Origin of the sequence: Paenibacillus woosongensis (genome assembly GCF_030122845.1) — a bacterium.
GTDB lineage: Bacteria > Bacillota > Bacilli > Paenibacillales > Paenibacillaceae > Fontibacillus > Fontibacillus woosongensis_A.
Genome location: NZ_CP126084.1, coordinates 4,785,515 through 4,900,857, shown reverse-complemented (window position 1 = coordinate 4,900,857; position 115,343 = coordinate 4,785,515). Strand labels below are relative to the sequence as shown.

The 115,343-nt window shown below is 48.6% G+C and carries 96 protein-coding genes, 2 pseudogenes and 1 riboswitch (1 of these 99 cut by a window edge); of the genes and pseudogenes, 88 read left to right on the top strand and 10 right to left on the bottom strand.

Going from position 1 to position 115,343, the window contains the following annotated elements:
- Window positions 1-546 precede the first annotated feature (546 nt).
- Entirely contained in the window at window positions 547-765 is a 219-nt protein-coding gene (locus QNH46_RS22580) for a DUF378 domain-containing protein (protein ID WP_283926115.1), read from the top strand.
- Between the two features lie 173 nt (window positions 766-938).
- Here the strand turns inward: QNH46_RS22580 and QNH46_RS22575 are convergent, their stop codons facing one another.
- A complete protein-coding gene (locus tag QNH46_RS22575; RefSeq protein WP_347342999.1) occupies window positions 939-1,922 on the bottom strand; it encodes a LacI family DNA-binding transcriptional regulator in 984 nt (327 codons plus the stop codon).
- Between the two features lie 222 nt (window positions 1,923-2,144).
- Window positions 2,145-3,362: an MFS transporter gene (locus QNH46_RS22570; protein ID WP_347342998.1), complete on the bottom strand. Its 1,218-nt coding sequence runs from the start codon at window positions 3,360-3,362 to the stop codon at window positions 2,145-2,147.
- A 159-nt stretch (window positions 3,363-3,521) separates the two neighbouring features.
- Here QNH46_RS22570 and mobA point away from each other — a divergent pair, with 159 nt between their 5' ends.
- From mobA to ychF, 8 genes are all read left to right on the top strand, one after another.
- Window positions 3,522-4,172 carry a molybdenum cofactor guanylyltransferase gene (gene mobA, locus QNH46_RS22565; RefSeq protein WP_283926112.1) on the top strand — a complete coding sequence of 217 codons (651 nt, stop codon included), beginning with the start codon at window positions 3,522-3,524 and terminating at the stop codon, window positions 4,170-4,172.
- Window positions 4,173-4,386: 214 nt separating this feature from the next.
- On the top strand, window positions 4,387-5,082 hold the full coding sequence (locus QNH46_RS22560; protein WP_283926111.1) for a TorD/DmsD family molecular chaperone: 696 nt from the start codon (window positions 4,387-4,389) through the stop codon (window positions 5,080-5,082).
- A gap of 244 nt (window positions 5,083-5,326) precedes the next feature.
- Complete coding sequence (gene cls, locus QNH46_RS22555; RefSeq protein ID WP_283926110.1) at window positions 5,327-6,835, top strand: cardiolipin synthase; 1,509 nt, start codon at window positions 5,327-5,329, stop codon at window positions 6,833-6,835.
- 56 nt (window positions 6,836-6,891) lie between these two features.
- Window positions 6,892-7,920, top strand: coding sequence for a type 2 isopentenyl-diphosphate Delta-isomerase (fni, locus tag QNH46_RS22550; RefSeq protein WP_283926109.1), 1,029 nt, complete (start codon window positions 6,892-6,894; stop codon window positions 7,918-7,920).
- Window positions 7,921-8,086: 166 nt separating this feature from the next.
- Complete coding sequence (locus QNH46_RS22545) at window positions 8,087-8,653, top strand: ECF-type riboflavin transporter substrate-binding protein (RefSeq protein ID WP_283926108.1); 567 nt, start codon at window positions 8,087-8,089, stop codon at window positions 8,651-8,653.
- A 14-nt stretch (window positions 8,654-8,667) separates the two neighbouring features.
- The gene (locus QNH46_RS22540; protein WP_283926107.1) at window positions 8,668-10,413 is read left to right on the top strand and encodes an ABC transporter ATP-binding protein; all 1,746 of its coding nucleotides are present in this window, start codon (window positions 8,668-8,670) and stop codon (window positions 10,411-10,413) included.
- On the top strand, window positions 10,406-11,233 hold the full coding sequence (locus QNH46_RS22535; protein WP_283926106.1) for an energy-coupling factor transporter transmembrane component T family protein: 828 nt from the start codon (window positions 10,406-10,408) through the stop codon (window positions 11,231-11,233). The genes QNH46_RS22540 and QNH46_RS22535 overlap by 8 nt, the downstream gene beginning before the upstream one ends.
- 123 nt (window positions 11,234-11,356) lie before the next feature.
- Entirely contained in the window at window positions 11,357-12,457 is a 1,101-nt protein-coding gene (gene ychF / locus QNH46_RS22530; RefSeq protein WP_155612178.1) for a redox-regulated ATPase YchF, read from the top strand.
- Between the two features lie 419 nt (window positions 12,458-12,876).
- Here ychF and QNH46_RS22525 read toward each other — a convergent pair whose 3' ends face one another.
- The gene (locus QNH46_RS22525; protein WP_283926105.1) at window positions 12,877-13,815 is read right to left on the bottom strand and encodes a sugar-binding transcriptional regulator; all 939 of its coding nucleotides are present in this window, start codon (window positions 13,813-13,815) and stop codon (window positions 12,877-12,879) included.
- 253 nt (window positions 13,816-14,068) lie between these two features.
- Here QNH46_RS22525 and QNH46_RS22520 point away from each other — a divergent pair, with 253 nt between their 5' ends.
- The 54 genes and pseudogenes from QNH46_RS22520 (at window position 14,069) to QNH46_RS22255 (ending at window position 75,606) form a co-directional block, all read left to right on the top strand.
- Window positions 14,069-14,803, top strand: a complete 735-nt coding sequence (locus QNH46_RS22520) for an MBL fold metallo-hydrolase (protein WP_283926104.1) — start codon at window positions 14,069-14,071, stop codon at window positions 14,801-14,803.
- Window positions 14,804-14,883: 80 nt separating this feature from the next.
- Window positions 14,884-15,906, top strand: a complete 1,023-nt coding sequence (locus QNH46_RS22515) for a Cof-type HAD-IIB family hydrolase (protein WP_283928527.1) — start codon at window positions 14,884-14,886, stop codon at window positions 15,904-15,906.
- A 20-nt stretch (window positions 15,907-15,926) separates the two neighbouring features.
- The gene (locus QNH46_RS22510; protein ID WP_283926103.1) at window positions 15,927-17,027 is read left to right on the top strand and encodes an ABC transporter substrate-binding protein; all 1,101 of its coding nucleotides are present in this window, start codon (window positions 15,927-15,929) and stop codon (window positions 17,025-17,027) included.
- A 20-nt stretch (window positions 17,028-17,047) separates the two neighbouring features.
- The gene (locus tag QNH46_RS22505) at window positions 17,048-18,748 is read left to right on the top strand and encodes an ABC transporter permease (protein WP_283926102.1); all 1,701 of its coding nucleotides are present in this window, start codon (window positions 17,048-17,050) and stop codon (window positions 18,746-18,748) included.
- Window positions 18,745-19,869, top strand: coding sequence for an ABC transporter ATP-binding protein (locus QNH46_RS22500; protein ID WP_283926101.1), 1,125 nt, complete (start codon window positions 18,745-18,747; stop codon window positions 19,867-19,869). Before QNH46_RS22505 ends, QNH46_RS22500 begins: the two co-directional genes overlap by 4 nt.
- A gap of 4 nt (window positions 19,870-19,873) precedes the next feature.
- A complete protein-coding gene (locus tag QNH46_RS22495; protein ID WP_283926100.1) occupies window positions 19,874-20,677 on the top strand; it encodes a Cof-type HAD-IIB family hydrolase in 804 nt (267 codons plus the stop codon).
- A 282-nt stretch (window positions 20,678-20,959) separates the two neighbouring features.
- Window positions 20,960-22,027: a peptide chain release factor 1 gene (gene prfA, locus QNH46_RS22490; RefSeq protein ID WP_213593543.1), complete on the top strand. Its 1,068-nt coding sequence runs from the start codon at window positions 20,960-20,962 to the stop codon at window positions 22,025-22,027.
- 4 nt (window positions 22,028-22,031) lie between these two features.
- The gene (gene prmC, locus QNH46_RS22485; RefSeq protein ID WP_283926099.1) at window positions 22,032-22,925 is read left to right on the top strand and encodes a peptide chain release factor N(5)-glutamine methyltransferase; all 894 of its coding nucleotides are present in this window, start codon (window positions 22,032-22,034) and stop codon (window positions 22,923-22,925) included.
- Between the two features lie 157 nt (window positions 22,926-23,082).
- Window positions 23,083-23,280 carry a hypothetical protein gene (locus QNH46_RS22480; protein WP_283926098.1) on the top strand — a complete coding sequence of 66 codons (198 nt, stop codon included), beginning with the start codon at window positions 23,083-23,085 and terminating at the stop codon, window positions 23,278-23,280.
- A gap of 77 nt (window positions 23,281-23,357) precedes the next feature.
- Window positions 23,358-24,541: pseudogene (locus QNH46_RS22475) on the top strand (FtsW/RodA/SpoVE family cell cycle protein).
- Window positions 24,542-24,696: 155 nt separating this feature from the next.
- Window positions 24,697-25,259 (top strand): annotated as a pseudogene (locus tag QNH46_RS24670) (stage II sporulation protein R).
- A gap of 288 nt (window positions 25,260-25,547) precedes the next feature.
- Window positions 25,548-26,696, top strand: coding sequence for an L-threonylcarbamoyladenylate synthase (locus tag QNH46_RS22465; RefSeq protein ID WP_283926097.1), 1,149 nt, complete (start codon window positions 25,548-25,550; stop codon window positions 26,694-26,696).
- A gap of 29 nt (window positions 26,697-26,725) precedes the next feature.
- Complete coding sequence (locus QNH46_RS22460; protein WP_283926096.1) at window positions 26,726-27,580, top strand: DUF72 domain-containing protein; 855 nt, start codon at window positions 26,726-26,728, stop codon at window positions 27,578-27,580.
- A 101-nt stretch (window positions 27,581-27,681) separates the two neighbouring features.
- A complete protein-coding gene (locus QNH46_RS22455) occupies window positions 27,682-28,242 on the top strand; it encodes a manganese efflux pump MntP (protein WP_283926095.1) in 561 nt (186 codons plus the stop codon).
- A gap of 49 nt (window positions 28,243-28,291) precedes the next feature.
- Window positions 28,292-28,876 (top strand): low molecular weight protein arginine phosphatase, encoded by a 585-nt coding sequence (locus tag QNH46_RS22450; RefSeq protein WP_283926094.1) that lies wholly within the window; start codon window positions 28,292-28,294, stop codon window positions 28,874-28,876.
- Between the two features lie 63 nt (window positions 28,877-28,939).
- Window positions 28,940-29,022: riboswitch (ZMP/ZTP riboswitch) on the top strand.
- Window positions 29,023-29,149: 127 nt separating this feature from the next.
- Complete coding sequence (locus tag QNH46_RS22445; RefSeq protein ID WP_283926093.1) at window positions 29,150-29,737, top strand: TIGR01440 family protein; 588 nt, start codon at window positions 29,150-29,152, stop codon at window positions 29,735-29,737.
- Between the two features lie 55 nt (window positions 29,738-29,792).
- Complete coding sequence (locus QNH46_RS22440) at window positions 29,793-31,043, top strand: serine hydroxymethyltransferase (protein WP_283926092.1); 1,251 nt, start codon at window positions 29,793-29,795, stop codon at window positions 31,041-31,043.
- A 264-nt stretch (window positions 31,044-31,307) separates the two neighbouring features.
- Window positions 31,308-31,937 (top strand): uracil phosphoribosyltransferase, encoded by a 630-nt coding sequence (upp, locus tag QNH46_RS22435; RefSeq protein ID WP_283926091.1) that lies wholly within the window; start codon window positions 31,308-31,310, stop codon window positions 31,935-31,937.
- Window positions 31,938-31,970: 33 nt separating this feature from the next.
- Window positions 31,971-33,137 carry a non-hydrolyzing UDP-N-acetylglucosamine 2-epimerase gene (gene wecB, locus QNH46_RS22430; protein ID WP_283926090.1) on the top strand — a complete coding sequence of 389 codons (1,167 nt, stop codon included), beginning with the start codon at window positions 31,971-31,973 and terminating at the stop codon, window positions 33,135-33,137.
- Window positions 33,138-33,241: 104 nt separating this feature from the next.
- Window positions 33,242-33,475, top strand: a complete 234-nt coding sequence (locus tag QNH46_RS22425) for an AtpZ/AtpI family protein (RefSeq protein ID WP_283926089.1) — start codon at window positions 33,242-33,244, stop codon at window positions 33,473-33,475.
- Window positions 33,468-33,845 carry an ATP synthase subunit I gene (locus tag QNH46_RS22420; RefSeq protein WP_283926088.1) on the top strand — a complete coding sequence of 126 codons (378 nt, stop codon included), beginning with the start codon at window positions 33,468-33,470 and terminating at the stop codon, window positions 33,843-33,845. The genes QNH46_RS22425 and QNH46_RS22420 overlap by 8 nt, the downstream gene beginning before the upstream one ends.
- 33 nt (window positions 33,846-33,878) lie before the next feature.
- A complete protein-coding gene (gene atpB / locus QNH46_RS22415) occupies window positions 33,879-34,643 on the top strand; it encodes a F0F1 ATP synthase subunit A (RefSeq protein ID WP_213593569.1) in 765 nt (254 codons plus the stop codon).
- 97 nt (window positions 34,644-34,740) lie between these two features.
- The gene (atpE, locus tag QNH46_RS22410; RefSeq protein ID WP_006213098.1) at window positions 34,741-34,953 is read left to right on the top strand and encodes a F0F1 ATP synthase subunit C; all 213 of its coding nucleotides are present in this window, start codon (window positions 34,741-34,743) and stop codon (window positions 34,951-34,953) included.
- A 99-nt stretch (window positions 34,954-35,052) separates the two neighbouring features.
- Entirely contained in the window at window positions 35,053-35,544 is a 492-nt protein-coding gene (gene atpF, locus QNH46_RS22405) for a F0F1 ATP synthase subunit B (RefSeq protein WP_283926087.1), read from the top strand.
- On the top strand, window positions 35,541-36,089 hold the full coding sequence (locus tag QNH46_RS22400; RefSeq protein ID WP_283926086.1) for a F0F1 ATP synthase subunit delta: 549 nt from the start codon (window positions 35,541-35,543) through the stop codon (window positions 36,087-36,089). The genes atpF and QNH46_RS22400 overlap by 4 nt, the downstream gene beginning before the upstream one ends.
- Before the next feature lie 15 nt (window positions 36,090-36,104).
- Window positions 36,105-37,619, top strand: coding sequence for a F0F1 ATP synthase subunit alpha (atpA, locus tag QNH46_RS22395; protein WP_213593575.1), 1,515 nt, complete (start codon window positions 36,105-36,107; stop codon window positions 37,617-37,619).
- Window positions 37,620-37,854: 235 nt separating this feature from the next.
- Window positions 37,855-38,715, top strand: a complete 861-nt coding sequence (gene atpG / locus QNH46_RS22390) for an ATP synthase F1 subunit gamma (RefSeq protein ID WP_283926085.1) — start codon at window positions 37,855-37,857, stop codon at window positions 38,713-38,715.
- Window positions 38,716-38,863: 148 nt separating this feature from the next.
- A complete protein-coding gene (atpD, locus tag QNH46_RS22385; protein WP_283926084.1) occupies window positions 38,864-40,264 on the top strand; it encodes a F0F1 ATP synthase subunit beta in 1,401 nt (466 codons plus the stop codon).
- Window positions 40,265-40,325: 61 nt separating this feature from the next.
- A complete protein-coding gene (locus QNH46_RS22380) occupies window positions 40,326-40,751 on the top strand; it encodes a F0F1 ATP synthase subunit epsilon (protein ID WP_283926083.1) in 426 nt (141 codons plus the stop codon).
- An 819-nt stretch (window positions 40,752-41,570) separates the two neighbouring features.
- The gene (locus QNH46_RS22375) at window positions 41,571-41,822 is read left to right on the top strand and encodes a DUF1146 family protein (protein ID WP_283926082.1); all 252 of its coding nucleotides are present in this window, start codon (window positions 41,571-41,573) and stop codon (window positions 41,820-41,822) included.
- Between the two features lie 335 nt (window positions 41,823-42,157).
- On the top strand, window positions 42,158-43,507 hold the full coding sequence (gene murA, locus QNH46_RS22370) for a UDP-N-acetylglucosamine 1-carboxyvinyltransferase (RefSeq protein ID WP_283926081.1): 1,350 nt from the start codon (window positions 42,158-42,160) through the stop codon (window positions 43,505-43,507).
- A gap of 152 nt (window positions 43,508-43,659) precedes the next feature.
- Window positions 43,660-43,791 (top strand): hypothetical protein, encoded by a 132-nt coding sequence (locus QNH46_RS22365; protein WP_283926080.1) that lies wholly within the window; start codon window positions 43,660-43,662, stop codon window positions 43,789-43,791.
- 412 nt (window positions 43,792-44,203) lie between these two features.
- Window positions 44,204-45,271: a hypothetical protein gene (locus tag QNH46_RS22360; RefSeq protein WP_283926079.1), complete on the top strand. Its 1,068-nt coding sequence runs from the start codon at window positions 44,204-44,206 to the stop codon at window positions 45,269-45,271.
- Entirely contained in the window at window positions 45,268-46,086 is an 819-nt protein-coding gene (gene spoIID, locus QNH46_RS22355; protein WP_283926078.1) for a stage II sporulation protein D, read from the top strand. The genes QNH46_RS22360 and spoIID overlap by 4 nt, the downstream gene beginning before the upstream one ends.
- A gap of 75 nt (window positions 46,087-46,161) precedes the next feature.
- Window positions 46,162-46,905 carry a M23 family metallopeptidase gene (locus QNH46_RS22350; RefSeq protein ID WP_283926077.1) on the top strand — a complete coding sequence of 248 codons (744 nt, stop codon included), beginning with the start codon at window positions 46,162-46,164 and terminating at the stop codon, window positions 46,903-46,905.
- Window positions 46,906-47,090: 185 nt separating this feature from the next.
- Window positions 47,091-47,375 carry a sporulation transcriptional regulator SpoIIID gene (gene spoIIID, locus QNH46_RS22345; protein WP_213593589.1) on the top strand — a complete coding sequence of 95 codons (285 nt, stop codon included), beginning with the start codon at window positions 47,091-47,093 and terminating at the stop codon, window positions 47,373-47,375.
- A gap of 242 nt (window positions 47,376-47,617) precedes the next feature.
- Window positions 47,618-48,616 carry a rod shape-determining protein gene (gene mreB, locus QNH46_RS22340; RefSeq protein ID WP_280530429.1) on the top strand — a complete coding sequence of 333 codons (999 nt, stop codon included), beginning with the start codon at window positions 47,618-47,620 and terminating at the stop codon, window positions 48,614-48,616.
- An 88-nt stretch (window positions 48,617-48,704) separates the two neighbouring features.
- On the top strand, window positions 48,705-49,586 hold the full coding sequence (locus QNH46_RS22335; protein ID WP_283926076.1) for a flagellar hook-basal body protein: 882 nt from the start codon (window positions 48,705-48,707) through the stop codon (window positions 49,584-49,586).
- Window positions 49,587-49,598: 12 nt separating this feature from the next.
- Entirely contained in the window at window positions 49,599-50,417 is an 819-nt protein-coding gene (locus QNH46_RS22330; protein WP_283926075.1) for a flagellar hook-basal body protein, read from the top strand.
- A 12-nt stretch (window positions 50,418-50,429) separates the two neighbouring features.
- The gene (locus tag QNH46_RS22325) at window positions 50,430-50,630 is read left to right on the top strand and encodes a DNA-directed RNA polymerase subunit beta (protein ID WP_213593595.1); all 201 of its coding nucleotides are present in this window, start codon (window positions 50,430-50,432) and stop codon (window positions 50,628-50,630) included.
- A 279-nt stretch (window positions 50,631-50,909) separates the two neighbouring features.
- On the top strand, window positions 50,910-51,332 hold the full coding sequence (gene fabZ, locus QNH46_RS22320) for a 3-hydroxyacyl-ACP dehydratase FabZ (protein ID WP_283926074.1): 423 nt from the start codon (window positions 50,910-50,912) through the stop codon (window positions 51,330-51,332).
- Window positions 51,333-51,411: 79 nt separating this feature from the next.
- Entirely contained in the window at window positions 51,412-53,130 is a 1,719-nt protein-coding gene (locus QNH46_RS22315) for a phospho-sugar mutase (RefSeq protein ID WP_283926073.1), read from the top strand.
- 211 nt (window positions 53,131-53,341) lie between these two features.
- Window positions 53,342-55,363 carry a DUF5693 family protein gene (locus QNH46_RS22310; protein ID WP_283926072.1) on the top strand — a complete coding sequence of 674 codons (2,022 nt, stop codon included), beginning with the start codon at window positions 53,342-53,344 and terminating at the stop codon, window positions 55,361-55,363.
- Window positions 55,336-56,511: a polysaccharide pyruvyl transferase CsaB gene (gene csaB / locus QNH46_RS22305; RefSeq protein ID WP_283926071.1), complete on the top strand. Its 1,176-nt coding sequence runs from the start codon at window positions 55,336-55,338 to the stop codon at window positions 56,509-56,511. Before QNH46_RS22310 ends, csaB begins: the two co-directional genes overlap by 28 nt.
- A gap of 71 nt (window positions 56,512-56,582) precedes the next feature.
- Complete coding sequence (locus QNH46_RS22300; protein ID WP_283928526.1) at window positions 56,583-57,278, top strand: WecB/TagA/CpsF family glycosyltransferase; 696 nt, start codon at window positions 56,583-56,585, stop codon at window positions 57,276-57,278.
- A 114-nt stretch (window positions 57,279-57,392) separates the two neighbouring features.
- Window positions 57,393-58,514 (top strand): glycosyltransferase family 4 protein, encoded by a 1,122-nt coding sequence (locus QNH46_RS22295; protein ID WP_283926070.1) that lies wholly within the window; start codon window positions 57,393-57,395, stop codon window positions 58,512-58,514.
- Window positions 58,515-58,834: 320 nt separating this feature from the next.
- On the top strand, window positions 58,835-62,782 hold the full coding sequence (locus QNH46_RS22290) for an S-layer homology domain-containing protein (RefSeq protein WP_283926069.1): 3,948 nt from the start codon (window positions 58,835-58,837) through the stop codon (window positions 62,780-62,782).
- Window positions 62,783-62,917: 135 nt separating this feature from the next.
- Window positions 62,918-63,259 (top strand): hypothetical protein, encoded by a 342-nt coding sequence (locus QNH46_RS22285; protein ID WP_283926068.1) that lies wholly within the window; start codon window positions 62,918-62,920, stop codon window positions 63,257-63,259.
- A gap of 526 nt (window positions 63,260-63,785) precedes the next feature.
- Complete coding sequence (locus QNH46_RS22280; RefSeq protein ID WP_283926067.1) at window positions 63,786-66,773, top strand: S-layer homology domain-containing protein; 2,988 nt, start codon at window positions 63,786-63,788, stop codon at window positions 66,771-66,773.
- A 158-nt stretch (window positions 66,774-66,931) separates the two neighbouring features.
- A complete protein-coding gene (locus QNH46_RS22275) occupies window positions 66,932-69,451 on the top strand; it encodes a hypothetical protein (RefSeq protein ID WP_283926066.1) in 2,520 nt (839 codons plus the stop codon).
- A gap of 130 nt (window positions 69,452-69,581) precedes the next feature.
- Window positions 69,582-70,112: a hypothetical protein gene (locus QNH46_RS22270; protein ID WP_283926065.1), complete on the top strand. Its 531-nt coding sequence runs from the start codon at window positions 69,582-69,584 to the stop codon at window positions 70,110-70,112.
- 140 nt (window positions 70,113-70,252) lie between these two features.
- Entirely contained in the window at window positions 70,253-70,528 is a 276-nt protein-coding gene (locus tag QNH46_RS22265; RefSeq protein WP_213593615.1) for an alpha/beta-type small acid-soluble spore protein, read from the top strand.
- A 247-nt stretch (window positions 70,529-70,775) separates the two neighbouring features.
- Entirely contained in the window at window positions 70,776-71,978 is a 1,203-nt protein-coding gene (metK, locus tag QNH46_RS22260) for a methionine adenosyltransferase (protein WP_283926064.1), read from the top strand.
- Window positions 71,979-72,192: 214 nt separating this feature from the next.
- The gene (locus QNH46_RS22255; RefSeq protein WP_283926063.1) at window positions 72,193-75,606 is read left to right on the top strand and encodes a SwmB domain-containing protein; all 3,414 of its coding nucleotides are present in this window, start codon (window positions 72,193-72,195) and stop codon (window positions 75,604-75,606) included.
- A gap of 104 nt (window positions 75,607-75,710) precedes the next feature.
- On the opposite strand, the gene QNH46_RS22250 is transcribed toward QNH46_RS22255, so the two are convergent.
- The 3 genes from QNH46_RS22250 to QNH46_RS22240 form a co-directional block, all read right to left on the bottom strand.
- Window positions 75,711-76,616, bottom strand: a complete 906-nt coding sequence (locus tag QNH46_RS22250) for a TetR/AcrR family transcriptional regulator (protein WP_283926062.1) — start codon at window positions 76,614-76,616, stop codon at window positions 75,711-75,713.
- Window positions 76,617-76,692: 76 nt separating this feature from the next.
- Window positions 76,693-79,863, bottom strand: a complete 3,171-nt coding sequence (locus QNH46_RS22245; RefSeq protein ID WP_283926061.1) for an efflux RND transporter permease subunit — start codon at window positions 79,861-79,863, stop codon at window positions 76,693-76,695.
- On the bottom strand, window positions 79,860-81,266 hold the full coding sequence (locus QNH46_RS22240; RefSeq protein WP_283926060.1) for an efflux RND transporter periplasmic adaptor subunit: 1,407 nt from the start codon (window positions 81,264-81,266) through the stop codon (window positions 79,860-79,862). The genes QNH46_RS22245 and QNH46_RS22240 overlap by 4 nt, the downstream gene beginning before the upstream one ends.
- Window positions 81,267-81,435: 169 nt before the next feature.
- Between QNH46_RS22240 and QNH46_RS22235 the strand changes: the two genes are divergently transcribed.
- Window positions 81,436-82,782, top strand: a complete 1,347-nt coding sequence (locus tag QNH46_RS22235) for a TolC family protein (protein WP_283926059.1) — start codon at window positions 81,436-81,438, stop codon at window positions 82,780-82,782.
- Window positions 82,783-83,519: 737 nt separating this feature from the next.
- Here the strand turns inward: QNH46_RS22235 and QNH46_RS22230 are convergent.
- Window positions 83,520-84,191, bottom strand: coding sequence for a hypothetical protein (locus tag QNH46_RS22230; RefSeq protein WP_283926058.1), 672 nt, complete (start codon window positions 84,189-84,191; stop codon window positions 83,520-83,522).
- Window positions 84,192-85,361: 1,170 nt separating this feature from the next.
- Between QNH46_RS22230 and QNH46_RS22225 the strand changes: the two genes are divergently transcribed.
- The 5 genes from QNH46_RS22225 (at window position 85,362) to QNH46_RS22205 (ending at window position 91,086) form a co-directional block, all read left to right on the top strand.
- Complete coding sequence (locus QNH46_RS22225; RefSeq protein ID WP_283926057.1) at window positions 85,362-88,073, top strand: stalk domain-containing protein; 2,712 nt, start codon at window positions 85,362-85,364, stop codon at window positions 88,071-88,073.
- Window positions 88,074-88,122: 49 nt separating this feature from the next.
- Window positions 88,123-89,295, top strand: a complete 1,173-nt coding sequence (locus QNH46_RS22220; protein WP_155612515.1) for a sensor histidine kinase — start codon at window positions 88,123-88,125, stop codon at window positions 89,293-89,295.
- Window positions 89,288-90,016, top strand: coding sequence for a response regulator (locus QNH46_RS22215; protein WP_213593633.1), 729 nt, complete (start codon window positions 89,288-89,290; stop codon window positions 90,014-90,016). Before QNH46_RS22220 ends, QNH46_RS22215 begins: the two co-directional genes overlap by 8 nt.
- Before the next feature lie 278 nt (window positions 90,017-90,294).
- Entirely contained in the window at window positions 90,295-90,720 is a 426-nt protein-coding gene (locus tag QNH46_RS22210; protein WP_283926056.1) for a hypothetical protein, read from the top strand.
- Between the two features lie 207 nt (window positions 90,721-90,927).
- Window positions 90,928-91,086 carry a hypothetical protein gene (locus QNH46_RS22205; protein ID WP_283926055.1) on the top strand — a complete coding sequence of 53 codons (159 nt, stop codon included), beginning with the start codon at window positions 90,928-90,930 and terminating at the stop codon, window positions 91,084-91,086.
- A gap of 163 nt (window positions 91,087-91,249) precedes the next feature.
- Here QNH46_RS22205 and QNH46_RS22200 read toward each other — a convergent pair whose 3' ends face one another.
- A complete protein-coding gene (locus QNH46_RS22200; RefSeq protein WP_347342996.1) occupies window positions 91,250-92,083 on the bottom strand; it encodes an IS3 family transposase in 834 nt (277 codons plus the stop codon).
- Window positions 92,067-92,417, bottom strand: a complete 351-nt coding sequence (locus tag QNH46_RS22195; protein ID WP_283926053.1) for a transposase — start codon at window positions 92,415-92,417, stop codon at window positions 92,067-92,069. The genes QNH46_RS22200 and QNH46_RS22195 overlap by 17 nt, the downstream gene beginning before the upstream one ends.
- 457 nt (window positions 92,418-92,874) lie before the next feature.
- On the opposite strand from QNH46_RS22195, the gene QNH46_RS22190 reads away from it, so the two are divergent.
- The 19 genes from QNH46_RS22190 to QNH46_RS22100 all read left to right on the top strand — a co-directional run bounded on the left by QNH46_RS22190 (window position 92,875) and on the right by QNH46_RS22100 (window position 112,393).
- On the top strand, window positions 92,875-93,321 hold the full coding sequence (locus QNH46_RS22190; protein ID WP_283926052.1) for a hypothetical protein: 447 nt from the start codon (window positions 92,875-92,877) through the stop codon (window positions 93,319-93,321).
- Window positions 93,322-93,997: 676 nt separating this feature from the next.
- Window positions 93,998-95,089, top strand: coding sequence for a helicase-related protein (locus QNH46_RS22185; protein ID WP_283926051.1), 1,092 nt, complete (start codon window positions 93,998-94,000; stop codon window positions 95,087-95,089).
- A 155-nt stretch (window positions 95,090-95,244) separates the two neighbouring features.
- On the top strand, window positions 95,245-96,045 hold the full coding sequence (locus QNH46_RS22180; RefSeq protein ID WP_283926050.1) for a ComFC family protein: 801 nt from the start codon (window positions 95,245-95,247) through the stop codon (window positions 96,043-96,045).
- 106 nt (window positions 96,046-96,151) lie between these two features.
- Window positions 96,152-96,568, top strand: coding sequence for a TIGR03826 family flagellar region protein (locus QNH46_RS22175; protein ID WP_283926049.1), 417 nt, complete (start codon window positions 96,152-96,154; stop codon window positions 96,566-96,568).
- Window positions 96,569-96,684: 116 nt separating this feature from the next.
- Window positions 96,685-96,984, top strand: a complete 300-nt coding sequence (flgM, locus tag QNH46_RS22170; RefSeq protein WP_430691855.1) for a flagellar biosynthesis anti-sigma factor FlgM — start codon at window positions 96,685-96,687, stop codon at window positions 96,982-96,984.
- Window positions 96,981-97,481, top strand: coding sequence for a flagellar protein FlgN (locus tag QNH46_RS22165; RefSeq protein WP_283926048.1), 501 nt, complete (start codon window positions 96,981-96,983; stop codon window positions 97,479-97,481). Before flgM ends, QNH46_RS22165 begins: the two co-directional genes overlap by 4 nt.
- A 24-nt stretch (window positions 97,482-97,505) precedes the next feature.
- The gene (gene flgK, locus QNH46_RS22160) at window positions 97,506-99,071 is read left to right on the top strand and encodes a flagellar hook-associated protein FlgK (protein ID WP_283926047.1); all 1,566 of its coding nucleotides are present in this window, start codon (window positions 97,506-97,508) and stop codon (window positions 99,069-99,071) included.
- Between the two features lie 11 nt (window positions 99,072-99,082).
- Window positions 99,083-99,985 (top strand): flagellar hook-associated protein FlgL, encoded by a 903-nt coding sequence (gene flgL / locus QNH46_RS22155; protein ID WP_283926046.1) that lies wholly within the window; start codon window positions 99,083-99,085, stop codon window positions 99,983-99,985.
- Between the two features lie 11 nt (window positions 99,986-99,996).
- Window positions 99,997-100,569: a DUF6470 family protein gene (locus tag QNH46_RS22150; protein WP_283926045.1), complete on the top strand. Its 573-nt coding sequence runs from the start codon at window positions 99,997-99,999 to the stop codon at window positions 100,567-100,569.
- Window positions 100,570-100,642: 73 nt separating this feature from the next.
- Window positions 100,643-101,101, top strand: coding sequence for a flagellar assembly protein FliW (gene fliW, locus QNH46_RS22145; protein WP_283926044.1), 459 nt, complete (start codon window positions 100,643-100,645; stop codon window positions 101,099-101,101).
- A complete protein-coding gene (gene csrA, locus QNH46_RS22140) occupies window positions 101,079-101,315 on the top strand; it encodes a carbon storage regulator CsrA (RefSeq protein WP_283926043.1) in 237 nt (78 codons plus the stop codon). Before fliW ends, csrA begins: the two co-directional genes overlap by 23 nt.
- 167 nt (window positions 101,316-101,482) lie before the next feature.
- Complete coding sequence (locus tag QNH46_RS22135) at window positions 101,483-102,325, top strand: flagellin N-terminal helical domain-containing protein (protein ID WP_283926042.1); 843 nt, start codon at window positions 101,483-101,485, stop codon at window positions 102,323-102,325.
- A gap of 77 nt (window positions 102,326-102,402) precedes the next feature.
- Window positions 102,403-102,738: a flagellar protein FlaG gene (locus QNH46_RS22130; protein ID WP_283926041.1), complete on the top strand. Its 336-nt coding sequence runs from the start codon at window positions 102,403-102,405 to the stop codon at window positions 102,736-102,738.
- Between the two features lie 26 nt (window positions 102,739-102,764).
- The gene (gene fliD, locus QNH46_RS22125) at window positions 102,765-104,246 is read left to right on the top strand and encodes a flagellar filament capping protein FliD (RefSeq protein WP_283926040.1); all 1,482 of its coding nucleotides are present in this window, start codon (window positions 102,765-102,767) and stop codon (window positions 104,244-104,246) included.
- Between the two features lie 52 nt (window positions 104,247-104,298).
- Window positions 104,299-104,691, top strand: a complete 393-nt coding sequence (fliS, locus tag QNH46_RS22120; protein ID WP_283926039.1) for a flagellar export chaperone FliS — start codon at window positions 104,299-104,301, stop codon at window positions 104,689-104,691.
- Window positions 104,684-105,025: a hypothetical protein gene (locus tag QNH46_RS22115; protein ID WP_283926038.1), complete on the top strand. Its 342-nt coding sequence runs from the start codon at window positions 104,684-104,686 to the stop codon at window positions 105,023-105,025. The genes fliS and QNH46_RS22115 overlap by 8 nt, the downstream gene beginning before the upstream one ends.
- Window positions 105,026-105,042: 17 nt before the next feature.
- Window positions 105,043-109,281, top strand: coding sequence for a choice-of-anchor Z repeating domain-containing protein (locus tag QNH46_RS22110; protein WP_283926037.1), 4,239 nt, complete (start codon window positions 105,043-105,045; stop codon window positions 109,279-109,281).
- Between the two features lie 125 nt (window positions 109,282-109,406).
- Window positions 109,407-110,492, top strand: a complete 1,086-nt coding sequence (locus QNH46_RS22105; protein ID WP_283926036.1) for a glycosyltransferase — start codon at window positions 109,407-109,409, stop codon at window positions 110,490-110,492.
- An 8-nt stretch (window positions 110,493-110,500) separates the two neighbouring features.
- The gene (locus tag QNH46_RS22100) at window positions 110,501-112,393 is read left to right on the top strand and encodes a tetratricopeptide repeat-containing glycosyltransferase family 2 protein (RefSeq protein WP_283926035.1); all 1,893 of its coding nucleotides are present in this window, start codon (window positions 110,501-110,503) and stop codon (window positions 112,391-112,393) included.
- A gap of 46 nt (window positions 112,394-112,439) precedes the next feature.
- On the opposite strand, the gene QNH46_RS22095 is transcribed toward QNH46_RS22100, so the two are convergent.
- Window positions 112,440-115,343, bottom strand: the 3' portion of a protein-coding gene (locus QNH46_RS22095; protein WP_283926034.1) for a glycosyltransferase. Its footprint extends 792 nt past the window's final position; only the last 2,904 of its 3,696 coding nucleotides appear in the window; the start codon falls outside the window, past its right edge; its stop codon occupies window positions 112,440-112,442.

Sequence of the window (115,343 nt, the reverse complement as noted above, 5' to 3'; positions counted from 1 at the left end):
AGGGGGCAAAGTAAGCAGCAGTGTAATAGCAATGTAATAACAATGTAATAACAATGTAGTAGCAATGTAAGTAGCGTAGGAGGCAGAAAAAAGTTCCACGGGGAGCAACAAGTACCACGGGAGCAACAAGTAACATTGGGAAGTAGTACTAAAGGGGACAGTAGAAGTAACGGTTACTCACATACTTTGTAAAAATTAAAGGACCCTCTGTCCTCTATTCATGTAAAAATCGCCAAAAGTGACTGCGAACGGACCCTGGTTCCGTTAATCGGTACAAAGACCCTGAAATGTTGTAAATTGCGGGGGAATAGCTGATTCTGTGTCCGTTAGCCCGTCGAAAATAGCAAAAATGAGGAAATAGCGGATCTCATGTCCGTTGTGTATCTGCTGAATTCACTAGTTTCCGTGTTAATGCTCTCGTTATAAGAGATATTTTTATCAGAGCTCGAATATTTTCAAAATGTGTTTTTAAAAGCTGTAATTTTAGGAAATAGTATAACATAACAAAACATAATCTAAATTTGATTTCCAATAGGAGGATTTAACGTGAAAACATTAGATACGATTGCTCTTACACTGCTAATTATCGGCGGCATAAACTGGCTGCTGGTCGGGTTGTTCCAGTATGATTTGGTAGCCTCGATCTTCGGCGGGCAAGGCAGCGCAGCGGCCCGCATCATTTATGCGATTGTCGGCATCTCTGCTCTGTACTGCATCAAGTTTTTTGGCAGCACAGCCGTGGATAACAACAGAGCTACCCGTTAAACAGGAGCAGAACCTATCCGGGACAATAGGTTGACTGGATTTATTGTTTACGCAAAGAAGCTGCCCCCAATCATCAGCGATGATCCTTCGAGGGGCAGCTTGTTTTAATCCCGCCAAGCGTAATCAAGTGGCGATGCTTTACCAAGAGGCTCCAAACAACACCACCATTTAATCTAAACGCTGGATCGTTCGACGATTTTGAAGCCAAGCTCCTGGATGATCGTGCTGTCGGTCTGTTTGGTAATTTGCCTGTAGCTGATGCCGAAGGCCTCTGCGCCGATCTCGTTCAGCCGGTTATCGATCGTGGTGATGCCGAGCAGCTTGGAGATCGGCTGGTTATCGAGGCCGATGAAGGCAAGATCGTCGGGAATCCGCACGCCTTGATTCTGGGCGGCGATCATCAATCCGGCAGCTACCTGATCTCCGGTGATCAGGAGAGCGCTCGGCGGGTCGTCCATGGCCAAGATTTTTGTCAGCAGCCCGGCGCCATCCTCGAGATGTAAGCAGTTGTCAAAGATCCAGGTTTCACGGCTCTCGCCTCCGAGGGAAGCGAGCGTGTCCAGGTATGCCTTGTTGCGGGTGGAGCTGCTGGCACTATTCCTGCGGTTCACCGTGTAGCCGATCCGGCGGTGGCCTTTATTCCACAGGTAGATGATTGCTTTTTGGAAAGAGGCATAATGATCGAAATAAACGCAGGATAAGGAGCGGCCGCGCACTTCTTCACACAGTGTAATGGGGCCGTATTTGGCATATTTCTCGATTTGATTCAAGGAGAGCGAGCGCGAGACGATGATGAGTCCATCCACGATCTTATCCCTCAGCATGTGCAGCGCCCGCCGTTCCTCATGGGTACGGTAGCCTGTCTGGCACAGCATCAACTGGTAATTGACCTGCAGCGCCTGCTCTCCGATCCCTTCGACGACTCTGCCGAAGTAGGCATTATTGATTTGGGGCAGAACGACGCCGATCGTTTGCGTCGCTCCTTTGACCAGATGGACGGCATTCATGTTGCGTGAATATTGCAGACGTTCAACGGCCTCTTCGACGGCCTTGCGCTTATCCTCCCGGACATAGGGGTGATTGTTCAGGACCCGGGAAACCGTGCTGACAGAAACTCCGGCAGCCTCGGCGATCTGCTTAATGTTTGGCACCCGCATGTCCCTCCTTCCATCCAAAATTTTTAATGCGATCATCGTTGATCTGAAATGCATTTCATAGTTTAGAATAAAGAAGTACCATGGAAAACAACGCTTTTGCTGTTTGGCGTAACCAGTTGTAGCTGGGCGTGACGAGGCGGAGAGTTGTTTTCCTTTTTATATAACGTTCTACTGGAAGAAAAGCCCGATGCTCTTGCTCGAGCACCGGACACGACAGTTCATTTAAGGTTCTTCAGATAATGGGGTGGGTGAATATCCAGCCTTGTAGATGCGATACCACATCGCGGCAAAGCCTGCTGCGCCAAACATCGTAAACGTAACGCCAAACCGGTACATAATCACCGCTCCGAAGCTCTGGAACAGCCATCCGCCGAGGAAGCCGGCGAGTATGAAGGCTAGGCCGCTCAGCGCAAACGCATAAACCGCTTGCCCGGAGGAGCGGAGAGGACGGGGCAGCAGCAGGGCGGTCAGCCGGGTGCCCACATAGAAGAAGCCGCCGAACGTCACGGCATGCAGCACCTGGATAAAAATGATCTGCAGCGGCGTGGAAGCTACAGACATCAACTGCCACCGTAGCGCAAACAGAATGCTCACGATTGTGATACAAGCCATTAAATAGGTGATTCTGCGTTTAAGATAGCGGTGAAGCAGCGTGAATGTGCCCGCTTCAAATAGGGTGGACAGGAACACCGCGCCGCCAACCTCCAGTCTGGTACTGCCCAGATCATTCATGAATATCGGCATGAATATCGTATTAATGGCATTAGGGATGGAGACCAGGACTCCGAAAACAATGAAGGCGATAAAATATTTATTTTGCAGAACCCGGGTAATCTCATGTGTTCTTATCCAGGGCGTGTTAGTCGTCTTGCGAATGGACGGAAGCAGCAGCGACGAGCCGATCGCCAGCATCAGGGTCACACTGAACAGCAGCGAAATGCCGTTGTGCCCAACCTGATCGATGACCGCCCCTGAGCCCAAAGCGAGCAAGGTCCAGCCTAATGAGCCCCACAGCCGGTAAGTATTAAATTTTAAATCCGTCCCTTCGATATATCCAAGAATGAGACTGTTGCTCTGCGATAGCAAAGGGCTTTGAAAAAAATACAGCAGAATCATCGTAAAATAAAGCATAGTATAAGTGTCCACTTTGAACACCATATGACCGGCTATAAGCAGGCCCGTGAGCATGATCAGCAGGATGATGCGGATATTCTGGGTGCGATCGCTCAAATACCTCCAGAATGGATGGGCAATCAAGGAAACCAGAGGGGCAATTGCCATCAGGCTGCCGATCTCCAGCTTGTCCATGCCAACGTCCAGCAAATATAATTGGAAGAAGGCTGCAAAGATAACCATAGTCCCATAGATGAAAAAATTAAGCAGCCCCAAGGGCAGTAAAGAATCTGACGGATTCTCAGTATAATTCCGCAAACGCGCCATTCCCTTCTGTCCAAATCGATTTAACATCGATAGCTCACTAATATTAATGGTTACGTTCTCAATGTAACACAGGGACGAAAAAGGTTACAAACCATCTTTTTCCGTATTGACAGAAATATTACTAATTATAACCTTTCTTTAACATAAGGAGACAATCCGATGGAGTGGACTGGAATTATTTTAGCGGGCGGCAGGTCGAGCCGCATGGGAACGAATAAGGCGGTACTGCCGATAGATGGCCAGCCAGTCATTGAACGGCTGGCCTGTGAGCTGCAGAAGGCCACTGACGAGGTCGTTATCTCCTGCGGCCCATCCGCCCGTTATGCCGAATTAGGCCTTCCACTGCGGCAAGACATCTATTCCGGATGCGGGCCGCTGGCTGGGCTGCATGCCGGGCTTGCTGCATCAGCCCGTAAGTGGTGTCTTGTCGTAAGCTGTGACATGCCCTTTGCAAATGCAGCTTTGTTCCGTTATATGGCCGAGCTGGCTCAGATGCTGGAGGAGCAGAGGCGGGGACATGGGGAGCCCATGGAGGTTGTTATTCCCTATGTAGGCGGCCGAGCGCAGCCGCTGCTGGCAATGTATCGCCACAGTGTATTGCCTGAGCTAGAACGGGCGCTGGGGGAGGGGCTTCTTCGGGTAAATTACTGGATTTCCGGCCTTCCGGCCAAATATATTAGCGGAGAGGAGCTGAGCCAGGCCTCTGGGCTGCCCGCAGAGCTCGTTGTATTCAATATGAATCGGCCGGAGGATTACAGGATCGCTCAGCTATATGCCGAACAGCAGAATTTGGGACAGAGGAATTGTTAACCGAAATGTAAAATATATCATATAAAGCGTTTTCATTAATGAGATATAATGAAGGTGAGCGATACATGACCCCCTTAATCATGTGTCGGTATATGCTGCTTGGATGATTTCCGAGTCAAGAAGGAAATCATCTTTTTTTCCAACAATGTCAGGCATGAACCTTAACCTACGGGCCTATACTTGTCTTATATTTCTTCGCAGGGAGATGACCAATATGACCATGTTGTTCAAAGAACCTGTTCAGGCAATGCCGGAGCACAACGATTGGTTGGAGCGCCGTGGCTGGGTATATGAGCTGCTGATGGACTTTCTGAGCCGTCCGCCGCGCATGTCCTTGATTGCCCAGTGGCGGCAGCGGGCAGAACTGACGCATCGAATTCCAAACAGCAGAGGCGGCAAGAGGCTGAAAAGTTATTTGGAGGGCATTCCTGAACGGCATTTTCGCAGCGCGTGCCATCAGGAGGCGGAGGAATATCGGCGGCTCTTCCTGGGAGATCAGTCTATGCTGATTCCGTGCGAAGGGATTTTCCGGGCTAAAAGGGATGGGGCAAATGCCGCTGCTTGCATTTCCCATATTCGGTCCATGTACGCCGATAGCGGCGTTGTGTTTAATAAACTAACCGGCGAGAGAGACGACCATATTGCCATGGAGCTGGAATTTATGGCGGTGCTGGCGGAAGGAATGCGCAGCAAGGCCGACTTGAGCCATATGCGCCACAGTTGCCTGGAGATGGCAGATACCCAGATTCGTTTCCTGGAAGTTCATTTGCTGAAATGGGCCCCGCGGCTGGCGGAGGAGCTGATCCGGACTACGAAAAGTCCGCTTTACAGCGGTTTGGCCGAGCTGCTGCGAGAATTCCTGGCCGATGATCTAGCGCAGCTTCGTCAATGGAGAGCACACATAAGCTAATACACGCAGAGCTATACAATAGGGACGATCCGTCAGGGCGGTTGCTTGATGCAAGCCGCCTGGCGAATCGTCTCTTTTTGTTAGTATGACCTCAATAATGGGGTATGGGGCGCTCCCGGACAAGGCATGCCTATGTTCTTTCGTTTACGCTATAATAGAAGCTGGCTTCAATATTGTATTAGGAAGAAAGTTGCGGATCATGTAAAATAGAATCACTGCAGCATACTGTGAAAAGGAGACAACCATGAGACGTGGATTGCAAGTTTTATTGATTGCCGCCATACTTTTCGCGTTTTATTATTTTGGATTTGGCGTCTTCGGGAAGTTCGGCGGTACTCTGGTCAGTATTTTTCAAACCTTGACGGTCATGACGATCGGCTTCGCGATATTCATGGAAAATCGCAACCCTTCGAGCACCGTGGCTTGGATTTTGGTACTTGGCCTGCTTCCGGTTGTCGGACTCCTATTTTATTTCCTGTTTGGCCAGAACTATTTCAAGCGCCGGAATTTCGATAAGAAGGCGGAGGAGGATCGGAGAAACTACGAGCGCATCGATAATAATGCTTACATGCTGCCTCGCGATTTATCGCAGTTTACCCCGGAAGAGCAGCGGCTGCTTCAGCTGTCCCAGCGTCTGGCCCGTACGCCGTTTTCCATGTATACCCGCACGAAGGTGCTGACGAACGGAGAGGAGACCTTCTCTTCGCTCCTGAAGGAGCTGAAGAAGGCTGAGCATCATATACATATGGAATATTATATTTACCGGGCGGATGACATTGGGCGCGAAATCCAGAAGACGCTGATTGAGAAGGCAAAAGCCGGGGTCGAGGTTCGGTTCATGTTCGATGCGGTGGGCAGTATCGGCCTGCCGAAATCGTTTATCCGCGAGCTGGAAGAAGCCGGAGTCAAGGTTGGTATATATGGACAAGTCCGCTTTTTGGCTCTATCCAGCCGGGTCAACTATCGCAACCACCGGAAGATTGTTGTCATCGACGGCACGACCGGCTTCATCGGCGGCTTGAACGTGGGGGACGAATACTTGAGCCGCAACAAGACGTACGGCTTTTGGCGGGACACGCATATGCTCGTCAAAGGGGAAGCGGTTCGCTCGCTGCAAATTATTTTTCTCCAGGACTGGAAATACGTTACCGGGGAAAAGATTATGTCGCTGCAGTACCTGTCTCCGGAGCTGGAGACCGGCTGCGTCGGCGCCGTGCAAATCGTGCCCAGCGGGCCCGATAATGAGAGCCGGACCCTGAAGAACATCTTCTTCTCGATGATGTCTTCAGCCAAGAAATCGATTTGGCTGGCTACGCCGTATTTTATCCCGGATGATGATATTTTTACGGCGCTCAAGATTGCCGGTCTATCCGGCCTGGACGTACGGATTCTATTTCCGGCCAAGCCGGACAAATGGCTGCCGTTTCTGGCCTCGCATTCTTATTTTCCCGAGCTGCTGGAGGCGGGAGTGAAGATTTTCGAATATGAGAAAGGCTTTCTCCATTCGAAGCTGCTGATTGTCGATGGGGAAATTGCTACTGTCGGCACGGCCAATATGGACATGCGCAGCTTTCATTTGAACTTTGAGGTGAATGCCCTGCTTGTGCAAACCGACAGCATTGGGCAAATGGTTAAAGATTTCGAGCGGGATTTATTGTTTACGAAGCAAATCGAGTACAAAGCGTTTATGGAGAAGAAGCTGTTCGTGCGGTTCATGGAATCGGCGGCCCGGCTGTTCTCGCCGCTGTTATAAGAGGCATTTGAATATACAAGAGCTGTGCAGAGACAACGATGACAAGGAGGAGCAGTATGGGAAATACGTCTGGACGCAAAAGTGAACACATCCGCATATGCCTGGAGGAGCAAGTCGGTGCCGAGGGTGTGCTGACGGGGTTTCAGAAGTATATCTTCCGCCATAATGCGCTTCCCGAGCTGAATTTCGATGAGATTAGCTTGAAAACATCCTTCCTGGGGGCTTCGCTCCGGACGCCATTCCTGATCAGCTCGATGACCGGGGGGAGTGAACTGGCTGGCGTGATCAATGAGCGGCTGGCGGAGGTCGCGGAGCATCGCGGCTGGGCTCTTGGCGTAGGCTCGGTCCGTGCGGCGGTCGAGCGCGAGGAACTGGCGGCTACGTTTGCCGTGCGCACCAAAGCACCAACGATTCCGGTTATTGCCAACCTGGGCGCGGTTCAGCTGAATTACGGCTTCGGCCCGGATGAATGCATGCGTGCGGTAGAAATCGCCGGAGCGGACATGCTCGTGCTGCATTTGAACGGGCTGCAGGAAATCTTCCAGCCGGAAGGCAATACGGCATTTCGCGGCGTGCTGGCCCGGATTGAGGAGCTGTGCAAAAAGCTGCCGATACCGGTCGGCGTGAAGGAAGTCGGCTGGGGGATCGATGGCGCGACTGCGAAGCGGCTTCATGAAGCAGGCGCTGCGTTCATCGATGTAGCTGGCGCTGGCGGTACGTCCTGGAGCCAGGTCGAGAAGTTCCGCAGCGCCGACCCCGTGCGGCGCCTCGCGGCGGAAGCATTCGCGGATTGGGGTATTCCCACCGCCGAATGCATCCGCGAAGTGCGGGCGTCTGTACCGCAAGCCGCCCTGATTGGCAGCGGGGGCCTGAACACCGGCGTGGATGCCGCCAAGGCGCTGGCGCTTGGCGCAAATCTGGCCGGGTTCGGCCGGGCGCTGCTGGAACCAGCGGTGCATTCGGCGCAGGCGCTCGACGCTCAGTTGGAGCGTGTCGAGCTGGAGCTGCGCACCGCCATGTTCGGTATCGGCGCCGGCAATATCGCGGCGCTGAAGGGCACGGCGCGGCTGGTACGCCGGGAATAGACAGATTTTTCATATAAATCCGATGAAATTACAGAGAATTATATTGCGTTTCTAGAAGTTCCCCCTTATATTTGAATCAGATGCTATTTTGCCGGTATGACACCAAGAGATTGCTTGGAACGCCAAATAGCGCCTGGCCAGTTCAATGTTAAGGGGGAATTTTAGGATGAAACCATCCATTTGGAAGTGGAGCACCCGGACGGTCGTTACGATTGGAATCGGTGCTGCTCTCTACGGGGCAACGAGCTGGATCGGCATTCCGATCGGCACAGATACGCAGCTGCGGCCTTCGATCGCTCTCCTGGCGATTTTCGGTGCGCTGTTCGGTCCGGTCGTCGGCTTCATTGCCGGCTTTCTCGGACATGTTATCAACGATTTTATTACCAATGGAACCGTCTGGTGGGGCTGGGCTCTCGGCTCGGGGATTGCCGCGGCCTTCATGGGGCTGATCTATCTGGCCAAAGGCTTCAATCCGCAGGACGGGGAGATCAGGAAGACGCACATCGTGCAGTTTATTGTGTATGGCGTTATCGGTATTTTTGCGGCTCTGGCCTTCTCGTACTTGTTCGATATTTTTGTCATGGGCGAGCCTGGCGGTAAGGTTATCGTCCAAGCAGTTGCGGCCGGACTTGCCAATACAGCCGTCTTCTTCATTCTCGGCGTTCCGGCCGTATGGGCTTATGCGAAGCGCAACCGGAATGACGCGAACCTCACCATAGACGCAGACAGTTAGGAGTTTATGTAGTTATGCAGCCTGTGATTTCTTTTCGTAATTTTAGCTTTCGTTATAAAAAGCAGTCCAAGCCGACGTTAAATGATATCAATCTCGACATTTATCCTGGCGAGAAAATATGGATTGCCGGGCCAAGCGGCTCGGGCAAATCGACATTAGCCCATTGCATCAATGGGCTAATTCCCTTTTCCTACCGGGGCGAGATTTCGGGAGAGCTCCTGCTGAACGGGCAGCCTGCCGTTTCGTTAGGGATATTCGAGCGCAGCCGTGCGGTCGGAACGATTCTGCAAAATCCGGATGCCCAGTTCGTGGGGCAGACGGTTGGGGAAGATGTTGCTTTTCAAATGGAGAATGAGAACGTACCTCAGTCCGAGATGAAAGCCAAGGTGGTCTCCTCGCTTGATCTGGTCGGCATGCTGGCCTTCGAGGCGCAGGGGCCGCATGACCTGTCGGGCGGACAGAAGCAAAGCGTGTCGCTGGCTGGCGTGCTGACGACGCAGGCGGACATTCTGCTATTCGATGAACCGCTCGCCAATCTTGATCCGGTGAGCGGCATGCGGGCGATGGCATTGATCGATGATATCCACCGGCACAGCGGCAAGACGGTGGTGATCATTGAGCATCGGGTCGAGGATGTGCTGGAGCAGCCGGTGGATCGGATCGTCGTCATGGATGGCGGGCAAATCGTTGCCGCAGCTGTCCCGGAACGGATATTGGCGGACGGCGTACTTCCCCGTCATGGCCTTCGCCAGCCGCTTTATTTGGAGGCTTTGGCCCATGCTGGCATGCCCGCGGAGCGATGGAGCCATTTGGTTCAGCTTGAAGGGACAGCGGCCGCCAAGGGTAATCCAGCCAAGCTTGAGGCGCTTCGTGACGGCCTGGAGCAGTGGATCAGCTCTGCCCCTGTTAGGATGCGTTCTAATCAGGACAGAATCGATTCCGAGCCTCTGCTTGAAGTACGGCATGTATCCTTTGCCTATTCGCAGGGCCGGGAGGTTATCCGGGACGTATCCTTCCATGTAGGGGAAGGAGAAACGGTAGCTTTGCTGGGCAATAACGGGGCGGGCAAATCGACGCTGTCCGGGCTGATCACGGGGCTCATGAAACCGCGCTCGGGAGCGGTATTATGGCGAGGCGAGGACATCGAAGGCTGGTCCATACGCCGCAGGGGCGAGCAGATCGGCTACGTCCTGCAAAATCCGCATCAAATGATTACCCAGCATATGATCCGGGATGAGGTGGGTCTGGGCCTGGCCGCCCGCGGCGTCGCTGCAGAGGAGCGGGAACGGCGGATCGATGAGGCGCTGCGCGTGTGCGGGCTATATCCATACCGCAACTGGCCTGTGTCGGCGCTGAGTTTTGGGCAGAAAAAACGGCTCTGCATCGCGTCCGTACTCGTACTCGATCCCGCGCTGATTATTCTGGACGAGCCAACGGCAGGTCAGGATTACCGGCACTACACCGAATTTATGGGCTTTATAGAACGATTGGCGGCCAGGGGGACGGCGTTTTTGTTCATTACGCATGACATGCATCTGGCTTTGGAATATGCCGACCGTGCGGTCGTCCTGGCAGGTGGCGAGGTCATTGCTGCGGGCAAGGTCGCGGAGGTGCTGTCTGACGCTGAGGTGACGGACAGGGCGCGGCTGCGGGAGGACAGCTTGTCCCGGTTCGCCAGATTATGCGGATTATCCTCGCCGTCCCGTCTTGTCGAGGCTTATCTTGCCATGAACAAGGGGGTGCAGCTCTCTGATGAGTAGAACAGGCAGCTTGTATATTGAAGGGGATTCGTTGTTTCACCGGATGGATGGAGCGGTGAAGCTGATTCTGCTGCTGAGCTGGACGGTCGTTACGTTTCTGTTTCTGGATCTGCGCATATTTGCCGTCATGCTGACGGCAGGCATAGCCATGCTGCTGACGACGGGTATTCCGCTGAAGCGAATGTCGTTCCTTTTCTGGATATTGACGGTGTTTACGGTGCTGAACAGTGCCTTTATTCTGCTGCTTACGCCCCGTTTCGGAACAACGCTGACGGGCAGTCATACGCCGCGAATCCCTATCGGCTATAACACGATTAACCAGGAAACGCTGTTCTATGTGCTGACTTTATCGCTGAAATATATGACTTTACTGCCGATTACGCTGCTCTTCATATTTACGACGCATCCGAGCCGGTTTGCCGCAAGTCTCAACAAGCTGGGCGTACCGTACAAAATGGCGTATGCGGTGAGCATTGCTTTTCGCTATATTCCTGATTTGACGCAGGAGTTCCGGACGATCCTGAATGCGATGCAAATGCGCGGGCTGGGCATTTCGCGGGAGGACGGGAATTTGCGGAGACGGCTGAAAAACCTCTCGCTGGTCGTCGTTCCGCTGCTGCAATCGTCGCTCCAGCATATTGAATCTGTCTCGGATGCGATGGATCTGCGAGGGTTCGGCACGGGGCGCAGCCGTACCTGGTATATGGGCACGGTCATGTCGTTCACAGATAAACTGGCGGTTGTGCTGTGCGCGCTGCTGCTCGGGCTGGCGATATTTTTGAAGCTGCAGGTGTTCCCCGGTTTCTGGTATCCGTTCTAAGGCAACGTTGTGCAAAGCAGGATATTCCATACGGTTGTCCTTGAAATATGGCCGGGGTATATGTACTATGATTGAAGAAGACAAGTAGCTGAGCAATTACTATAATGAGGAGTTGTCATTCATATGGCTTTAAAAGCAGGGATCGTAGGTTTGCCGAACGTCGGAAAATCTACGCTGTTTAATGCAATAACGCAAGCAGGCGCAGAATCCGCGAACTATCCGTTCTGTACGATTGATCCTAACGTCGGAGTGGTCGAAGTACCGGACGAGCGTCTAGATAAATTAACCGAGCTGGTCGTGCCGAACCGTACGGTGCCGACTGCTTTTGAATTCGTCGATATCGCAGGTCTGGTGCGCGGCGCGAGCAAAGGCGAGGGACTCGGCAACAAGTTCTTGGCCCACATCCGCGAGGTTGATGCGATCGTGCATGTTGTGCGCTGCTTTGAGGACGAGAATATTACCCACGTGGACGGAAAAATCAATCCGATCAGCGACATTCAGACGATTAACCTCGAGCTCATTCTGGCCGACCTGGATAGCGTGGAGAAGCGGATCGAACGTTCCCGCAAGAACATGAAAGGCGGCAACAAGCAGTACGCACAGGAAGTCGAAGTGCTGGAGCGCGTGAAAGAAGCGCTGTACAACGACATGCCTGCCCGCAGCGTGGAGCTGTCCGATGACGAGAAGCTGATCGTCCGCGACCTGCATCTGCTGACGCTGAAGCCGGTGCTGTATGCGGCAAACGTGAGCGAGGATGGAGTAACGGATGCGGACAACAACCCGTTCGTGCAGCAGGTGAAGGAATTCGCCGCAGCGGAGAACGCTGAAGTTGTGCCGATCAGCGCCAAGGTCGAAGCGGAAATCGCCGAGCTGGAGGGCGAGGACAAAGCGATGTTCCTGGAGGAGCTGGGCCTGGAGGCGTCCGGACTGGATCGCCTGATTCAAGCCGCTTACCGCCTGCTCGGATTGTACACTTACTTTACGGCAGGGGTTCAGGAGGTGCGTGCCTGGACGATCCGCAAAGGAACGAAAGCGCCGGGTGCGGCTGGAGTTATTCACACGGACTTCGAGCGCGGGTTCATTCGCGCCGAGGTTGTCTCCTATGATGATCTGGTGGCTGCCGGCTCGATGAGCGCGGTCAAAGAGCGCGGACAGCTGCGCCTGGAAGGCAAGGAGTACGTCGTACAGGACGGAGACATTATGCACTTCCGTTTCAATGTGTAGATGCGGGTAACTGAATAATATAAAGAGAAAGCTTGCCGGGATCGGCAAGCTTTTTTTGCGCTGTTTGGCACGGTGTGGCTGTGTGTTGATTCGTGTAAAGTGCCGTCATATCAGAGCCTTAGTCATGTAAACCGGATTCTAACGGACTCTAGATTCGCTATTTTGCCAAAAGCTCGAAAAAACTAAAGCTAACGGACCCAGCAGCCCTTATTGTACAAGTTTCTAGGGAAAACACGATGTTTTGCACCCAATAGCGGAACCAGAGTCCGTTAGCCAATAGAATTCGCCCGAAATCGAGTAATAGCGGATCTCATGTCCGTTAGCGACAGATCCAACCAAATGGCCATATCAAATGCCTCAAATGCTCAAATGCTCAAATGCCTCATATGTCTCAACCAAAATGTGTGAAGTAGATGCGCTTAATCTCCTATGATTTTGTAGGCAGTGGCCTCATCGGTGACAAGCATCTTGATATAGCCGCCCGTTAAAGCGGCTTTGATGCTTTCGATCTTGTGCAGTCCGAAGGCTAGGCCTACCACGTTATCGACCCGCTTCAATTGCTCCAGTCCGATGCCGATGACCCTGTTGTTGATCGGATGATCGACAATTTCCCCGCTTCGGTTAATGAATCTTGAGTTGATGTCGGCTACGGTATCCAGGCCTTTCAACTCGCTTAGCACCGCTTCATTTAAATAGCCGTACCGTTCCATGGTGGACATGGAGTAGGGGTTGCCGATCCCCACGATTGCCAAGTCGATTTGTGCTCCCTCTTGAAGGACGGACGCTATATTCGGCAGCCTGACGATCTGTTCGTGCAGTTCTTCTGTCTCGACAATCGATGGTGCGTACAGCGATTCGCATTTTCCGCCAAGCCTCTTGGACAACTCGTAGGCGATTTGGTTCGAATGTACCTCGGTCCGTTCGTTGCCTGTTCCCCCGATTAGCGGAATGATTTTGACGTCGTCCTTCTTATCGAGCGGGAACTCTCTGACCATATGGTATAACGAATTTCCCCATGACACCCCGATCCGGTCCCCGTTCTTGATCAGCTTCTGCACGAATTGGGCAGCGGCTTTGCCTACCGCACTGGTAACGAGCTCCTTGTTCAAATCCCTCGTAGGTACAACGAGCACTTGCTGCAGCTGGTAAGCCATTTCCAGCTCCTTTTCCAGCTCGGTCGTTTGCTGAGGGTCATCATGCACGATGATTTCCACGACGCCGATCTCCCGTGCCTTCTGAATCATCTTGGAGATGATCGGGCGTGATATGCCGAATTTCTCGGCGATTTTCTCCTGGGTCCAGGATTCATAATAGTAGAGTTTACAAATTTTCGTCATCAATTTGATGTTGTCGTTCACGTGCAAAGCCACCTTTATCTTTGAAAAATCTTTCTCAAATACAGGACACCACATAGTATACACGATTATTTAGCGCAAAAAGGCGGGGCGGAATCGGCTGCGTCAAATTTAACATTCGGATGATGTAGTTTTAACGTAACAAAAACAATGCCGATTTACAATTGTATTGTGTTGGAACAAATGTAAAAGTTGAAACAAAAATAACACGCATAGGTGATTTCTGCATAAGAAGAGCTTGAGGTGAGTGGATGCAATGGATATCAAAATTTTAGGCTACTGGGGAGGTTATCCTTCGGCTGGCGGGGCAACGGCAGGGTATTTGATCGACACGGGAGAAGGCCAGATTCTGCTGGACTGCGGAAGCGGGGTAATGAGCCGCCTGGCGCAGCATACGAGCGTAGACAGGCTGGACGGGGTTATTTTATCCCACCTTCATTACGATCATATGGCGGATATCGGCATTCTGCAGTATGCGGCGGTAAACGCGATCCGCAACGGCAGAATGAAGCAGAAGCTGCTTCTGTTCGCACCGGACGAGCCTGCCAATATTTTAAATACGCTGCATGGAGACCATACAGAGATTCGGCGGATCGATCCGAACCGTGTAATCCGGCTTGCCGGGGCGGATATCGAGTTTGTATCCGTGTCTCATACCGTTCCATGCTATGCGGTAAAGGTGACTTATCGGGACAAGGTGCTGGTTTACTCCGGCGACACGTCCTACTGCGATGCCCTGGTGGAGCTCGCGAGGGGAGCGGATATTTTTCTCTGCGAGGCAACGATTTGTGAAGGAAGCGTACATACGACCGGGGCAGGCCATATGAACGCAAGCCAGGCGGGAATGATCGCCGACCAGGCGAACGTCAAGCGGCTCGTGCTGGTCCATTTGCCGGGGGACGGCGACTTGGAGTACATGCGCCAATCGGCCAGCGAGATCTTCAGCGGACCTGTTGAGCTTCCGGACACCTCGGTCCTATATAGCATTTAGGGGCAATACAACAACAACGGTACAATAGCCCGGCACACAAGCCAAATCATCAAACAAGGGAGGAGGAACAAACATTGCAGATGACATCGAGCAGGCAAGACCCGGGAATAGCCCGGGTGCAGGGAGTGTATCAGCTGCTGGCGCTGGATATGGACGGCACGCTGCTTAATTCTGACAAGATTATAACGCCAGACGTCCATGAGGCGATCAGAGTATATATGCGAAGAGGAGGACGAGTTACCATCGCCTCCGGCCGCTTTCCGGCTTCGGTCTGGCTGCATGCCAGGGCGGCGGAAATGAACGCGCCTTTAATCGCGCTGAATGGGGCCGTGATCTTGGATGAAGCGACCGGTGAACTGAAATCAGGGGCTCCGCTGCCGCCAGAGCATGTCCGGGAGCTGCTCCGGTTTGCGGACGAGCATGGCGCTTACATTCAGCTGTACGGCTATAACAAGCTCTATGTTCGCGAGCTTAACGAGACGAATGCCCGCTGGCCGCTGGCGAACGTCGTTGTTTCCCCGGGCAAGGAGCTGAATGAACAAAATTACGCAGAGCAGCTGGGCATGATCGAAGTGGTGGCGGTCGGTGATTTGCAGCGATTCGTGTCCGGTTCTTTCTTACCGGCCCCGCCGATTTATAAAGCGACGATTATCGGCCCGTCACCGGAACTGATCCGGGAATGGATGGGGCAGTTGGGGGGTGGGTCTGAGGTTAACTCGAAACCGCTGGCGTCACCTTATACAGCAAAACCATCGCAGGAATTGCCGCAGCCAGAGGAGGCGCAGCGAGCGGCTCTGTTGGCGAAACCGCAGGCCAAGCCGGCATTTACGTTAACCCGGACCGGCCGGCATCGCTTCGATGTGAATGCTTACGGAGTAAGCAAGCGCTCGGCACTAGAGTCGCTTTGCCGCGAGCTTCATATCGCCCCCTTAGAGGTAGCAGCAGTTGGCGATTACGACAATGATGCCGACATGCTGGCCTGGGCCGGACTCGGCGTAGCCATGGGGAATGCGGAGCCGCATATCAAGCGGCTGGCCAAGGCAGTCACAAGCAGCAACGAGGAAGACGGAGTAGCGAGAGTCATTCACAATTTTCTACTTTAGGATAAGGGGAGAAACCTACGATGTACATAAACCAAGAGAGAGTGTTTACATTTAAAAAGACTTCGGTCATCGCCGTCATGGCGGCAGCGATGATGATATTCAGCGCCTGTGGTTCGCTGGCCAAGCCGGCTGCTAACGGGAACGCAGGCACCCCTGCAGCAGGATCAGAGCAGTCCCAGTCTGGAGGAGCAGCGCCTGCTGCGATCGCGGGACAGCTCACATTCTATACATCCCAGCCGGAAGAGGATGCCGCGCAGCTGGTTCAAGCGTTCAACAATAAATATCCGGACGTCAAAGTGGAGACCTTCCGTTCGGGAACGGAGGAGGTTACTGCCAAAATTCAGGCGGAGAAGCAGGCGGGCAGCGTGCAGGCCGACGTATTGCTGCTAGCGGATGCCGTTACCTTTGAAGGATTGAAGCAGGAAGATTTGCTGTTGTCCTACAAGTCGCCAGAGGCGGAGCATATCGCTGATGAGCTCGTAGACCCAGACGGTATGTATACCGGAACGAAAGTCATCGCCACAATTCTAGCAGCCAATACCGATAAGGTGTCTACTCTGCCGACATCCTGGCAGGCGCTTGCCTCCGCGGACAGCAAGGATGCCGCGATTATGCCGAGCCCGCTCTATTCCGGTGCCGCTGCCTATAACATCGGTGTATTTTCACGGACGGAAGGCTTTGGCTGGGATTACCTCCAGGTGCTGAAAGACAACAACATCTCGGTGATTAAAGGGAATGGAGCCGTATTAAAAGCGGTTGCCAGCGGGGAGAAATCTTACGGCATGGTCGTTGACTATATGGTCGTCCGCGAGAAAGCGAAGGGCTCCCCGATCGATTTGAGCTATCCGTCCGAAGGGGTACCGATCATTACGGAGCCGATTGCAATTATGAAGGGTACGGATAATCAGGAAGCCGCGCAAGCCTTTGTTGACTTCGTCCTGTCTGAGGAAGGTCAGAAGCTGTCTGTAGAGATTGGATATACACCGATTCGCAAAGGTGTCGCACCGCCGGAGGGCTTGAAGGGAATCGCGGATATTAAGATTCTTTCCGGTGATCTGAACACGCTGACCCAGGAGCGCGAAGCCGATAAGAAGAAATTTACGGAACTATTCGGTAACTAATAAAAGGTGGCATGCAGCTTATGACGGAAATCAATACTCCCGGCGCTGCCTCATCGAGCCGAAACATGGCCGCTGCTGCGGGAATCATCGCGACATTCTTCTTCTTCGTTTTGCCGATCGTTAAGCTTGTGCTGCTTAGCATACAGGGAGAGCAGGGCTTCTCCCTTAATTATTATGCGGAGCTGCTGCAGCAGGAACGTTTCTGGAGAACGATGAGGTATACCTTTGTGATCGTTACCGGTTCAACCTTGCTGTCCGTCATCCTGGGGATGACTGCGGCATGGCTGATGGCCTACACCGATTTATCGCATAAAAAATGGCTGCATCTCCTGATGCTTCTTTGCTTCGTGCTGCCCTCCTATGTTCTGACTTTATCTTGGTCGTCTTTTATGAGCCCGCAGGGGTGGATGGCTGTTCTGCTGCAGTGGTTCAGTCCGGGGGCCCAGCCTTGGAGCATGTATAGCGTGGGCGGCATTATATTTGTCATGGGCATTCATCATTTTCCGCTTGTGTATTTATTTACGGTCAACGTGCTGAGAAAAATCCCCCGGGATTTGGAATGGGCTGCGAGCACGGGCGGTGCCGGGAGATGGAAGACCTTTGTCCGGATCACCATGCCTCTGGCTTTGCCTGGCGTCACGGCAGGCGGGCTGCTCGTCTTCCTCGCCTCCCTGGATAACTTCGGAATTCCCGCTTTTCTAGGGACGCCGGTCAACATCAGCGTATTAAGCACGCTGATTTATGAGGAGATTATAGGCTTTGGGCCGTCCGCTTTTGGGCGGGGGGCTTCCTTGTCCGTCATCCTCGGCTTGATCGCAGTACTAGGCACGCTGCTGCAGTGGCTGTCCGTCCGCAAAAGCAAGCAGGCGGATTCCCTGCGGCCCGACGAGGAGCCGCGCTATTCGCTCGGCAAGCACCGCTATTGGGTCAATCCGGTGTTGTGGGGCGGTCTTATGTTCATCACGATCATTCCGTTGTTTTCGATGATTAGCCTTTCGCTTAAAAAATCCTATGGAGGCAAAGGCGTCGGCAATTTGACCCTGGATAATTACCGCTACATTCTGCTGGACAATCCGTCCACCTGGAAGTCGATTCTGAACAGCCTGATGCTCTCCATGACAACCCTGATCGTCTGCCTGATCATCGGTACCTTGTTTGCCTATTTCCGGGTGCGCAGACCTTCGAAAATCAATCGTCTGGCGGAGCTGGCGATCTCTGTCCCTTATACGCTGCCGGGCATTGTCTTTGCCTTGTCCATGATTCTTGTATGGATGGAGCCAATCCCGGGCTGGAATCCGGGCATCTACGGGACAACAACGATTTTATTTATCGCCTATGTCTGCCGGTTCCTCATTCTGCAAATTCGGGCAGGGGTGACCGCGTTTGCGCAGGTCGACGCCTCCATGGAAGAAGCTGCGCGCATTTCAGGGGCCGGAGCCTGGCGGCGCTGGCGAAAAATCCTGCTGCCGCTGCTGCTGCCAGGGCTGCTTAGCGGAGCGCTGCTCGTCTTTCTGACGGCATTGACCGAATTAACGGTTTCGGCGCTGCTCTACTCTTCGGGTTCCCAGACGATCGGAGTAGCGATTTTCGGATTTGAACAGGCCGGAAACACCCTTTATTCCACGGCCTTATCGAGCCTCATCGTGTTCCTGATTTTTGCGGGCGCGGGATTGCTGGGACTTCTTCAGAAATTTACTTTCCGAAAAGGGGTGCAATCATGACGATTCAATTGAAACAGGTGAGTAAGACATTCGGGAGTTTTCAGGCTTTGCAATCCATCAACTTAAACATTGCGGACGGTGAATTCGTAGCGATTCTAGGTCCCTCGGGTTGTGGCAAAACGACTCTGCTGCGCATGCTCGCGGGCTTTGAACAACCGACCTCCGGGGAGATTACCATAGGCGGCAGCGTCGTAGCTTCCTCCCGATCCAGTCTTCCCCCGGAAAAAAGACGAATCGGCATGGTGTTCCAGAACTTTGCCCTCTGGCCGCATATGAATATTTATGAGCATGTCCGGTTTCCGATTCGGACGCATAAGGAGACGCCGCGGGCGATTCGCGAGCGGGAGGAGGAGCGGATTAACGAGGTACTCCAGCTTGTGGGTCTCGCGCATCTCGCCAAGCGGATGCCGCATGAGCTGTCCGGCGGTCAGAAGCAGCGGGTCGCCATTGCCCGGGCGATCGCACCTCAGCCGGCGCTGCTGCTGATGGACGAACCGCTGAGCAGTCTGGACGCGATGCTGCGGATGGACATGCGCCGGGAAATCCAGTCCGTGCATCGCGAGACGGGCTCTGCGATCGTTTATGTGACGCATGACCAGGGAGAGGCCTTGTCCATGGCTGACCGGATCGTCGTCATGAAGGACGGCCGAATCGAGCAGGTCGGCACGCCGCAGGAAATTTATTTGCGTCCGCAAACCGAATTTGTGGCCCGTTTCGTGTCCAAGGCAAATTTAATACAGGGAAGCTGGAGCGGCAACCGCTTTATGCCGCTCGGTGCCGACCCTTCGACGTTTTGGCCTGGAGACGCCGTTGCGGACTGCTTCAAATCACAGGGACTGTACCCGGTGCGGCCTGATCAATTCCGGCTTGAGCCGGCTCACACCGGTGGGCTGTACGGAGAAATCGTAAATGTCCAGTTTCAAGGGAAAGAGTTCAATTATGACGTCCGCGCAGCAGGCCAGCAATGGGAAGTGATCTCTCCCGCCGCCTTCAAGCTCCATGACCAGGTTACACTGCATATTCCCGGCGTAGCATCGAAGGCTTCCTTGGATGCTTCCTCTAGCACAGGCTCAAGTTCAACGCCGGACGCAGCTCCGCTCCAGGTTACATCAGGGTGGTGAGAACATGCCGGCCCTGAATGCACCGGTGGCAGGCCGCCGAGCCATTGTGTTTTTCGATATTGACGGCACGTTGCTGGACCATCGCAAGCGGCTGCCCGGTTCAGCGAAGGAAGCCATTCAAGCCCTGCAAGATCTTGGCCACGAGGTTGCGCTGGCGACGGGCCGCTCCCCGTTTATGCTGCAGCGGGTAGCTGAAGAGCTGGGAATCGATTCCTACATCGGGTTTAACGGCCAGTACGTCGTAATGAAGGGGGAGCGCATTTATACGAACCCGTTCCGGAAGGAAGAACTGGACGAATTGTCCCGGTTCGCCGAGGCAAACGGACATCCGCTGGTTTATTTAAATGCAGATTCCATGCGCAGCAGCATGACGCACCATCCCTATGTCGAAGAATGCATAACATCGCTGGAATACGCTCATCCTCCGTGTGATCCCGAATACTTCCGAGGGCGTTCCATTTATCAGACGATGCTATTCTGCGAGGAGCCGGAGGACCAGCAGTACCGGGAAAGGTTTGCAGGGCTCAGTTTTGTGCGCTGGCATCCCTTCTCGCTGGACGTCCTCCCGGGCGGAGGCTCGAAAGCGAGCGGCATCGCCCAGCTCATTCATAGACTGGGCTTCGAGCCGGAGGAAGCCTACGCGTTCGGCGACAACCTGAACGATCTGGAGATGCTGCAGTACGTGGGGCACGGCATTGCGATGGGGAATGCGCCAGACTGCGTCAAGCAAGCTGCAAAGTACGTGACGGCGGATGTAGACCGTCATGGAATCGCTCGCGGACTGCAAATGGTGGGACTGCTGCCGTGAGTACATAAGCGCGGACGGTTGCGGCGGGGTTAATTTGAAATCAGCGAAGTGATCGGCGGAGGGATTTTGGCAAATGCAGTGAATACAGCAAATGTGCAGCCAAAGCAGGGGCTGGATTGGTTGTGTAAGGAAAATGACGGTGCTGGGAAACGGAGGTCGACGGGAAGGCCTATTCAGAAGCCGGAAGTTGTGGTATAATAAACAGTCGTTTGCTCTTAATGTGCTGAACGTTGAGGGACGGCTATTTTCAGGAAACTTCCATGTAAAGAGAGGTGGCTTCCCTTGTTAGATCGACTTCAATCCCTGGCTGATCGTTATGAGAAACTGAGCGAATTGCTCTGCGATCCGGATGTAGCGAATGACACGAAGAAACTAAGGGATTATTCCAAGGAACAATCGGACTTGCAGCCTGCTTACGAGGCTTATACCGAATATAAGAAAGTCATCGAAGAGCTCGAGGCGGCGAAAGCTATGCAGGCCGAGAAGCTGGACGATGAAATGCGTGAAATGGTCAAGATGGAAATTGAGGAGCTGTCCGCCCGCCAGCAGGAGCTGGAGGAGCAGATTCGCATTCTTCTTTTGCCTAAAGACCCGAACGATGACAAGAACGTTATCGTGGAAATCCGCGGTGCGGCTGGCGGGGACGAAGCGGCTTTGTTTGCGGCCGACTTGTACCGCATGTATACGCGCTTTGCTGACAACCAAGGCTGGAAAGTGGATGTCATGGACGTCAACGAGAGCGATCTCGGCGGCTTCAAGGAAATTATTTTCATGATTAACGGCCGCGGCGCTTACAGCAAAATGAAATACGAGAGCGGTGCGCATCGCGTACAGCGTATCCCGGCGACGGAGTCGGGCGGACGGATTCATACTTCCACCTCCACGGTAGCGGTTATGCCGGAAGCCGAGGAAGTGGACGTCGAGATTCTCGACAAGGATATCCGCGTCGATACGTTCTGCTCCAGCGGTGCAGGCGGACAGTCCGTTAACACCACGAAGTCGGCCGTGCGGGTCACGCATATCCCGACGGGGATTGTGGCGACGTGTCAGGACGGCAAATCGCAGAACTCCAATAAGGAGAAGGCGCTGCAGGTGCTTCGGGCCCGGATTTCCGATATGATGCGCCAAGAGGAAGAGGCGAAATACGCCGGCGAGCGGAAGAGCAAAGTGGGTACAGGTGACCGCAGTGAGCGGATTCGTACGTATAACTTCCCGCAGAGCCGGGTAACCGACCATCGGATCGGTCTGACTGTTCATAAGCTGGATCAGGTGATGAACGGGGATATCGAAGAGTTTGTATCCGCGCTGACCCTGGCGGAGCAAGCTGAAATGATGGATAAAGGAGAATAACGCTTTGAACAGAGACGGCGTAAGCTATACCCTATCTGACAAGCACAATATTTCGGAAGCCCGCAGAGAGGCTTCTTCTTTTTTAGCGGCGGCGGGCGTGCAGGAGCCGGACTCCAACGCCGAGCTGCTGATCCGGCATGTGCTCGGCCTGGAGGGCGCCGCTTATTTGGCGGCGCTGCGCGATCCGTTCCCGCGCGAGAAGAAGGAAGCGTGGGAGGAAGTGATCCGCCGCAAAGCGGCGGGCGAGCCAGCGCAGTACATTATCGGGGAGCAGGAATTCTACGGCCTGACCTTTCAGGTCACGCCGGCTGTGCTGATTCCCCGCCCGGAGACGGAGCTGCTCGTGGAGGCGATCGTGCAGCAGGCCGATCGCCTGCCGGCCGGCGGCGCGCTGTATGCCGCCGACATCGGCACCGGCAGCGGCGCGATTGCCGCTGCCTTGAAGCACCTGCGCCCGAACTGGCGCGTGGCGGCGAGCGATATCTCGCCGGACGCGCTGGCGGTGGCGCAGGGCAATGTCCGGCGGCTCGGCCTGGATGTGGCGTTCAAGCAGGGGAACCTGCTTGAGCCGTTTGCGGGCGAGCCGCTGGACATCGTGGTGTCCAATCCGCCGTACATTCCGGCGGATGTGATCGCGGGCCTCCAGCCGGAGGTGCGCGACTACGAGCCGCGCACCGCACTTGACGGAGGCCCGGACGGTCTGGCGCCATACCGCGAGATGATGGCGCAGCTTGCGCTGCTTCCGCAGCCGCCCCGCCTGATCGGCTTTGAGCTGGGCCTGGGGCAGGCCGCCGATGTAGCCGAGATGCTGCGGGCTGCCGGGCATTGGCAGGAGATCGTGACCGTACCGGATTTGGCCGGAATTGACCGGCATGTCCTGGGCGTCGCGATCCACTGAATCGTAGTGACTATGCTATAGTTGATCTCGCGGCTCGCTGATCTGCGCCGGGAATGATAACGCCGAGCGAGCATCGTGGCGATGCCGAGCTGCGGGACTAAGTGAACGCCGCGGAATACCGAATGGATGACACTGGTGAACATGGCGGCAATACCGGGTGCGTGACACGGATGAGCATCGCAGCAATAGCGACTATCGCGCAACGGCTTCCCCGGACAGAGGCGGCAGGCAGTACAACCGCTCCCCGTCCGGGGATTTTTTGACTTGTGACGACGGCAAGGTACATCGTTTCAAGCCAGGCTGCCGGCAGACAAAGGCTTGGCGTCGGGGGATCTTTTCTGGGGCTGTCAGATAGACTTTAACCTGACTTTTACTTACAATAATGAAGTAGCGGTTATTGCACATTCATCGATAGGGGCAGGAGGACGGCAAATGCTTAACAAGCTTAAGAAAATTGACTTCACGATCGTATTTATTTTGCTCATCCTCATGGGGATCAGTATCGCAGTCCTTTATAGCGCAACCTCGGACACGAAGTACAGCGGGTATCACCTGCAAATGCTGAAATATTACATTTTGGGTTTTGTCGTGTTTTTTCTGGTGTCCTTGCTTGATTTCCGCCTTCTGATCAAAAATGCGATATATATTTATTTGTTTGGACTATGTCTGCTCGTCGTGGTCATGTTCATCGGGAACACATATCATAACGCGACGGGTTGGATGACGCTGCCGGGCGGAATCAGCTTTCAGCCGGCGGAATTTTTTAAGCTGATCCTCGTTATTTTTCTAGGATTCCTGCTTGTTCGCAAGCGGAAATCCGGACTATTGTTCTGGCGGGATGTCGTGCCGGTATGCTTGTTAACCTTCATCCCCTTTGTCGCGGTGATGGCTCAGAACGACTTGGGGAATGCGCTGAGTTATCTCGTGATTTTGGCGGGGATGCTCTGGATTGGAAATATCAAGTACACGCATGCATTGATTGCCTTGGCGATTTTTGGCGGATCCGTTCTGGGTGGAATTAGTGCTTACAAAATATATTATGAGCAGGTATATGCTTTCTTCGAAAATATCGGACGGGAGCACTGGATCGAACGGATTGACCCTTGGCTAATGCCGGAAATGGCCACGGACAAGGCGATCTATCATACGAAAAACGCCAAGCTGGCTATCGCCACCGGCGGAATGACGGGCGAAGGCTTCATGCAGGGCGCCAACGTTCAGGCTGATCTGGTGCCGCTCACGTATTCCGATTCGATCTTTGTCGTCATAGCCGAGGAATTCGGCTTTATTGGCTGTTCGGTATTGCTGCTGCTGTATTTTGTCCTGATTCATAGGCTGATTCTGATATCGCTGGATTGCCGGGACCGTTCCGGACCGCTGCTTATCGTCGGCATCGTGGCGATGCTGCTGTACCAGATTTTCGAGAACATCGGGATGTTCATCGGCCTGATGCCGCTGACGGGAATTACTTTGCCCTTTATCAGTTACGGGGGACGTCATTGATGATTAATATGGCCAGCATCGGGGTAGCGATGAGCATTATGATTCACGGCAAGGAGGCGGAGGAGGATCACCCCTTGACCACTTCACGGTACGCTTCGATCAGGCCGCAGTAATTTGCCGCCGGGCATAGAATTGGTAGAATTAGAGCTTAAATCTAGCAGATGGATAGGTTTACGTTTCTCTTAAACGGACATACTGATAGACATCAGTAGTTTCGTAGAGGGGAAGCGGCAATGAGACGGCAGTTCCGCAGTATGGCACTTATTTTTTGCAGCTTAATGATTTTGTTCATGTCTTGGGAAGGACAAAAAACGATGCCGCCGCTCTCGGCAGCTCCATACCGGAGGAATCAATCCGGCTGAGGATCCTTGCTAATTCGGATCGGCCGGGTGATCAGGCGGTCAAACGGCAGGTTCGCGATGCGATCGTTGAGCAGATGAATGGGTGGGTTCAGCAGCTGGAAGCTCCCGTCAGCCTTGCGGAGGCTCGGCGAGTCATACAGAGCAACCTGGATTTAGTAGAAGATACGGTAAAGCGGACGCTTGAAAAAGCGGCAAAACCTATGCTTACAAAGTGGAGCTGGGGGTTGTCCCCTTTCCGACGAAAATGTACGGCGGAGCCGTTTACCCGGCAGGGGATTATGAAGCGCTGCGCGTGACATTGGGGAAAGGCGAGGGCAAAAATTGGTGGTGCGTGCTGTTTCCGCCGCTTTGCTTCATCGACGCTGGCAGTGGGGAGGCGCTGGCGAAGGGCAGGAGCGAGGCGGAGGCTGATCTTCAAAATGCAGCCCCGGCATCGGGGGCGCAGTTGCGGCAGGCGCTGCTGATCTAGCTAACGCGCCAGGTTCGGGCGATATGGACGAAGCAGGGCAGACGCATGTGCCGGTGCAGCAGGAGAAGGCGGAGGTTCGTTTTTTCCTGTGGGATATGCTGTCGGGACTGTGGGATTGGATTATGGGCTTGTTTAAATAAGCGATTGATAATTTTGAAAAGAGGCGAAGGCTTGTCATGCCACGCGTATAACCGGCGGATGGGGTTATGGGGGCGGACAAGCTTTTTGCGCTGCGCGGGTTGGGTTATAATAATTACAACTATAGATGAAAGTTAGAGTGGATACGCCATGAACGATAAGGATCAGGTCAAGGAACCGATAAAGGAGATCGGCATAAAGAAGCCGCAAGGTGCAAATGCATCGGATGGAGAGCGGACGTGCTGGTGGGATGTCACAGGAACGGGCGGCGATAAGGCAATCGCGGAGGCGGCGGCGGTGCTGGCGGCCGGAGGAACGGTGGCCTTTCCGACCGAGACGGTGTACGGCCTCGGTGCGGACGCCCGGAGCACGGCAGCGGTGGAGTCGATTTTTGCCGCCAAAGGGCGGCCTTCCGACAACCCGCTGATCGTGCATATCGCCGACGTGAAGCAGCTGGACGGTCTCGTCACCGAGGTGAACGAGACGGCGCGCGCGCTCATGGAGGCTTATTGGCCGGGGCCGCTGACGCTGGTGCTTCCAGCGGCACCCGGCGCCATCTCGCCGCGCGTGACGGCGGGGCTGTCCACCGTGGCCGTGCGGATGCCGGCCCACGACATAGCGCTGCGGCTGATTGCCGCAGCAGGTTGTCCGGTGGCGGCGCCCAGCGCCAACCGGTCGGGGCGGCCGAGCCCCACGCTGGCACAGCATGTGGGCGAGGATCTGGCCGGCGTGATCGATGGCATCGTCGACGGCGGGCCCACGGGGGTGGGCGTGGAATCGACGGTGGTGGAGGCCGGCCCGGACGGCACGGTCACCGTGCTCCGCCCCGGCGGGATCACGGCCGAGCAGCTCGCCCGCATCGCCCCGGGCGGCGTGACCCTGGACCCCGCCCTGCGGGAGGCGGGCGGGGCCCAGGACATCCCGGCACCGAAGTCGCCGGGAATGAAGTACACGCACTATGCGCCGCGCGGCACGCTGCGCATCGTGCGTGGGGCCGCCGCCGAAGCCGTGGCGGCCCGGATCGCCGCCGAGCTCGAGGCGGCCGCGCTGCGCGGGGAAGTGACGGGCGTGCTCGCGTTCGACGAGCACCTCCCTTACTTCCGCGCCGACTGCGTGCTCTCGCTCGGCAGCGTCCATGCGCTGGAGACGGCTGCGCACCGTCTCTACGCGGCGCTCCGCCGCTTCGACGAGCGCGGCGTCACGTACATGCTGGCCGAGGCCTGTCCTGAGGACGGCCTCGGCGCCGCCGTCATGAACCGCCTGCTTAAAGCGGCGGGACATGACGTCATAGATGTATAAGGAATGCTGACGAAAGGCGGTGAAGCCGTATGATATCTGTCGGGCTTACCGGGTGGGGAGACCATGACGATCTGTATCCGCCCGGCACGCCGTCCAGGCAGAAGCTGGGATGGTACGCCCGTCATTTTCCCGTTGTGGAAGTCGACAGCTCGTTTTATGCCGTATTGGGCAGGGATACGTATTCCCGCTGGCTGGAGATGACGCCGCCTTCGTTTACTTTTATTCTCAAGGCCTATCAAGGCATGACCGGGCACGCCCGGGGAAAGGTCCCGTTCGAGGGGCCGGGAGTCATGTTCCAGGCTTATCTGGATTCGATCGCGCCGGTCGTGGAATCTGGACGTCTTCGTGCGGTGATGTTCCAGTTCCCGCCTTGGTTCGACTGCAATCCCGATCATGTCCGGCAGCTGCGGGCGGTCAGGAAATGGATGGGGCGGCTGCCGCTAGCGCTTGAGTTCAGGCACCAGAGCTGGTTTGCCGAGGGGATGCGCGAGCGGACGCTGGACTTTATGCGTGAGGAAGGCTGGATTCATATCGTCTGCGACGAGCCTCAAGTAGGCCTGGGCTCGGTGCCTACGGTGCTTGAGCCAACGGACGAGCGGCTGACGATCGTCCGGCTCCACGGCAGGAATGCCGCCGGCTGGACGCAAAGCGGTGCGCCCAATTGGAGGGAGATCCGTTATTTGTACCGCTATAATCGAGAGGAATTGACGGAATGGCGGGATAAGCTTCGCGTGTTGGAGTCGCGGGGGGCGAAGGAAATCTGCATGATTTTTAATAATAACTCCGGTGGTGATGCGGCTTCGAACGCCCGGGAGATGATGGAAATTCTCGGGATGGAGCCGGCGGAGCTGCCGCCTTCCCAGCTTGATTTATTTGGTGAGTAGCTGGGGATAGGCTGCAGGCACCGGCCAAAAGCTTGTCATGAGTCCTCCCATGTTCGCATATGGTTGTACAAAACCATCCTCGGACATGGGAGTGTGGCGTTATGGCTGTAGTATACGAGCGGCTGGGTGAATTGTTAACGATAGCTTTAATGGCCGCAGCTTTGGGAATGGACGCCTTTTCCCTGGGAATCGGTATAGGTATGCGCGGCGTAAGGAGCATGGAAATATTCCGGATCAGCTTGCTGGTTGCTTTGTTCCATTTTTTGATGCCGCTGCTGGGCGTCGTTGCCGGACAATATGTGGGGGAATTGCTGGGAGGGCTGTCCAAGTACGTATCCGGCAGCTTGCTTGTGCTCCTAGGGGGGCATATGATATGGAACTCGCTTTTTGGCGGCAATGAGCGGATCGTGAATTACCGTTCATTTTTTGGAATATTGCTGTTTTCGCTAAGCGTAAGCGTGGACTCCTTTTCCGTAGGTGTATCCCTGGGCATGTTCCATAGCGACCTGCTGCTGACGGTCATTGCTTTTGCCGTGTTCGGCGGGATCATGTCGATCCTGGGTCTGCTGCTCGGCCGGGGTGTAGGAAGCCGGCTGGGGGAATATGGGGAAGCTGCAGGCGGCGCCATTTTGCTTGCGTTTGGACTAATTTTCATCTTTTGATACAATGTCACATAAGATACAACCAGATATTAGCTGGAGGTGAACAGGCTTGCGAATATTGTTTGTATGCACCGGCAATACTTGCCGCAGTCCGATGGCGGAAGGAATATTCCGCAAGCTGGCGCGGGAGCGGGGAATCGATGCGGAGGTTGCTTCGGCGGGCGTGGCCGCGGTGGCGGGTCTGCCGATCTCCCGGCATGCCGAAGGCGTGCTGAAGGATTGGGGAGTCCATGACCAGATCACATCAACCCCGCTTCATGCCGAATTGATCGAGTGGGCCGATCTAATACTTACGCTGACTGCGGGGCATAAGCAGCAGGCGATAACCGCCTTCCCGGAGAAGGCGGATAAAATTTATACGTTGAAGGAATATGTCGAGGATGATGAGATTGTTCTGGCTGAGCAGGCCGAGCTTAGCCGGTTGATCGCTGATCTTGAACTGAGCCGCGCGCTGGGTCAAGCTTTGGATGAGGCTAAGGAGCAGCGGATTCGCGAGCTGCTGCAGCGGATGCCGCGGTACGACATTTCCGATCCATTCGGAGGCAGCCGTGAGGATTATGACCTTACGGCCCAAGAAATCAGTACCGCCCTGGAGAAGCTCATTGCGAAGCTCGAGAGAGAGCGTTTACGTTAATGAAAAGGCAAAAAGCGGGTTGCAATTGTGACGCGCATGTTTTATTCTTAAGTGGAATGGAAATGGATCCGATGTAACTGGCGACGATAGTGGATCAAACCACAATGGAGCATCGGAATATACGGCCGGTCGCCTGGGCAAAGAGCACGACGCATCTGCTGCGTCATGCTCTTTTTCGTCATTTCAGACAATTCGCTGCTCCGCCGCCGTCCCTATCCCTCATTATTATTAGGTATAATATAGGCAAGCTGTCTATGAAGGGTGGATACGATAATGGATAGAGAACGAACGGAGCAATCGCTTCGCGAGCAAGCGGCCGAGGTGCTGGAAGAACTGGTCTCCGCAGCTTCCCTCGGATCCGGGCATCTGGTCGTCATCGGAGCTAGTACAAGCGAGGTGGCGGGCCAGCGGATCGGTACGGCTGGCGCAGAGAATATAGCCGCTGAATTGTATGCCGGATTTGCTGAAGTACAGAGCAAGCATGGCTTTGAGCTAGCCTTTCAATGCTGCGAGCATTTGAACCGGGCACTGGTCATGGAGCGTTCTGTGCTGGAGCGGCTGGGTTTAACTGAAGTTGCGGCTGTGCCTGTGCCGAAGGCAGGCGGCTCCATGGCAGCTGCGGCATATCGCCAGCTGAAGCAGCCCTGCCTGGCAGAAAGCGTTCAGGCTCATGCCGGCCTGGATGTCGGCGAGACGCTGATCGGCATGCATCTAAAGCGCGTGGCTGTTCCTTATCGCCCAGCGCGGCGGTATATCGGGCAGGCCAGGGTGACCGCAGCCTGGACGCGGCCGAAATTGATCGGCGGGGAACGGGCGGTCTATCAGCTGCCGGAGGTGCAGGATTCGCATCTGTGCGATTGATGTTTGGAGTGTCTTCACAAATTTATTATTTTTAACATAAGGAGGATTTTGGACAATGGATCAATTGAAAAAACAAGACCCTGCAGTACTGGAAGCGATGAATCTGGAGCTTAAGCGCCAACGGAACAACATCGAACTGATTGCTTCCGAGAACATTGTCAGCGAAGCGGTGATCGAAGCGATGGGTTCCGTGCTGACGAACAAATACGCGGAAGGATATCCAGGCAAACGCTATTATGGCGGCTGCGAACACGTGGATATCGTAGAGGACATCGCCCGTGACCGCGCCAAGGAATTGTTTGGAGCAGAGCATGCCAACGTTCAGCCTCACTCCGGCGCCCAAGCGAACCTTGCGGTGTATCTGGCTGCGCTCAACCCTGGGGATACGGTTCTGGGCATGAACCTGGCCCATGGCGGACACTTGACGCACGGAAGCCCGGTTAATGCCTCTGGTCTGCTTTATAACTTTGTAGCTTACGGCGTACAGGAAGATACGTTCCTTATCGATTATGATGAAGTGCGCAAAGCGGCTTTCAAACACCGCCCTCGCCTGATCGTAGCTGGAGCCAGCGCTTATCCGCGCATTATTGACTTCGAGAAACTGGCTTCCATTGCCAATGATGTTGGCGCGCTCTTTATGGTAGACATGGCTCATATCGCGGGCCTGGTTGCTGCTGGTCTTCATCCGAATCCGGTTCCTCATGCGCATTTTGTGACAACAACGACGCACAAGACGCTTCGCGGTCCGCGCGGCGGCATGATCCTCTGCCGCAAGCCTTGGGCAGCGGCGATCGATAAAGCAGTATTCCCGGGAACACAAGGCGGTCCGCTCATGCATGTTATTGCTTCCAAAGCGGTTGCCTTGGGGGAAGCTCTGCAGCCATCGTTCAAGACTTATGCAGAGAACGTCGTCAAGAATGCGAAAGTATTGGCTGAAACGCTGGTTGGCGAAGGGCTCAATCTGGTGTCCGGCGGTACGGACAACCATCTGATGCTGATCGATACCCGCAACCTGAACATCACGGGCAAGGATGCGGAGCATGTGCTTGATTCAATCGGCATTACCGTGAACAAAAATGCTATTCCTTTTGATCCTACCAGCCCGTTCGTCACCAGCGGAATCCGCATCGGTACGCCTGCGGCTACCTCCCGCGGCATGGATGAAGCGGCGATGAAAACAATCGGACAAATTATTGCCAACGTTCTTAAAAATTCCAAGGACGAGTCTGTCTTGGAGCAGGCCCGCAAACAGGTTAGCGCGTTAACGGATCAATTCCCGCTGTACCCTGAGCTGCGTTACGAATAATTGAGGCTGAAGAAGCTGACGAGTGGCGTCCCGATACCTGAAGGTAAGGGGCGCCTTTTTTTATAGAATTAATGAGGGACTGCCTTCATAGAAATAAGCTGGTAAATTATTTTCATTAGGCCATTAGATGCAAGGCGGAAGTCAGGTTGATACAGTTCGTGGCAATCGGAAAAAGACAGTGATATAATAAACAGGATTTGTGCATCATTGGATGTAAAGGATCGTCAACTTGAGAAGACTCAGCTATAAACCGGAGGGACAAATATGGGAAAATTGGTGGTATGTGATCACCCTTTGATTCAACACAAACTGACTTTTATTCGAGACATGCAAACGAACACGAAGGATTTCCGTGAATTAGTGGATGAAGTGGCTACGCTGATGGCCTATGAAATTACGAGAGAAGTTCCGTTGGAATCCATAAAAGTACAGACGCCTGTCTGCGAAACCGAGGCGAAGGTGATTTCCGGCCGGATGCTCGGATTAATTCCGATTCTTCGCGCAGGCTTGGGCATGCTTGATGGCGTGCTGAAGCTGCTTCCTGCGGCCAAGGTAGGCCATGTGGGACTGTTCCGCGATCCGCAGACCCTGCAGCCTGTCGAATATTATGTGAAGCTGCCGACGGACGTTCAGGAGCGCGAGCTTATTGTGATCGACCCGATGCTGGCTACGGGCGGATCGGCGATCGCAGCGATCGATGTGCTGAAGAAGCGCGGCTGCACGCAAATTAAAATGATGAACCTGATTGCGGCGCCTGAAGGTGTACAAGCCGTTCAGGAAGCTCACCCGGATGTGGACATTTATGTTGCTGCGCTGGATGAGCGTCTGGATGAGCATGGCTACATCGTTCCGGGATTGGGAGACGCGGGCGACCGGCTCTACGGAACAAAGTAAAGTAAGCGATATTAATTAAGGAAAGGAATAATCATGTCTAAAATCAAGGTAATGACAATTTTTGGCGTCAGGCCTGAAGCGATCAAGATGGCCCCGTTAATTCTTGAGCTGCAGAAGCATCAGGACCATATCGAATCGATGGTTTGCGTTACGGCACAGCATCGCGAGATGCTGGACCAGGTGCTCGAGGTGTTCAAAATCGTTCCGGACTATGACCTGGATGTCATGAAGCCGAACCAGACCCTGAATGAAATCACGATACGGGTTCTGGGCGGCCTGGAGAGCGTTCTGCGTGAAGCGAAGCCGGATATCGTGCTTGTCCATGGGGATACCCTGACTACTTTTTTGGCCAGCTATGCGGCTTTTCTGCAGGGTATTAAAATCGGGCATGTCGAGGCAGGACTGCGCACTTGGAATAAATGGTCGCCATATCCCGAGGAGATGAACCGCCAATTAACGGGGGTTCTGGCGGATCTGCATTTTGCCCCGACCGAGTGGTCAGCCAACAATTTGCGCAAGGAAAATAAGCCGGAGTCAAGTATATATATCACAGGCAACACAATAACTGATGTGTTTCAATATACAGTACAGCCTAATTATTGGAACTCAGCGCTGGACTTCGCTGCCGGAAAACGGCTGATTCTGATGACGGCTCACCGCCGGGAATCGCAAGGCGAGCCGCATATGAACATTTTCCGTGCTGTAAAGCGCATTGCTGACGAGTTCGAGGATGTCGCCATCGTCTACCCGGTGCATCCTAGCCCTCCGGTTAGAGAGCCGGCACATGCCACATTGGGAGGCCATCCGCGCATCAAGCTGATCGAGCCTCTTGACGTTGTGGATTTCCACAACATTTATCCGCATACTCATCTGATCGTGACGGATTCCGGCGGCATGCAGGAGGAGGCTCCTTCCTTTGGCGTCCCAGTGCTTGTACTCCGCGATACGACGGAGCGCCCGGAGGGGATTGAGGCAGGAACGCTTGAACTTGTCGGTACGGATGAGGAGATGGTTTATGAACGGATCAAGGCGTTGTTGACGGATGGTTCGCTGTATGAATCTATGAGCCGTGCGGCAAATCCTTACGGAGATGGAAAGGCATCTGAAAGAATTGTCAATGCGATATATCACCATTTCGGTGTAATTGATCATCGTCCAGAGGATTTTCACAGAAAGTTCATAAATTCGAATGATCAATAATTGTGTTTTTGAACGAGATAGCATACAGTTATACTGTACGGTTTTGAATGCATTCGTTGACAAAAAGTAGACACATTCAGTAAAATAAGTTGGGATTGTCCGATATGAAAATTCCTGATAATAATGGTAATCCTTGGATTACTGTCGCTGCCATCGGTGGAGCGGGCTTTTTGCTGGCTATGTATATTGTGATCGGCTTTTTGGGTGCAAGATGGCTGGTGGAGCGGTTTGGTGGTCCGAATTATTGGGTTGCCATTGGAGCTATAATCGGCCTCTTGTCAGGAATCGTCAACATATTCGTACTTATCAAAAAGTTTTTGGGGGCGCAAAATGGATGATTTGGGTTCCATTGTTACAGCGGTATCCCGGTTAACGTTCCTGTTATTGTCCGCAGTTCTTTTTGGCTGGGCTTTTGCTCCGGAATATCGGCCGTTTTTAGCCGGGTTGTTTCTGGGATTAGCCGTCGGATTGCTGTATGTCCGGTATTTATCCATCAAGGTGCGGCAGCTGGTCGAGCTTGCAGTCAGCCAGGAGCAGCGTAAATTCAATTTTGGTTTCATTACTAGAATTTGTCTGGTATTCATTACAGTCATGGTTGCGGCAAAGTTCGAGCAGATATCGCTGATATCCGCCATTATCGGACTGTTTGTGCCGCAGCTACTGACCATCCCGGCGAGCATTGTGATCGGGCTCCGAAACAAATCTTAACAGCTTAATCGGGAAAGGGGTGAACATTAACACATGCATTCAGCACCGGTGATTAATCTTGGGGGATTCAACCTCGATCTTTCGGCAATTTTCATGCTGCTGGTCAGTTCGCTAATTGTGTTTGTTTTATGCAGGCTGGCTGTTAGCAATCTTTCCGTCGAAAACCCTTCCAAAATGCAAAATTTTATGGAATGGGTTGTCGAATTTGTCCAGGGGATTGTCGGAAGCGCGATGGATTTGAAGAAGGGTAAGCCTTACATATCCCTGGGACTTACGCTCATTCTGTTCATTTTCGTATCCAACCTGCTTGGATTGCCTTTCAGTATTATTACAGAGACTCACAAAGAAGAGACCTTCCTGGGCTTCATTATTGAAGCGACAAGAGGTCTTAGCGATGGGAACCATGTCGAGCTGCTTTGGTGGAAATCGCCTACGGCGGACGTATCGGTGACGGCCGGGCTTGCGATTATCGTATTCATTCTGATGAACTACCTTGGTCTTAAGTTAAACCGCAAACATTATCTGAAGCATTACATCGAGCCGTATCCGTTCTTCTTGCCGCTCAATATCATTGAGAACCTGGCAAAACCGGTCGCTCTTGCGATTCGTTTGTTCGCAAACATTTTTGCGGGCGAGGTTCTGATCACGGTCATTCTGAAGATGGGATTCTTAGGTATTCCATTCCTGGCCGTATGGCAAGGTTTCAGTATATTTGTCGGCGCGCTTCAAGCCTTCATATTTACGATCCTTACGATGGTATACATTGCACAGACAACGATTCACGAAGAAGATCATTAATAAACTCGGAAGGCACGAGCCGTATCCGGCTCGACCCGGAAGAGATCTATTATATTAAAAAATTCACAATGAGAATAGTTTAAGGAGGATATTTACAATGGAATTTTTGGCAGCAGCTATTGCAGTTGGTTTGGGCGCACTTGGCGCAGGTCTTGGTAACGGTATGATCGTTAGTAGAACGGTGGAATCCATCGCTCGTCAGCCAGAGGCACGCGGTCCGCTTCAAACAACGATGTTCATCGGTGTTGGTATCGTCGAGGTTGTACCTCTCGCGGCTACAGTTATTGCATTCTTGATCATGTTCTCTTAATAATAGTTTCGGTTTGGCGGGGAGGGCCTATGCCATCCGCGCCTTCGTTTTAAGAGCATAGAATTCAGAAACTATTATTAACGGAAAGGAGTGACTTCGGTGACTGTCCTTTGGGAGAATATCGTCATTACCATAATTGCGTTTGTAATTCTGTACTGGTTGCTTAGCAAGTATGCTTTCAGCAAACTGTTTGCGGTAATGGAGCAGCGCCGCGAGTTGGTGCTCGGGCAACTGGAAGAAGCGAAGCAAACGAAAGAGCAGGCAAATGTATATGTCGAGGAGCAGAAGGCTGCTCTTAATCAGGCTCGTCAAGAAGCCTATGAAATCATCGAGCAAGCGAAGCAAAGCAGCAGTAAGCAAGCGCGTGATTTGCTGGAACAGGCGAAGCAGGACACTACTCGCATGAAGAACGAAGCAATCCGCGATATCGAGAACGAGAGAAACAAGGCCGTCGAATCCTTGCGCGGCGAGATTGGTACTTTCTCCGTCAACATTGCCTCTAAGCTGATCGAGCGTGAGGTCGAGAACAATCCGGAAGAACAAGAGAAGCTTGTTAACCAATATCTTAAAGAGGTAGGTAGCAAATCATGAGCCGTGAAGCTGTTGTAGCGGGCAGATACGCCAAAGCCCTGTACGAAATTGCTGCACAGGAAGGGCGTACGCTGGAAGTTGAACAGGAAATCAGAGCTCTCGTAAATGCTTTTAATGAAGATCAGGATATACAAAAATTTATTTCTACCCCGAATATCTCGGAAGCCGCTAAATGGGAAGTGCTTGAAGGAGCCCTTGAGGGCAAAATGTCGAAGTCTGTTGTCTCATTGGTGAAGCTGCTTGTAGAGCGGGGAAGAATCGGAATTTTGCCGGAATTGCTGGACCGCTACATCAAAATTACAGGCGAAGTACTTGGACTGGCTACCGCAACAGTCTATACGACTTACCCTTTGAATGAAGAGGAGAAGGCGGCAATCGCAGACGAATTTGGGGCTTTGGTCAACAAGAAAATTCGCGTTCTGAACGAGATTGACAAGGATCTGCTCGGCGGAATGAAAGTCAGAATCGGCGATACGCTGTATGATGGAAGTTTGGCCGGGAAGCTTGAACGGCTTGAGAAGTCTTTTCGAAGACAAGCACTGTAGATAGGGGTGAAAAACTTGAGTATCAGACCTGAAGAAATCAGTACGCTGATTAAAAGTCAGATCGAACAATATAAATCGGAAATTGAAGTGGCCGAAGTGGGCACCGTTATTCAAGTTGGTGATGGTATCGCTCGCGTCCACGGGCTTGAGAACGCCATGGCAAACGAACTACTCGAGTTTGAGAACGGCGTTTTTGGCCTTGCGCTGAACCTGGAAGAAAGCAACGTCGGGGTTGTTATTCTAGGCCCATACAACGATATTCGTGAAGGTAACCAAGTGAAACGCACCGGGCAGATCATGCAGGTACCCGTTGGGGATGCCCTGCTGGGCCGCGTCGTGAACCCGCTTGGCCAGCCGGTCGACGGAAAAGGACCTGTCGCAACGACAGAATTCCGTCCGGTTGAGAACAATGCACCGGGTGTTATCGACCGGAAATCGGTTCATGAGCCGATGCAAACCGGGATTAAGGCGATTGACTCGATGGTTCCAATCGGCCGCGGTCAGCGGGAGCTGATCATCGGTGACCGTCAAACAGGTAAAACCGCTATTGCGATCGATACGATCATTAACCAAAAGGGCAATGGCGTAAAATGCGTATACGTAGCTATCGGACAGAAGCAGTCGACTGTCGTTAACGTGGTTGAGACGCTTCGCCGTCATGGAGCGCTTGATTACACGATCGTTGTTACGGCATCCGCTTCGGAGCCGTCACCGCTTCTTTATATCGCTCCATATGCGGGCGTTGCAATGGCCGAGTACTTCATGTACAAAGGCGAGCACGTACTCATTATTTATGATGACTTGTCCAAGCAAGCGGCTGCTTATCGTGAGCTGTCTCTCTTGCTTCGCCGTCCTCCGGGCCGTGAGGCATATCCGGGCGACGTCTTCTATCTGCATTCCCGCCTGTTGGAGCGTGCAGCGAAGCTAAGCGATGAACTGGGCGGAGGTTCGATTACTGCACTTCCATTCATCGAGACTCAAGCTTCTGACGTATCGGCGTATATTCCAACGAACGTGATCTCCATTACGGATGGCCAGATTTTCCTGGAGTCCGACCTGTTCTACTCCGGTCAGCGTCCGGCGATCAACGTCGGTATTTCGGTATCCCGGGTAGGGGGATCCGCCCAAATCAAAGCGATGAAGAAGGTTGCTGGTACGCTTCGTCTTGATTTGGCGCAATACCGTGAGCTTCAGGCATTCTCCCAATTCGGTTCCGACCTCGACAAGTCGACGCAAGCACGTCTGACTCGTGGTTCCCGTATGATGGAAATCCTGAAACAGGGTGTAAACCAACCGCTTTCCGTAGAGAAGCAGGTTATCAGCTTGTATACGGCAGTCAAAGGATATCTTGATGATATTCCGCTTGGCGATGTGCGCCGTTTCGAAGCTGAGTTCCTCTCTTTTGTGGACAGTCAGCATGAAGAGGTTCTGCAGTCGATTCGCGACACGAAAGATTTGACCGCAGAAAACGAGGAAAAGCTGAAGGAAGTTATCGAGAAGTTCAAAAGAGGTTTTTCCGCATCTAACTAATACAGCTTCATGAATCGGCCGATCCTGCCGATTCATGATTACTTATAAGAATACTCGTTTTGGTTCCGCCAAAGCTTGATCGTGTTTCGCCTGAATCGGGACAATGTTCTGATCAGGTTTGCTAGCCCGATTAGCTTTGGCTAAGGGCCGAAATTTGAGAATATGTTACGTGAAGTTAAGCGTATGCTTTCGAAGTAACTTTGGCCTTTAGCCAAAGTTTGAGGGTGGTGAAATCATGGCAAAAGGGATTCGCGAGATAAAACGTCAAATTAAGAGTGTTCAGAACACCCGTCAGATTACGAAGGCGATGGAAATGGTCGCTTCGGCCAAGCTGAGAAGAGCGCAAGAGAAGGCCCAGTCCTCCCGTCCATATGCAGAGAAGCTGAAGGAAGTCGTGAGCAGCATCGCCTCCAGCACTGACGGAGTTACGCATCCGATGCTCGTGACTCGCCCCGTAAAACGGACGGCCTATATTGTCATTACGGCCGATGGCGGGCTCGTCGGCGGATACAATACGAACATTCTCCGTAAAGTGATGGATGAGATCAACCAGAAGCACCAATCCCAATCCGAATACGGTTTATTCGTTATCGGACGCAAAGGACGGGACTACTTCAATCGCCGGGGGCTTCCTGTGCTGAAGGATGTCGTCGAATTATCTGATTCGCCGAAATTCGCCGATATTAAGTCTTTGGCCTACGCGGCTGTACAGAGCTTTGAAGAGGAGCAATTTGACGAGGTCTATATTTGCTATAACAAATTTATAAATGCGATGAGCCAGTTGCCGACGGTAGATCGTTTGCTTCCATTCGACAGTGTCGAAACGAGCGGACCGACAGCGGAATACGAGTATGAGCCTTCTCCTGAAGCTGTACTTGAAGTTCTGCTTCCGAAGTATGCCGAAACACTGATTTTCGGTGCTCTTCTGGAAGGAAAGGCGAGTGAGCTTGGAGCGAAGATGACGGCAATGGGCAGCGCGACGAAGAACGCAACGAAAATGATCAACGAGCTGACCCTGACGTATAACCGTGCTCGTCAAGCGGCTATTACCCAGGAAATTACGGAAATTGTGGCGGGTGCCAACGCCCAAGGCTAGCATTTTCGTTTTCGATGATAGTTTGCGGATATGCAGGAACGCTAGACGGTACTGCATGGCTCACAGCTTGGATAGAAGCGGTGTTCCTAATACGAACGGCTCCCAGGCTGCTTAGCGCCGCAAAACTTTAAGGAGGGAAACAACAATAATGAACAAAGGACGCGTTGTTAGCGTAATGGGTCCGGTTGTTGACATTGAGTTTGGACGCGGACAACTCCCGGATATTTTCAACGCTATTAAAATTGTGAAACAGGGCGCACAGGATGAAGGCAGCGAATTGATCCTGGAAGCATCCAATCACTTGGGCGACAACCTCGTCCGCTGTATCGCCATGTCCTCGACGGATGGTCTTGTACGTGGAGTGGAAGCAGTAGACTTGGGCGCTCCAATTTCTGTTCCAGTAGGTGAAGTAACTCTGGGCCGCGTATTTAACGTGCTTGGAGAGACAATTGATAATAAGGGACAGGTAACTTCGGGGGATAGAAATCCGATCCACCGCGATCCGCCTTCATTTGAAGAGCTGTCGACACAATCGGAAATTCTGGAGACCGGTATTAAAGTTATCGATTTGCTTGCTCCATATGCCAAGGGTGGTAAGATCGGCCTGTTTGGCGGTGCTGGTGTTGGTAAAACCGTTACGATTCAAGAGCTTATCAACAACATCGCTCAAGAGCATGGTGGTATTTCCGTATTTGCCGGCGTAGGCGAGCGGACTCGTGAAGGTAATGACTTGTATCATGAAATGACCGATTCCGGCGTTATCAATAAAACGGCGATGGTATTCGGCCAAATGAACGAACCGCCAGGCGCGCGTCTTCGCGTAGCCTTGTCCGGACTTACGATGGCGGAATATTTCCGTGATCAAGAGGGGCGCGACGTACTTCTCTTTATCGACAACATTTTCCGCTTTACTCAAGCGGGTTCTGAGGTTTCCGCCCTCCTTGGGCGTATGCCTTCCGCGGTAGGTTACCAACCTACGCTTGCAACAGAGATGGGTCAGCTTCAAGAGCGGATTACTTCGACGAAGAAAGGTTCCGTTACTTCGATTCAAGCGATTTACGTGCCTGCGGATGACTATACGGATCCGGCTCCTGCGACGACATTTGCTCACTTGGATGCCACGACAAACCTTGAGCGTAAGATTTCCGAGAAAGGGATTTTCCCTGCGGTTGATCCGCTGGCTTCCAGCTCCCGGATTCTGACGCCTGAAATCGTCGGCGAGGAGCACTATAATGTAGCACAAGGCGTTAAACAACTTTTGGCTCGTTATAAGGAATTGCAGGATATCATCGCGATCCTTGGTATGGATGAGCTGTCTGAGGACGACAAGCTGATCGTATCCCGTGCACGGAAGATCGAACGCTTCTTGTCGCAGCCGTTCCACGTTGCCGAGCAGTTTACCGGAATCAAAGGTAAATACGTGCCGATTGCTGAAACGGTTCGCAGCTTCAAGGAAATCCTCGAAGGCAAGCATGATTCCCTTCCGGAAGCAGCTTTCCTCTTCGTGGGTACGATCGAAGAAGCTGTAGAAAAAGCAAAAACGTTGTAATACGCGCCGTGAACTCGGATGCTTCAGAAATGAACTGTCCCACGAACAGGAGGGATGACTAGTGAGCACCTTTTTATTGGAAATTGTTACGCCGGAACATGTGGTGTTCTCCGAACAGGTGAATAGCCTGACCGTCCGCGGTGTCGAGGGCGAGCTTGGTATTTTGCCGCATCACGTTCCGCTGGTAACACCGCTTCAGGTTGCTCCAATTGTGGCCAAAACCGGTGGAGATTCGACCACAATTGCGGTGCATGGCGGCTTTGTTGAAGTTCAGAAAGACAAAGTTATCATTCTCGCAGAAAGTGCCGAGCTTCCGGAGGAGATCGATGTCGATCGTGCGGTAGCTGCACGAGAGCGTGCTGAGCGCAGGTTGTCTGCGGGCAGCAATCAGGATCGAATTGATCACCGTCGTGCAGAATTGGCTCTGCAAAGGGCGATTACCCGGATTAATGTATCCGGCAACGCGAAGATCAAAAAGCATCATTAATTGTAAATTTTATAGCGAAACCGAACACTCTGGTGTTCGGTTTTTTCTTTTTAGGGTACCCGCAATCGGGCCTCTGCGATCAGCTATCTTCAACCATCTGCCCTGCAGGCTTTATTAAAAGAAGGTATAAATTAAGAAGAACTTGTAAAATGTAGTAATTAATAGTGGACAATAACTGTTTCCTTGGCACCTTTTTTGACCGACTTAAGATACAATCGGGTTTGGGACATTGGCCTAAATCTGAATAATTTTAATGAAAATTGTTCAGCAGAAAGTAAATGCTTTGCCGTGGACATAAGAACCTGGCAGTATAAAAAACACACTGAAACCTTGCTCTAAAGCCTATTTACTGGTTTACGCGTGAAAAATGTCCCAGAACATTACATGAGGTTTATGGCGGCTATTGCCGCAGAAAATACGAAAATGCGGTATGTTTGACATCAACGCATGAATTTGGATATAGTATCCACGGCTGCAAATTCGATGTAGCGGAAACGAATATTTTTTTGTAACATAGAATTATGTTGCTTTGAAGCAGAAAATGTCGATCATGAAGAATGAAACAGGCTCCTTGTGACCGCTATGAGGAAATAATTCTGAGTATGTTTTTGCGATTGCAGCAGGGTGAAAGAGCTTTTAAATAAATATACAATTGGAAGCGCTCTGAGCGAAAAGAAAGACTGGATTATTATCACTCAGGCAAGTATGATATATAGGGTCTATAAATTTTTTACATTATGCTTGCCGATATATATTTATAGTGTTTTAACCCTTTCTGGGGCGGTTGCATAAGTATAGAACAAGGCGGGAGGCGCGGATATGAATCCCATGGATTCAGTGCCGACTTCGGTTGGCATGAATGGCTTAACGGCCATTTTAATATCGCTGGCTTGTATTGTCCTGTCCTGGTGGGCGCTGCAAAATCTCAAGCTGGATTTATTCATCCGGCATACGAAGGGACCGCAAGGCAAGCTGCTTCATCTGCTTCTGGCCATCGTGCTGGGACGTTTTGTGGCAGCCTTCATATTGGAGTACTTGGGATACACGCAGATGCTTCGCTATATGTTTTAATTCCTAAGTCTTTGGTTATAAGTGTGTTAGACTATTCGGGTTAACAAGATTTTTGGGGGTCTTGGATCCTTAATGCGTAGTCATACGCAGAGTGAAGTTTGTCGAATAACATCAAAACATTGTGTCAACAATGGTGAATAAGGATTACGCCAAGGGGATCTAGTAAATGCTTGCGAATAAGACGAAATTCTTCATGATTCGTGTTATTCCTACAAGATTAGAGCCTTGTGCGCCTCAAGCTACCGATGATATGATGAAATTTAGGGAAATGAGCGGGATGCCTTTATTTTGCATCGAAAATAAGGGTGAAAATGAACGCGCGGAGGGAAACAAAGATGAGCAAATTTATCGTCCGCGGCGGCAATATTTTGTCCGGGAACGTTAAAGTTAGCGGAGCTAAAAATTCTGTGCTGCCGATCATCGCAGCATCGCTACTGGGGGAGGAAGGCGTAAGCGTAATTCGTGATGCCCCGCCGCTAGATGATGTGATGACCATTATCAAAGTTTTGGAATCGCTCGGAGCGACAGTTACATATGATCGTGAAGTAGTTACGGTCAATGCGCAAAAGATCGCGAATTGTGAAGCGCCGTACGAATGGGTACGGAAAATGCGGGCATCTTTTCTTGTTATGGGACCTTTGTTGACTCGCACGGGCTATACGCGAATTTCTCTTCCTGGAGGCTGCGCGATCGGTACGAGACCCATTGATCAGCATTTGAAAGGCTTTGAAGCGATGGGTGCCGAGATCAATCTAGGGCAGGGCTTTATCGAAGCCAAATCGAACGGACGCCTGCGCGGGGCGAAAATTTATCTGGACGTAGCCAGCGTTGGGGCAACGGAGAATATTATGATGGCGGCTACTCTGGCGGAAGGAACGACGGTTATCGAGAATGCGGCGAAGGAGCCGGAAATCGTGGATCTTGCCAACTACTTGAACGGAATGGGCGCGATCGTCCGCGGTGCAGGAACGGGCGTCATTCGCATCGAAGGCGTGGAGAAACTGCGCGGCGTAGAGCATACGGTAATTCCTGACCGCATCGAAGCAGGCACCTTTATGATTGCTGCCGCTACGACAGGCGGAAACGTGTTTGTCGAGGGCGCGATTGCGGATCATCTTGGTCCCGTCATTGCCAAACTTGAGGAAATGGGCGCGAAGGTTGAAGTACACGAGAATGGTGTGCGGGTTATAGCAGATAAGCCGCTTAGGGCTGTGGACGTCAAAACGCTGCCTTATCCGGGCTTCCCAACCGACATGCAGTCGCAAATGATGGCGCTATTGCTTGTGTCCGAAGGAACAAGCGTGGTGACGGAAACCGTGTTTGAAAATCGTTTCATGCACGTAGAGCAATTTGCGCTGATGAATGCAGAAATTAAAGTGGAAGGACGTACTTCCATCATCACAGGCGGTGCCAAGCTGAGCGGAGCCAAAGTATGCGCTACGGATTTGCGCGCCGGGGCCGCACTCATTATTGCCGGGCTCGTCGCTGATGGTACCACGGAAGTAAGCGGCACACATCATATTGACCGCGGCTATGTGAATTTGGCCGAGAAGCTTTCGGGCCTAGGGGCAGACATCTGGCGGATCACTGTTGACGAGAAAGAATCCGCTGCTCAAAGCGAACGGGTTCCTGTCCATAAGAAGGATGAGCTCCCGATGCTTAAAGTACAACCGACCTGGGCATGATTGCGAATTAATATCATAACCTATAGATGTGAAAAAGACTGTGTTTTTGAGCACGGTCTTTTTTTTTGTTGCGGCAAGAGAAAATGGCGGGAGTTGGGTTTCGCTGGACATGGTGTAACACCGTATGTGCTGGGTGCGGAGGTCGGTGTGAGATGGATTGGATTGATGTGCAACTGACTGGATTTGGTACGCAATTGACTGAATGGACCGTAGATCCGTTATTTGGCGAAAAAGCGGTAATAACTAATGCGTACGGACTGTGGTTCCGTTATTTGGCTAAATGACCTCCTATTATCGTAGAGAAAATTGCAAATAAGTGCATCTGGGTCCGATAAGTACTGTACTTCAGCTTCTAACTAGAAATAGCGCCCTCTCTGTCCGTTAGCAGGGGGAAATGGTGCTGAACCGGATTGAAAAGACATTGCATAAGATATTGAATAAGACATTGCATGTCGAGCACAGCTTGAAGGGGAACCATATATAAAATTATGCTGGCTGATCATCATATCAAACCTATTCATTTCTCATATATTCGGGCTGAAGACTTATCCTTTCCGGTTCTAGCAGGCTCGTGAAGATCATATCTATAAGTATAGCGAACAAAAAGTATAACGAATTCAATCGCTAGGGTCGCATATCCCCTTGGCAGAGGAAACCATGCGGCTGCAGCATGAATCGGGATGGAGGTTGCTTGCTTTGAGTACGGATTCTAATCAGGAACATTTGGTCATCAATCTATCGGCTCGTAAAAATAAAAGAGATCAAAGCTGTGCGTCGATCGGGGGCAGTCTGGAAAGCAGCTGGCGGAAAATAGCGGCCGCGGGGCAAGAAGAGCTGAGGAGCGCTACAAGCCGTGATGCAGCCGTGGCGGGACGGAAGGGTGCGAAGCTGGCATCGCTGGGAACGGAGCCCGCACTGCGTGTAAAAGACGGTGCGCATATAGCTGAAGCTGGGTTTGCCCTGGGACTTCGCAGAGGACCGGATAAATCGCATGTGGCATCAATATCGCACTATGAGGCAAACGATACGCACTACAATGTACAAAGTAGAATACAGTTCAGTACTGCAAGCGAAGGGGCTGGCAGGTTTGTAAAGAGTGCACAACACGGTGTGGCGGCTGTCAGCGGGCAGCGCAGTGCGGCGAACAGTGCTGCGGGAAGCAAAGCAGGCATCGCAGCGGAAGAGCTGAACGGGCGAACAGCACCGTCAAGTGGGGGCAGCTGGGCGCAGCTAAGGGCTGCGGGCAGTGCGCCAGGCCGCGGGGCGGGCGCTGCGCTGCCTGGCGCGCACCAGCCGCTCGGCGCAGCATCGCTGCCTGCGCCCGGCGGGAGCGCGCCAGCTCCGGTGCACGCCACGCCGCAGCCGCAGGCGCGCCGCGCAGCGCGCCCGGCAGCGCCGCGTGCGCTGCGCGCCGTCCGCGTGCGCGTCCCTGCGGGCACGCGCGCGTACCGTTCCTTCCGCCATAGCGGAAGGAACAGCGCCAAGCTCGGCGCTGCGCTGGCCTCGCTGGCCGCGGCGGCCGTGCTGCTGGCGGCCCTTGTTGGCAGCCGCAGCGGCCCCGGGCCCGCGGCAGCACCGCCGCCGAGCGCTGCCGGGCAGCCCGCCGCGGCCGAGCCAGCCAGCACGGCTGGATCCGGCCGTGCTGTGGCGGTGCCGCCCGCGGTCCGGCTCCCGGCTGCGCCAGCCGCCAGCGAGCTGCCCCCGGTCAGCGTCTACCTGACGAAGACCGGGGGATCGAGACGCTGCCGCTCGAGCAGTACGTGACCGGCGTGCTTGCAGCAGAAATGCCAGCGGACTTCGAACTCGAAGCGCTGAAGGCACAGGCGATCGCCGCTCGGACGTTTATCGTCCGCCGCCTGGCGGAAGGGGATCGCAGCGGAGTTCCCGTGCCAGGAGCGGACGTCGTTGATTCGGTCGATCATCAGGCCTATCTGTCCAGCAAAGAGCTGGACAAGTGGATCGAGCTCGGCAAGAGCGACCAGCTGGCCAAGCTGCGCCGGGCGGTAGAGCAAACGAAGGGGATCATCATGACCTACCAGGGCAAGCCGATTACCGCTACCTTCTTCTCTGCCAGCGGCGGGTATACCGAGAATTCAGAGGAATATTGGTCCCTAAAGCTGCCTTATCTGCGCAGCGTGCCCAGCCCGTGGGATAAAAGCGTCAATCCGTCTTTTAAAGAGACGTTAACCATTCCGCTGCACGAGTTGTTCAATAAGCTTGGACTTAAGGATTCTGCCCTGCCTGCCGCGGCTTCCCTAGCTGACCAAGCCGCGGCGCCGGCGCTTTTTCAAATTAAATCCTATACGGCAGGGCATAATGTCAAAACGATGCTCATCAGCGGACAGTCCTTCACTGGACGTGAGCTGCGGGAGAGGCTAGGCCTGCGCTCCGCCCAGTTTGCTATGACTCTGGACGGAGACGACGTCAAGATCACGACGTACGGCAACGGACACGGCGTCGGCATGAGTCAATGGGGAGCCCAGGGGATGGCGAAGCAGGGATACACGACAACGCAAATTCTCAAACACTATTACACCGGTATATCATTTGCGCAGGCATCTGAATGGTTGGAACACTAATTATTTTTGAAATATTACTATAATGGAAGTATAAAAGAGTCACCCTCGGTAACACTGGTTATTGAGGTGATACCAATGAATGAACAAAAACCAAAAAAACAACCCCATGAGGAATCTCCCAAAAATATAATGGGCGAGCCGGAAGCTCCGGTATCCGCATGGAAAAAAGTATTGTCCAAGAGATGGGTGTACCCGGCAGCATATGTGGCGGCAGCGGCAATTATACTAACCTTAGTGTGGGTCTATCAGGATGCAGGCCGCAAGCCTATGGAATCGACCCCCGCCAGCGTAACCGACACCGTCCAGCTCCCCGATGACGAATTGATGCGAGACAACGTTTCTGACAAAACGGATACTTCAAAAACAGCAAGCACGGAGGATTTGATCTGGCCTGTGGCCAACGTTTCCGAAGTGTCGATCGTAAAGCCTTTCTATGAGAAGGAAGGTTCAGCGGAGGATCATCAAGCGGCGATGGTCGAGTATAAGGATACCTTTACACCGAATACCGGCATCGATTTGGCTCGCGAGGATGACAAGCCATTTGAGGTCAAGGCCGCACTTGCCGGCAAAGTAACCCGAGTTGAAGAGCATCCTCTGCTCGGCTATGTTGTGGAAATTACCCATGCAAACAACCTGAAGACCGTATACGAAAGCCTGACTGACATTAAGGTAAAGCAGGGGGCAGAGGTGAAGCAGGGCGATGTCCTTGCTAATGCCGGCCGCAATGAAATGGAGAAGGATCTTGGCAACCACTTGCATTTCGCAGTATATGAAAACGGCGAATTGCTCAACCCGGTTAGTGTGCTTCCCAAAAATTAATTCCGGTTTGTTGAGTCTAGAGAAAAAGGCGGAGAGCTTCATAGCTCCCCGCTTTTTTTTGCTGCCGGATCCTCTTTTGTAAAATAAATGGCCTTGTCCGGGCTTGTCAGGCCTCCGAAACCGTGAATATATGGGCACGCCCCTCATATAATGTACCAAACTATCTCGAGTAGGGAGGCGGGAGCGTGCACGATTACATCAAAGAACGAACGATTAAAATAGGACGCTGCATCGTGGAGACTCGGCACACGGTTCGGACGATTGCCAAGGAATTCGGCGTATCCAAGAGTACGGTGCATAAAGATTTGACCGAGCGTCTTCCGGAAATCAATCCGGATTTGGCAGATCAGGTGAAGCACATTCTCGAATATCATAAGTCGATCCGCCATCTCCGTGGAGGAGAGGCGACCAAGATCAAGTATAAAAAGAAAGGGCAGACGAAACGCGAAGCCATCGGATCGGTAAAATAACCCGCTGAGGGCACTCGAAAGGCAATGTAGAGCGGCAGGATTATTATTGAACACATCCCCCAAAGTATGGTATTTTTAAATATGGCATGGAAAAGTGGATTTTTATCTACAAATCCCGAAATATAAAGGAATAATCGAAGTTTTTGTCGAATAATAACGGAGTAATGACAGGGAAACATTTACCATATACTGAACGCATCGTTTTCCATGATTTACAAAATACGCTTTGGGGGAGCATCGGAATAATGGGCAAGGATATCGGTATTGACTTAGGTACAGCAAATGTATTGATTCATGTGAAAGGAAAAGGGGTCGTTCTCGACGAACCGTCCGTCGTAGCGATAGAAAGCGACACGAAGCGGGTGCTTGCCGTCGGCGAGGATGCAAGACGCATGGTAGGGCGCACGCCGGGAAATATCGTTGCGATCCGTCCGCTAAGAGACGGCGTCATTGCTGATTTTGAAATTACGGAAACGATGCTGAAGCATTTTATTAACCGGGTTGGGGGCAAAAGTTGGTACAGCCACCCCCGTGTTCTTATTTGTGCGCCAACGAATATTACGTCTGTAGAGCAAAAGTCGATTCGTGAAGCTGCTGAGCATAGCGGCGCCAGAGATGTATTTCTGGAGGAAGAGCCAAAGGCGGCAGCCATCGGCGCCGGCATGGACATATATGAGCCGAGCGGTAACATGGTGGTCGATATCGGCGGAGGGACGACGGATGTGGCGGTGCTCTCGATGGGGGACATCGTCACGGCTTCGTCGATCAAAATCGCTGGGGATACTTTTGATACCGCCATTATTAAATATATTAAATCGAAGTACAAGCTGCTGATTGGAGAACGGACGGCAGAGGACATCAAAATTGCTATCGGTACGGTTCATCCGTCGGGAGCGCTGGCCGAGCTGGACATCCGCGGAAGGGATATGGTATCGGGTCTGCCGCTTACAGTCACGATCACCTCGAAGGAGGTGCAGGAGGCTTTGTCGGATCCTGTCGCATCAATCGTTGCTGCAGCAAAATCGGTATTGGAACGGACACCGCCAGAGCTGTCTGCGGATATTATCGATCGGGGTGTCATTCTGACTGGTGGAGGCGCTCTATTGAACGGATTGGACGAGCTGTTGTCCGAGGAGCTTCGTGTGCCGGTGCTCATCGCGGAAGATCCGATGCATTGCGTCGTCAAAGGCACAGGCATGATGCTTGATAATTTGGATAAAGTTATTAAGAAAAAATTCTGATTCGCCGATATATATATCTATGAGATAAGTCATTTGGGTTTCATAGGAGATCCAAGCAGACAAGCTAAACAAGTTTGGAGGTTGTCCCATGTTAAGAGGGCTCTACACCGCTGCTTCCGGTATGATTACGGAGCAAAGACGCCATGATACGGTGACGCAGAATATAGCAAATATCAATACACCGGGTTATAAGCAGATGAACAGCGTATCGCGTGCTTTTCCCGAAATGCTTGTTTCGCTCGTAGGCGACAGTACGCTGGGTACACGGCGGATCGGGAAGCTGAATACCGGGGTTTTTGTGGAGGAGAGTCTGCCATCTTATATGCAGGGCGACTTGACGGAGACGGGGAAGAACTCGGACTTCGCCCTCATTTCTAATATAAATTTGGATAACCCTGCAACAGGGGAGCCTATTCCTTTTGACGCCTCGGGGAAATATGTGACTGAGGACGGCGAGATCATTTATCGCCCGGCGGCATTTTTTTCCGTCATGGACACAGGCGGCAATGTTCGTTATACTCGTGACGGAAGTTTTTATGTTGATCCTGACGGCGCGCTGCGCACTATGCAAGGTTACCAGGTGCTTGATTCAGAAGGAAATGCGATTGTTCTCGGCTACGATCAGCCGATCGATTCGCTGCAGATCGATCCTCAGGGCAACCTGCAAATCAATGGCGAGGCGATTGAAGTTCAGATGGGCATTTCGGTGGTTACCCGGCCGCAGGCGCTATTTCGCGATGGAAACGGCGTGTACCTCGTTCAAGACGAGGAGGCGGCGGGAATCCGTGCGCTTCAGGAAGACGACGCGGTACAGGTGCAGCAAGGCTACATAGAGGGCTCCAACGTCAACCTTGCCCAGTCGATGGTCGATATGATGGCAGCGCAGCGGGCGTATGAATCCAATCAGAAAATGATTCAATTTTACGATAAAAGTCTGGAAAAAGCGGTTAATGAAATCGGCCGTGTATAATAGGAGGGCCACATGAATAACTCAATGATCAGTGCCATGGTATCCATGAACGGAATTCAGCAGCGTCTCGACATGATTGCCGACAATATGGCTAACGTCAATACTGCCGGATATAAGAGGAAGGAAGCCGCTTTCCAAGATACGCTGAACAGTGTAATGCAGCAGTCTTCCGATTTCCAGCTCGGCGGACGTGCTACTCCGCTTGGCTTGAGTATGGGTTTTGGCTCCCGCATGTCGGAACTGTCGGTGAACTTTAAACAGGGTACCCTGAAGGAGACCGGCAAGATGACGGATCTGGCTATTGAGGGCAATGCGATGTTCCAGGTGCTGACCCGGGATGGAGAAATCGGATTCACCAGGGCGGGAAATTTCTCTGTCCAGCCTAACCCTGAGGACCAGGCTATGGGATATCTTGTCACAAGCCTCGGGCACCCGGTGCTGGATGAAGAAGGCGAGCTGATCGAGGTTCCTACCGGCTCGAAGCTGCACATTGACGGGGCGGGGAACATTATCGCCGTGGACGGAGAAGTTGAAACAGAGGTCGGCCGCATCGGACTAGTGACTCCGCTGCGTCCCGATGCGCTGATCCAGAAGGACAGCAGTCTATTTGTACTCCCCCCGGGAGTGCGGGAAGGCATAATTGCCGCTACTTCCGATCTTCCTGAGGAAGAGCAGGCGACGATTCGGCAGGGTGTCCTTGAGAACTCCAATGTCGATTTGGCAAATGAAATGGCTGAAATGCTAAAGGTGCAACGAGCTTATCAGCTTGCTGCACGCGCGCTAACTTCCAGTGATACGATGATGAATTTGGCCAATAACTTGCGCGGATAGGTGGAGAATTTCATGAGGCAAGACAAGAAACCGGTTAAGAAACGTTCCGGCTGGATCATACTCCTGCGGATCTTTCTCATCCTGCTGTTCCTTGGCCTGGCACTGTTTGGAGGAGCAGTTGTAGGTTATGTCGTACTCGGTAAGCAGGATTTCAGCGGTGTCCTGGAATGGAGTACATGGAGACATGTGTTTGACTTAGTATTTGCTCCTTAACAAGGTCTAAATCATGAGACAATTGCAAAAAATGACGAAAGGCTCCCGGAAATCGGGAGTTTTCTTTTTTAAAGCGGAAAATGTATAATGATGGGGGTGCTGTATGCCAGAAGAACAATCAAAAGGGCTTGATCACATTGTCGGCGTTATGCCTTGATGGATCAGCCCCTTATCTTAACCCTCGCTTCTGCAGAGGCGAAGGATAATTACAGTTTGGCCGTCCCCCGCCGTTTTTATACGGCAGGGCGAATGAAAAGAATAATGAAGGGAGCAGTACATATGTTAGATTCGAAGCAAATTCAAGCAATCATTCCGCACCGTCCCCCATTTCTGCTGGTGGATCGGATTATCGAAATGGAGGATGGCAAGCGGGCTGTCGGCATCAAGAACGTCACGGTGAACGAGCCGTTTTTCGCGGGACATTTTCCAGAGTATCCGGTCATGCCGGGCGTGCTTATTACGGAGGCGCTTGCTCAGGTTGGGGCGGCAGCGATTCTGAATGTGGGGAGCAACCGCGGCAAAATCGGTTTTCTTGCCGGGCTTGACGGTTTCCGTTTTCGCGGTCAGGTCGTTCCGGGCGACACCTTGCGTCTTGAGGTAGAAATTATCCGGCTTAAAGGCTCCATCGGCAAAGGCCGGGCCGTAGCTTCGGTTGAAGGCAAGGTCGTAGCGGAAGGCGAGATCATGTTTGCGCTCTCCTAAGCAAGGGATTTAGTACAATAGCGGCCAGAAAGCGGCCTGTATATTTTATAGAGATAAGTTTAAGGAGGAGTTTGTAACCATGGCTGAATTGAGTCATAGCGTTGAAGAGAAAGTGAAGAGCTGGCTGGATGATCCATCCATCGATGAAGCGACGAAAGAGGAGCTGAGAGCATTAGCTTCTAATCCTGCAGAACTGGAGGATCGCTTCTATCGGGATCTGGAATTCGGAACCGGCGGCCTGCGCGGCGTCATCGGAGCAGGAAGCAACCGAATGAACCGTTATACAGTCGGACGCGCTACGCAAGGGTTGGCCCAGTACTTGCTCAAGGTTCATGGGAATCAAGAAGGACGTCCGTCGGTCGTCATTGCACATGACAGCCGCCATTTCTCCCCGGAATTTGCGCTGGAAGCCGCATTGGTGCTAGCTGGCAACGGAATCGAAGCGAAGCTGTTCCCATCCCTTCGCCCAACGCCGCAGCTATCCTTCACGGTTCGCCATGTTGCTGCAACCGGAGGGATTGTGATCACGGCGAGCCACAATCCGCCCGAATATAACGGCTATAAAGTATACAATGCTAACGGCGGCCAGCTTGTTCCGCATGAGGCAGAGCAGGTCATCAATAATATCAAGGGGCTTACTTCCTTTGAGCAAGTACAGCGTCTCACAAAAGAAGAGGCCGAAGCTAAAGGGCTGCTCGTTTGGTTAGGCGAAGCGGAGGACGAGGCATTTTTCAATACGGTGGCTGGCGTGAGCCTGAATCCGGAGCTGCTGGCATCGGGCGCTGCCAAAGACGTTGTCGTCGTGTTTACGCCGCTTCACGGAACGGGGAACATCCCTGTACGGCGAGTTTTGGATAAATTGGGCTTTACACAGGTTCATATCGTCAAGGAGCAGGAGCAGCCTGACGCAGAGTTCTCAACTGTGAAATCGCCAAACCCGGAAGAGCGGGAAGCCTTCAAGCTGGCGATCGAACTGGGAGAGCAAGTGGGAGCCGACATCTTGATCGGCACAGATCCGGACGCGGACCGGATGGGCGCTGTGGTCAAAAACGCTGCTGGCGAGTATGAGGTTCTGACTGGCAATCAGTCCGGAGCAATTCTTGTTCATTATATTTTGAGCCAAATGAAGGAAGCCGGTAAGCTGCCAGGCAATGGCGCGATTGTCAAAACGATCGTTACCAGCGAATTCGGCGCGGAAATCGCCCGCTATTATGGAGCCGAGGTGTTTAATACACTGACCGGGTTTAAATATATCGGCGAGAAAATGGATCAATTCGAACAGTCCGGGGACCACACATATTTGTTTGGCTATGAGGAAAGCTACGGTTACCTGGCTGGAAATTATGCCCGCGACAAGGATGCGATCGTTGCCTCCACGCTTATTTGCGAAGCTGCAGCTTATTATAAGCAGCAAGGCAAATCGCTGGTCGATGTGCTGGAGGAATTGTACGCGAAATTCGGCTATTACCGCGAATCACTAGTGTCGCGGACGTTGAAGGGCAAAGATGGTTTGGCACAAATCGTTGCGTTGATGGAAAAGTTCCGGAGCGAGCCGCCGCAAGTCATCGGGGATATCCCGGTAACCAAGGTAGAGGACTTTTCCCTTGGCCTTTACGGGCTGCCGAAGGAAAATGTTTTGAAATTTTCACTTGAGGACGGTTCGTGGTTCTGTCTTCGTCCGTCCGGTACGGAACCGAAGATTAAATTTTATTTCGCGGTGCGGGGCACTTCTGGTGCGGATGCTGCGGCTCGGCTGGAGCGCATCCAGGAAGAAGTGCTGAAGCGCGTTGATGCCTAAATTTGAGGGTTGATGGCCACGGGTGTAGTGTTGCATGATATGTAGAGGCATGTATGCCTATGGCAATTTAAACTGGAGCATGTACGATTGTTTTGAAATTAATCGCGATCGCTTCGCGAGAACGGATTTGATTTTGTCCTATCCCGGAGAGATCCCGCCTATGCGGGATTCAACCCGGCAGGGGCGGGATTCATATTGAGGAGGTACCTTTGTGATCCAAGGTTGGCCGCGGTGGAACAATGCTTCCCGCAAATGGTTGTGGATATTAGTCGTAATTGGCATCGTTGCTTCTTTGCCGGTCATTTATCAGCGCATTCAGACGGAAGCGTCGGCGAAGAAGGTAGAGTTTGTATTTAATTATCGCGGATTGTTGGAGGTAGCGTCATATCAGGCCGACCCAGCCGCATTCATGAACGAGCAGCTTGATCGCTTGAAGAATGCCGGCGTTGGCTCGATGGCGATGTTCGAGACGACTTTGGATGAACTGTCCAAGGCGCGCCGGATCATGCTGTTTACGGCTGCGGATGTAGCTAAGATGAATCAGGGCGTAATCGCCGAGAATGGCAATTATACGTATATCGCATTTACGAACGAAGAGAATGACCGGCAGCTCAGACCTTTGATTGAGAAAGGGCTGCGCGATTTGGATATTGCAACATCTCCTTGGCAATATGGGGAGCAAGGCGGGTTGATCATTGGAGCGGGACCGGAAGACGCTGTCCTTAAGCCGCTTCTGAAAACGGACCCGATCGCTTTTGCAATGCTGCGGGACAAAGGCTTCAATATCGTACCGCGGCTTAGCGACAATGTCCCATTTAATGAAGAAGATGTGGATAAGCTGCTGTCTTTTTATAAGGATAACGGGGTAAAACGGATTATGCTCGACGGTGAAGGCGTCAAAGGTTACCGCGAGGATGAGGAATTGAACAGCGTCGAGACGATGGCAGCGCTGCTGAACAAGCATGAACTCGGCGTCGTCGTTATCGAAAATATGAAGGTGCAGCCTAAAGGCTTCCATAAAATCGCTTATTTGACTGGCTATAATGCCGTACGTCTGTTCTCGCTGTCCGATACCGATGTGAATTTGGACACGATGGTCGTTGCCGACAAGATTGCGCTTGCGACGAAGGACCGGAATATTCGCATGATTTACTTCAATGCCGCTCCAAGCAAAGACTTGCAGAAAGGTGCGGTAACGAATCCTCTCGACAATATCATTCATACGCTTCTTGAGCCGGGGGATGCGGCACAGCGTGTGAAAGATAACGGCTTTGAGTTAGGACAGGCGGGGGCTTTTCAAGTGGTGGATAGCTCCTGGCAGACATACTTGAAGGCCATCGTCATCGTAGGCGGCGTAGCTTTCGTGGCGCTTCTGGTGTCCATTTTCGCCCCATCGCTGACGCTGGGTTCATTCCTGCTCGGATTGGTCGGTTCGGCGGGATTATACGTCTTGAAGCCTACTTTGCTGGAACAGGCTCTCGCTTTATTCGTGGCCATCAGTGCGCCGACGGTTGCGATGATTCTGGCGATCCGCAAGGTCAGGGATCTGAGTCAGGCGATCCCGAACATGTCTGCGGGCCGCAGGCTGTCGCATTCTCTGGTGCTGTACTTCAAAACGGCGGTTCTGTCGTTGTCCGCAGTACCTTTTGTCATAGCCCTGCTCAATAACATTACCTACAGCTTGGTACTCAGCCAGTTCCGCGGGGTTAGTCTGCTTCATTTGGCTCCGGTCTTCTTGGTTGCTGTTTATATCATGTTGTATAAGGGTACTAGCTTGGTGCAGGAATTGCGGGCATGGATGCGCATGCCAATCACTCTCGTGATGGTTGTAGGAGCTGTCGTGCTGGGTGCGGCCGCGTTCTATTATTTGTCTCGCACAGGGAATGCAGGTACTCCGCTTCCGGGAGAAGCGGCATTCCGGTCAATGCTGGAGAATACATTTGGCGTTAGGCCGCGAAATAAAGAGTTTTTATTCGCGCATCCATTATTTATTGTAGGTATCTTTGCGGCACTGCGTTACCGCTGGGCTCTGTACGCGATGATTGTTGCGGTCATCGGTCAGCTGTCGATGGTCGATACCTTTGCTCATATTCATACGCCAGCCGTGCTTTCGCTTATTCGCGGGTTGCTGGGATTAGGTCTAGGCTTGATCTTTGGACTGTTGGCCTTGCTGGTATGGTATATCCTTGAAAGGTGCTGGGAGAAATGGTCGCCACGTCTTCTCAAACCATAGTTATTTCTGGTTACTACGGTTTTCGGAATATCGGGGACGAAGCCGTGCTGCAATCGATTCTGAACGCTCTTCGGGAAGAGAGCGAGGCGGCAGGGCTTAGGATCGAACCTGTCGTCTTGTCGATCGATCCGGAATGGACGGCGCGGACCTACGGAGTCAAGGCCGTACACCGGATGAAATTTAGTGAAGTAAGGGACGCTATCAAGAATAGCAGCGGCCTTATTAGCGGCGGGGGCAGCCTGCTGCAGGATGCGACAGGGGTAAAGTCGATCCCCTATTATTTGGGTGTCGTCAAGCTGGCGCAGTGGCTGCGGAAGCCGACCTTCATCTATGCTCAAGGGATCGGGCCGGTAAATCGGAGAATGTTCCGCCCTTTGATTGCCTCGGTATTTCGCCGCTGTGAGTACGTCTCTGTCCGCGATGTCGAATCATCGGCATTGCTGCGCGATATTGGCATTCCCAAGAACATGATCGAAGTCGTTCCCGATCCGGTCATGGGGTTATCTCTGCCTGAAGCAAATTCAAGGGAAGACATTGCAGTATCGGACTTCGGTAGGGCAGCGGGAAGCGAAGAAGGAGGAGCCGCCTCCGGCAAGCGAGAGCTTCCGGTTCTCGGCGTCTCCGTCCGTTTCTGGAATCCGCAGCGGACGGAGCTGATGAAGCTGGCTGAAGGCCTGGATGCGCTGCTAAGCAGAATGGCTCTGCACATTCGGTTCCTGCCGTTTCATTACCCAAGTGATGATGAAGCTTCCCGCTTCGTGATGAACATGTTAAGTCATGCTGAGGATCATGGCAGCGAAATCAGCATCGCGCCTCAGAGCGAGACTCCGCTGGAGATGCTGGGGGAAGTGAGCCGGTGTGATTTGCTGATCGGGATGAGGCTTCATAGCCTCATCTATGCGGCTTCACAAAATGTGCCGATGCTGGGCATCTCGTATGATCCCAAAATCGATCATTTCCTCGGCCGGCTTGGCAGTGTTCCTGTGGGGAGCAGCGCTGATCTCGATCATCGCATCGTAGCCGCCCAGAGCGAGCGGCTGCTGTCCGACCGGGAGGGCTGGCTCGCATCGCATGCGGCACAGCTTGAGGCATTACGGCGAGAGGCGCAGCTTCCGGCAAAACGAATCGTGGAATATTTACGAAAGTAAGGGAGAGCATTGGCGTGGAAGGCGATAACAACATCGTAACGATTTTTGGGATTCCTTTTTCCAAATGGGGGATGCAGGAGACCGTTCAATATTTGACCGGCGCGATATCCGCCCGCAAACCGCATCAAGTGATTACCGCAAACCCGATCATGGTGATGGCCGCTCTGGAGAACCCCTCCTATAAGCAAATGATGCAGCAAGCGGATCTGATTGTGCCCGACGGCTCGGGTGTGGTGTGGGCGTCGCGTGTCGGCGGCGATCCGGTCGCGGAACGGGTGGCGGGTTTTGACCTTCTGCATGAGCTGATGAAGGAAGGAGAGCGCCATCGCTGGAGGGTTTATTTGCTAGGGGCGGGCCCGGAAGTCGTGCAAGAGGCGGCAAACCGGCTCAAAATGCAATATCCGGGAACGGAAATTGTAGGGTATCGGGACGGATATTTCGGCCCGGAGCAGGATGATGAGGTTATAGAGGGAATTCGCAGAACCAGCCCGGATCTCCTGTTTGTTGCTCGCGGGGCGGATACACAGGAGCCATGGATCGCTAGACACAAGCAGCGTCTTGCCGTGCCTGTCATGATGGGCGTGGGCGGCAGCTTCGATGTCATATCCGGCCGGACCAAACGCGCCCCAAAGGTGTTCCAGAAGCTTCGGCTTGAATGGTTATACCGCCTGATCAAGGAGCCAACCCGGTTCCGTAGAATGCTTGCGCTGCCGAAATTCGCAGTACGCGTGCTGCGTGAGAGAGGAAATCTTACGAAATCGCGGTAAATAAGTGACTTTTGGAGGAAATAGGCGCAATATTGCTCTTTTACGGACTTGGTGATTTACTTTTAAACAGAGTATAATTCATTCCGGGTATAACAATTGGGGGTTGAATTTTACATGTGGCTAATATACATCATCGGGTTTGTCGTGTCGCTCGGCCTGGCGCTGGGTTTGACGCCGCTCGTCAAGAGGTTTGCTGTTAAGACGGGCACGGTAGACGTCCCTAATGCGCGGAAGGTGCATACGAAAGTCATGCCGAGGTTGGGCGGACTGGGAATATATTTGGCATTTATCGTTGTTTTTTTTATCGTGTTCCCGTTTATTCCGGAAGCTTTCTCCGTGCGTGAAGCGAATTTCGTTAAAGCGTTTTTGGTTGGCGGGACGATGATTCTGCTGCTTGGCGCGCTGGACGATCGCTTCGATCTGTCTGCCAAACTGAAGTTTCTTGTGCAAATTGCTACGGCGTGTGTTGTCGTATTCGGTTTTGATATCAAGCTGGAATTCGCCAATATTCCTTTTCATTCGTATTCATCGGTGGAGAGCTGGATCGCTATCCCGTTCACCATTCTCTGGATCGTCGGCGTCACGAACGCCATTAATCTGATTGACGGCCTGGACGGCTTGGCGGCAGGGGTATCGGCGATTGCTATTGGCACGATTGCGGTCATGGCCTTCCTTATGGGGAATGATGTTGTGGCGCTGCTGTGCCTGCTGCTGCTTGGCAGCATTATCGGATTTCTGTATTTCAATTTTCACCCGGCCAAAATATTCATGGGTGATTCGGGTGCGCTCTTCTTGGGCTTTAGCCTGGCGCTGCTTTCGCTCCTCGGTTTTAAGCAGATTGCGATCGTATCGTTCTTGACGCCGCTCATCTTGATCGGCGTACCCTTATCCGATACGCTATTTGCCATCGTGCGCCGCTGGGTGCAGAAGAAGCCAATCTTTTCACCGGATAAAGGCCATTTGCATCATTGTCTTCGCGAGCTTGGATTTTCCCATCGTCAGACGGTGCTGATCATCTACGGTATCGCGGCGTTCTTCGGGGTGCTGGCCATTATTCAATCGTCGGCAGCGATGTACAATGCGAACTGGGTTACGTTCGTCGTCATCTGCATCATGGTCTTCTTCCTGCAAATCGGCGCCGAGGTCATCGGGCTGATCGGCAAGACCAAGCGTCCGCTGCTTGATTTTTTTGCCCGCCTGCGCATGAAGGCGAATGCGGAGCGCGGCTCGAAGTAATGAGGGAGCTGCTATTTTTTCGAGGCTATTGGAATTGTATAACTGATAAACATTCCATGACAGGACAACCTGTGCACATGCTGAAGCATGGCAAGGTTGTCTTTTTTTGTTCAATTGCTTGATGTTCTGGGAAGACCTTCTATTGGCCCTTTCCTGGCTGAAAGAGTGGATAATTTGTAGAAATGAAAGAAAGTGTAAAATACTTTTTGTGTATCTTCTAAATATTTAAGGGTTTGGCACCGATAATTAAAATATGTGATGAATAGGGGCGATCCAGCACTATTTACAAATGCAAACCAAAGCAAAGGAGAGATTACTGCATGCAGCGCTTTAAAAAGTCATTCGTGTGGCTGGCCTTAATGTCTTTAATTATTGGACTTGTTCCAGTAGGCCTGACACAAACTGTGGAGGCGGCGACACCGCCATCCTACTTTATCCCAGATGACCTTAAGCTTCAAAGCACGAACTCGCTAGATTTGAACAGTACTGACCCGGTACTGGGATTAAGCAGACAAAGCGTCCGCGTTTCGTCTACCGAAAACTTTCTGGTAGATGGGACTTATAATCAGGTAAGCGCCGATCTGGAGGTAACGGTTCAACAACTGAACTCGACATCTTCCGGCGGTTGGGCTCCTGATAGCACACGGACCATCACGGACAGAATCACGGATAACGGGAATAACCGCTTCTCGGTTAACCTCCGCCTGTTCTCTGGCTACAACAAGGTTACATTCTCCGGGAGCCAGGGCAATAATAAACGTTCCGATACATTCTATATTTTATATGACCGGGTTCCAACTTTGGTGAGTGCCAATGTCTTGTACCCGGGTGGCGGCTCCGCTCCGGTCAGCTTGAATGAAGATGCAAGAGCAGTTGTCTCCAACAGCCGGATTATCGTTAGAGGTAACTATGAAAATGCCACCAAAATCACACTCGATATCGGCGATGGCAACGGAGGTCAACAAGCGACGCTGATCGATAGCCAAAAGGAGTTTTTCTCCAGCTATATAGATCTTAAACCAGGCTTGAATACGTTAACGATTGCTATCGAGAACGAGACGAGTAAAGTTACGGTGACTAGAGAGCTGTATTTCTTTGACGAGAATCAGCCTTTCGTAGAGCTCGGTCTGCAGCACTCGGCTTATGCAGACCCAATTGACCTATTGAGCCAAACGATTCCTACGGTTGCCCAAGCACCGGATAGCGCAGCTCTGACCGGTCAAGTGCTGGTTCCATATAAGTCTGTTCCGTTTAACGGGAACAATGAATTAATTGTGGAAGTTAACGGGACCGCCCCGGTTTCGTTGACGGCAACGGCATCGGAGGATTTGATCATTCCGGGCCCAGATGGGCAAACGCCAACTTATCGCTTGGTCACATTTACGACGAACGGTGATTTTCAGTTTGACGGTACCGGTCTGCAAAATATTGAAGTAGCGATTACTTACGGTCCTTCTCCGGCGGACAGATATGAAGCGAGCAAACGGGCTTCGTTTAAATATCTGCCAGGGCAAATGATCATTAAGAACATGTATTTGCTGGAAGGCTATGACGGCAATACTGCAAACTATGGCATGGCTACCAAGAAGCCGCTTAACAATTCCCAGGTAAGTTCTTCCGAGTTCTACATCCTGGTCGAAAGCGATGCGCCAATTGGAAGCACTCCGGCATTGAAGGGAACTTATCTTCCATTAAGCACGAGAGATGTCACTTTAACTTATGCAGCTCAACCCGGCGGATTGACGAACCAGGCTGTGTATAAGGTGTCAGGCTTCTCGAGCGGTACGCAGCAAGTACGCTTTTACTTTGACGGTTCTGTAGATGCTTACTACAACGCATATATTTCCTATGTTTCAAGAAGCAGAATTTACGTGACGGATTTGCTTGACGGCCAGACCATTCAGCTGGATTCAAGCTCGTCTACAGGGAGAGTCATTTCGTTAAACGGTCAATATATCGGCTTTGGAAATGACGGGACATCTACGCATAACTTCTATAACCAGGTCTTTGTGAACGGCGTGGAACAGCTGCCGGGCAACCAAGGGAACTGGCTGAATGAAACTTCGGGTACGTTTAAGCTTGATTTTAACGTGGATAATAATGGGCCGCTGTATTACGGTCAGAACACGATCGTGTTAAAAGGTAAAACGACGGGGGCGAACCCAACGGGAACTACCCCAACGGAAATTACTGAGACAATCCGCTTCTTTATTATCGATACTAACGTTTCTACGATAGAGAAGTTTATCCCTGTTGCCGCTCCGGTGGTCAGCACGGATCGTCCTGTATTCTATGAGAATTTTGGCAGCAATAATTTAAGCAAAATTTTTGAGCAGGCTACAGACTTTACGCCAACGGATGAAGGATTTGCCACGGGCAGAACGAGCTATGATCTAGTCCTTCATGGAGGCGGCGCTGAAAGAGTCGAGCTTTATAGCGGGTCGACGCTCATGTTCAGCTTTGATATTGATACGAATCAAGCTAACAATCACCATGTTGGTTCTACTTATGGCACCAACGGTTTGATTTACGACTTCTCCGGTGACCAGAACAACTTTATTTTCCGGATCCGGGACATCAAGTTTGACAAGGATATTTCAGCAGCGCATATTTACAACCTGGATTTGATCAACAGAACAGGCTCACGCACATCACAAAAGCTGGAAGTGAAACGCGAAGTATCTGCGTTCCGTATTCTGGCGCCTCAACCTACCGTCGGCAATGATATTATCGTGAACCGCAACTTCGTTCGCTTTGATATTGAAGCAGAGGGTGCGACGAGCGTGAAAATCGGCAAGGAACAGGCGATGAAGCGCACGGATCTGCCGGCTGATGCAACTAGCCGCTTTGTCCTGGATTATGTCGGCTTGAAGAAGGATGGCTGGACCACGATTAAAATTGAGATTGACCGTAACGGTGTTAAGTCCAGTACGGACGTTAGAGTTTACTATGCGAGCGCCGTTGCCATAGACTCGCAATTTATGGCAGAGAAAGTTAGCAATAAATACAGTGTCTTTAATAAGAAATTGGAACTGTCTTTCCCTAAAGGAACGGTGCTGCAGAATGCTGTAGTACCTAAGAATACGGTTGTGAAGTTCTATCCAGACAACAAGCTGTTGTTCGGGATTGCAGATCCGACGGACGGCGTTGTCGAGAGAAGAAACGACTATGGTAACATTATCTTTGATCCGCTTAGCGGGGAAGATAGCGGATATCGCAAAATCGGCAAGCCTGATTATGAAGTCAGCTTGTTCAACATGAATGCAAACACATTCAACTTTATCAGAGTGTCCGACATTTATTGGATCAGCGGCGGAATCGGCGAGCTTGGCAATTCTCCTTCCATGAACGGATTGCCTCCATATTCCTCGTGGTATTCGTATCCATCCACGGATAGCCATGAACCGATCAGCTTTATGGGAGTAGATGCAACCCGCAGATTAAAGCCGTCTCAACGCGGTGAATTGACGCTGGCGTTTGATCCTAACGTAGTTGATGCTGCTGGTACGGCTATTACAGTGTTCCGTTTGACGGACAGTGGTGTATGGGAGAATATCGGCGGTGAGGTGGATACGAAGAAAGGAACCATCACCGTTCCATTCGATCAATTTGGTTACTATAAAGTCATGAAGCTGAGAAGCAGCTATAAAGACATTACCAACCATGGCTGGGCACGTGAAGTGTTGAATGCCCTATACTCCAAAGGTATCATGATGAACAATGGATTGCGTTCCGATTCGTTTGGTACAGACGATACGATCAAACGCGGCGAATTCGCCACACTGTTGGTCAAGGGATTGAATCTGCCATTGAACTATGACGACAATCAAACGTTCTTTGACGTCGTTCCAGCGGCGAAGACCAATACGTGGTCCTATGCCTATATTGAAACGGCTGCTAGAGCGGGCATCATTTCTGGACTTGGCGAGGGTTATTTCGGAGTAGATGAAGACCTGACTAGAGAGCAGGCGGCAATTATGATCGCGAGAGCGTTGAGACTGAAGCTTGATGCTAACGACACTAAGCTGCAGTCCTCATTGGCGAAGACATTTATGGATTCGTCGCGAATCGATGTTTATGCCCGTCCAGCAGTGCAGGCTGTTTATAAAGCCAAGATTATGACGGGTACGCCGGTTACCGTTCCAGGACAGAAGAAGAGTTCGCTTAACTTCAATCCTAAGAGCCCGATGACCCGCGCAGAAGCAGGGAAGATTACGGTAGAGCTTCTTAAGAAGAGTACGAAGATTTTCCCTAAAAACTTAAGCTAGTTATTTGAAGAGCCTTGCCCGTGATGCGGGAAGGCTCTCTTTTTTCCAATTACAACATTTTGTAATTTGTTGGGGATTACGTTACAATAACAAATGAAGTAGTAGACATTTTAGCAAAAGGGTGAATATGGACAGATGAAACCGATCCTATCGAAGGCTCAGCTAGGCTATATGAAAGCAAAGACAAAATTCGAGGATAAATCGAAAGTTTTGGAGAAAAGAATCGAAGAAACGGCTAAAGTCCAGGAGGTAACTCAGGAAGTGATGGAAACTCTAGTAGTAGAAACAGGATTCCATGAAGCATTCAACGCGCTGCGCAATGCTGAGAATGAGCTGATCGATTGGTCGCATATGACGATGAAGCATGAGAAGACCTACAAAGACAACAAGAAAGCAATTGAAGATATGTATGCGAAACTCAATACAGATCCTCAAATGCGTGCCCGGATTATCCAACTGGCCATGAAGGTTAGATAATAACTTTATAATGGAATAATCTCTCTATTTTTAGAAGAATAAGGCGTCCAATTGGACGTCTTATTTGCGCTGTCTCCGCATAGGATAATGATAATGGGTATTGGAAAATGTTGCTTAATGACTGGGATAAACAGGTATGTTATACTAATTTCCGTCAGGCGGCAAGATAAGAAATAAGTTGTAAATGAGGATAAGCTTAGAAAAGTAACAAAGTTGCAAATTATTTTTTTAAAAGGGCGCAACTTTTTGAATTCTGCTGCGTTTAAGATGTAGAGCATTTACAATGATGACCAATTCATGCGACGAAATTAGACAACCAAGATGTACCTTATGGGGAAACTTGTCTATCTATTAGAAAAATTAGCTTTACGGTTGCTGGTATACATTGTATAATGTCTAGGTAGGATTAGGTAACTCGTCTATTTCTATGTTTATTTGTTTGCTTCGTTTACAAGTTTCTGCGGCTAACCGCAGACCTAATTTATAGGAACTCGCTCAAGACTCTGGAAAGGAGGTGCAATGGCTAATGAGTAACACGAGCTATTCATTTAAAGAAAACTCTCATATGAAGGATATTCAAGGAGGAGAAAAAAAGGTTATGAAGAAAATTTTATCCGTAGCTTTGTCTACAGCAATGGCATTCTCCATGTTTGCTTCCGTAGCATTCGGTGCTGATGCAAAGCTGACTCCACAACAACAATTTGATGCTTTGAAAGCAGCTGGTATCGTAACTGGATATCCAGATGGAACAGCTGGTCTTGACAAAACAATTACTCGCGCTGAGTTGGCAACGATCATCGTTAAAGCGATCGATCTTGAGCCTGTTCCTGGCGTAGCTACTTACAAAGATCAAAACTACAGTGTTAACCACTGGGCAGCTAAGTACATCGAAGCAGCTACTGAAGCTGGCATCCTGACAGGTAAAGACGCTGTTAAACAACTGTTTGGACCAAACGACAACCTGACAGTTCAAGAATTGGCAGTAGTTTTGGTTAAAGCGTTGAAACTGGAAGTTCCAGCTGAAACTAACAACACTGCAACTGAGTGGGCTAAAGGCTATGTTCAAGCTGCAATTGATGCAGGTCTGCTCGAGTCCGGCATCAACTACCAAGCAAACGCAACTCGTTCGCAAGTAGTTGTAGCTGCTCATGCGACTTACGAAGCTAACCAAGTTCCAACTGTAGCTTCCTACGAAGTATCTGAAGCTGGTAAAGTTGTTGAGTTCAAACTCTCCAACGACGAAGTTGTGAAAGTAACTTTGGACGAAGCTCTTGCGCCTAACAAAGAAACTGAAGTGAAATTCTCTCACAACGGTCATGACTACACTCACAAAGTAACTTATGTTACTACTGTGGCTCAAAAAGTTGATACTGTTAAAGCTGACAACTTGAAAGAAATCGTTGTTACTTTTGACGGTACTGTAGATAAAGCATCTGCAGAACAAAAGAGCAATTATAAAATCAAAAATGTAGATGTTGATTCCGCTAAATTGTCCAGCGACAAAACTCAAGTAACATTGTTGTTGACACAATCTGGCAGAAGCCTTGAGAACAAAGACGAGACTACACTTACAATCTCCAACGTGAAAAACGAAGATGGTACTGTAACGTTTAATACAGATGTTAAGTTCACTCCTGTAGACGTTACTGCACCAACTGTGAAAGAGGTTGTTGGACTAGGTACTAAAGCGTTCAAAATCGTATTTAGTGAGCCAGTTCAAGCAGCTGACGCAACGCTTTCCAGTAACTTCGAAATCAATGGCGGTACTATTGGTGGATCCGTAACTTATGTATACCCTAATACTGTCATTGTGAATGCAAACCTGCCAGTTGGCGAGCATACAGTAGCTGTAAGCAACGTGAGAGATTACTCTGGTCTGAGAATTGCTCCTGTTGACAACAAATTTGAAGTTGCAGAAGACACTGCAGCACCTGAAATCGTATCTGTTGAAACAAATGATTTGGAAGAACTGACAATCAAATTCAACGAAACGATCAAAGACATTGAAGATATTTATGTAAATACTACTTCAAATGGTGCTAGTAGCTATGACATCAAGGACGATGAGGTTAAAGTTTACCTTAAAGATCCTATGAACTACAATGAGAACACTGTTTATGTTAAAGGCGTTAGAGATTACAGCGATAACAAAGCTGACCGCGACGCTAAAGTAACTCCAACACTGGATACAATTCGTCCAACGGTCATCAAAAACAAAGTCGAGAAAAAAGACGGCGACTACATCGTAACGTTGACGTTCAGTGAAAAAGTAAGAGAAAATGATGCTAAAGATCTTGAGAACTATGTTCTGAAAAACAGCGATGGCAAAATTGCTGACGTCGACTGGATCGATAGCAAAGGTCATCCAGAATTAGCTGTTGATGTTTCTAAGCTTGACTCTGACAATGAAGTTAAAGTTAACCTGGGTAACGATCTTGACGAAAACAAAGAGTACACACTCGAAGTTTCTGGTATTGGTGACAGAGCATACGTGAAAAACACAATGCTTCCTCAATCCATCAAAATCAACACTGCCAACCTGGGTGACAACACACTTGAGCGTGCATGGTTGAGCGATAACGGAAATTATCTGTATCTTCAATTCTCTACTGATCTTGCAACAAGCGGTACTGGAAGTGCTCTTGTCGCTGACAAGTACGCTGTAGTTCATAACGGTAAGAGATATGTTTACGAAGGAAAAGTAAATATCTACAACTCCGATAGTGTTCGTCTTGATGCACGTGACTTTGCTGATGATATCGTAGCTGTTGTTAACGATACAATTGAAGTCCACTATGTTGCTGATAAAGAGGGCGATATCATTACAGATGGTAACGGTTCTTCCGTACTGACTAAAACTATTGATGCAGCTACAAGCCAATTCAATATTAAAGTTGGAGACTCCGAAGCTATTTCCACTGAAAAAGTCGAAGTTAAATTCGGCGCTAAAATCAACAGCTACAGCAGAACTGGCTTTAAAGTTAACGACCAAACTCCAAGCAGTGCAGAGTTGAGCAGTGACAAGAAGACGTTGATCCTGAAATTCACAGGTTCCAACAAACTTTCCGAAGCTGGTCCTTACTATCTAGACATTGTTGAGGGTGCTGCTTCTGATGTGTTCGGTAACAAAGTACCTGTACACAACAATGAACTGCTGAAAGACAAAATTGCTCCTAAGAAAAAGGACAGCTCGGTTGTTGTAGGTACTGGTTCTGTAACAGATGCTGTGTACTTTGACTTCAACATGACTGAGAATATCAGAGTGAATAATAATGATGCTAAGTACTCCACTGCGTTTATCAATGATCTGTTCGAAGTTAAAGTTGGCGATACTAAGTACACCGTTCTAAGTGTATCTGCTAATGGAACTAAACTGCGCGTAGAGGTACAAGGACCATTCACTGCTGGTGAAAGAATTCGCATTGAATTCAAAGGTGGTAAAGGTGCTATCACAGACGATATCGCTGGCGATGGAAACAGCGTTGAAAGCTTCACAGCTAACACTACTTATTAATAAGTGAAAAAAGCGAGCCATTAGGCTCGCTTTTTTTTATATTTTAAGAACTAAATTAAGAATTTAATCGAAATAGAAACATTTTGAATTCTTTTTTGAACTTTTTTTAATCTGATGCGTATATACTATATACGACTTTTTAATTAGGAGGTTTAATCTTGAATAGGACGAAGATGGTTGTAGCTTCACTGGCTGTAGCTGCCTTAATGACCCAGAGTGCCGCTGGAGCTGCAGATGCAGCAGTGAATACGCAAAATAATAAGGCAGCCGCCGCGCAAGCAGTAAAGACACTAGGCAACTTAAGCGGAGTTAAAATTTCAGGTAAAAGTACTGTGAAATTAAGTAATGTGAATATTTTATCTCAGGGCGATGGGAACATACTGACGTATACCCTTACGTATCAGAATAATGATAGCAAGACTTTATCATTAATTGATTACTGGACGAAGGTAAAAACAAAATCTGGTACGGTATACAGCGTTAGTGTGGTAGGGGCGGATAAGGAGAAGAAGAAGGTTGTACCAGGCTCTTCAGTTAACGTTACCTATACGACAAAAATAGCCAAGCATTTGAAGTATAGTGATCTAAATTTCCAAATCGTGAAATGGGATTTTAGTGTGGCAGGCTATGAGCAAGTATTAGGAAGCATAAACATTCCCTCTACATATGCTGTAGCTACTCCTGTGAATACAACAAGGAAGCTAACCTTAAATGAGTTTTCGGCAAATGCGAAAGTTATGTCTGTTAACGTTTTGGGATCCGGTGATTCTAACTATGTAAATATCGCATTGTATTTACAGAATACAGGTTCAAGTACTATAGACAACCCAAGCCTTAAATACGTTGTTCAGACACCTAGTGGAACTGCCTTTGCTGTGACACCAGATGCAGCTAGTACGAATATTAAGATTTATCCTCAAGAGAATAAGACGTTAAATTTGATCGCCAAGATTCCTAAAAATGTAAACCTGAATAACTTGCAGTTGCTTCTGGTTCAAAATGACGAGTCAACGAAAAGTGATATACCTGTAGCTTCTATGGGTCTTGGAACTAAACAGGGACAATCTTCTAAAACAGCAGCTAATAAAGAGAGACTGCTGAAAATTGATAGTACGAACATTGCAACAAAAGTTGTTAGCATTGCTAGAAATCAAAGCTTTGGAAAAAGTGACCTTTCGATTCAATTTTCTATTGCCAACAAGGGAGATAAGACGGTTACTATCCCTAATTATTCATTCGATGTTCAAGTTGGAGGGAAAACATACCCGCTTGTTGCCAGTGGCTTAGAAGGTATGATCATAGAACCAAATGAAGAACAAATCATTTCCGTAGACGGGACCATACCGGTCATTGCTAATGAAGATGAGATCGATCTGGTTATGAAAACGCCAACGGGCAGCTCGCAGGGAGCGGGTGAAGAATCATCACCTTCGCAGGTGAATAGTTACCCAGTAGCAATTTATAACTTGCCAGACTACACGGAAATGCAGTATGCCCAGGGTCAAGAACGCACGATTAAAAATAATGATGGTGTATTTGGCGTTACGCTTGATGCGATTCAAAAGCTTCCATGGAATGATGGCAACCTGCTCGCCACAAAAATTACAATAGTTAACAAAGGCACTAAGGCAGCTAAGCTGCCAGAATTTGCAGGAGCCTACAAAATGGATTTAACTGCTTTAAGCAGCACCGTCCATTTGGTAAATACGAATAATACCCAAATTCTTGGCGCGGGTGAGAAGACAAGCGTATATGTAGTTGCTAATGTCCCATCCAGCTTGAAGTTCTCTCAATTACAGGTACAATTGCTGCAAAAGACGGGTGCCGATAAAACGAGCAACTGGATTATGTTCTCTAACTACGGCAACACTAGTGGCCTAAAACAAATTGCTGAAGGATCGTATTTCAATCTGGATACTGCAGGCAGAAAATCCGACCTGAAAACGCGGAAGACTTATTTGTATAAGGGCAGCACTAGCGATATTATCTATACCGAAATAATTATGAGAAATCTGGAAAATAAACAAACCAACCTATCGCAGTTGGCAGGTTATTTCTTGACTGATGATGGACAATATTACAAAGCGGATGTAAATCAAGTCAAGCATGCGGTAGGACCAGAATCGTCGAGTTTGGTCACATTCTCCGCAAAGGTGCCTAAAGGAACAACAGTATCCAACTGGAACCTGGTTGTAGGTGAGAGTATCTCAGAGGATAAGTTCACGGAAGCTGAAGGCAAACCAACAGGATATGTTAATGCTTCCTCCATGGAGTTGAATTTGGATAGTAGAAGTATTCAAGATACGCTCAAAGATGTCGAATTGTTCCCGTATACATTAACTATCAAGGAGATCGAGGGACGTACGAATTCTGCCGGCTTGGAAGTGAAGATGAAGTACGACCTGAAGCGCGATTTGACATACGATATGGGCGAATTCCAGCATAAGTTTATTCTTGAAGTGACTGATTCTAGCGGGGCAAGATTTGAAAAAGAAATTGAGCTCGAGAAGGATTTCCTCGTAGGCAACAATCAGAACTTCTCATTTGTAATCAATGATCAAATTTTTGCTACGACAAGATCTGGAGCCTTCCAGTTCTCCATCTTTGATTCTTATCAAGGGGAGAAAACGAAGATTGCTACAAAGGCTGCATATTTTGTAAATGAAGATTTGTTTTAATACGCATAACAAGCAAAAGTCCCTCGTAGAGGGATTTTTGCTTGTTTCCATCCTTTAAACCTATTATGATGAAAGAGATTCATAGGCAGGAAGATTCTGATAAATGCAATTCCTAATTAGGAGGTTCAACATGAAGACTACATGGAAAGTGGCAGCCGCAGCCGTGTTGATTGGTGGAGGAATATGGGCCGGTTCATTGTTGAATGAGAAGGTGGAAGGAGCCGGAGTGACGAATCAGCCAGGAACCGCTGATGATCCTGTTGTGACAAAAAGTTATGTAGATCAGCAAATTCAACAGGCTTTAAAGGGGGCAAGCAGCAATTCTTCCTCGCAGAGCACTGATTCAAGCTCAAGCGCTCAAGCAGGGAACACAGCAGCATCTTCCTCGGATGAAGTTAAAATTGTCGAGGTCAAGCCTGGTCAGAAGCTAATCGCTGCTGCAGGTGCAGAATTTGTAGTACGGGCGGGTAAAGCCGTTATTTACAGTGAAGATCAGAATGGCGTAGCAGACCTGACGGATGGCAAGGATATTACGAATGGTGGTATTGTCACGAACAATCATTTGTTATCTTTCCCAAGAGCGGGGCGGGGTATTCAGCATCAGGAGGGCCAGACTCATCCACTGACGGTTATGGTTCGCGGCGGTTATTCCATTCAATAATGCTTGCATAAGATGGATTATGGGGAGCATCCTTCCATGGAAGGGTAGCACCGCAAGTAACAAACATTGAGATGGCTACCCCCTTGAAATTGAAGCATACTACTCCTGAAAGCAAGATAAATCAGGAGGTGTTTCGAATCATGGCGAGAAGCAATCGAAAGCTCATCCCGGAAAGCCATCAGGTATTGCACCAATGGAAATATGAGATCGCTGCGGAATTCGGGCTGCCGGTCAGCAGCTCCGGAGGGGCGCTTGGTTCAGCGGATACAGAATTTGCAGGGGAGCTTGGCACAGGCGGAACAACTACCGGTTATTCGAGCTATTGGGGTCATCTGACCTCCCGAGAGAATGGCTCTGTCGGCGGAGAAATCACAAAAAGACTGATCGCACATGCTCAAAGGAACTTAGTGGAATAATTTTTCTTTAAAATTGCCTTTTTTATTTTGACATGACCTGGCAAATGCGTTAATATGACTTTTAAGGATTGTCAAATCAACCTTTTCCGCTACGGAAAAGGTTCATTTTTTGCTGTTAGCTTAATTTTGGGAATCCTCACAATGTGGCAGGGTAGCCCATTCAAACTATGAAGCGCATTGTACAATATTTTTTAGTATTGGATACTTAGGCAAATGCCATACTATCCACATGGGGAGGCTGATTGATATGTCCATCAAAGGACGCCATTTGTTTACTTCTGAATCCGTTACTGAGGGTCATCCGGATAAGATTTGCGACCAGATCTCCGATGCGGTGCTTGACGCTTTTCTTAAAGAGGATCCTTATGCACGCGTTGCGTGTGAAGTGTCTGTAGCTACCGGTCTTGTACTTGTCATTGGCGAAATTAGTACCAAATCCGAATACGTGGATATTCCTGCGCTTGTGCGGAAGACAATTCGCGAAATTGGCTACACCCGTGCAAAATACGGCTTCGATTCCAATACATGCGCTGTATTGACATCGCTAAACGAGCAGTCTGCGGATATCGCTCAAGGTGTAAACGCGGCTCTGGAAAACCGTGATCCCGCTCAAGTAGACAAAGAAACAGAAAATATTGGTGCTGGCGACCAAGGGTTGATGTTCGGTTTTGCAACGAATGAAACTCCTGAGTTCATGCCGCTGCCGATTGCATTGTCCCACCGTATTGCGCGCCGTTTGGCGGAAGTACGTAAAGATGGTACGCTGAGCTATCTTCGTCCTGACGGCAAAACCCAAGTGACAATCGAGTATGTAGATGGCAAAGCCCTTCGTGTAGATACCATTGTTGTATCCACTCAGCATGCCGAGGAAATTACGCTGGAGCAAATCCAGAAGGATATTAAAGAACATGTCATTCTGCCTGTCGTTCCTGCAGAGCTGCTCGATGAGCAAACGAAATATTTCATCAACCCTACAGGCCGTTTCGTGATTGGCGGACCGCAAGGTGACGCCGGGCTTACCGGACGCAAAATCATCGTAGATACGTATGGCGGCTATGCTCGTCATGGCGGCGGTGCTTTCTCGGGTAAGGATCCTACAAAAGTAGACCGTTCCGCAGCTTACGCGGCTCGTTATGTTGCTAAGAACCTGGTAGCTGCCGGTCTGGCCGATAAGCTCGAAATTCAGCTCGCTTACGCGATTGGTGTTGCGACCCCTGTCTCCATCAATGTCGATACGTACGGAACAGGCAAAATTCCAGAAGAGAAGCTCGTTGAGCTTATCCGTGAGAACTTTGACCTTCGTCCTGCAGGCATTATTAACATGCTGGATCTACGCCGTCCAATTTACCGTCAGACAGCGGCTTACGGACATTTTGGCCGTACGGATCTTGACCTGCCATGGGAGCGTCTAGACAAAGCAGAGACGTTGAAAGCCCAAGCAGGTATCTAAGAACGAGAGTTATTCATAAACCACAGAACGGATATTCGGATTGCAATTATGCAATTCGAGTATCCGTTTTTTTGTTTGCGTCGATAAATTTACGCTTTGTTCTAAACTTGGGGAGTTCATTTGCCGTTAATATACATAGGTGTGTATTTGGCAGCCGCGAGGAAGCGGTGTTATATACAGAAATGATGGATCGGACGGAAAGGGGAACGTGAAAATGCAAAGAAAGATCTCGATTCTGATTATTGCAGTGTTAATGTTGAACATGTTGCTGGGAGCGACTGCAGGAGCTGTCGGCAATAGTCGCCAAAGCTTAAGTGAACCGGGTGCAACAGCTTCGATGCCCCTGAATACAGGAAATATGCTGCTCAGCAAAGGACTGCTGGCAGCGATTAGCAGCGCTCCCACAACTTATAGTCCTACAGGTACGGGGGTACCTGTAACTACAAAATTGGAAGTGAAGTTCGGCAGCAACAAGGTACGGACGAATGGCCAAAAAACGTTTACGATTTCTAGGCAAGTCTCTGGATATACTGAAAAAATGGACGTTACCGTAACTCAGGCAACTTATACGAACTCCATGATTTTAACACCGCCTACGAATTTGCAGTACGGTAGCAAATACACCATTACAATTCCAGCAGGAACATTTATTGTCGGAGAAACTAAAGGTGTAAATTCATCAGCGATCAGCTGGTCTTTCACGACGGCAAATGCAGCAACAACGGCATTAACCGCGACTACGTTCAGCCCGGTAAACGGCAGTAACAGCGCCAACGTAAATACTAAGCCGGTGATCACATTTAATCGCAATGTGAACATCAATCGGAGCGTGACCAACGGGGGAATTACGCTTAAAAAGTCATCCAATAATGCTTCTGTTCCCATTACGGTAACCGCTAGCGGAAACCAAGTAACGATCACTCCAAGCAGTTTATTGGAATCGGGCATAGGATACTACATTGAAATCCCAAGCAATAGTATCTATGATGCCCAGAACTCTTCTATATATTATGCTGGCCTAACAGGCACGAATAGATGGACATTTCAGACTGCAGGGGTAGACAAGACGCCACCCGTCCTCCAGAAAGCTACGATGCAATCGAATACAACGATCAGGCTATTGTACAATGAAAGACTGGATACTTCTTATAGTTTGTATACCTCCAGCTTTAAGGTGACCGTCAATGGTGAAGAGCGTCGTATAAGCAGCGCATATACCTCTGGGGACAGTGTATATGTATATTTAGAAACAGGAGTAGCGGTAGGGCAAAATATCCGCATTAGTTATACAAGTGGCAGTGTCCGGCCTATCCAAGATTTAGCTGGAAATGCGGCGGCAGCTTTTTCGGACAAAGAAGTTACGAATGGCATCGACTCTGTGCTGCCCAAGCCGGAAGAGGGCTATATTTCGGGCAGCACATTGACGCTGCGTTTCAGTGAAAGTCTGAAGGATGTATCTACCCATGCTTATCAGCAATTTAAGGTAACTGCAGGTAATCAAACTAAAGGAATTAATAGAATTAGCAGAAGCGGAGCTTATGTATATTTATATTTAAGCAGCGGTGTATCGAATGGCGACGTTGTTCAAGTATCCTACACGCCGGGATCTTATCCGCTACAGGATTATCGCGGTCAGAATATCGCTGCATTCAGTGATTATTTTGTCCGGAATTACAATGATAATAAAGCGCCGGAATTTACAAAAATTGAGGGTTCCGGGTCCAAAATCATCATTACCTATAACGAGGCGCTGAGAAGCACAAGCATCCCGATGAAGAGCCAGTACTCTGTTTTAGTCAACAATTCTCCGGTATATGTGACAGGGATTGAGGTTGTGACTAACCAGGTCATTCTGACACTTGCCTCCTCTTTCTCCAAAGATCAGAATGTAACTTTATCCTATGTCTCGGCTCCAGGGGGAATTGCTGATTTGAACGGTAATCTTGCAGGTTATATTAACCTGCAACCTGTGAGTTATAACATGGTGGCGGAAGGTATTCGCTCCGCAGTCATTCGCGGCGATACAATGACTATCACTTACAATGTTCCATTGAGATCGGGCAGTTCTGCATCGGCCAATCAATTTAGCGTGAATGTGGATCAGTCGAATCGGACGGTTCAATCGGTGAGCATCAGCGGCGACACGATTACCCTTAAGTTAGGCACATCCGTGTACGCTGGCCAGGTTGTCGATCTTTCGTATATGCCGGGATCTGCGCCGCTATATGACAGCAGCGGAAAAGCGCTGCAGGCCTACAGCCGCATTTCCGTACAGAATCTTACCGCTGGAAGTCCGGGCGCTTCCACAGGAAATGCTAGCTTGCCATCGTTTATGACGGTATTTCCATCGTCGGATTTTGATATGAATGGATATTTGCTTAATCTGAATGCCGCGCAGGTGCGGGAGGGTATATCTTTAAACAAACAGCAGAATATCAGAAAATATAGCATTGATGAAACTAAATTGCAGGAAGCTTTTCAATTCCTCATTAATGGCAATGCCCTAAACAAGAAGCTAGTATTCGAGGTTCCTAATACGGAGAAAGTGGCAGAGGTCTCTTGGCCATTAAGCGCAATCGTAAATATGTACGGTCTTGGCAAAACAGGATCCATAGCTGTTCGTCATCAAAATGTGATGTATGAGCTTCCGATCGAGAAAATACCGTATCCGGAAATCTCACGTTCCTTGCTCGTTAATAATTTAAATTCTGCGTATATTACGATTCAAATCGAGTCGATGGACAGAGTTCAGCTGCCGACGCAGAATTACAGCAATGGTGTGACGGTCACGCCAAACGGAGATCCTGTTCAAATAAGTGTATATGCCTATAATGGAACGTCTACTCAAGATGCAGTAGATGTCAGCCACTCAGGCCGTGTGCATTTCCGGGTAGTGAATCCAGGTGTGTCAAACCCAATTGCGGAGACGCAGATATCCCTTATTAAATATAATTTATCGTCGCGCAGTTCTTCTTTCGTTCCTGCAAAGGTGACGAATAGCGGCAACTATGTTATTTTCAATGGTAAAATAGGTGGAAATATCATCGTTGGCCCTGCTCTAGGGTACAGTTACTTCAGCGATACTAGGAATCATTGGGCTAGCGCGAACATCAACAACCTGGCCGGCAAGCTCATCATTGATGGCCGGCAAGGCAGCCAGTTCGAGCCAAATAGCAATATTACCCGGGCGGAATTTGCCGTCTTCATTGCTAAAGGCTTAGGGCTTGAAGGAGATGAAGCGAGCGCCCGCCGCTTCCCGGATGTTCCGACAGGCACGACGGGAGCTTATATCGGGGCAGCTACCAAAGCAGGCATTATTGCCGGTAACATGGACGGTACGTTTAAGCCGAACAGCTACATTACCCGAGAGCAGATGTCACTCATGCTAGTTCGTGCGATGGCTTATGCGGGACAAGATATTTCCTTAGACGGACTCACCTCCGCGCAACTGCTGGGCCGCTTCAAGGATAACGGTAAAATTCAATCCAAGGAAACTGTGGCCAAAGCGGTGAAGGAAGGAATTATCCAGGGGGTCTCCATTGACACCTTCCAGCCTCAGGGCAACGCTACTCGGGCTCAAGCTGCTGCCATGTTGAAACGAGTATTGGAGAAGTTGAATTATATCTAGATGCCCCCGATGTTATCATCAAGAGAAATGAGCCTAAGGCGAACGCCTTAGGCTCATTTATTGTACCCTCAAAATCATTTGGACGGTATCCATGGTCTGATTAACTACTTCTTCATCAAAGCTCGCAGTTCCGTACAGGCTTCCCTTAATGATTCTACTTGCTCTAAATATAGAACCAGAGCATCTAAGACCACATTGTTCTGTGATGACTCAAAAGATTCCTCCCGTATTTTCTTCAGAGCCTCACCATAGTTTGCTTTCTCTGTGTCAGTTAGTATTGGGTTGTTACTAATACGGCTGTCTAACTCCTCGAACACCTCATGTAATCGGCGGGTTTCCCAAATAGCGTTCTTGACTTTGCAATTCTCTTTTTTGTTTAATGGAGAAAATTCGAACAGAGAAACATTGCGCATTTCAGGAGTATTAAACCCTTTGACTAGAATGTGGATAACCTGACCGACATATATAGCAAGGCTCCGGCATTGTTGATCAGGGACATCGGAACCTATAAGCCGGAAATATTCCAATAAAATGCTGCCGGCGATAAAGATGATGTCCATAGCATGCTTCTCAATATCTTTTCCATACGTATCCGTGATGCAATCTTCAAACCAAAGATAGAATTGCTCCTCTAAATCCGTCCACGCTTTTCGAATTTTCTCGTCGCCTGAATTTTTTAGCGCAGGCATGTTGAACATGTTGAACATCAATGTTTGGAAGTTATGATTCAGGACCACCTTCAAGTAAGTTGCCATAAGCTCAACGAGACGTTCGCTGGGAGTAAGCTCTAAGTTACGATACAGCTTGGTAACCTCTCTATCCAATGATTTGCTCAAATTGGAGATGCTCTCTAACAGCAATGTCTCTTTGCTGTCGAAATACTTATATAAAGAAGGCTTGGTCATCCCGCTTTCTTTGGCGATTTCATCAACGGTGGTCAATGCAAATCCTTTTTCGCCAAAAAGCCGCAGCGCATTTTGTAAAATAATTTCCTTTTTATCCTTATTCATTTAAGGGTTCCTTTCGTTAAAGTAAGTAGCGGTGACCTCACCTGCAAATCTGTAAATTTGCAAGTGAGGCCGCCGATTACATGGAGACGCTATCTGTAGCTGTAGAGATAGATGGGTCTGGAGTCTGTTTACGGTTACGCCGGTTGTCCTTCCAATTCGCGACTACCATGTATATGGAAGGCACGACGACCAGCGTTAGAACGGTCGAGAACATCAATCCAAATATAATGGTGAAAGCCATAGGTCTAAACAAGATGCTTCCTGTAATCGCCAATGGCAGCATTCCGATCATGGCCGTAAACGAAGTGAGCACGATAGGGCGGAAACGAGCGCTTGCTGCTGAGATGACCGCTTCGTACAAACCGATTCCTTCCCGCCGCGCATCCTCAATAAATTCAAGGAAGACAATCCCGTTACGTACGACAATACCCGCTAGTGAAATGATCCCCATAATACTCATGAACCCAATGGAAGATCCAGAGACAAAGATTCCAATGATTCCGCCGGCGGCAGCCAGATATACCGTGGTCATAATAATAATCGGTGCCGATAGGGAGTAGAACTGGATCGTAATCATAATGAAGATTAAGAAAATGACGACGACGAACAGTATAGCCAAATCCCCGAATATATCCGCCTGATCTGAAGTTTCACCGCCAAATTCAATCGAATACCCATTTGGAATAACCATGTCATTCAGAATAGCGCGTACCTCGGCGTTTAGCTCAGATGCTGTCTTTCCAACCGCATTTGCTTCCACTGTGATCATACGTTCAAGGTTATAACGCTGAATTTTTTGCGTTGTAAATGACGACTTCATTTCAGCTAGCTGTGCTAAAGGAACTTGGACCCCTTGTTTATTGGTAATAAAGATTTGCTGGAACAATTCGTTGGGACTTGCCCCTTGAGTCGAAGCTTGAAAATTGATATCGACGATTTGCTTGCCCGTATCAAAGTCACCGATGTCAAGTCCATCGCCCATGAGACGCAGTGTTTGCGTCAGCGTACTGTAATCGATCATATATTCGTCCATGGCCTGGTTGTTAACTTCAAATTCTAGCGTATAGCTCTGGTTTCCGAAATTGTCTTTGATTCCAGTGGCGCCGTCTAACTTGGAAATTCTCTCTTTTAATTGCTGTGATAGCTTTTGCAGCGTACCCAGATCTTCACCGGCAATCCGGACGGAAACCGCAGAACCTACGGGGATTCCGAGTCTAGAGACATGGGTCGAAATTGTTGCGCCTGGGAATTGCTGCTTCAGCTCCGCTTCCCAAGCGGAGACGGTTGTATCTAATTTAAATAAACCCGGCTTGCCAATAACAGAAATCTGTCCGACAGAAGCTGAAGAGGCAAGGGCATTGGTAATGTCAGAATATAATTGGGGAGCCTTGCCGCCTACACCCACGCTGACAAACTCAGTCTCGGGCTGCTTCTCTACCCACTGGGATATATTGTTCACCATACGCTGAGTCTCCTGGAAGGATGTACCTACAGGCATTTCTACATTAATGCTGACATAAGGATCCTCAGACTCAGGGAACAAATCAACCGGTGTAATCAAAGCCAAACTGAAGGAGGCTGTACCGATCAGGAGGCCTATGCCTGCGTACAATTTAGGCTTTTTAAGCACTTTCGGGACCAGAGTGCCGGAATACCATTTGGTTAACGATTGAATTTGTTTGCCGAGCAAGCCGGCTGGTTTTGCCTCCTCTGAAGAAGGGTTATGCGGCTGATCTGTGACTTCTTCATCTGCAGCTCTGCTACTGGCTGCTCGTTGTCTGCGTCGGTTCTCATGCCACTGGCGGAAGATCGGTATGATGGTCAGCGACATAATCATGGAAGCGAACATGGAGCAGGAAATGACAATAGGAAGCGGCTTAATAAAGGAACCGATGTCCCCGGTTAAAAATAGCAATGGTGCAAATGCAAAAATGGTCGATAGGGTGGCAGTCAGGATAGATACGGATACTTCCTTTGCCCCTTTGATTGAGGCGACTTCGGGACTTTCCCCCAGCACGCTTAATCTGCGTTCGATATTGTCGTTGACCACGACGGCATCGTCGACCAGAATCCCTAGTACAATAATCAAAGCTACGATAGAAATTTCATTGATCGTAATTCCGGTGAAAGGCATCGCGATCATGCCTATCGCTATGGAAATCGGTATCGCCGCCGCCACGATGAGCGACGTCATTAGATTAAGCCCTAATGTACAGACCAAAATGACAGCAGTAATGGCGACCAGCATCTCCTGAAGCAGCTCGCTGAACATTTTGCTGACGACTTCCTTTTGACCAAAGGCCGGAGAAAAATGAGCGTTGCTGGGCAAGCTTCCCTTAAGCTCATCCAGCTTCTGAGAAATCAATTTATCCATGGTCAGCACGTCCGAACCGCTCTGTGCGGACACATTAATGGAGATGGCAGGCTGCCCGTTGTAATAAGCAAGATAGGTCGGCTTCATGTCCGCCAGCTGAACCTGACCGACATCTTTTAAATATACCGGAGATCCGGTCTGCGTTCTGCTAATGAGTACTTCATTCAGTTCTTTGACATCAGCAATATCAGAGACGACCAAATCATAGCTGCGAGAGTCATAATCCAGCGAGCCAATCGGTGTACGGTTATTCATGTTGGTTACAGCTTGCACAACCTGCTCCCAAGGAATGCCGTATTGCTCTAGTTTCTGAAGGTCGACCTTAATGCTCACTTCCTTTTCAGGAATACCTTCGATCTTAACATCTGCAACGCCGCTCACCTGGCGTAACTTATCCCGCCATTCAATCATGAGATCACTGAGAGCATACAATGTATCTGGATTATCGGCAGAGATTACATAGGAACCAATGAAGGAGGAGATCAGGTCGTCGTTAACAATAGGTTTATGAACGCCATTGGGCAAATCGGCGGTGGCATCCTCCACCTTTTTTCGCAATTGATCCCATGTGGCAGCAGCGTCTGCATCCGGATAAGCATATACCATAATGGAGGAAACGCCGCTTGAGCTGGTCGATTCAATCGTTTCGATCGTTTCAACCTGCTTGATCGTCTGTTCCAAAATTTTAGTAACCGACTGCTCTACCCGCTCTGGCGTAGCTCCCGGAAAAACAGTGATGACCGCAGCTTGCTTCAACACGACGTCAGGCATATCCTGACGGGGGAGCGTAGTCGCGCTAAAAATACCGAATATAATTAAAATGATAAATAATAAGAGGGTAATCTTTCTTTTGCGTATGGTATATTCGATCATTTTGCACTATCCTCCACGACCGTAATCGTGTCTCCGTCAAATAAGCGATCTGCTCCGATGCTGACAACGACATCACCCTCATGAAGCCCCGAGGCAATGCTCAAGCGGTTATCCTCGCTGATACGAGCACCTAATTCGACCACCGTTTTGACGGCTTTGCCGTTGACATGTTTGAACACATAAGGTTCCTGACCGTTACTAACTACTGCTCCGGCTGGTACAAAAATACCTTCCTGCCCGGCGGATGATAGGCCTACACGAACCACTTGTCCTGGAATCCAATCCTGCTTAGGATTAGGAACGCTCACTTCTACGGTTAATGTTCCTGTTCCTTGATTGGTTGCAGGGGAGACTCTTATGACAGTGCCTTGCCGTTTGCTTCCGTTCTGTTCAAGTGCAACCACTTGTCCTGGTTTCCACTGGTCTGCTTGCTCGCTTGGAACGGCAATCGGAACCATCAGTGTGTCGATCGTGCCGATGACAAAGGCTTCGGCTCCAGCGGGAGCCATTTGGCCAACGACTGCCCTTTTACTCAAAATAACACCGTCTATCGGAGCGGTCAGTTTTGTTTTGCTTAATGCCAGTTGGGCTTGCTCCAGTTGGATCATAGCCTGGTCGTATGCCGCTTGTACTTGCATTTGTCCGCCTTTGGCTTGCTCTACGGCTGCCTCGGCTGCGCTTTTGCCGGCTTTGGCCTGTTCAACTCCAGCCTGTGCCGACTTGCGCTGCTCTGCAGTAGCGCCTTCGGTCAGCTCGGATAGCACTTGTTTGGCGTTCTCCAGTGATGTTTCGGCATCTTTAAGCTGCAGTTGAAATTTCTCATAATCATCCAGCGAAATTAGGCCGGCAGAATAAAGATTCGCATAACGCTCTTCATCTGCCAAAAATTTGTCGTAGGCACTCTGCGCCATAGCGACTGCATTCTGGGTCTGAGCAAGCTTCTGGGCGGAGGCACCTTTCTCCACGGCAGTAAGGTTGGCCTCGGCTGTATCCAGCTGCGCCTTGGCCGCTTTGGCCTGGGCCTGTGCTGCTTCTACCCCCGCTTTGGCGGCGCTGAGCTGGCCAGCGGCCTGAGCTACGCCGTTCTGCGCTTGCTTCAGTTGCAATTGCGCATTCTCATCATCAATGACAGCAAGGACATCCCCTGCTTTAATAGGATCGCCTGCTTCCACTAGCGTCTGTTCAATCTGTCCCGCAACTTGAAAGGAAATGCTTGCCTCCTGTTCCGGCTTCAGCGTTCCCGAGAAATTGTACTCTGCATTCAGAGGTTCTTTCTTAATGGTAATGACCTGTACGGCGGTTGCTACTTCTCCTGATGCCGTCCCTTTATCAGCTGAACCGCATGCTGCTGTAATCATCATCATTGAAATGGCTAAAAATAGAGCCGGCCAACGTCCTTTCATCCCGTTCCTCTCCTCCTAAGTTTATCCCCTAGTAAATTTTTTAACTTTAAAGTAACCCAGTCGTGGCGCGCTTGTCAAGCGAAGGTCCAAAAGTTGATTTCTCCATTTTCTGATGATATTATGGGAGCGATATGACTAGTCTGATTTGGGAGAGAGAGGTAATTTTTCTATGAAAAGAAGTCTATCGGCAATGATATCGTCACTGCTGTGTTTGAGTCTTTTATCAGCGGGGCCGGTAGCAGTCCATGCCGCCAGTACGGACGAAGACAACACGATTCGTACTGGGAAGGAAGCGACTCTCAAAGAGGTATTAAAGGATTCCTTTATCGATTCGGGCACCCTAATGCCCATTAAGCGCCTGGATCTGGATACGGTGTTGAAGTTATCGTTAGATCATTCATTGAACTACAGACTATTAACTTTAAAACTGACGGCTGTAAAATTAAATGAAGGAAGCCTTAAAGAACAGCAAAAAGAGCTCAATAATGCCAGCGGAGGGGCGGGAAGCTCCTATACATTACCGGAATCCATTGAGGAGATTCAGGAGAAATATGGCGAGATTCCGGAGGAGATGCTGCCATCCTTGTATCCGACGCTAGAAACGAATATGGTTGTGAATCAGTTATTGAATGGTGTTGGCAATATTGCCGATGCCATGAACAAACAATTGCAAGGGCAACGCGACCAGCTGATTCTTGCTTTAAAGCAGATTGAGATGGAGCAGGCCAATACAGTTCTTGATTTGGAGGAAGCTCGCATAGGAATTAAGCTGCAAGTGACTTCACAGTATGCGGAACTGCTCTCGCTCGACAAACAACGGACTGTGGCCGAAAAGTACTTGGAGGTCCTGAAGGCCGACTTGAGAAAAGCCGAACTGCTGCAGGAGATGGGCATGGCTTCGGCGGTCAAGGTTACTGAAGCGCAAAGGGAAATTCAAAAGCAGGAGCAGCAGCTGGATGGGCTAAAAAACAAATATGAATTGGCGTTAGTCCAGTTAAGTTTTGACCTTGGCATCGTCTATGATCCCAATATCGAGCTGGCAGATCTGCCGGAGTTCACCCCGCAGCCGATCAGCCAATTGAAGCGGGAGCGTATATTGGAAAAATCATTTGAAATGAAGCGGCAATGGAACTCCATCATTTTGGCAAAACATCAAGAGAGTCATACCCGTACTACCAATGAGGACCAGGAAGATCTGCTGGAATTGAATGTGCGTATTGCAGAGCAGCAGGCTGAAAAAACGCGGATCGAGCTTAACAAAAAAATCGATGAACTGTACAGTAATGCAGATTTGGCTTATAAGGCTTACGAAAATGCAGTAAACGATTATAATAACGCAAAGCAAGATAATATACACATGACAAAGCGATTCGACAATGGATTAATCTCTCGCCATGATTATGACAAGTCAGCATTCATGTTGACGCAGCAGGAACTGGCGAAGGAGCTGGCTCGAATTCAGCTATACGTAGTAGAGCGTTCCGTAGATGCGCTTGAAGAAGGCTTCATTATGTAAGAAGTAATGTGGTGGGGGCACATGACAGACCCGGCCATGAAAAACGTTCTTCCATTTTAAAAGATGGCAGGGCGTTTTTTTATGTTTTTCAGCCGGCCTGCTAGACGTGGCAACCACTACAGTTGGCCTATCCGCTAACCGTTGTTGTTAACCGCTCCGCAAGCCGCTGTTGGTATAACTAGTTAGTGACTACTTAAAAATACAAGTTTTGGTATACAAACTACTGTACGCCGCCGATTCGAAAATGATTCGCAATTAGCCGGATTTATTGGAGGATAGCTCGCAAAAATAGCTGGATTTTCTGTATCTAAAATTTGAACATTATCGTGGAGTGTGTGATTTGCTGGAATTCATGTAGTTAATATGAGTTGGATAAGGAAGTAAGTCCAAAAATCAATGCAGCAGATACACGAAACCCAGCTATTTTATCTAAGTCATGGTATAAGGCTAAAATAGATACGGGCAATCCATCTAAATCTAACATTTCGACTATGGAAGAGAGTCAGGTCGGTTCGATCCATGTTTTTCATAAGGCTCAGTAAGTTATAAGGGTTAGTAAGTTGTAGGTCAATAAGTCATAGGAGTCAGTGATATTAAGATTAAGTGAATGATAAGACTAGGTGAATCATCAGAATTAGTAAGTCGTAAGGGGCAGGTCAGCAGGTCATAAGAGTCGGGTTATAATAGCAGGTTACACGTACCGCAAGCTGATATCTTAGATCAGGTAAAACATAAAGTCAGTTTATTAAGTCCCAAGCGTTTCTAATGAGTTCATACTGATGGACGCGCAATCCTGCGCCGGAGTAAATGGGGCGAAGCCAGCCTTTTTGAGTTAGTGAACGTAAAATCCGAATTGCCGTACGATGATCGATACAAAGATGAGCTGCTACTTGCTTGGGGCGGATGGGCTGGATAGAACTTAGGCATAGGCGAATAACTGCTGCTTCTTCCAAAGCGCTTGGCTCAAGAGGCTGTTGTTGTATCAGGTAACGGCTGAAAAGCAACTGCAGCAAGTTGCGGCATATATCGGGCCTATTGGCAACGTCATCGTATGCCAGCGATATTACTCGGTAGCCCAGTGATTGCAAGTAGAGTTCGCGATTCAATTCATTACTGTATTTGGTCCGATCCATCTCGGTAACATGCGAACCATAGCCTTTAATTTCAAATATGAATCTTAAATGCCCTGGTAAAAAGGCGAAATCACCGAAGTAGGAACGCCCGCGCCAGTCTGGGACCTCGTACTCGGGATGAAGATAATCGAGGTTCCTATACAGGGGCCACCAGACATTTTTCAGGAAGAGTGTCTCTCCGTGTCTGTGGCCTCTCTCAAGACGAGCTCTACGTTCTCCTTTACGGCGCGAAATATGATTGTTAATAAACTGCCCGTGGGCTTTTTCGAATTCCATGTTTACCTGCCTCCCGATAAAATTTGATGGATATTAGAATGCACACTAAAGCATGCAAAAACGCCCTGCCCATTTTAAAGGGACAGGACGTTCTTCGTCATGTATATCACCATTATACGAATATGTGCCGCATTTAGCTAGCGGTACAGATATGGAATATATTATTTTCTGCAGGGGATGGGAGGCTTAGTTAAAAAGGGGAGTGGTATGATGGCATAGAAGCTTAGGGGCATATGAGCATATGAGCATAGGGGCATAGGGGTATAGCAGCATACGGTACAAACGGCATAGGGGTATAGCAGCATACGGCATAACGGCATAATGGCATAACGGCATAATGGTATACGGAACGGTATAACGGTAATTTAAATGGATTTCTTGCAATTAATTTAACTTAATTTCATGGTAGGCTGAATTTAGCTGGATTTGGAGTATTTAAAATGGCTTAAAAATGTAAAAGGTACTGTCGTAACTGATTTAAGCACCATGAATCCAATTAATTTCTTTTCATCGAGTACTTTCTTTAAAATAGATACAGTAAATCCAATTGTTATCATATATGATAAGTTCCGCATCGCTTATATCCGTTCATTCAGCAGCATGTGATGTTACAATTCCTCCCCATCACTCCAATCCGACTTATTCCAATCACTTCAACCTATTGCATTTCATAATTCTATTATAATTTATCCGTTTCATTCATCCTGCTCTGCTTCATTCCATGCATCCTCAATTCTGCCGTTGCCATAGCCTCAAGCTACCACTGACATCAACTTATCGCCCCTTCCCGCAAACCGATTGAACTAACCCATCGAACTAACCCATCGAACCAACCCATCGAACTAACCCATCGAACTAACCCATCGAACTAACCCATCGAACTAACCCATCGAACTAACCCATCGAACTAACCTATCGAACCAACCGATTAAACCAACCCCTCAACACCTACCCATCAATATCCACCCACCGTCGAACCACCACCGTCCATCCCTACACAATCGATTCCTCCTAATCGTCCAGAATTATATTCCGATTCATAAACTTGTTACCTTTGCGTAACTTTTCCGTCTAAAAGTAGTCTATTATTTATGTACTAGATTCCCAGAATGGAAGAATAGGGATCGATTTTTGGCATAAAGCATACAGATGGGAGAGTAATAAATTACAATGGTAGTTCGTAAAGACACGAAGTTGGTTCGGTTTGCTGTCAGAAACGGGAAGAAGCTTATTCTTGTTACGCTGGCCGGTATGATATGGATTCAGCCTGTGTGGAATGTTGGGACAGAGTGGTTTGGGCCTGCCTCGACGGCGCATGCGGCTTCAGAGCAGGCGGTGAAATTAAGTGAAGAATACATTACGTCTGGCGCCAAGCTATTAAAATATCAATATACGACAACGAGATCCGGCAAATCGGTAAAGGTGCTCGCCGATGTCATTCAAGTCGATTTGACAAATCCTTACGTCCATCTAGATGTCATGACAGGGAAGGGGGGGCAGGTAACGACCAGGCAGTCCGTTCAGGGAATGGCTAGGGAGACTGGCGCGGTAGCAGGCGTTAACGGCGATTTCTTCTCGACTACAGGGCAGGGCGTCGCGCTCGGCGGCGCGGTATCCCAAGGAACGGTCGTAACGAGCCCGTCGCAGCTGACGGGGATGTATGCCTTTGCCCTACGGAATGACGGGACCCCGATTATCGACCGGTTTGAGTTCCAGGGAAGTGTGATGACCGACAGCGGTCTGACCTTTCCGCTATCCGGCATCAATCAGGAAGCGTACATCACAGAGCCGGACAAGTCCTACAGCCACGCGAATAAAATGTATATATATACAAGCGCCTGGAAGTCCGAAGATCGCCCTAAAGACAGTTCTACAACACCTACAGAAGTGCTCGTCCAAGGCGGGGTAGTACAGCAGATATCGATTAAAGCGCCTATACCAGGCACGGTGCCTTCGGATGGCTACATATTGCGGGCTCACGGCACGGCAGCCGATTTCGTGGCCGCCAACCTGTACGTGGGACAGCAACTAGATACCAACTACCGGCTTCGTTCACTTAGCAGCGGTCAAGAGTTGAATCCGGCTGACCTGAAAATGATGATCGGGGGACATACGCTGCTTGTAGAACAGGGGAAACCATCCTCTTTTACGCGCTCCGTGACCAGCATTAGCGGCAGCAGCGCGGTGGCCCGCACAGCGATCGGCTATTCCCAGGATGGCAAATACGCCTACCTGATCGCTGCGGAGAAGAACAATAGCAGCTCCGGCATGACCCTGGCCGAATTGCAGAAGTTCATGGCTGCGATCGGTATATGGAAGGGACTCAATCTGGATGGCGGAGGCTCAACGACCATGGTCGATCGTCCGCTGGCTGAAAATGAGGTGACCCTGACCTTTACAACGTCCAATGGAGACGGCTCGCAGCGTGCGGTGGCCAACGGGCTGGGCGTATATACTACGGCGCCCCAAGGAACTCTGAAGGGGCTTAAAGTCAGCGGAGCATCCTCGCTTCTGATTGGACAGACGGCGGACTATTCGCTGAAAGGGTACGACACCTACTATAACCCGGTGGACGCTTCGGGGATTCAGGCAACCTGGAAGGCGGATAACGGCAATGTAAGCTGGACGGGAGCGGGCTTTAAGGGTGTGAAGCCCGGGACATCGCAAATTACAGCGGTTAGCGGTGATGCGAAGGCAAGCATGAAAGTGACTGTCCTAGGCGGCAGCGATTTGGATAGTCTCGCTTCAACGACAACCTATGCGCCGCTTGCGGCAGGTACTAGCGTCTCCGTACCAATGCAGGCCAAGCTGAAGGATGGGCGAACCATAGAGGTGCCGGCCGAATCCTTGACCTGGGAGTTTAAAGGAATGAAGGCTGCGGTATCCGGCGGCGTATTGACGGTGCAATCCGTCAATGCAGGAGCCAAAGTGGCTTATGCTACGGCGAAATATGATGGATTCAGTTCGACGCCGATCGTTCTGTCAACCGCAGAGGAACAAATTTGGGAGAACTTTGAGAACACGGGGTATCCGATTTCCTTTAAAGGACTTCCTTCCGAAGCGGCAGGAACGGCTATGGTTGTACAAGGAACGGGAGAACGCCAGAACTCCAAAGTCCTTAAGCTTGATTATGACTTAACGAACGGGACAGGCAATAAATTTGCCTATGCGGAATTCAATGGAACAGCAGGAAGAAGCATTCCTGACAGCTCGACGGCAATGTCGGTAGATGTGCTGGGGGATTCCAGCCTGAATTGGCTGCGGGCTGAGTTTGCAAATCCGGATGGCAAGGCGGTGTACGTAGATCTGGCCAAGCCGCTTAATTTCTCGGGCTGGAAGACACTGACGGTTGATCTGAGCGCAGCAGGTCTGAAGCCTTCGGCCAAGCTGAAGCGGCTATACCTTGTTAACCTGGAGGAAGGACAGGATGAGCGTGCTTTAACCGGAAGCGTGTCTTTTGATAATATTAAATTTACTTCGCCTGTTATGGATGGAGATACCGGGCTGCCTAGCGCAAAAGTAGTTATGACTGTAGGCCAGAAATCCCTGACCGTTAACGGCAAGAAGCAAGGGATCGACGTCGCTCCGCTGCTGCAAAACGATACGACGTATGTACCGATTAGATATGTGCTCGATCATTTTGGCGGACAGTCGGAATGGAACGCTACGTCCAAGAAAGTTACCGTGCTGTCGGGCAGCACTGTCATGGAACTGACGGTAGGCAAGAAGGAATTTACACTGAACGGTACAAGGAAGCAATCGACGGTTTCACCGATTATTGTAGATGGAAGGACTTTGGTCCCATTGAGATTGGTGTCGGAAGCACTTGGTATCGATGTAAAATGGGAAAAGAAAACCAAATCCATTACCCTTGAATCATGATATGATTAAATATGGCATATATGGACACAAGGAAATGGAGAAGGTGTAATTGGACTTTCAAGCCGATGCTATAGATCGCGTCATTAAGAACGCTATAAGCGTTATGGAGAACAGCAAACTGCAAATGCTGGAAATATTAGATTCGGCACGAAATGAGCTGAAAACGCTGAATAACGAGCTTCAGCAGGTCATGAAGGAAACGGCGGAAACCGTGGAAAAGGTTGACCAGCTTGAGGTAAATTACCGGCGTTCCCGCATCCGGCTGACGGAAGTCAGCCGGGATTTCGTGCGCTATAAAGAAGAGGATATCAAGCAGGCTTACGAGAAGGCGACACAGCTGCAGCTCGACCTGCTTATTTACCGTGAAAAAGAAATGTATCTGAAGGCCCGGCGGGATGAACTGCAAAAGAGGGCTCGCAACGTGGATAAATCCGTCGAGCGGGCTGAGACCATCGGCACCCAGATGGGAGTTGTGTTAGAATACTTGTCAGGGGAGCTGGGACAAGTTACTCGGATTCTGGAATCTGCCAAAAACCGCCAGATCATCGGCTTGAAAATAATACTGGCCCAGGAAGAGGAGCGCAAGAGAATCTCCCGCGAGATACATGACGGTCCCGCGCAACTGCTCGCAAATCTAGTGCTTAGGACGGAAATTGTAGAAAGAATGCTAGCTAGGCAGGAATTTAAGATGGTCCAGGACGAAATAATAGATTTAAAGGGACAAGTGCGCTCCAGCTTGGAAGAAATGCGAAAAGTCATCTTTAATCTTAGACCGATGGCGCTGGATGATTTGGGGCTCATACCGACATTGCGTAAATATGTGCATGACTATGAAGAGAAGACAAAAATTCGAACGACCTTTGAAACAAGGGGCAAGGAATACCGTCTTAGCTCGGCCATGGAGGCAGCAGTATTCAGATTAGTCCAGGAAGCGCTCACCAATGCGGCAAAACATGCCTTTCCAACGTATGTCATCGTAGAAATTACGTATCAAGCCCAGATGGTTAAAATTATGGTTCAAGATAATGGACTGGGGTTCAAGGTGGATCAGCTGGAGCTTAAGAACAAAGAGCACACCCATTTTGGATTAATTGGCATGCGGGAAAGGGTGGAATTGCTGGAAGGAAGAATGGAAATAGAATCAACGGCGAATTTGGGTACCAAAATCGTCATCCATATCCCGACAAACGCAGAGAAGAGGAAGGAGTTACAGGATGGATAATCTTAATTCTAACACTAGACAAACAATCAAAGTTCTCTTGGCTGATGATCATCAACTTTTTCGCGAGGGGCTTAAACGGATTTTAAACATGGAGGAAGATATCGAAGTTGTTGGCGAATGCGGCGACGGGTCCCAAGTTCTAGAAGCATGCCAGCAGTTATTTCCCGAAATCGTTCTGATGGACATTAATATGCCGCAATTGAACGGAGTGGACGCGACGGCAGAGCTTCGCGATGCCCTTCCTGAGGTAAAAGTAATTATTCTATCCATACATGATGACGAAAGTTATGTCTTTGAGACGCTGCGCAAAGGAGCTACTGGCTATTTGCTGAAGGATATGGAGGCGGAGTCGCTTGTCAATGCGATTCGTACCGTTGCTGAGGGCAATGCCTTTATTCATCCAAAGGTGACGGGCAAACTGATTCAGCAGCTGCGCCGGATGGAGTATTTAAGTGAGACCGGGGCAATTGCGGAAGACAGCGCCATTCGTGAAGCCGGGGTGAAATTTGTAGCCGGTGACGACAACCCGCTCACAAGACGTGAAGCAGAGGTACTCCGTTTGATGGCGGAGGGCCGCAGCAATAAAATGATCGGCGAGCACTTGTTTATCAGTGAGAAGACGGTCAAGAACCATGTCAGCAGCATTTTGCAAAAGATGGATGTAGACGATCGAACGCAAGCCGTAATAAACGCGATCAAATTCGGTTGGGTAACTTTATAAAAGGAAGGATCTTGCTTATTCGTCGTAAAAGACATCAGCAAGGGTCTTTCGCGCTTATTAGTTTCCAATATTTACTTTAAATTGAAAAGTGAGGTCGCATCTGTTCTTTTTTGGACAAGGATACAATGCAGCAGTTAAGCCTGCACATACAGCTAGGCAGCATGATTCGAATGCGACGATGGATATTAAGCATACGTCTTATCAGGGATATGTAATGAAAGCCCAGTAACCGACCTGCTTCCGGCGGCATATATTGTCGCATAGGGAGGTTGAGTCGCATGATTCCTTACATGGTCTGGATATTGTTTAGTTATGGCGTTGCCGGAGCGCTTGTGCATTTTTTTCACAGCAGGTATTTAAAGTATGAAACGAGCTCTCGAAAGCAGGTTCACTATATTCTAGTAGCTCATAATCATGAGAACCAGATGGAGTGGTATTTGCGGGCGCTTATGTGGTACAGCTGCTTGAGAGCACAGTCGCTCCGGGTTACGATACTGGACGATGGTTCACAGGATGACACGCTGGCGATCATTGAGCGAATGAAGTATGCCAATGAAATGAATCTGACCGTAGTTGGCGAGGCCGAAATCCAGGATGAACATGACATCATCCGGAGCCAATCTCCTAACGATGGGGAGCAATTGAAATTCATCGATCTCCGGGTGCCGCACGAAGCGGCGAAGATACCATATGTTCAGGCATAACTGCAGTCAATTGAATATGCTGGTGAAACGTAAGATGTGAAGCACACTCTTGGGCATGGCCGAGGGGTGTGCTTTTTTGCGTTTGGCTTGGAACGGATAAAATAAGGTGCTGTTATAAGGTGTGTTTGACGCTAACGTGGGAAAGGTTTTCGCAGCATTCGATGCGGCGAATGAAGATTGGGGGTGGTTTGATTGATTATCTAACTGATGGTAATTGATGAAGCAATTGATGAACAAACTGATGAACAAACTGATGAACAAACTGATGAACAAACTGATGAACAAACTGATGAACAAACTGATGAACAAACTGATGAACAAACTGATGAACAAACTGATGAACAAACTGATGAGCCGACCGACTGATGAAATAACTGGATTTGTTACACTTAAAAACTCCGTTCTTTAGCAAAATGAGTAATTAGCTGGATTTCCTGTATTTATAAAGCGGTTGAAAGGGAGGTGAGTCCCCAAAAAAAGGATTTTGATGCATGAATGCTCTTCTGTCAAAAAAGTGGACACAGCTAAACTAAGCAACCCTTTCGTAATACAGCTGCTCAAAGCGAACCGGTGACATATATCCAATCGTACTGTTAGATCTCTTTCGGTTGTAGAAGAATTCCAAATATCGAAAAAGCCTTTGTTGGGCTTCTTGTTTAGTTTTGAACTTAGGTTTGCTGTAGATCAACTCGCGTTTTAAGATACTATGGAAAGCCTCGATACAGGCGTTGTCATAGCAGTTTCCTTTACGGCTCATGCTTGGCTTCATTCCATATTGCATCAGTTGGTTGCGGTATTCTTTACAGGCATACTGGGAACCACGGTCAGAGTGGTGGATCAGCCCTTTTCCTGGCTTCTTTGCGAGGTAGGCTTGCTTCAGGGCATCCATTACAAGGTTAGACGTCATTCTATCACTTAATTTCCATCCGACGATTTGTTTCGTATACAAGTCTAAGATGCTGGCCAGGTAGAGTTTTCCTTGACGGCAAGGAATGTAGGTGATATCGGCTACCCATTTTTCATTCGGTTTCGTAGCTTTAAAATCTTGCTCGAGGACATTTTCGGCTATCGGCATATCGTGACTAGAGTCTGTGGTGGTAACCCTGAACTTCCTTGACATGCACGAACGCAGTCCTTGCTCTCGCATAATAAGGCCAACCGTACGTTCCGATATGCTCCATCCTTCCTTCACAAGTTCATTGTGTATCCTAGGACTGCCATAGGTTTCATCCGAGTCGTAGAAGTGCCATTGAATACGCTCTGAAAGCTTCTGTCTGCGCTTCTCTCTTTGGGAAGGCTCGGCTGCTTTCCATTTGTAATAACCGCTCCTAGATACCTGCAGTACTTTACACATCTTCTCCAGTCGAAAATCGGAGCGGTGATCTTCGATAAATTGGAACCTTAGTTCCTTTCTTTGCTGAAGATGTGCATGGCCTTTTTAGGATTGCGATCTCTTCCTTAAGATCTTCGATTTCCCGTTGTTGTTCATCGATCATTTGAGATTGCTGGCGAAGAGTTTCGCCTTGGTTAACGGGTTCATTTTCAAATTCTCGATACTTTCCGACCCAGTTTCGTAATGTACCGGGATTAATGTTTAACTCGTTTGCGATCTCCTCGAGTGACTTGGTTTGTTCTTGCACATACTTTACGGCTTCACGTTTAAATGTTTCGTTATACCGTTGTCTCGTCTCACTCATTTCGACACCTCTTCATCTTATTAGACTCATTATCTATTTTTGCATTAAGAGATGTCCACTTTTTATTCTAACTGCAGAAATACAGTTAGTTCACCTAAGTTCTCGTATAAAAACGAACTAGATACATGAGATACATTTAATTCCGTTAGTAGTTGTACTAGAGCAACCCAGGTCATTTTGATTAAGCGCCAAAGTATCGTGCAGCATCTTCTTCAAAAGGTTCTTTTTTCCTTTTTTAGAAATAGCAGAATGTATTAAAGGCTAGTGATAGGCCGGGCTGGCCCGAAAAGGGCTTGCCTCAGCGCGGATATTTTAAAAATCTTGGGACAAGGGTTATTTTCGCGGGGAGGGCTGTCCTTTCGGTAAATGACTTCTATCGATGTTTGTTTATTTTAGTAGACTGCAAGGTTGTCTTGAAATGAAGATTCAATGCTTATATAGCAAAAGGAGGGATCGGTTGAAAGTCTGTTTGTACGCAGTCAGATGTCAATCAGAATGGGAGGTAAAAGTCAGCCTGGATTTTGGCATTGATCTGGCATGGTGGACGCAGGATGGGCGGGTGAATGTGAGTTGGAGAGGCGAGGGGCGGAGTGGGATTGGTCAGCAATACACAAGGGTAGAAGGCGGCTGGGAAAACGGCACGGGGTTAGCTGGACGGGCGCCTGGGGCCAGGGAGACGAAGTTTCTCTTACTTCTGGCTGCTGAGCTGCCCTTAGGCTTGGCTGTAGGCCTGCGGGATGGATTTATGCACCATGCTCGTATGGATGAGTGGGGTGCGCGGGAGTGGAATGTATATTTGCAAGAAGAACTGGCACGGCGATTTAAGGCTGAATTGGCGCGTGATAAGTTTCTTCTTGAAAGGTTAGGTCAGCGCGGCTTATATGGACAAGGGAGAAGGGGATGACGCGGGAAGGACGAGCTATACAAAGGGAAATGGAAGAGAGAATGAGCCCGTGGGGAGAATTGAAAGCGGAACAGGCTGGGAGGCCAACAGCCGAACAGGGTGTGCATTTAGACAGAGGTGGATTGGATAGATGCGGTTTGGAGTTGCGGGTGGTTGCAGGGAGCGCGTCGTGGTTAGTAGACGCGCTGACGGGGCGGTCGCTGCTGGCCGCGGAGCTGCAGCAGCTCCTGGCGGAGCGCCTGCCGGAGCTGGCGCCGGCGTGGCGCTCCGCCGCCCAGTACGCGCACCTGCAGGGGCGCGTACAGCTCACCGCGGGCGTGGCCCCGGCCACCGCCCGCCGCAGCCGTGCCCGCTGCGCGGCCGGGCACGGCCTCCCCGCTGCCGCCGCTGCGGCAGCGAGGCCTTCGCCGCACGCCCTGCGGGTCGTGCGGCCTGAGCAGCTGCGCCTACTGCGAGGCCTGCCTCGCGCTGGGGCGCAGCCGCTCTTGTGCGCTGCTGCTTCGCGGCAGCGCCTGCGCCGTGCCGCCGCCGGGCCCACCCGGCAGCGGTGGCGGCACGGCAGGGCCCCCACCGGGTCCTTGCTGGACCGGTGGGGGCTTAGCCCGCGCAGCGCGCAGCTGCGGGGGAGGCGCTGCGCTTCCTGGCGGAGCCGCAGGAAGCGGGCGGGCACGGCGGCATGCGGGTGCCGCTGCCGCGCAACGCTGCGCCGCATGGCGGCGGCCTTCCGGCCGCCAAGGCCGCGGCGCATGCGCGAATTCCGCGCTTTCTGCTCTGGGCCGTGACAGGAGCGGGAAAGACGGAAATGATTTTCCCCCTGATTCAATATGCGCTTGATCGCGGTGGGACGGTGCTGGTAGCTACGCCAAGACGGGACGTTGTTCTGGAGCTGGCTCCCCGGATCGCAAAAGCCTTTCCCGATGAACCGGCGGCAGTTCTCTACGGAGGCAGCGTCCAGCGCTGGGAGCGGGCGCGGCTCTATCTGGCCACGACCCATCAGCTGCTAAGGTTCCATGAGGCGTTCGATCTTGTCATTATCGACGAGCTGGATGCCTTTCCCTATCATAACGATCCCATGCTGGCTTTTGCGGCAGAGGCTTCCTGCAAACCCGGCGGGCGCTTCATCTATTTATCGGCCACGCCCCCTTTATCTTTACAGCGCGAGATCCGCCAAGGGAGGCTGCCGCACGCAAAGGTTCCGGCAAGATTTCACGGTTATCCTCTGCCTGTGCCGCGGCGCGTCGCCATGAGCAGCGTAGCGGAGGCTGTACGGCGTCAGCGGCTGCCGGGCTCGCTGCTGCAGCCCCTAAACGAGTCGATTCGGCGAGGGGCGCAAATTTTTATGTTCGTATCGCGCATCAGGCATATTGATCCTTTTGTTGCTATGCTGCGGCGCAGGTTTTCTGCTCTTTCAATAGAGGGAACTTCCTCCCAGGACGAGCAGCGCTCCGATAAAGTGCTCAACTTCCGCTCGGGCGAAGTTCGCATCCTCGTAACGACAACCATTCTGGAGCGAGGCGTGACCGTGCCGAAAAGCGATGTATATATTTTGGATGCCGACAGCGAGCTGTTTGACGAAGCTTCCCTCGTGCAAATGGCCGGTCGAGCCGGCCGTTCCAAAGATGACCCTGCGGGTATTGTCGTCTTCGCCTCCCCGGAGTGGACAAAGTCTCAGCGTGGAGCCGTGAAGCAGATCAAGACGATGAACAAAATTGCGCTTAAAAAGGGTTTTTTGCGGCAAGCTGATTCGAAGGCAGGTCAATCAAGGTAGGGCTATCGAAATGAAACTTAATTTGGACAGCTGTAAAATTGGAGCCAAAGTAATGCGATGTTAAGGAAAGGAGGATGAGTATGAAACTTGCTGGGAATATAGCCAAGGACTCCTCTTGCTTATATTCAGAACATCTGGGGCGATTGTTCTCAGGCATGCTGAAACCAATCCATCGATTGCTGAGTCAGACAGGAAGCCTCTGTTTGGCTTGCGGCAGCAAGATATCCGCACAGATTCCCGGTTATCCCGAATTGTGCCTGTCCTGCTATTCGAGCATCCCTTGGATTATGCAGCCCCGCTGCCTGGTTTGCGGGCGCCATGTCGGGTGTCCTGATTGCAGCCGGACGGGAGGAACGCCGCGTTGTTTTGTCATCAACCGGAGCAGTGTAGCCTATAACGCTTCGATGCGTCAATGGCTGGCTCAGTATAAATACCGCGGACATGAGGCCTATGGTGAGGTTCTCGCGCGCATGATGGGACGGGCTGTAGAGCAAATGAAAAATGAGTTGGGACTTCAGAAAACTTTTTTCGATGCGGTTACGTTTGTGCCTTTGAGCGAAGCAAGGTGGGTGGAACGCGGATTCAATCAGGCCGAAAAGTTGGCTAGGGGAGCAGCTTTGGCGAGAGGGCGTAACGGACGCAGTCTGCCTTTGTTAAACTTGTTGACGCGGACCCGGCATACCGACAAGCAAAGCTTCAAGAGCAGACATGAAAGGCTTAAAAATATGCAAGGTGTTTTTCAAGCTTTACCCGATGCCTCTGAACGGCTGGCAGCTGTGGCGGTACGCTCTGACGGGACTTTTTCTGAACATGGCGAAGCCATTCGTTTGCTGCTCGTGGATGATGTCTATACGACGGGGAGCACGATCAATGCCTGCGCTGCCGTGCTGCAAAACATTTGCACAGAGCTGGGGGCAAGCGGCGAAATTTACAGTTTGACCTGGGCAAGATCTTAAATATAGAAAAATTCAGTATTTTTGTAGGAAATTATGGACGAACACCCCTGAAATAAGGTAATCTATTTTAAACAGCTTTACGATTGGACAAGTAGGGGGAATGGTTATGAATTTGGGAAATTGTCCGCGCTGCGGCAAACTGTTCGCCAATAATTTTAGGGACATCTGTCCATCCTGCATTAAAGATATCGAGAAAGAGTATGAGAAATGTCTTGAATATTTGCGTCAAGAGAAACTGGCTACGATCCAGGAGGTTCATGAGGCGACAGGCGTCTCCGTCAAACAGATTACAAAGTTCATTAAAGAGGGACGGATCACTGTAGCCAATAACCCGAATATGATGTACCCTTGTGAGGTCTGTGGTGTTCTTATTCGTGAGAATAATATGTGTGATTCGTGCCGTACCCGTCTGACGCGTGATTTGACTGCCGCCGTCAGGGAAGAGGGCGGGGCTAAACAAGCTCATGATGATCGTAACCACAGCGGGGCTTATGGCGCGGTCGACAAATTCCGTAATCAATAATGCCAAAATAACCTATATTATTATTGAAATTCCTAAACTTCGCTATTAACAATGTTTAAACCTACGCCGATAAACTTAGTAAAGATTATCGGTTTTTTTTATTTGAAACGAGGTGAATGAATTTGAAAATCAATGAGACAGGTCGAATTAACGGGGTCAATCCGTATCAACGCAACGTTGAGAATCGGGATACTTCAGTAGATAAGAAGAAGCAAAGGGATCAGCTATCGATTTCCTCGGAGGCCAGAATCATGCTTGAAGAGCACAATCAAGTTCAAGACCCTAAGCGGATGGAGCGAATTGCTGAGTTAAAGAAGGCGGTATCCACGGGGACGTATCATGTTGAAGCCAACAAGCTGGCGGAGAAATTGGCGCCTTACTTCAATTCATTTGTTGATCCGGGGGATTCCAAGTGAGCGTACAGAACGTAATCGATGTTTTGCATCAGACGGATGACATGTATCGGAAGATCATTGAATTAGGCAAGGAAAAGCAGCAGGCCATTATGGATAACGATATTGCTCTTTTGACAAAGCTGATGAACCAAGAGGCTCGTCTGCTCAAACAAACCGTGGAGCTTGACGAGCTGCGCGAACAAGCCGCCCTGCAGTTTTTGCAGGAAAAGGGGATTCGTTCTCAGCTTAAATTAACGATTACCGAAATGACTCGTCTTGTATTCGATGTTACGGAGAAGCAGCAGCTGCTGGCCGCTCAGGCCCAGCTGTCGGATACGCTAAGAGAGCTAAAGCGCTTGAACGGGATAAACAAGGAACTGGTCGAACAGTCCTTAACATTTATAGATTACAGCCTCAACTTGTTTGTAAGCGAGCCGGAGGATGAAATGATGTACCGCGATCCTTCGAAGCAGCATGCTGCGCAGAAGCCACGCAGTTTCTTTGATACGAGAGCCTAAAAGGATAGGAGTGAAATGACGACAATGAGATCTACTTTTCATACACTTGAAGTTGGTAAGCGAGGGGTCGTTGCGCAGCAAACAGCCTTGGCCACGACGGGACATAATATTACGAACGCTAACGCGCCGGGTTATTCTCGTCAAGTAGCCAAGATGGCAGCGGCAAGACCGATTGAATTTCCAGGGATGACCCGTTCGACGAACCCGAACCAGCTCGGGATGGGCGTCGAAGTTACTAGCATTAAACGGATTCGCGATTTCCTGCTGGATATCGAATACCGGAATCAAAACTCTGATCTGTCGACCTGGATTGTGAAGCAAGAGACGTTATCCAACGTTGAGGGTATTTTTAACGAACCTTCGGAGAATAGCATTGCCACAAGTATTTCGGAATTCTGGAATGCTTGGCAGCAGCTTAGCAAAAATCCGAGCAGCACTGACCTGTCTGCCAGAACGGTAGTTCAGCAGAAAGCGATCGCTCTTACGGAAACGTTTAATCATATTGCCTCTCAGCTCGACACGCTGCAAAACAACCTGACTCAGCGGATTAATGTCAAGGTGGCTGAAGTGAACAATACGGTGCAGCAAATCTCGGATTTGACGATCATGATTAACCGCGTGGAAGGGCTTGGCGATAACGCTAATGACTTGCGCGACCAACGGGACTTGCTCATCGACCAGTTGTCCACGCTGGGGAACCTGCAAGTAATAGAGACGGATGACAACTACCAGGTGATTTTTGGCGATGTCATGGTCGTGGACGGTATTCAGCCGCCTACGGAGTTTACTTTGGCTAACGTTAACGCTCTTACAAGAGGGGAAATTGCCGGTTATGTGGAATCCCGCGACGTTCATATCCAGAACTATATTACTCAGATGAACGTGATGGCGAATACGCTAGCCACGGGAAAAATTGAGGTGACTTTGCCTGCGGGATCGATTTTGCCTCCGGGAGTCACCATTCCTGGTGCGGTGATGGATCCAACGAATCCAAGAAAACTCGCTCAGGATACTAAGCATACCGTAGACGGCTTGAATGGGTTGCATAAGCTTGGTTATACCCTTCAGGAGCCGGCGACGGCGGGCAAGGACTTTTTCGTTGCCGCTGGAGGGGGGACAATTACGGCAGCCAACATTCGTGTTAACCCAGAAATCGTTGACAATCTGGCTAATATCGCGGCTGCCATGCGAACTGAGCAGGTCACCCAGAATGGGGTTACTACAGAGAAGGTTCTGCAGGGTAATGGGGATCTGGCATTATTGATCGCTTCGCTAGCAGAGGGCAAGTTTGATTATCGCGGGCAGAATGGTGCAATTACGAACGAAGGAACCTTCGCTGGTTATCTACAATCCGTCATTGCTCAACTAGGTACAGATTCAGATGACGCCTATCGGATGGTGCAGAACGGTACTTTATTGTCTGACCATGCGGATAGACTACGTCAAGCCGTAAGCAGCGTCTCACTGGATGAGGAAATGGCGGATATGATCAGGTTCCAGCATGCCTATAGTGCTTCTGCCCGCGTGATGACGACGATAGATGAAATGCTCGATAAATTGATTAACGGCACCGGGATTGTCGGTAGATAGGAGATGAGTACATGCGTATCACTCAGTCTATGATGAGTCGATCGATGATGAGCAATCTGCAAAATAACTTCAAACGACTGGACAAATACCAGGAACAGATGATGACCAACCGGCGGCTAAACCGGCCGTCCGATGACCCGGCTGGCGTTGCAAGTGCGCTGCAATACCGTGGCGAGATTAGCTCCACTACTCAATTTGAGGAAAATGTGGAAGATGCGAATTCGTGGATGCAATTTACGGATAGCGTCCTGATGGAAACAACGAATATCATTCAGCGGCTGGCAGAGCTGGCCGTTCAAGCTGGAACCGATACTGTTCCGGCTGATGCAAGGAATAATATTAAGCAAGAAGTAGATCAACTTTATCAACAGCTAGTTTCATTAGGCAACTCGCAATTTAAGGGAAAATACATTTTTAACGGGCAAAGGGTAAATGAAGCTCCTTATCCAAACGATCCGGCGAATATGGCTTATAGTTTGGACGAAGGCGTGGTTCAATATCAAATCGGTGCGGGAATTTATATACCGGTAAATATGTTAGGCGATAAAGTATTTGGAGCTTATGGGGATAACACAGGCTTATTTAAAGTACTAGATGATTTTAAAAATGCCCTAAATGATACTAGTCCAGCGGGAACTACAGCAATCCAAAATGCTATTCCAGCCTTGCAGGAGAATTTAGAAAGAGTGATTACTGCGCAGGCAGAACTCGGCGGTAAACAGAATCGTCTTGAGTTTTCTATGAGTCGCTTAAATGACTTGAATTTGAATTATGTATCCCTGCAATCCTTAACCGAAGATGCGGATATGCCAGCAGTTATAACTGAGCTCAAGACGGCAGAAAGTATCTATCAAGCTTCGCTTGATACCATGGCACGCATTATTCGCCCAAGTTTGTTGGATTTCCTGCGATAGGAGGGGTTTGATTGCAAGTTCCTCGCATACAGATTCAACAGGGCTTCAGTAGGCTGGCCTTAGAAACAACGAAAGGTCAATGGAGTATTGAGCAGCCAAGGCCATCGTTAAATTTGCATCAAGAGCCAGGGAAATTAGAGATGGAGCGATCCAGGCCTACACTCGAAATTGATGCAAGGAAGGCCTGGTCCGCTTTAGGCAAAGCGAAGTTTGACGAATTTACTGACCGTGTATCTCAAAGTTCGCTAGAATCCTCCATGCAGAACATCGCGGAAATTGCCCAAGCTGGCGACCGGATGATGGCCTTTCATCAACCCGGGAATGCATTTGCCGAAATCGCGAGACAAAATGCATTGAAAGATCGGCCGATTCAATTTATGGGGCCGCCAGACTACGATAACGTGGACGTTACATTTACTCCCGGATCTTTAAACATGAACTATTTGCCTGGCGGAGTAAGTGCAGATCCCGTTATTCGCAAGCCTGTAGTGGATTATTATCCGGGCAAGGTTAATCCTTATTTAATACAGAAAAATTTTATATTTATGACGGCAACGAACCGGCATTTGGATGAGGTTGTCTGATTAATCCAGTAAAATAGCTATAATGAAGGAATTTCATATAGCTATTTTTTTTGAATTGAAGGAGGTATTCCCTGTGATTGTACAAACAGCAAGGTTTGGAAAAATTGAAGTTTATCCTGATACTACATGGGATTTTTTGGTTCCGATTTTAGGGTTTGAAGAGTATAAAAATTTTGTGGGAATTGCACAAGAGGATAGCCCATTTGAATTTATTCAGTCCTTGGATGAGGAAAATTTAACTTTTGTATTAACCGATCCATTCATGTTCTATCCGGAATATGAATTTACGCTTGAACAGCGTTGGCGCGATATTTTGCAAATTGAAAAGGAAGATGAGGTCATCGTTCGATCTGTAGTCACTGTAAGATCTCCTTCCGATATTACCTTAAACTTGAAGGCGCCGATCATTATGAATCCTAAATCGAGAAAAGCTGCTCAAATTATACTTGAGCAGTCTGAGTATGAAACCCGACATCCGCTGAACAAAGTTGAAGATCAGGAGGGACGCCATGCTGATACTGTCGAGAAATAAGGGGCAGAAGATTATCATAGATCATAACATTGTCATCTCTGTGGTTGAAGTTAGCGGAGATCAGGTGAGGATCGGGATTGAAGCACCGGCTGATGTGAGTATTTATAGGGAAGAAATTTACGATGCTATCCAAGAGCAAAATAAAGAAGCTGTCCTGCAATCTGACAATGTTCAGGAACTTCTACGTAATGTGAGTCCATATAAGAAAAATTAAAAAAAATTATAAAAATGTTGCAATTACTATAAACAATAGCCCAAGTCAGCCGATATATATATCATGGGACAATTGTCATGGCATTGACGGCCGCATTCCATGATCTGTCCACATACGGGTGAAGCATGGATGCTAATCACCAAAACATTCCAAGGAGGAAACTTATTATGCGTATTAACCACAATATCAGCTCTTACAACACTCAACGTCAATTGACGTTCAACAACACTCAACAAGGTAAATCCCTTGAGAAATTGTCTTCCGGCTACCGCATCAACCGCGCTGCTGACGATGCTGCTGGTCTGGCAATCTCTGAGAAAATGCGTAACCAAATCCGTGGCTTGGAGCAAGCTTCCAAGAACGCTTTGGACGGCATTTCCTTGATTCAAACTGCTGAGGGTGCTTTGAACGAAACTCATGCTATGCTGCAACGTATGGCTGAACTGTACGTACAAGGTGCGAACGAAGTGTTGACAACTCAAGATGCTGCTAAGATTGACTCTGAAGTTAAACAACTTTCAGCGCAAATCGGTTCCATTGCAGAACAAACTCAATTCAACACTAAAAAATTGCTTAATGGCGATACAACTGGCGTATTATTCCAAGTTGGTGCTAACGGTGGAGAGACAATTCAATTGTCACTTTCCAAAGCTACTGCTACACAATTGAGTGTCCAATTTGACAATACAGGTTTGCAGGCTCTTGCATCTGCAACTGGTGGCATGAACTCTGTTGCAGCTGCTAACTTGAGCTTGGTTCAAGCAGCGATCAATAGTGTATCTGCAATGCGTTCTGACCTCGGTGCTGTTCAAAACCGTTTGGAACACACAATCAACAACCTTGGAACTACTTCCGAGAACTTGCAAGCAGCTGAATCCCGTATTCGTGACGTTGACATGGCGAAAGAAATGTCTGAATTCACGAAGAACAACATTCTTCAACAAGCTGCAACTGCAATGTTGGCTCAAGCGAACCAACAGCCGCAAGGCGTTCTGCAATTGCTTCGTTAATTTGATTTATAGCCGGCCGGGGAACCGGTCGGCTTTTTTAATATCTGGCCTTTGAATAGGCGAAAGGGGGGAGAGTGATGAGGATAGACCCTTCTTCAAACTCTTCGTATTCGTCCTTGCTGCCATGGTTCAATAATCTTGCTAACGAAGCTTCGTTGGAAGTGAATACAGATAAGCGAAAAAACAATCCAGATAAGACGATTCCTGAACTTGTTGACATGATGAATAAGAAACTTGAAGAGCTCGGGACTCATATCCAAGTGAAGGTTCATGATAAGACAAATACGATTATGGTTCTTGTGATGCAGGATGAGACGAATGAAATAATTCGTGAAATTCCAAGCGAGAAAATGCTCGATATGCTGTATAACATTACAAGAAGAGTTGGTCTCTTCGTGGATGAAAAATTGTAAATGAACAAATGCAAAGGAGGTACATGATGGCAATTAACAGCCCGATCCGGATTACTGGTTTTAGTGGGACATTAGATACCGATAGCCTTATTACAAAGCTAATGCAGGCAGAAAGAGTTCCACTTGATAAAGTTTTAAAAAGCAAGCAGTTCACGATTTGGCAGAGAGAAGATTATCAGGCGATGAATACCGCGCTCTTGTCTTTTCGGAATTCAATTAACAATTTGCGTTTCGAAAGTAATTTTGAAAAAACTACAGCTACCTCTTCTAATACTTCGGTTATTGAAGTAGCATCAAGCGGGACTTCTGCAGGAATTAGCTCTGTTAGAGTAGGAAAGCTAGCTACCTCGGCGACTATTGTAAGTAATCCGATCGCTTCTGCTACCCAAACGATCAGTGAGAGTGGAGCAATTTCTATTAATGGAAAGGCTACGGTGGCATTTACTGCAGGCGTTTCAACAGTAGAGTCAATTGTAAAGGATATTAACAGTAAAGCTTCTCAGACTGGTGTCAAAGCTAATTTTGATAAAGCTAGCGGTGTTCTTTACTTGAGTTCCTCGCAGATGGGAGATAATTCGGAAGTTAATATAGCAAGTTTGGATCCAAGTAATCCGAGCGACACTAGTCTTGGCGACTTTATGAGTTTTCTTAATCTTTCTCAATCAAGTGCTGTCGGCTCGGACGCGGAATATTATGTGAATGGTTCAACCACTGCCATTAAATCGGCTTCTAATAGTGTGTCCATCAATGGAGTTCAAGTTACTCTACGCAGCCAGGGAGAGGCCTCAATAGGCGTTGTAACCGATCGAAGTGGAATCGTTGATAAAATCAAGGATTTCGTGACACAATACAATTCTTTGATTGATCTCTATTCTACAACTGCAAATACCCGTCGCAGCCGTGAGTATGAACCGCTCACCTCCGAACAGAAAGAGGCTATGAGCGAGAGTCAGATTACTCAGTGGGAAAAACGAGCAAGGCAAGGCACACTGTATAATGATAGCATTCTTAGAGATACACTGTCATCGATGAGAAGTGCTCTGAATACCCCCTTGAATGTTCCAAGTGATCAAATACAAATGTTGTCCAGCATCGGTATAACAGTCATGACGGATTATAAAGAAAATGGGAAGCTTCAGATTGATGAGGCCAAACTTCAGGAAGCAATTAATACGCGATTTGATGAAGTGAAGCAACTGTTTGTCAGAGCATCGGATGAAGATCCTCCTGCAGGAAAAAGCAATATAGGCATCGCCGATCGGCTGTATAATATAGCTAATGTGCAAATGGAGAAGTTTAAAAAGAAAATGGGTTCTGGATCGCTGGAGGCTATGGATGATAGCGTCATTGGTAAACAACTAAAGGCTCTATCCGAGCAAGAATCCAATTGGAAGAGAAAGTTAGAAGATATCGAAACCCGTTATTACAAAAGATTTGCTGCAATGGAAGCTGCGCTGCAGAAAATGAACAGTCAAAGTTCATGGTTATTTTCACAATTAGGTCAGTGACCCCGGAATAATATTACACTACCAATAAAATGACTGATGGAGAGAGGAAACTATGCACTACGCACAACAACAGCAATATTTGAAAGTTCAAGTGGAGACAGCGAGCCCTGGAGAATTAACCTTGCTCTTGTACCAAGAGATGGTCAAATCATTGCTTCTAGCTAAAAAGTTATATTCTCAAGATCAGTTTGAAGACATGAATGCACCCTTGCATAAAGTTCGCTTGATATTAAGCGAGCTGATCGTGACTTTAAACATGGAATATGATATTGCCAAAGACTTGCGAAGGTTATATGAATTCTATAGTCAGCACATTGCTGAGTTTATAATCAAAAAGGACGAGGCCATGTTAAATGACACAATAGAGTTCGCCCGAGATTTAGCAACAACATGGAAGCAAGCCTTGTTATCTCTAAAGACTGGCGGCACACAAGTACATGCATGAAGAAGAAAAGCATATAGTAACTCCAGTTGTGCAGCTTCTTAACCTATATCGCAAAGTAATGGACAATCCGAGCTTTGATCAGTATCAGATATATGAAGCGGATATAACGACACTATTTGAAAAAATTAGTGAAATGCAATTAAGTGAATCTGATCTAATTCTTTTATCAGAAGTTCGGATTTTACATGAGCAAATCATCCATGTCATTTTAGAGGAAAAGAGTAGTTTAAACGAGGAAATTGACCTTTTTGAAAGAAAAAAGCGCGCTAATGACCATTATGGCAAATCAAGTAACTATAATGTCGGCGCTTTTTTTGTAGATTTTAAAAATTAGTAAATTGGGAGGTTTCTATGAAAAGGAAGTCTGGGTTATTGATTTTTCTGGCTTTTATGTTAATTTTCGCACAATTTCCTGGCCTGCAGGCAGTTTATGCGGCTTCCGGGAGCGAAAATGTGCAAGTTACAAAGTCATTGAATCCTACTGAAATATTTGTGGGAGGAGAAACGGAAGTAACTATTAATGTTCAAGGAACACCAGATCAGAACGTCGTTAAGCCTAACGATGTTATTCTAATTATTGATAAGTCAGGCAGTATGGCTCCAACCTACGGGCCAAATAACGGCGAAGACAAGATGAGAAACGCCAAAGATGCGGCTAAAGGATTTATTGATTTAATGGATCTGACGAAGCATCGCGTCGGAATTGTAGATTATAGCACATCGGCAAGCGCATTCTCTCTTACCACGGATAAGACAGCAGCCAAAAATTACATCAACACAATTCAAGCCAGTGGTAGCACAGCAACAGGGGCTGCTATTGACAAAGCGATGGAAATGTTGCGGGATCATAGAGAAGATGCACAGCCAGTTATTATTCTCATGACGGATGGAGATGCAACAGTTCCTGACTCAAATCCATATGGATTTGCGATGGAGAAAGCAAGGGAAGCGAAGGAGGCAGGCATCGTATTCTATACGATTGCATTGTTGCTACCTAATGAAAACCCAGTAACTAGCGGACCAAATAAATTGATGATGGATATGGCTACTACCGCACACCACCATCACTTTGTGCTTGGATCCGTGGGGCTCGCTGAAATTTATGCGGCCATTGTTCAGGAAATAGGTATTGCAAGTGCATATGATGTAAGAGTTACGGACTATATTTCTCCAGAGTTTGAAATTGTGCCAGAATCTTACAAGGACAATATACCACAACCGACCATTTCTGGAAACTCCATTTCTTGGAATTTTCTTGAATTAAAAAATGAGCTGCTTACTTTTAAGTACAAGATCCGGCATAAACAAGGTGCGGCAGTAGGGAACTTACCTGCTGGAGACCAAAAAATAAATGTTGAATATAAGAACTATTTGGGGGCGCAACGTCAATATACTGTAACACAGCCCACAGTCAAAGTAAAACATTATGCTCCTATCATTACATCAGTCGACAAAGATAATGGCCAAATTCAAGGTGGGGAAGAGGTTATTATCAATGGTGACCACTTCAGGCCGAATCCAGTAGTTCACTTTGGCAATATTAAATTAACATCCGTAAATTATGTAAGTGCAAATCAATTAATTGTAACAGCGCCTGCTGGTGTGCAAGGAACTGTTCAAATTAAAGTAACTAATGACGATGGTCAGTTTGCGACTGCGGACTACCGGTACTATGCGACGCCTGAAATTACAACAATAACACCGAACGAAGGGCCTCTTGAGGGAGGAACTAAGGTTGTTATCAACGGGAATTACTTCATTACAGGGGCTCAAGTATTAATAGACGGAAAACCAGCCTCCGTTACGAAGGCTGGAAAGACACAACTTGAAGTCACTACCCCAGCTGGTACTACGGCTAAAACGGTTGATGTAACTGTTAACAATCCAGATGGCACTACAGTGACAGCAGCAGATGCATTTACATACATTCAAGGCCCTGAGATTTTAACAGTTGACCCTTCTGTAGGAGCTAGAACTGGTGGAGAACAGGTGAGATTGTCAGGTGAGCGATTTGTTGACGGTGCTAAAGTTTACTTTAATTCAACTTTAGTCAACTCGATATTTGTTTCCAGCCAAGAGCTTTCGTTAATTACTCCAGTATGGTCTAAAGCTGACACGGTTGATGTGAAAGTAGTAAATCCAAATGGGCAGAGCGCTACGCTTACTAAAGGTTATACTTATGAGGATCCGACTCCTGTTATTACATCAGTAACCCCTTCTTCAGGCCCTATGGCTGGTGGAACTATAGTTATTATCAAGGGGAATTATATTAAGTCAGGAGCGAAAGTATTTTGGGGAGGGCAGGAACTTAATGCATATACTTATGTAAGTTCCAGTGAGATTCGTGTCAAAACCCCTTCGTGGACTCAACCGGAAATGGTCTCTTTGAAGATTGTTAATCCAGATGCTAAAGAGCTAGAAATGAAAGACGTCTTTCAATACTTGGCACCTCCTGATCCAACTTTTATATCGATTTCGCCAACATCTGGGTTAATAAGCGGGGGGACAACAGTAACCTTAAATGGTACGAATTTTCCGAGTGATGTAAAAGTTTATTTTGATGATCAGGAAGTACCAACAGAGTCAGTTACTGCAAGTAAAATTATTGTGAAATCGCCAGTATGGGCTTCACCGGAAAACGTTGATGTAAGTATCGAAACTTCTACAGGAGTAAGGCTGAGTTTATCAGATGCGTTCGAATATTTGCCGCTTCCTAAGCCACCTGCCCCTCTAATTACAAGCATTACTCCTTCATCAGGATCTGTTACAGGAGGCAATGTTGTTACAATTTACGGTGCAAATTTTGTAAATGGGTTAAATTTATTCTTTGATGATCAGGGATTAGTGTATACATTCGTAAGTAGCTCAGAAATTCGGCTCAAGGTACCAGCATGGCCAACAGCAGAATCGGTTACTGTAAAAATTACAAATCCGGATAATCAATCAGCTGAACTTGTAGATGGATATAAGTATATCCCACTACCTGGACCGACATTAACTGCAGTATCACCAAACTCCGGGCCTATAGGTGGCGGAACAACGGTTAGACTTACGGGTACTAACTTTAAGAATAACTCTAAAGTTTTCTTAGCTGATCAGGAAGTTGGCAGTACATTTGTTTCTGCAAATGAGCTTCGCATCAGTACTCCAGCATGGAGTAGTAGTGAAACAGTAGATGTTAAAGTCCTAAATCCCGATGGTCAATCCGCACTATTAGCGGGAGCTTTTACTTTTGAAACGCCGCCTCCACCACCAGCGCCAACTATTACTGGAGTAACCCCGAATAGTGGGCCGCAAGCAGGGGGAACGGTTGTTACGATTAAAGGCAGTAACTTTACTGCGAATTCTGTCGTAAAGTTTGATGATACTATTATTGCATCGACATTATTGTCTTCTTCCGAACTACGAATAAAAACATCGGCATGGGATACACCGGCAACTGTGAAAGTAACTGTTGTTTTAGCGGATGGACAAACAGCTACTTTGGATGATGCTTTTACGTTTATAGCACCACCTCCAAAACCTGATCCAGTTGTTACTTCAGTGTCTCCAAATTCATTACAACTTCCTGGAGCAGGTGCAATCATAACCGTTTCAGGACAGAATTTTCAAAGTGGAGCAAAGGTATTTTTTAACGATACAGAGATCGCTGCTACTTATCTCAGTTCATCACAACTGAGAATAAAGACACCAGCATGGTCTGTTGAGGAAGCAGTGAATGTAAGGGTTGAGAACCCTGACGGCAAATCAGCAACACTGATAGGTGGTTTTAGTTATGTAAGTCCGCCCCCACCACCGGCGCCAACTTTAACAGTGATATCGCCGAATACGACACTTGCATCTACAAGCAGTGTAGTAACAATAACAGGGGATAACTTTATAAGTGGTGCAAGAGTTGCTTTCGGAAATACGGAACTAGCAGCTACGTTCGTGAGTAAAACTCAGTTACGTGTGGCTACACCGATTTGGCCTCATCCTGAAACTGTAACAGTGAAGGTTATCAATCCTGATGGACAGACGGTGGAATTAACGGATGGATTTACGTTTATTCAAGATCCGCCTCCAGTAATCACAAGTCTATCACCAAATACTGGACTAAATTCTGGAGGAGGATTAGTTACAGTAAGTGGAAGCAACTTTAGAAATGGTGCAAAAGTGTATTTTAACGATCAAAATGTGCCTACGACCTATTTGAGTGCGAGAGAGCTGCGGATCAGAGTTCCTGCTTGGGCAACTGCAGCAGCAGTAGATGTCACTGTGGTTAATCCTGATGGGCAACAATCAGCAATATTAAGCGGTGGATATGTATATACAGTACCTGCACCTAAGCCTGCTCCTACAGTAACAAAATTAACTCCGAACTCAGGAAGTATTAATGGAGGATATATTATAACCGTTAATGGGACCAATATTCAAAGCGGAGCAAAAGTAGAGATAAATGGTGTAGAGGTTGCGGCTACGTATTTAAGCTCCACTGAACTTCGGATCAGAGTCCCTGCCTCGACTGTAGCAGGCCCAGTTCCAGTTCGAATCATTAATCCGGATGGACAAGCATCAGAAGTACTCGTTAATGGTTTTACGTATTTATAAATATTAAAATTTCAATTTAAGACTCTTTCGTGATCTTTAAGGTGCCTGATCTATAATATATATAGTTGGGCACCTGATTTTATTTTTGTTCGGTTAGGGTTTACTGAGAAAAGGAGAATTCAAGAGTGAAATCATCAATTTCTGTGTGCATATTGGCAAAAGATGAAGAAGGTACCATTAAGGACTGTATTCGCTCAATTAATCATTTTGTTAAGGAAATAATCGTTCTTGACACTGGTTCTACGGATCGAACTAGAGAAGTTGCAGCTAGCGAGGGGGCAACAGTAATTGAAGGAATCTGGGGCAATGATTTTGGGAAATTGAGAAATGAGTTAATTTCGTACGCCACTCAGCCGTATATTTTAATGTTAGACGCAGATGAAAGAGTAATGAATTCCGAATCAATCGACTTTGAATATGAAATTTCACTGTTACAGAATGCTCCTAATCGAGCTGGAAGGGTTGAAATAAATAATATTAATGGTGATAGAATTTCCGTTACGAAGATTACTAGATTTTTTCCTAATAGCTCTGAATACAGGTATTCAGGACGTATTCACGAGCAGCTTTTATATAACGGCGAGACACCTGAAACCATTTCCACAAAAATCAAATTAGAACATTACGGCTATAGTGAACAGGCTATTTTGTTAAAAAATAAAATTATCAGAAATCAGGAGTTGCTTTTGAAGCAATTAGCAGACCATCCAAATGAACCCTACACTCTATTCCAGATTGGGAGAACTTATTTGGTTAATAAACAATATGATGAAGCATCTTTCTATCTTATCGAAGCCTACAATTATTCGAATGACAAGATGTCATTTTACCCTAGTATAATACAAGCATTGGCCGCGACTTATCTGCGGATGGGTAGGTGGAATGAATTATTAGCTCTTTTAGAAATTGGTATTAAGACTTACCCTGATTATACCGATCTATATTATATATATGGAAGTGCCCTAGTTGAAATGAAGACTGTTGAAGCATTCAAGCTGATTCCAACTGCATTTGAACGATGTGTTGAGTTAGGAGATGCTGATCCTAACAAATATGAAGGTGAAAAAGGTTCGGGGACGCATCTGGCTCATTATAATTTGGGATTGTATTATGAATTGTCAGCAAATCTAGAAAAAGCAAAATATCACTATGTGATAAGCAGTCAATTAGGTTTTGAACTAGCAAATACTCGTCTAGCTCGGCTATCTTAGGAGGTAACATGAAAAAGTCTACTATATCTTTATGTATGATTGTTAAAAATGAAGAGCGCTGCATTGAACGTTGCTTGAATAGCGTTGCTTCAGTCGTTGATGAAATTATTATTGTGGATACAGGTTCAACTGATCAAACCCTAGAGTTAGTTAGTAAGTTTGATGCAAAAGTGTTTCACTATCAATGGGATAACCATTTCGCTAATGCTAGAAATTATGCAATTCAACAGGCCAACTGCGATTATATTCTACATTTAGATGCGGACGAGTGGATTGAGGATCCCTTTAATCAGTTAAATCAGTATTTAAATGATGATATATATTATATACCTATTCGTAATGATTTAGGTGGTGGATTGGCGGAAGTTCATAAGTTTCCCCGATTGTTCCGCAGAATTCCAGAATTAATGTACCAAGGAGCAATTCATGAACAAATTGACATTCAATTGAATTGGCATAGGAGTAATGGAGTATTAGATCAAATGATCATTCATCATGATGGTTACTTGGAAAAAGTTGTTGACCAGAAGGGAAAAATAGAACGGAATTTAAAAATATTATTAAAAGAGGTTGACGAGAATCCGTCATCTTTTAATTATTATAATCTAGGGCAACAATATTTCACATCGGGAGAGTATATGAAGGCAGTTGAGGCTTATAAGAAATCTTACTCTTATGGTGGGAATTACACATTCACTAAAAGACTACTTCTTGGACTTATTCAAAGCTTAATGATGTTGAAACAATATAAAGATGCTCTGTCAATAGCTAAAGATTCATTTAAATTATATCCAGACTACGTAGAATTTAAGTATTATGAAGGCATGATTTATCAGGAATTAGGATATTTGCCTGATGCAAATAAATGTTTTGAGAAGTGTATACAGATAGGTGATAGTGATTCAAGCGTACATTTCAACACTTATGAAGGTACAGGTAGTTACTTAGCCTATGCCCGGGCGGCGGAAATTGCATATTCGAACTTTGATTTTGAACAAGCGAATGAACTTTTGAAGAAAGCAATTCGAATCGCACCTAATGTAATGGGACTTGTCAAAAGTTTCTTAGATTTTAATAATCATATTGACACCAACATTTTATATAAAGATATGTTAAGTTTATGGCCGCATACAGGAGAGGTAATCCAGCACGTTATTGCTGCGTTATATACTCTACGCCATCCATTGCTGCTATCCTTCATTAATCGGTATGAAATTAACTGCGATGAAGAAGTTCAGTCTTTTGTGAATTTATTGAACGGAAATTATAAGGACTCAGGGTATTTTTGGTTCAATAAAGATGAGATTACCGTGGATAATTTTAGAGATGTTCTCGCTTTAAGTATCTTACTTAAAGATCGTCAATTAATGGAACGTTATCTAAATCTCATCTCTTTGCGAAGTGACGAAAAGAAATCATTACTATCCATTGTAGAAATGAAGCCTATTAAACAAGAAAAGTATACTAAAGAGTTTTGCGACATTTTAAGCATCTTATTAACAGATCTATTGAAACTTCAACAATATGATTATTTTGATTATTTTACTAAAGAGTTTACAACTCCTCAATTGCGATATGTTATTGCAAAAACGCTATATGAATTCGGGTTCTATGAAAACGTTCTAGAGGTATTGATACAAAGCGAGGTTCAAGAAGAAGACTTTAGCATTAATGAATTGGCTGCCATGTCCCTTCGGCATCTGAGCAATATGGAAGATAGTCTTTACTACTACTGGGAGGCTTATAAAATAAAACAAGAGCCCGAACTTGCATTCCATATATGCGAATTGGCGTTACAACTTAATGATATAGACAGTCTAAAGGCTATTCTTGGGGACATGATGAATTGGAAAATTGAATCCGCCTGGGTAAAGAGGAAACTTAGCGGAAGTGTTTATTAATATTAAGAAATAAGAAAGAGATGACCCAATGGTCATCTCTTTTCAATTAATTTTTAATGCATACTGCCATCATATTTGTTGATTTTCCAGTTACATTGTCTAGAATCATATAATTTTCAGATGAAAAGTAATCAATCTTATTGAAGTATTTCTGAAGGAGTTCATTAAATTCTTGATGAGTGTATTCTTTGATATGGTATGGATTGTTAATATGTCTTCTATTGACGGCATTTGGCGTACTAAGAATCATTTTTCCTCCTGGCTTGAGAACGCGAAGGGCCTCTTGGAAATATGAATCTAGAATATCTAATGGAAGATGCTCAACAGTCTCAAAAGAGACGTATACATCAATTGAAGATGAATCTACCGGTAAGTTTGTAACATCGCCTTCCTTCCATTGAATATTACTGAATGGATAAGCACTTTGGCCAAAGGTAATGTTATCTTGGGCTAGATCAATAGCGATAACTTTTTTTGCCATTCTCGAGAAGAATGCACTTCCGTAACCAAACCCAGATGCTGCATCCAAAACAATATCACCATCAGAAATATATTGGGCCGCTTTTTTATAACGTTCTATAATTCTTAAGTATCCAATCGAGGACATGAACTGCGTTGCTGGTATTCCCCGTTCCCAACCATAGACAAGGGCATTTTTCTTAACATCCTCTTGTAAGATAGGATCTAAGATATATCCTCCAATATTATTTGGATAGCTCAAATTAAATTGTAAGATGTAATTCAATAAATAAATGATATTTTCTTTTTTATTTGAATTTTGTAGATAATTTGGCAGGAAGAACTCCTGAGTAGAGTGATTGTACCAAATATTAAATAGGATAAGCTTTGCCCCAGATGAATTCTCAATAATAAACTCAAATAAATCCAAATCTCGCGTGATCCGTTCCCTTTTTCCTATGGTAATACGGCTGCTTGTAAAATCATAATTGTTTACAAAGTTGGAGTCGTAAGGTATGAAATTTTCGAAATTCTCTTTAAAATACGAAAGCTTCACGCCGTTGTAACTATATATATGATCTTTTTTATTTTGTTTACTTAATGACGTGAGCAGCTCTTTAGTAGAATTCAATTGTTTAACTAGCGAGTAATTCGCTTCAATGAATTGTCTGTAATCCGCAGATGAATAATCATCACTAGTAATTTGTGCTACAGCCTCATCAATAGTGTTGTACAGGTATTTTTCTGGCCAAATTTCTTTGCTGAACAAGAAGTTATGAATAACCGGCTTAATACCTCTTGCCATAGCTTCCGCAATCCCATAACCAAAACTTTCATGCATAGTAGTAGAAATGATGTAATCCTTATCATCTAGCCACTGGCTCATATTTATTTGAAAGCCTTGGAAAAAAACATTGTTTTGTAGTTGTAATTCTTTTACCTGGTAATCCCAATACAGCCGAAGCATTTCATCCTGGAAATCACCAGCAATATAAATTTTATATCGTTCGTCTATTTGCACCAGTTGTTTGGCTATTTGTAATAGCATCATTGGATTCTTACGAGGAATCATATATCCTACAAAAGCAAGATTAAATCCTTTGTCACGTTCTTTGAATTTGTATTGATCAATATTAACCCCGTTATGAATAGTAACAATTTCAACCCGTTCCTCAAGGTCAGGGACATAGCTTACAAGGATTTGTTTAAGATGATCTGTAACTACAATGAGTTTATCAACGTTTTCCCATAGAACATTCTTTGGATGTTCTGTAAAAACCTCATATCGATGTAACCGGCAGATGATGTGCTTTTCACTTGCAATGGCGAGCTTGCTTGCGTATTCAATGAGGCTATCGCACCATTCAAACCATACAATATCGGCCCAGCGCATAGCGGGTTCAATTTGACTTAAGTCGGTAATAATAAATTTTCGAGTGTGATATTCTTCAGTTAATCCTTGAATGGTGTCATTTATAAACTTATCGCCATCTTTAATACTTAAGAAAGCAATTTTTTTCTTCTGTGAATTCTTTTCGTTTTCTTCTAGGATATGATCGAAAACTGAGGTCAGGTTTCTAGTCAATTCTTTACGTTCAAACTGAGATATTTTATTGGATTGATTGCTGTTCAATACAGGCAGATTTCGGTTCATCCATTCTGTATATAGGGTGTAAATCATTTTCTCAATAGAAGCAACATCGTCAAAATCAGCGTTAATTCCTCTTTCCGTTTCGAGTAGCAAATTTTCTACAACGCTTCCAGACGGGGATAGAGAAATTATTGGTTTATTTAGACGAAGATATTCAAAGATCTTTCCAGGATAAAGAGCCTTATTTTTTTCTCCAGGTCCTACAATTAATAACAAAGCAGAAGCTTTTTTAGCTTGGATTAAGCTTTCTTTGTGGGAAAGGTATCCATAAAATTCAACTTGATTTTGAAGTCCTAATCCTTCAACAAAGTTTATCCAAGCATCATCGTTTTCAGTCCATGTAAAGCCAATATGCAAGTGTTCCTTTTTGACGTCTCCGCGATCAATCAAATTTTTTACGGCTTGCAGAAATGTGACTGGCGTGCGTATAGAATAAAGCAATCCATTATGAAAAATAGAAAAAATATCGGGATTGGAAGAAAACTGATCTACGCCTTCAAAGTCGGCTTCGTCATATCCATTAGTAATAGTCTTAACCTTGTTTTGGTCTAGCTGGAATAGTTGAATATAGTTATCAGTTGCTAAAGGTGTTGTAGTAATGACTTGGTCAGCAGTATGGACAATACTCCACTCCATAGCGTATGCCATTTTATATTGAATACTATTCGTATCATATCGAGAATAGGGATTATTGGTCCATTCATCTCTAAAATCTGCTACCCACGGTTTATTGAACTCTTTATTCAACATGTATCCGATGATATGATCTGAATAAGGGCCGGAAGTTGTATAAATCATATCAATGTTGGTCATGTCAACTTTTGAACGAATGGCTTCTAG

Bases quoted from the DNA above. Each gene is read 5' to 3' on its own strand.
- QNH46_RS22575 (WP_347342999.1), bottom strand. From the start codon at position 1,922: ATGCGGGTGCCAAACATTAAGCAGATCGCCGAGGCTGCCGGAGTTTCT.
- QNH46_RS22570 (WP_347342998.1), bottom strand. From the start codon at position 3,362: ATGGCGCGTTTGCGGAATTATACTGAGAATCCGTCAGATTCTTTACTG.
- mobA (WP_283926112.1), top strand. From the start codon at position 3,522: ATGGAGTGGACTGGAATTATTTTAGCGGGCGGCAGGTCGAGCCGCATG.
- QNH46_RS22560 (WP_283926111.1), top strand. From the start codon at position 4,387: ATGACCATGTTGTTCAAAGAACCTGTTCAGGCAATGCCGGAGCACAAC.
- cls (WP_283926110.1), top strand. From the start codon at position 5,327: ATGAGACGTGGATTGCAAGTTTTATTGATTGCCGCCATACTTTTCGCG.
- fni (WP_283926109.1), top strand. From the start codon at position 6,892: ATGGGAAATACGTCTGGACGCAAAAGTGAACACATCCGCATATGCCTG.
- QNH46_RS22545 (WP_283926108.1), top strand. From the start codon at position 8,087: ATGAAACCATCCATTTGGAAGTGGAGCACCCGGACGGTCGTTACGATT.
- QNH46_RS22540 (WP_283926107.1), top strand. From the start codon at position 8,668: ATGCAGCCTGTGATTTCTTTTCGTAATTTTAGCTTTCGTTATAAAAAG.
- QNH46_RS22535 (WP_283926106.1), top strand. From the start codon at position 10,406: ATGAGTAGAACAGGCAGCTTGTATATTGAAGGGGATTCGTTGTTTCAC.
- ychF (WP_155612178.1), top strand. From the start codon at position 11,357: ATGGCTTTAAAAGCAGGGATCGTAGGTTTGCCGAACGTCGGAAAATCT.
- QNH46_RS22520 (WP_283926104.1), top strand. From the start codon at position 14,069: ATGGATATCAAAATTTTAGGCTACTGGGGAGGTTATCCTTCGGCTGGC.
- QNH46_RS22515 (WP_283928527.1), top strand. From the start codon at position 14,884: ATGACATCGAGCAGGCAAGACCCGGGAATAGCCCGGGTGCAGGGAGTG.
- QNH46_RS22510 (WP_283926103.1), top strand. From the start codon at position 15,927: ATGTACATAAACCAAGAGAGAGTGTTTACATTTAAAAAGACTTCGGTC.
- QNH46_RS22505 (WP_283926102.1), top strand. From the start codon at position 17,048: ATGACGGAAATCAATACTCCCGGCGCTGCCTCATCGAGCCGAAACATG.
- QNH46_RS22500 (WP_283926101.1), top strand. From the start codon at position 18,745: ATGACGATTCAATTGAAACAGGTGAGTAAGACATTCGGGAGTTTTCAG.
- QNH46_RS22495 (WP_283926100.1), top strand. From the start codon at position 19,874: ATGCCGGCCCTGAATGCACCGGTGGCAGGCCGCCGAGCCATTGTGTTT.
- QNH46_RS22465 (WP_283926097.1), top strand. From the start codon at position 25,548: ATGAACGATAAGGATCAGGTCAAGGAACCGATAAAGGAGATCGGCATA.
- QNH46_RS22460 (WP_283926096.1), top strand. From the start codon at position 26,726: ATGATATCTGTCGGGCTTACCGGGTGGGGAGACCATGACGATCTGTAT.
- QNH46_RS22455 (WP_283926095.1), top strand. From the start codon at position 27,682: ATGGCTGTAGTATACGAGCGGCTGGGTGAATTGTTAACGATAGCTTTA.
- QNH46_RS22445 (WP_283926093.1), top strand. From the start codon at position 29,150: ATGGATAGAGAACGAACGGAGCAATCGCTTCGCGAGCAAGCGGCCGAG.
- QNH46_RS22440 (WP_283926092.1), top strand. From the start codon at position 29,793: ATGGATCAATTGAAAAAACAAGACCCTGCAGTACTGGAAGCGATGAAT.
- upp (WP_283926091.1), top strand. From the start codon at position 31,308: ATGGGAAAATTGGTGGTATGTGATCACCCTTTGATTCAACACAAACTG.
- wecB (WP_283926090.1), top strand. From the start codon at position 31,971: ATGTCTAAAATCAAGGTAATGACAATTTTTGGCGTCAGGCCTGAAGCG.
- QNH46_RS22425 (WP_283926089.1), top strand. From the start codon at position 33,242: ATGAAAATTCCTGATAATAATGGTAATCCTTGGATTACTGTCGCTGCC.
- QNH46_RS22420 (WP_283926088.1), top strand. From the start codon at position 33,468: ATGGATGATTTGGGTTCCATTGTTACAGCGGTATCCCGGTTAACGTTC.
- atpB (WP_213593569.1), top strand. From the start codon at position 33,879: ATGCATTCAGCACCGGTGATTAATCTTGGGGGATTCAACCTCGATCTT.
- atpE (WP_006213098.1), top strand. From the start codon at position 34,741: ATGGAATTTTTGGCAGCAGCTATTGCAGTTGGTTTGGGCGCACTTGGC.
- QNH46_RS22400 (WP_283926086.1), top strand. From the start codon at position 35,541: ATGAGCCGTGAAGCTGTTGTAGCGGGCAGATACGCCAAAGCCCTGTAC.
- atpG (WP_283926085.1), top strand. From the start codon at position 37,855: ATGGCAAAAGGGATTCGCGAGATAAAACGTCAAATTAAGAGTGTTCAG.
- atpD (WP_283926084.1), top strand. From the start codon at position 38,864: ATGAACAAAGGACGCGTTGTTAGCGTAATGGGTCCGGTTGTTGACATT.
- QNH46_RS22375 (WP_283926082.1), top strand. From the start codon at position 41,571: ATGAATCCCATGGATTCAGTGCCGACTTCGGTTGGCATGAATGGCTTA.
- murA (WP_283926081.1), top strand. From the start codon at position 42,158: ATGAGCAAATTTATCGTCCGCGGCGGCAATATTTTGTCCGGGAACGTT.
- QNH46_RS22365 (WP_283926080.1), top strand. From the start codon at position 43,660: ATGGATTGGATTGATGTGCAACTGACTGGATTTGGTACGCAATTGACT.
- QNH46_RS22350 (WP_283926077.1), top strand. From the start codon at position 46,162: ATGAATGAACAAAAACCAAAAAAACAACCCCATGAGGAATCTCCCAAA.
- QNH46_RS22335 (WP_283926076.1), top strand. From the start codon at position 48,705: ATGTTAAGAGGGCTCTACACCGCTGCTTCCGGTATGATTACGGAGCAA.
- QNH46_RS22330 (WP_283926075.1), top strand. From the start codon at position 49,599: ATGAATAACTCAATGATCAGTGCCATGGTATCCATGAACGGAATTCAG.
- QNH46_RS22325 (WP_213593595.1), top strand. From the start codon at position 50,430: ATGAGGCAAGACAAGAAACCGGTTAAGAAACGTTCCGGCTGGATCATA.
- fabZ (WP_283926074.1), top strand. From the start codon at position 50,910: ATGTTAGATTCGAAGCAAATTCAAGCAATCATTCCGCACCGTCCCCCA.
- QNH46_RS22315 (WP_283926073.1), top strand. From the start codon at position 51,412: ATGGCTGAATTGAGTCATAGCGTTGAAGAGAAAGTGAAGAGCTGGCTG.
- csaB (WP_283926071.1), top strand. From the start codon at position 55,336: ATGGTCGCCACGTCTTCTCAAACCATAGTTATTTCTGGTTACTACGGT.
- QNH46_RS22300 (WP_283928526.1), top strand. From the start codon at position 56,583: ATGCAGGAGACCGTTCAATATTTGACCGGCGCGATATCCGCCCGCAAA.
- QNH46_RS22295 (WP_283926070.1), top strand. From the start codon at position 57,393: ATGTGGCTAATATACATCATCGGGTTTGTCGTGTCGCTCGGCCTGGCG.
- QNH46_RS22290 (WP_283926069.1), top strand. From the start codon at position 58,835: ATGCAGCGCTTTAAAAAGTCATTCGTGTGGCTGGCCTTAATGTCTTTA.
- QNH46_RS22285 (WP_283926068.1), top strand. From the start codon at position 62,918: ATGAAACCGATCCTATCGAAGGCTCAGCTAGGCTATATGAAAGCAAAG.
- QNH46_RS22280 (WP_283926067.1), top strand. From the start codon at position 63,786: ATGAGTAACACGAGCTATTCATTTAAAGAAAACTCTCATATGAAGGAT.
- QNH46_RS22270 (WP_283926065.1), top strand. From the start codon at position 69,582: ATGAAGACTACATGGAAAGTGGCAGCCGCAGCCGTGTTGATTGGTGGA.
- QNH46_RS22265 (WP_213593615.1), top strand. From the start codon at position 70,253: ATGGCGAGAAGCAATCGAAAGCTCATCCCGGAAAGCCATCAGGTATTG.
- metK (WP_283926064.1), top strand. From the start codon at position 70,776: ATGTCCATCAAAGGACGCCATTTGTTTACTTCTGAATCCGTTACTGAG.
- QNH46_RS22255 (WP_283926063.1), top strand. From the start codon at position 72,193: ATGCAAAGAAAGATCTCGATTCTGATTATTGCAGTGTTAATGTTGAAC.
- QNH46_RS22250 (WP_283926062.1), bottom strand. From the start codon at position 76,616: ATGAATAAGGATAAAAAGGAAATTATTTTACAAAATGCGCTGCGGCTT.
- QNH46_RS22245 (WP_283926061.1), bottom strand. From the start codon at position 79,863: ATGATCGAATATACCATACGCAAAAGAAAGATTACCCTCTTATTATTT.
- QNH46_RS22240 (WP_283926060.1), bottom strand. From the start codon at position 81,266: ATGAAAGGACGTTGGCCGGCTCTATTTTTAGCCATTTCAATGATGATG.
- QNH46_RS22235 (WP_283926059.1), top strand. From the start codon at position 81,436: ATGAAAAGAAGTCTATCGGCAATGATATCGTCACTGCTGTGTTTGAGT.
- QNH46_RS22230 (WP_283926058.1), bottom strand. From the start codon at position 84,191: ATGGAATTCGAAAAAGCCCACGGGCAGTTTATTAACAATCATATTTCG.
- QNH46_RS22225 (WP_283926057.1), top strand. From the start codon at position 85,362: ATGGTAGTTCGTAAAGACACGAAGTTGGTTCGGTTTGCTGTCAGAAAC.
- QNH46_RS22215 (WP_213593633.1), top strand. From the start codon at position 89,288: ATGGATAATCTTAATTCTAACACTAGACAAACAATCAAAGTTCTCTTG.
- QNH46_RS22210 (WP_283926056.1), top strand. From the start codon at position 90,295: ATGATTCCTTACATGGTCTGGATATTGTTTAGTTATGGCGTTGCCGGA.
- QNH46_RS22205 (WP_283926055.1), top strand. From the start codon at position 90,928: ATGGTAATTGATGAAGCAATTGATGAACAAACTGATGAACAAACTGAT.
- QNH46_RS22195 (WP_283926053.1), bottom strand. From the start codon at position 92,417: ATGAGTGAGACGAGACAACGGTATAACGAAACATTTAAACGTGAAGCC.
- QNH46_RS22185 (WP_283926051.1), top strand. From the start codon at position 93,998: ATGCGGGTGCCGCTGCCGCGCAACGCTGCGCCGCATGGCGGCGGCCTT.
- QNH46_RS22180 (WP_283926050.1), top strand. From the start codon at position 95,245: ATGCTGAAACCAATCCATCGATTGCTGAGTCAGACAGGAAGCCTCTGT.
- QNH46_RS22175 (WP_283926049.1), top strand. From the start codon at position 96,152: ATGAATTTGGGAAATTGTCCGCGCTGCGGCAAACTGTTCGCCAATAAT.
- flgM (WP_430691855.1), top strand. From the start codon at position 96,685: ATGAATTTGAAAATCAATGAGACAGGTCGAATTAACGGGGTCAATCCG.
- flgK (WP_283926047.1), top strand. From the start codon at position 97,506: ATGAGATCTACTTTTCATACACTTGAAGTTGGTAAGCGAGGGGTCGTT.
- flgL (WP_283926046.1), top strand. From the start codon at position 99,083: ATGCGTATCACTCAGTCTATGATGAGTCGATCGATGATGAGCAATCTG.
- csrA (WP_283926043.1), top strand. From the start codon at position 101,079: ATGCTGATACTGTCGAGAAATAAGGGGCAGAAGATTATCATAGATCAT.
- QNH46_RS22135 (WP_283926042.1), top strand. From the start codon at position 101,483: ATGCGTATTAACCACAATATCAGCTCTTACAACACTCAACGTCAATTG.
- QNH46_RS22130 (WP_283926041.1), top strand. From the start codon at position 102,403: ATGAGGATAGACCCTTCTTCAAACTCTTCGTATTCGTCCTTGCTGCCA.
- fliD (WP_283926040.1), top strand. From the start codon at position 102,765: ATGGCAATTAACAGCCCGATCCGGATTACTGGTTTTAGTGGGACATTA.
- fliS (WP_283926039.1), top strand. From the start codon at position 104,299: ATGCACTACGCACAACAACAGCAATATTTGAAAGTTCAAGTGGAGACA.
- QNH46_RS22115 (WP_283926038.1), top strand. From the start codon at position 104,684: ATGCATGAAGAAGAAAAGCATATAGTAACTCCAGTTGTGCAGCTTCTT.
- QNH46_RS22110 (WP_283926037.1), top strand. From the start codon at position 105,043: ATGAAAAGGAAGTCTGGGTTATTGATTTTTCTGGCTTTTATGTTAATT.
- QNH46_RS22100 (WP_283926035.1), top strand. From the start codon at position 110,501: ATGAAAAAGTCTACTATATCTTTATGTATGATTGTTAAAAATGAAGAG.